An 84,574-nucleotide genomic window follows, 5' to 3' on the forward strand; every position below is an offset into this window, starting at 1 on the left:
GCTGGTGCGTACTCCATCAACGGTGAACACGACAGATGCGCTGCTGTTTTGGCTTGCAGGGTAGAGCAACCATCCAGAGGTGTTGATTTGGCCTGGAGTTGCAGAAAGTGTTTCCCATGCCCCTCTTACAGGCGGTTCTGCTGGAACTGTAACGGATGTGCAGCCCCAATCAACTTCTCCTGAAGAGAGAAGTTGTGGGAATCCGCAGATGCGGTGTGTACCCGTTGTTGCCGGAAAACTCGCTGTGAAGCCGTGGCTTGCACCTGCGCCTGGGACAGAAATTTCACTAGCTTGACTAGGGAATGATGCAGTAATCGCGCTTTGACGAACGCCATCGATAGAAAAGACTAAGTTTGCCGTTGAAGTCGGACTTGATCTGACAAGGAGCCACCCCGAGACATTAATTGAACCCGGGCTACCAGTTAGAGTTTCCCATGCCCCAGCAATAAGTGCCCTGGGGTTTTGTGTGGAACCAAACCAATCAACAAAGAGTTGATAAAAATTTCTATTTCCATATGCAGAACATGCATCACCTAGACCATAGCCTGCTGCCAAAGCAGCGTCGTTTGGTGTGTATGGGGTGTAGTAGTAGAGAGCAGCAGTTGCTCTATTTTCGATATAAACAGCCTTAGTGCCACACTCAGGCATGTTTGCTTGGTACAAAATGTTTGAAGTTTGGCCAACCGGATACCAAGTAAATGGCGAAGTACCGTATCTCTGGAATTGTCTTGCTGCAGACCAAACTTGGTAGAAAAATCCAGCATAATCTTGAACACATGGTTGGCCATTGTCGTAACATGCAAAGCCGGTAGCTTGACTGATTTGACGGACTGTTGGCCAAGAATCCGAAATGAGCGATTGCTCTTTTTCGAGGAGTACTAAGAGAACCTTTTGGTTGATATTACAAGCAGCACCAACTTTGGCAATGATGCTTGCTGCAGATTCAGAGGGGCTACCTGAATACGCGGCACATATGCCTGGCTGTGTCGCCATGCTAGGGGTAGTTTGGCGATAATCCTTGAGACACACGTCTGAAATGGTGGTAGACCCGTAAGGGGCTCCAGCCGCATGGGAAGCTTGCCCATTATTGATAGTGCATGTGGGTACTTTGCTGTTGAGGAAAGCTTGAACATCGGACGCTGACATGGCACTGCCGTCATAAAAAATGGCGTCGCTAATGATGTTTCCTGCATTAAATTGACTCAGATCAGCGGCTTCAGCGCGGGGAGTGTTGAAGAAGGTGAGGTCAGAGAAAAGCATGATGAATGTCGCAAGTAAAGCGATTACGGCCCTCATGGGCGCGACAATTTCGTGTTTCACCATGTGTTCAAGTTTAAAGAAGAAGTTGAAAGTTACCTGATAGTCACACGCATCGATGCCAACTTAATTATTTGCCAATCTTGAATTGGTAGAGTCTTGTTGTGGACGTGACCGGCTTAACAATCCCCCATTCTTATGTGGTGACCCCGAAAGTCCACTCTGATGATCGTGGTGATTTCTGGGAGTGGTACAAATTCGACCAACTTTCTGAACATGTCGGCCATCCGCTTTCATTACGCCAAGCAAACGCTTCTGTGTCCAAACGTGGTGTATTCAGAGGAATTCATTTCGCGGAATTGCATCCCGGACAAGCAAAATACGTTACCTGCCCTTTTGGGGAAGTTTTAGATATCGTCGTGGACATTCGGGTGGGTTCTCCCACTTTTGGACAAGTTGAAACCGTGTTACTCAACGACAAAAACAGGAAAGCGGTTTATTTGGCTGAAGGTTTGGGACACGGTTTTATTGCCTTTAAAGACAACTCGGTGGTTAATTACTTAGTAAGTGGTGTTTACAATCCAGAACGTGAGCACGGAGTCAATCCGTTTGACCCAGTTTTGGGATTAACCGATATCGAAGGTATTGAGATTTCTCTCTCTCCTAAAGATGCAGAGGCACCGTCGCTTCATGAAGCAATGAAGATAGGTTTACTGCCTACTTGGGAAGAGTCGCTTGCTCGATACGAGCAGTTGTCAATTGAGAGGGGTTCCTTGTGAAGGGAATAATCCTTGCTGGTGGCAGTGGAACCAGACTTTGGCCTATTACTAAAGGCATTTCTAAACAACTGATGCCAATTTATGACAAGCCAATGATTTACTACCCTCTTTCTACTTTGATGATGGCAGGGATAAGAGAAGTCCTCATTATTACAACTCCGGATTATCAGGATCAATTCAAGGCACTGTTAGGAGATGGTACTTCCTTGGGGATGACCCTTGAGTATGCGATTCAGGAATCACCGGATGGTTTAGCCCAAGCATTTTTGATCGGAGAAGAATTCATAGGTAATGATTCGGTAGCACTCGTGCTGGGAGACAATATTTTCCATGGCGCTGGTTTGGGGAGTGCCTTGAAGAACAATACTTCCCTGGAAGGTGCGAATATCTTTGCCTACCATGTAGCAGACCCTGCAGCATATGGTGTCGTTGAGTTCGATGAGAATTTCCAGGCAATTTCTATTGAAGAAAAACCAGCAGTTCCTAAAAGTAATTATGCAGTTCCAGGGCTCTATTTCTATGACAATGACATTGTGGGAATTGCCAAGGGAATTTCTCCAAGTGCACGTGGCGAACTCGAAATCAGTTCGGTAAATGAACAATATTTAAATCGAGGAAAGCTCAAAGTCACGGTACTCGACCGAGGAACTGCTTGGTTAGATACAGGTACTTTTGAATCAATGATGCAGGCTTCAGAATACGTGCGTGTTATTGAAGACCGACAAGGATTCAAAATCGGTTGTATTGAAGAAATAGCCTGGCGCAATGGATGGATTACCGACTCTCAGCTACACGAACTTTCAGCACCGCTCTTGAAGAGTGGGTACGGTATATATCTCGCAACACTTATCAAGCATGGTTAGTCATAATGTTCTCGTCATAACCGGTGATTCCATTGCGCCGTCGATGGCGGGACCTGGTATTCGAGCAGTCCAACTGGGCACTGTCCTCGGCAAGAACAACACTGTTCGTGTTGTAACTACAGGTGACTTCTCGCCAATTGAATCGGATGTGTTCGTCGAACAAACCTCAAGACGTCAGTTACGTGAACACGCTAACTGGGCTGACGTCATTTTGTTTCAGGGCTTCATCTTGGCTCAATATCCCTGGCTTAAATATTCCAATGCACTACTTATTGCGGATTTGTATGACCCACTTCATCTAGAGCAATTAGAAGATACACATGCTGAAGATATCGCTACTCGTACAGACGCAATCCGAGCAACTGTTGCATCAGTGACCGAGCAACTGAGATATGCCGATTTCATTATTTGTGCAAGTGAAAAGCAAAGAGACTTTTGGCTGGGCTATCTCAGTGCGTTAGGAAGAATTAACCCTGCAAATTATGTGCAGGATTCCAGCTTGCGCGAACTAATCGCAGTCGTACCGTTCGGAATTTCAGAAGAAAACCCAGTTCAAACTCAACATGGTATTCGTGGAGTAATTCCTGGTATCTCGGATACCGATTTTCTTCTGCTTTGGGGTGGAGGGATCTATAACTGGTTTGACCCACTTACGTTGATCCGGGCAGTCCACCAGGTTTCCATAACTCATCCGGAAGTAAAGCTATTCTTTATGGGGTTAGCGCACCCCAATCCGTTATTTACAGAGTATTCAATGTCGGATAAGGCGCTTTTGCTGGCTGAAGAACTTGAAATTCGTAATAAGAATGTATTTTTCAATGAATCTTGGGTTCCTTTTGAAGAAAGAGCGGATTACCTGCTCGACGCCAACGTAGGAGTTAGCACCCATTTCGTTCACCTCGAAACCGCCTTCAGTTTCAGAACAAGGCTTCTTGACTATTTGTGGGCTGGATTGCCCATCATCGCAACGGAGGGCGATACCTTTGCCCCGATTATTGAACATCACAAATTGGGCATTGTTGTTGATGAAAGTGATGTTCAATCATGTATTGAAGCAATCATCACCTTGATCGAAAATAAGCATTTGCGTGAGCAATTTTCACAAAACGTTTTGCGAGTTCGTGAAGGGTACAGATGGTCCAAAGCAGCTCAACCTTTGTTGGAATTTATTGAAAAAGGCAAACATTCCGCTGATTATCTAAGGCCTATTGAGAACTTGCCTTTGCACGTCAAAAGAGATTATTGGCTTGTTGGGAAGTTGCGCGGAGCAAAACTTGCCATGCGTGAAGGTGGTTACAAGCTTGTCTTCCGTAAACTTACCGGCAAGGCTTAACAGCCCACTTCTATTGGGATTGGTGTCACAAGTGTTTACTGCGAAAACCCGTTGGGCAGTTCTTGCACTAGTTGGCCTTTTTGTTGCCCTAGGCGCGTGGTCATTGAGCTCTGCAGTGGGCGCTAGTCCAGACGACGACTTCCATCTTGCAAGTATTTGGTGTGGTGCCGGGGATAAACCAGGTCTTTGTGAAGCAACTGGTGAGGATGGTCACCGTCGTTTGCTTCCGGGGTTGGTCGAGGCGGGTTGTTATGTCTTTGAACCTGCTCAAAGTGCGGAATGTCAGCTGCGGAATCAAATCTTTTCGCAAACAGAGCTAATCGATTCAACTCGTGGATCTTTTACAGCGAATTATCCTCCGGTGTATTACGCAATTACGAGCGTTTTTGCTACTTCAGATATTCCCAATTCTGTTATTGCCATCAGAATTTTTAATTCCCTCTTCTTCATGGGAAGTTTGATTGCTCTAATACTCATTGCACCACGACAGCTTCGAATTTCTTACTTTTGGATGTGGGCACTCACCATTGTGCCGCTGGGGATATTTTTGATTGCATCAACAAATCCCTCTTCGTGGGCAATTACTGGAGTTCCTACAGCTTGGATGGCACTTTATCTTTTTCTGACACAATCCGGAAAGAGATCCTTAGCAGCAGGTGTGCTTTTCCTTGTTCAAGTTTTTCTTGTTTCAGGTGCTCGTGGGGATGCGGCCATCTACACAATCATTGGCTCTGTACTTATTGGCTTCTTGACATGGCAGAGGACCAAGAGTTTTGCTCAAAAATTGATTTTGCCATTCACAGCGTCATTGATTTCCCTTTACTTTTACGCATCATCACTTCAGTCAACAGTTGCAAGCTCGGGGATGACCAGTACTGATGGCGAAGCTCCACGAACAGCATTAGGAGTTCTCGCTATCAACCTTGTTCAACTTCCAGAGCTGTGGGTTGGGGCATTTGGTTTCTGGCCTCTTGGGTGGTTAGACACACAAATGCCAGCGTTAGTGTGGGTAACAATTTCGGGCATTTTTGCGGCTGTTATGTTCCTTCTTCTAAGAGGAGCCACAAAACGGCGAGCAATAACTTTGTTAGGGCTTGCGGCTATTCTCTACGCGCTACCTCTTTATGTTTTGCAAAAGGGGCTCAATCACGTTGGTGAGCAGGTACAACCTCGCTATCTTCTTCCACTCATCGTTGGTTTTGCGGCCATCGCATGTTTGAAGTTTGCGGAAACTAAACCGGTACTTTCTAGTCTCCAAAGTTGGGTTATTTTGGCCGGAATAGCCATAGCTAATGCTCTCGCTCTTTATGTCAATACAAAGAGATATGTGAGTGGACTCAACAATGGCACTGGTGTGAGCCTCGATGCGAACGTCGAGTGGTGGTGGAATATTCCTCTTAGTCCGATGACGGTTTGGATTTTAGGGGCTTTGGGCTTTGCCGTGGCAATCAGCGCAGGCTTCAAATGGATTCTGCTTCAACAAGACAAGCCAGAAACCTTAGTGACACAGAACTTTCTAGTCTGAATTATTCGACTGCGATATAGAAGTTTGTTTTTCTAAATCCTTAACCTTGAGCTCTAAGACAATCAGACGCTCTACAAGTGATCTGTTATGTGACTCAAGCTGAGTGAGTTCTGAACTGTGTTGAAGAGCCACCAAAAACAAAATAAACAGGCTCAAGAAAAAGACCAGATTGACGGGAACTTCAAATCCCAGCAGTTCTGAAGCAAAACGTAAAGTGCTGGGAAATACGCTGATGATGATGGCGAAGAGTCCAGCAACTATCCACCAGCCAGCATGACGTTCCCGTAACCGCCGGCGCCTGAGCATTTCTATAACGATGGCGAAGGTTGCTACGGAAGCAACGATACCCAATGTGTATTGGACAGGATTCATAATTGGGACTGACCTATCTCTTTCACGGGTGGGCGCAGGAAGGCAAACAACATAGCAACCCCTACCCTGGCGAGGAATATAGTTGCTTTGATTGGACTGTGAGATGGGGTTCCACCAGCGCGTGCTCGCATTGAAACGGGAACCTGTTTGATGACAAAGCCAGCTCGTGCTGCAATTACGAGGGATTCAACAGTGTCTCCCAGGTATTCGGCTGGATAATGCTGTGCAAAAAGCTTGACAGCTCTGGGGCCTGAGGCTCTAAAACCTGAGGTTGTATCAGTGAGCTGAGCATGTGCAGATCTACTTAGTAGTTTTGCAAGCACAATCATTGCCCACTTGCGAGGACCTTTCGCTTCATAATCTCCAGAACCTGCAAATCGAGCGCCGAGAACCAGATCAGCATCAGATAATTCAGCAACTAAACGAGCAACATCTCGTGGATTGTGCTGGCCGTCGGCATCTACCTGAACCACATTCTCAAAACCGTTTGCCAGTGCGTAATTAAACCCAACGCGCATAGCACCCCCTACGCCGAGGTTATAGGGGAGTGTTGCGACTATCGCCCCAGCTTGGCTGGAAATTTGTGTGGTTCTATCCCGTGACCCGTCGTCTACGACGAGACAAGTAATACCAGGGTTAGTTGAATAAACCTCTGTGAGCACCTGATCAATGACTGCTTCTTCGTTATATGCCGGCATCACAATCAACGTCTTGCTGAGATCCACGGTCATGGTACGAATTCTATTAGGTGAAGAGTTTTATTTTGCTCGGAGTTCAGAATTGTGTGCTTGGAACCATTGGTAGGTTCTTCTAATTCCCTCTTCAAGTTCAATTTCAGGGGCCCAACCGAGAGCCTTAATCCGCGAGATATCCAGTAATTTTCGGGGAGTTCCATCTGGTTTGGAAAGATCTTGCTCTATTTTTCCGGTGTACCCAACAGTGGCGGCAACAATCTCTCCGAGCTCACGAATCGAAATGTCATCACCTACTCCCACGTTGATGGTTTCTGGTGAGTCATAGTTTTCGAGAAGAAAAACGCATGCTCGGGCTAAGTCCTCAACATAAAGGAATTCGCGCCTTGGAGTGCCGGTTCCCCACATCACTACTTCAGAATCACCCGCAAGTTTGGCTTCGTGGAAACGTCTAATGAGTGCAGGGAGAACGTGAGAATTATCCGGGTGGAAGTTATCGCCAGGTCCATACAAGTTGGTAGGCATTGCGCTAATCCAATGTCTTCCATATTGTCTGCGTGACGCCTGAACCTGCATGATTCCGGCAATTTTGGCGATTGCGTAAGCATCATTGGTCGGTTCAAGTGCGCCGGTAAGTAAAGAATCTTCTTTAATGGGCTGTTCAGCGAACTTGGGATAGATACAAGAAGATCCGAGGAACAATAGTCGATCAACATCTACTGAATTGGCAGCATCCATGATGTTGACCTGAATTTGAAGATTGTCGCTAAGGAATTCTGCGGGGTAGGAGTTATTAGCGAGAATCCCTCCAACTCGAGCTGCAGCATCAATAACGACGTCAGGTTTAACGTCTTGAAAAAATCCAAAAACCGCTTCCCGGTTTCGCAGGTCTAACTCCTGAGAAGTTGCACCAATGAGGTTGGTAAATCCTCTGTTTGATAGTTCACGCCATATCGCGCCACCAACCATTCCACGGTGGCCAGCGATATATACGGTGCTCTTATGGTCAAGCGGGTACAGGGCAGAACTTTGCGACATGGATAAATCTCACTTGTATTTTCGGCAATAACTGACTTCTAGCTAGATAGAGTCTAAGACGATGACTTGTGAGGAGTTGTGTTTTCTTGGCCAATGAAACGAAGCGAATTTTGGTTGTATTGCCGACACTGGGCGACCGGTTAGAAACTCTCCAAGAAACGTTGGAGACAATCGAGACACAACGACAGACCGCTTCACTCAGGCTGATTGTTGTGGCTCCGTCCACGGCAACTCAAGCAAGAGAATTAGCTCAGCAATTCGGTGCAGAGGTAGTAGATGATCCCAAAACGGGGATATCTGAAGCCATAAATTGCGGAATCCGGGCAAGGAATGATGAAGAGTTCTATGCATGGATGGGCGATGACGATCTTTTCCGACCAGAAGGTTTAGAAAGACTTCAGGGATTATTGGACAAGAATCCCCAAGCCGTAGTTGCCTATGGTGGTTGTGATTACATCGACCCCACAGGCAAGGTGTTGGCACAAAGCGCTGCAGGCAAGTTTGCCCAAATTCTTTTACCCTGGGGACCTGATCTCATTCCGCACCCTGGCTCCATGATCAGGCTCGATGCGCTTGAACAGATTGGCATGTTTGATCCTGCCTTAAAGTACGCGATGGATCTTGACGCATTCCTCAAACTCAAGAAATTGGGCAAGTTTGTCTATACCCGAGAAATAGTTTCTGCGTTTAGGTGGCATCCAGATTCTCTAACTGTGGCAAATCGTCGAAACTCCAGCTTGGAATCAGAAGCAGTTAAAGCAAAGCATCTACCCCGGGTTTTGCGGCCCGTCAGATTTATCTGGCAGTACCCAATCAGATGGGCTTCTGCCTTTGCTGCAAACATCGTCAGTTCCCGTGCATAGGCACTAGTTGCGATAGCCTAGACAGGTTGATTGTGGGCTAGGACTAATTGCATTTATCTAGTTCTCCACACTGTTACTGAGGAACTATTCAGATGGCTGAAACCACCGCAAAACGAGCGCTCATCACTGGTATTACTGGTCAAGATGGAAGCTATCTTGCTGAACTTCTCCTCTCAAAGGGCTATGAAGTTCACGGTGTTATTCGCCGAGCATCTACCTTCAATACTTCTCGTATTGACCACCTCTACAACGACCCACACATCGCTGGCACCAAACTGTTTCTGCACTATGGGGATCTCAGTGATGGCACGCGCTTGGTCACGCTCCTTGATTCTGTGAAGCCACACGAGGTTTATAACCTTGCTGCCCAGTCACACGTCCGGGTTAGTTTTGACGAGCCAGAGTTCACAGGTAACACAACTGGACTCGGTTCCATTCGTCTACTCGAAGCTATTCGCATGATTGGCTTGGACTGTCGTTATTACCAAGCATCAAGCTCAGAAATGTTTGGGGCGACTCCACCTCCACAGAATGAGGAAACTGTTTTCTACCCTCGTTCGCCATATGGTGCAGCAAAGCTTTATTCCTACTGGGTCACTCGTAACTACCGTGAGGGTTATGGAATGTTCGCTGTTAACGGCATTCTGTTTAACCACGAATCCCCACGACGTGGAGAGACCTTCGTAACTCGTAAAATTACACGTGCAGTGGCACGTATCAAGGCAGGCGAACAGGATGCTCTCTACATGGGCAACCTTGACGCAGTTCGTGACTGGGGATATGCCCCCGAATACGTAGAAGCAATGTGGCGCATGCTCCAAGTAGATGAACCAGATGACTACGTAGTTGCAACTGGAACTGACTACACAGTCAAAGACTTCCTGCAGTTCTCGTTCGAACATGTCGGATTGGACTGGGAAAAGTACGTCAAGTTTGACGAACGTTATCTGCGTCCGACAGAAGTCGATGCCCTGGTTGGAGACTCAACTCGTGCACAAACCAAGCTTGGCTGGGTTCCTAAGGTAATGACACCAGAGTTGGCGCGAATCATGGTTGACGCCGATATTCAAGCATTAGCTGCCGCAGGAAAACCGTGGATCGACACTGTTGTTACCTCGGACTAAGGGAAACACTCGATGTTAGCCGCTATTCGTAGGTCGCTTGGTTTCCTTTCGCGACGTGAACGAATTGTTTACTTCACTCTTGTCGCAATTAGGGCACTTTCGGGATTACTTGACGTAGTTGGTATAGCTCTAACAGGTCTACTTGCTGGTTTAGCTGCAAGTAATTTAGATCCCTCCAAACCGTTGGTCATTCTTGGTTTCACATTGCCACCAGTGAGCGAACAAACACTGCTGGTTTTAGTCATAGTTGTTCTTGTTGTGTTTGCTGGTAAAGCGGTCATCGCAGTATCACTGGGGAAAGCAATTGCCAATTTCTTGGCTCGAATTGATAGCGAAAAATCTGCAGAAATTGCACGCTATCTCTTCACCGGTGATCTCTCACGACTCCAAAGTCTCAATAAGGGTGAAATTTCGTGGGCCGTTATGGGTTCGACCTCGAACGCATTTGCAGGGTTGCTTTCCAACTTGTCAACCTTTATCGCAGAAGGCCTGCTCTTGCTCTTGGTCGCAAGTACTTTTATCTTGGTTGATCCAGTAGCTGCAGTTTTTGTGTTTATCTACTTCGGCCTGATTATCCTGTCTATTCAAGTAATCATTAGCAGATTGTTGAAAAAGGCAGGCATAGACGCTGCTGAAGGGAACATGGAAAGTCTGCTCGTAATTGACGATGTCCTTGGGGCATATCGCGAGATCACAATTTTCAACAAACAGGACTACTTCATCGAGAAATTTAGGCTTGCTAGATCACGCCTTTCCTATAGTGGAGGCACGCTTAATTTTCTTGCCGGGATGCCCCGATATGTAGTTGAGACAGCATTGATGTTGGGCGTTGTAATCTTCGTTGGGTATCAATTTGTCACAGGACAATTAGCTTCAGGCTTGGTTACAGTCGGTGTATTCATGACAGGTGGTGTCAGGATCATGGCATCTCTCTTACCTCTTCAAAATGCGGCAGCCATTGCAAAGAACCAGGTCGAGCAATCTGAAATGGCACAACGACTGCTTTTAGATGCAAGAGAAGCGTCTTTGAAATTGTCAGAACCACAAAGCAGTGAAGAGGAATCCATCCGAATTGAGGTTGTGAAAACTCAGAATAGTGCCGAGACCAATAAAGCACTGCAAGTTACGCTCAGCAACGTTTATTTCACTTATCCCGGAGCATCGTCCCCTGCTCTAAAGAACGTCTCTTTGCATATTGATGGTGGTCAACACGTTGCATTTATTGGACCATCTGGTGCTGGTAAAACAACGATTGTTGACATGATTTTGGGACTCATCGAACCTACAAGTGGCACGGTAGTTGTCGGAAATGATGAACATCTAAGTGGCTCACTTATCGAGCAAGGTTTGGTTTCCTATGTTCCCCAAAACCCCGGAATCGTCTCTGGTTCAATCGCCGAAAACGTTGCACTTGGGACCCCAGTATCTGAAATAGATGAGAAGAGAGTAGTCAGCGCCTTAGAGGCAGCAAACATGTCAGATTTTGTACTTTCCTTACCAGAAGGAATTTATTCCTCTGTTGGTAGTCAATCTGATGCTCTCAGTGGTGGGCAGATTCAACGTCTAGGACTTGCTAGAGCACTTTACGGTCAGCCAAAGCTGATTGTTTTAGATGAAGCGACTAGCGCTTTAGATGCCAGCTCAGAGGCGTTTATTTCTTCTAGCTTGAAAAATTTGGGTAAGGACGTCACAGTCATCGTCATTGCACACCGTCTTTCAACTGTTCAGCATTCAGACACTGTCTATGTTGTTGAAGATGGAACCATCTCTGCGTCAGGAACATTTATGCACCTCAGGAAGACAGTTCCCATGGTTGCTGAATACGTAAAATTGATGTCTTTCGAGCAGAATCCAGATTAGTTATTCGGTTTCAATGCGTTCTGTGTAGCAATTGAAATCACATTGACTAAGTTTTTTCTGAGACGACTCAGTGCACCGTGTAAACCATTACCACGCTTCTTGATCACTGTTGTGGGCAGGTAAGGGAAAACCTCGTTATCAGTGGAATGAAGCTTGTTGACATACGGTTGGTAAACGCACTTCCTCAATATCTCGTTCATTTGAGATTTGTATATTATTTGGCTTGAAACAAACCAACTTCCTACAGCACGCAGGCCATGGAAATGGAAAAAAACAAGTGGCTCACCATCAACTCTAAGAGTCGAATCAGAATGGTTTTGGTCTGAGCTTCCCACAGGAGTCAGCTTCAACTTGTGTCTTCTTGTATTCCAGGGGGCAAGGTTGAATCCAGGAGAATTGAGGATTTCCACTCCTTTAAAGTCAGGGAACCAATCAAGGTATCCCTGATCGGCATACTTGCCGTCCTCAGGTATGTCGGAACACCACTCAAGTGTTTTTGATGCATACCAATCCAGAACATTTCGTCCCGCAGCATCATCTTTGAAGCCGACCCAGCCAACGTTAAATCGTCCATATTTTGCTAATTTAGGCACAACTGTATCTGGGTATCTGTGTTCAATGATGCCAACAGATCCGTTTCCCATGGCAGAAATAACCAGTTGTGGGTCATCAAAGAAAAAGAGATCCGCATCAAGATAGATTGCAATTGATCCAGGCGTTGAGTGTTGATTCATGACATAACGAATCAACAGTGGAGTACATGTGAAGTAATACTCCATGCGTGAACGTTGAGTTTTGAGGGGGAGCAGTTCTGGCTCTACCAGTTCAAGTTCTTCAATGCGCAAGACGAAAACATTTTCAGGAGCATGTTGATCGAGAAACAAGCCTGCTGCGTCATCAAGAGCTAGAACATAAACCGGAGAATCATCTCCGTGCTCTCGTAATGAAGAAATTAGAGCAAGTCCTCGGCTGAGATAGCCACTATCAAAATAGGTGCAATAAACGCGAGGAGTTGTTGTTGACATCTAACTTAAAGTCGCTCGATGTTTGCACCGGTGAATTTGCCGGTGGTGTCGAGTACGACCGTAGAAGAAGAGGTGATCTCAGAAGCTGCCTCGACGAACTCCCTGTGAGGCTGAACCAGAATGACTACATCAGATTCTTTCAGGGCTTGAGAGATACTTGCCGCCCGTGGCACATCGACGCCGTTGACGCCCCAGGTTGGCACGTGTGGGTCGAAATAAGCGAGTTCTGCGCCCATATCAAGAAGACGCTGTCCAAGTGGTACAGCAGGCGATTCACGCTTATCCGAGATGTTTGCCTTATAAGTAACGCCAAGAAGTAAGACTTTAGATCCCTTGACTGCCTTGCTTTGGGTATTCAGGAGATCTTGCACACGGCGAGCAACATAAGGGGGCATGCTGTGATTGATCTCTTCGGCGAGCTCGACAAAGCGGAAAGGCCGCTCTAGCTCTGCCCGAACTTTGTAAGCCAAGTAATTGGGATCAATAGGAATGCAATGTCCTCCGACGCCAGCACTGGGGGAGAAGGACTGGAAACCGAAAGGCTTGGTTTTGGCGAGTTCTACGACATTCCAGATATCAATATCCATGGCGTGAGCAAACTGAGCCATTTCATTGACCAGAGCAATGTTGATGTGGCGGTAGGTGTTTTCGAGAAGTTTCGCTGTTTCTGCCTCGCGGGTGCCCTTTGCGCGCACAACTGTTTCAATGAATTGCTCGTAGAAAGCAACAGCTTTGTCGCCACAAACTTCTGTAACTCCGCCGACAATCTTTGGAGTGTTCTTGATTCCATAAGTTGGATTACCAGGATCAATGCGCTCAGGGGAGAAGGCGAGGTAAATTTCCTTGCCGACCTTGCGGCCAGTTTCTTCAAGCAAGGGCTTCAGAATTTCTTCGGTGGTACCTGGGTAAGTTGTCGACTCAAGTACAACAGTGAGGCCATCGTGGGCGAACTGTGCAATGTCTCGAGAAGCCCCCATAACAGCTTTGAGATCCGGCTGTCCGCTGGAATCAAGCGGGGTGGGAACGCAGATGACAACCACATCTGTCTCAGCGATGCACTCAGGGTTGGTTGTCGCTGTGAAGCCATTTCCCAGAAGCTCAGCAATGTCTGCCGAGCTGAGGTCATCGATGTGGCTAACGCCTGAGTTGAGCCCGTTCACGATAGATTCATTGCGGTCTAACCCCACAACAGAAATCCCTGACTCAGCAGCGGCAACAGCTAATGGCAGACCTACATAGCCCAACCCGACGATGACAGCTTTCAATCCCTTATCCTTAGGTAAGTCACGGATAACTGAACGAATTCCTCGCTCAAACACCGCGACCTTAATTCTATCCAGCTGGAGTTCTTCTCGTGCGTGATACACCGGTCGTCGTGATTGCCTACAACAGGCCCGACAAGGTCAGAAGACTCATCTCTCGGCTTGAGCAGTTACAACCCACGAACATCATTTTTGCTGTCGATGGACCTAAGCCTGGTAAGCCTGCTGACGTTGCGAAGGTTGCGGAAGTTCAATCTTTAGTCAATAACTTCACCTGGACAGACAAAGTTGAGACCAGATTCCGTCCAACGAACTTAGGTCTCCGTGCGGCAGTCACTGATGTAGTAAGCCATGCTGTTTCAGTTCATGGGCAGGCAATCATCATTGAAGAAGACACTCTTCCTGGCAAGAATTGGTTCCCATACGCCGAAGAAATGTTGACTCGATATCGGAGTGAATCTTCCATCGAGCATATTTCTGGCTACAACCTAGTACCAGAAAAATTCCAGACCCTGCATGGGCGAGGTAGCCGTCTGAGCAGATATCCCGAATCCATTGCCTGGGCAACCTGGGACCGCGCTTGGGAAAAGTTTGATGGTTCCCTTGATTGGGCGTTGAATGCCTCCACTTCTGAACTAGCCAAAATAGTTGGCTCTACTGCAGGTGCAATTCGCTGGAAACAGAATTTTGCTGATGCCGAGGCGAACAGAATTTCTACTTGGGCGTATAGATGGATTGCAAGCATGTGGTCAAGAGACTCATTCGTTCTCTCGCCCAACCAAAATCTCGTTACCTATGCGGGATATGACGAGGGCACTAATTCACTTATGAAAGCACCTTGGTCTGAATTAGATCTATTCGAAGGTCCCATAGGTAATGTTCTGGAGACTAATCCAGTTCTTGACGAAAGTGCAGATAAATGGGTGGGGGAAAAGGTTTTTGCCGAGACGCCATTTGGAGTTGCACGGGGCCTAGCAATCACTGCTGCTTTAGAACTGAGGAAACAGAATCGCGCCAGAAAAGCAAAAAGGAAGTAGTTCTTCACTCAGAGGCTTCCTAGTTGTTTACTTATTGCTGCCCTTATTTTTGCTGCTAGTGAATTCTCTGCTGAAATATCTTTCCAAATCCCGTTGCAAAGATTATTCAAATACTTCTCGAGCAATTCAGTCTCATTCGTAAAAGAGTTCTGTCTTGTTGGCCAAGCGCTAGATTCTGCGACACTTCCACGGCCGTTAGAAATGACATCAAAAAAGACGTTTTTGCTCAGCTGTGATGAAGATCTTCCTCGTAAGGCTAAGCGTTCCCTAATTAGGGGCCCGAAAGTGATAACGAGAAATACCATTTTTCTCCATAACCACAGTTTGAAACCAGGTTTCTTGGGGCGTATGGCGATTGGTTTTGCACTGACAGATTCTGAAAAATCAACAGCAATACGGCTGAATAAGTAGGCATACCAGCGGAAAGATGCCCTCACGTTTTCGATTGACCAACCCTCTCGCAATGCATCATCAAGTTTGAGAGTGTATTCCTGAGCTGATGAACCAATTCTGTTGATTTCACTGGGGTATGTAAAAAAATCTTTATTTGCGGGTGAAACTACAGGGAGACCAAATGCTGCTAGTTCTGCTCCTACAGATGATCTGTAACCGAGCACCACATCAAGAATTTGCATGAGGTCATAAAGACTGACGTTGTCAGAAGGTAAATTCACAACAATGTTGGATGGCGCCTCTTCGAGAAGCTCCATAACCCGAGCAACAACCGGTGCGGTCACATTTTCACGCTTGTTTGGATACATTCGGGGGTGAAGTCTGAGAATAAATTTCACCTCAGGTCGCTGTTTCGCATATTCAAAAACAAACCTGATCCAAGCAAACTGATCTTCGAAAAGATTCGGTAACTGTGAAGTGTCGGGAAGCAGGTCCGCTAATTGTGCGGCGTTGAGTTCATCTTCGCTCGACATGGGGATCAGCGCTACTTTGGCATCTTGAGGAATACCAAATCTATCCCGGAGCAGTCTTGGGTCACTTGCCTCAAAGGCGCTCGAGTAAGCAAATGCGCTGCTACCTTCCAACAGGCCATCGAAGTGTGAAGCAACGAGATTTACTTCTTCCTCTCCAATGGGTGCCTGCTGGTATGTCTTCCAACTTTCTGAATGGAACAGTTGAAATTGGGTTTGACTTTCCTTGAACATCGTCATCGTTTCTCCACGATGAGTGATGTGACCGCCACCTTGGAGGCTGTATGTAGGTATTCCACGCGCTTCTGCGACTGCTAGGAAAGCATGGTTTACTCCGTAGAGCCGGTTGTAAGTAAGCACATAGTCAGGATTTTCTGCATCAAGTATTTTCTCGGCGGAAAGTAGTGTGAGCGTGCTGTTACGAAGTTGGTTGAGGTAAACATCAAACAACTCAGGAGGAACATTAGTCCCCATTATTTTGTAATTAAGTAAGAATTCGTAAGCCGCATACCTGCCAATAGGGACGTTATTGAGCATGAGTTCCGGCCAGTTTTCGAGACTGGCCGAATCAATCAAAGCTTGAGTGATTGTGTAGTCACGTTCGTCAAGAAAATCCTCGATTATCAGGTTTCTGAACCCAAAATCTTTATCTAGAAGATTTCTGCGTTTGATGCATGCTCCGCAGACTTGTTTTTTCTTTTTTTCAGCATCGGCAGCAGTTAGCCCTGCCGCAGACATTGCAACGCAATAGCTGTTGTAAAGGCCGGCGCACCTAACAGTAACGATCTCTATGCCGTTTTCTTTAAGCCCCTCGGCGACTAGTCCTTCGGGAAAAGAGTGTTCCCAGATATTGGCGAACGGGGAAAAGAAAAGAGCTTTCACGAGTCGCAAAGCTATCACAAGAGTGTGCGTCAGCTCAGTTGTTACACCGTGCGTTACAGTCTCTAGAAGTGGTGTGAGTGCAGATTTGAGGAACAGTGGTAATTAGAAGTGCTGGAATTGAGGACTCTCGTTATTTATTCGAATGGCGGAATGACCCAACCACAAGAAACGCTTCACTAAATACTGACGAAATTCATTGGGAAGAGCACCAAAAGTGGTACCTCTCGGTTCTCAAGAACCCACAAGTTGTTATTTATATTGCAGAAGACATACCTGCAGAGTCCTCACCGCTTGGAATGTGCAGATTCAACATCTCCGAAGAGAGAGAGTCTGCTGAAGTAAGTATCAACCTCAACCCAGAACATCGCGGTAAGGGCCTTGCTCAATCGATACTTCATGATGCAATCGAGGTGTTTACCACTGAACACCCTCGGGTAATTGATTTAACAGCAACAATTCGGGAGGAAAACCTCCCCAGCATGAAGATTTTTGTTTCTGAGAACTTTGTTCCTCAACACTCACAAGATGGTGTTGTTCAGTTAAAGCTGAATCTGAAAGATTAGAACAAATCCCAGCTCACTGGAGTACCTGCGGGTGAGTCTGCAGAAAATGTTCGACCCATCACCCGATCAATATCCTTGGGCGGCAGCCCGCCACCAGGCCTCACTGACCTTACATTTGAGTGAGTGGCGACATCGCCTGCTTTGACATCTTGAGAGACATAGAGTGAAGGTCGCAAGCGAAGAGATTCATTCTCAGCTGACGTCGCCCAAGCATCAGCAGACCCTAGAGCGCGAACTGCCATGTCACATGCCTCAACAAGTTGAGCAAGCTCTGCAGGTTCTAGCGAGAAAGCACTGTCAACACCGCCATCGGCGCGGCGGAGTGTGACGTGTTTTTCGATGACTGAAGCTCCCAGGGCGGCAGCTGTCACAGAAACACCTAGGCCCATGGTGTGGTCAGAAAGTCCAACCTTGGTTCCAAACATCTGAGCCATTGCAGGCATTCGGAGAAGATTCGCGTCGTCAGGCTGAGCAGGATACGAGCTTGTGCATGCCAGAAGAGTGAGGTCTGTGCATCCGCCCGAACGAGCTGCAGCGACTGCTTCTGCTACTTCAGCAATCGAACCAGTTCCCACGGAAAGAATCATGGGTTTACCCGTCTGGGCAACTTGCTTAATGAGAGGCAAGTCAACGATTTCCAAAGAAGCAATTTTGTAGACGGGAACATCAAATGTTTCCAGGAAGTCCACAGCTGTCTCATCAAATGGAGTGCTGAATGCGATCATCCCTAGATCGTTTGCGAGGGAAAAGATAGGTTCGTGCCATTCCCAAGGGGTGTGAGCTTCTTCGTAGAGGTCATAGAGCTTGCGTGAACCCCAGAGCTCGTGGCCGTCACTAATTCGGAATGCAGGAGTATCCACGTTCAGAGTGATGGTGTCCGCGGTGTAGGTCTGAATCTTGACCGCGTGCGCACCTGTATCGGCGATAGCCCGAACGATGTCGAGAGCTCGGGGAAGAGAACCGTTGTGGTTGCCGGAAATTTCAGCAACAATCATCGGTCCCTTTTCTGGGCCGAGGGGGAGCTTACTCACGGTGATTCTCCTAGAGATTGGGGGAAAGAACTACGCCAGTGCCTTGCGAAGAACATCAATAACAACAGACTGCTGGTCGTCACTGAGATCCGCATACATAGGGAGTGATATTTCTTGAGAGTAATACTCTTCGGCGACAGGGCACATTCCGCGCTTGTAGCCAAGATCCTCAAAAGCGGGGTGCCAATAGGCAGGAATGTAGTTCACCTGAACTAGGACACCCTGGTCGCGCATGAATTCAAATACTTCTCTGCGGCGGCCATCTTGGACGCGGATGGGGTAGAGGTGCCACATGGGGTCTACATAGTCACGCTTGGTAGGAAGAATAAGGCCCTGAACGTCTGCTAATTCAGCGTGGTAACGTTCGAATACTGCAGTTCGTCGCGCCTTAAACTCCATGATTCGCTTGATCTGACTCAAGCCAATTGCACTGAGAACATCTGGAAGGCGGTAGTTCAAACCAATTTCGTGAACTTCCTGGTGCCAGGGGCCTTCGTCGGGGTAACGCTGTTCGTCCTTGTTGCGAACTAAACCGTGAGAACGGAAGCGACGAGCACGTTCAACCAATGCTGCATCTTTGGCTACAACAGCTCCGCCTTCTGCGGTTGTCATGTTCTTAGTGGGGAAGAACGAAAACGCAGTGATATCGGCTAGTGAACCCACAGGCTTTCCCTTGTAGAGAGAAGCAATGGAGTGAGCGGCATCTTCCAAGAAATATGCCTCTGCACTTGCTGCAAGAGCTGAAAGCTCATCTGCATCAACGGGGTGGCCCGCGTAGTCCACGCCAGAAATAACCTTGGTTCGTTCGGTGATGAGACTTTCGACAGAAGTCGGGTCAATGTTTCCGGTGTCTTCTGCGACGTCGGCAAATAAAACCTTTGCGCCTTGTGCCATAGCTGTAGAGGCAGTGGCAACGAAAGTGAGAGGAGAAGTAATGACTTCGTCTCCGGGCTTCACACCAAGCGCAGCGTAGGCACAGTGGAGAGCTGAGGTACCTGAAGAAACGACTGTTGCGTCTGGAGTGTGGGCAAGGTCTGCAATGGCAGCTTCAAATTCGCTGACCACTGGCCCCATCGTGAGCCAGTCGGTCTTCATGACAGCAACGACAGCATCGATATCTTCTTGAGATATCGACTGACGGCCGTAGGGGATGCTCATTTAGGCGAATTTTTCGATGAGGTCGCGGAGCTCCTCAACGTTGAGCCACTGGTCGTTGGAATCAGAGCGGTATGCAAAGCCATCGGGAACTTCGTCACCCTCGGGAGCTACGAAGCCCCACTCAGCAATAGTGGGAAGAATGACGTAACGGTCACCGAGGAGCAAGGTGCGTCGACTGTCGTCTTCGGAGATCATCTCTTCGTGAAGTTTCTCACCAGGACGGATACCTACTGAATGAGTTTTTGAGCCAGGAGCTACTGCCTCTACGAGGTCAAGGATACGCATGCTGGGAATGCGGGGAACATACAGTTCTCCACCCACCATCAGGTCGAAGGAATCGATAACGAATTGGACAGCCTGTGGGAGGGTAATCCAGAAACGAGTCATACGCTCGTCAGTAATGGGAAGTGATTCGCCCTTAGCTGCAAGTTCCTTGAAGAAGGGAATAACTGACCCGCGACTACCCATGACGTTTCCGTAGCGGACTACAGAGAAACGTGTTTCGTAACCGGCTGCATAGTGGTTTGCAGACTGGAAGAGCTTGTCAGCGGCAAGTTTGGTCGCGCCATAGAGATTTAGCGGGCTTGAAGCCTTATCGGTGGATAGGGCAACAATTTTCTTTACGCCGGTGTCAATTGACGCTTCGATGACGTTCTGAGAGCCAATGATGTTGGTCTGCACATATTCGAAAGGGTTATATTCAGCGGTGTCAACCTGCTTCAGAGCAGCAGCGTGCACTACGTAATCGATGTTGTGCATTGCACGCATCAAGCGGTGCTGGTCACGAATGTCACCGACAAAGAAGCGGAGGCGTGGGTCGTTGTTGAACTTGAGTCTCACTTCATACTGTTTGAGCTCGTCGCGAGAGAAGATGACAATCTTCTTAGGGTTAAGGTTTTCAAGAGCGTACTCGATGAAAGCTTTACCGAATGATCCGGTACCGCCCGTGATGAGGATTGACGAGCCTTCTAGAATGGACAAAGCCAAACCTCCAAAAATTGCACAAAAAACTTACCTCCGTGAGCCTACCAAATACTCGCCACCGCTGACCGTAACCAATGGGAATACCTATGAAAGTCCTACTGAGAGCAGACGCGTCGCCCGTGCAAGGAACTGGCCACGTTATGCGGTGCCTCACACTTTCAGAAGAACTTCTCCGTCGAGGTCACGAGGTTGTCCTGTTGACGAACTTTTCAGAGGTTGAATGGCTTGAGCAAGTCATTGGTAAGTCAAACACTGAAGTCCTTCGTGTTCGTCAACATGAACTTCCCATTGATGTCTGTATTTCACTTGCTCCTGATGTTGTAGTCACAGATTCCTACGAGATTGAAGCTGAAACGATTTCGCTGTTAGCCAGGAAGATTCCTGTGCTATCGATTGTGGATGGTGACACTAGGGGAATTGTTGCTACTGGATATTTAGACCACAACCTTGGTGCGGAATTAGAGCCATGGCCGGATGAAACATCAGGAAGGCTATTAGCAGGAAGTAAGTTCGCACTTATCAGAGATGCCGTGTTAGTCAGAAAGAGAAAACAACCCTGGGTTTTTCAGGGAGCAGTTCCTCACATAGTTGCGGTGATGGGAGGCTCTGACCCCACTGGGACAATCATTGACGTTTCACAAGCTCTCAAATCATTTCAAGGAAGGTGTACGGCAACAGTTGTAGCCAGCCAACAATGGTTCGAACAAGTTCAAGCTTTATTAGGAAAGCTGGATGGTTTTGAAATTATTAGTCCGACTACCGAACTTCCTAAAGTTTTAGCCTCTGCCGATATAGCGATTTCAGCAGCAGGGACTAGCGCATGGGAGCTTTGTAGCTTAGGAATTCCGTCTCTACTCATAGCTGTAGTTGAAAATCAATCACAATCACTTCAGCGGATGATTGAAAACAAACTTGTCCTAGGCATTGATCTGACTCGGGGTGGCAATCAGAATTTCACAACCCAAGTCGAGACAATGGTTCTCAGCCTCATCGAAGACAATGAGCTGAGAGAACGTCTTTCCCGCGAAAGCACCATATATTTCGACGGTTTGGGAAAAGTTCGAGTGATTAATTATTTAGAGAAGATAATCAATAATGAGACTTGAAAAAAGCATTGAAACGTCTCGTTTTATGTTGCAGACACTCGACCTTTCATTTGTGAGTGAGAACTATCTTTCTTGGCTGAATTCAGATGAGGTCAATCAATATCTTGAAACTCGTTTTTCTACACAAACGAAAGCCAGCCTGACCGCTTTCGTTGAACAAATGCTGAAGTCACAGAATTCTGCCCTTTTTGCAATTGTTTCCAAAGAATCAGGCGAACATATAGGGAATATTAAACTCGGGCCAATCAATGCCTCCCACAACTCTGCACCACTCGGTTTAGTTATTGGAGAAAGAAACTGGTGGGGTAAAGGAGTTGCTAAAGAAGTTATTTCTGCTTTAACAGAGTGGGGTTTTGAAACTCTCGGTCTTTCCAAAATTAACGCTGGCAGTTATGCCTCAAACCAAGGTTCAATTCGGGCTTTCTTGTCCTGTGGATATAAAGAAGAGGGACGGCAACTTTCACAGGTTGAACTGCCATCAGGCCAAAGAGATGACGTAATTTTGCTTGGGAAAGTACGCCCAGACCTCATTGGAAGTAATTGAAAATGAGCCAGCTCATTCTTGGTACAGTTCAATTCGGCTTGGACTATGGGATCACCAATAGTTCTGGTGAAATACCTGACCAAGTGGTTCAACAAATGCTTGTATTTGCTCAGGAACACGATATTCGCGTCTTCGACACTGCTGCGGATTATGGAAATTCACAATACCGATTAGGTCAACTCGCCCCAATTGGGAACAGTAATAGGTATGTCACCAAATTTTCATTACCTGCTGACGGCTCATTACCTACTCAGGAAAATGTTTATTCTGACTCAATGAAACTCCTACGAGTTCAAAAACTACACGGAGTCCTATTCCATAAGTTGGAAGACTTAACGGATCCTCGTCTTGAAAAAACTTTAGAAATTCTCAGGGCAGGTCGAGATGCTGAAATTCTCTCGAGAATCGGTGTGAGCATCTATAACAGGGCGGACTTAGAGTTAGCGCTTGATGTATTTCCCGATCTAGATCTACTCCAACTTCCTGCAAATGTGCTTGATATGGATCTCCTTGAGTCGGATGAAGTTCACATGCTGAAATCACGAGGTGTTGAAATTCATGTTCGGAGTGTATTCCTCCAGGGTTTGCTCCTGACATCTCCGTCACAACTTTCAGAATTCTTCGAACCTCTCAAGCCAGCGCTCATCGAGCTTCAAAATGTTGCAGCAGAAACCGGCAAAAGCTTGCTTGAACTTGTGTTGGCAAAAATCCGTCATCACAGATATGTCGATGCAGTTCTCGTCGGCGCAACGACTCTTGGTGAGTTGACCGAAATTACATCCGCCTGGGAATCCGCAAGTGAATATGAAGACTTTGAATTGCCAGCTGTACCCCGGGAAATCCTAGATCCACGCGTATGGCCAAATGTAAGGATGAATCCATGATTTTGGGCATCTTGCAGGGCAGATTAAGTTCGACTCGCCTTCCTGGAAAGGTACTCAAAGACCTTCATGGAGAGCCCATGATTCTTCGGCAGATTGAACGCCTGAAGCACAGTCAACTAATCGATCGACTCGTCGTTGCTACCTCAGTTGACGTTTCGGACGACAAGTTAGTGGCAGTTCTCGAAGACGCTGGTATCGAGGTGCGTAGAGGGCCCTTAGACGATGTCGTTGAAAGGTTCGGCATTGTGGTTGATGAATTTAAACCAGAAACTATTGTTCGACTAACAGCAGATTGTCCTCTTGCTGATGTTCTGGTAATTGATGAAGTTATTTCTGCTCACATTGAAAAGCAATCTGATTACACCTCGAATGTGTTGGAACCAACTTTCCCAGATGGCCTCGATGTAGAGTGCATTTCCGCCTCTGCTTTTGCCGACCTAAGGAAATCAAACCTTTCCATTCCTGAACGTGAACATGTAACTTTGGGTCTTTACAGCCACCCAGAAAAATACTCTCTTTCCTCGATCACGCAGGCCCCAAACCTCAGTAGCCTTCGATGGACAGTGGACGTTCAAGATGATCTAGATTTTGTCAGACTTGTTTATGGTCATCTCTATGATGAGAACAAGTACTTTGGTCAAAACGAAATACTAGATTTGCTCCAACTCCACCCAGAAATTTCACGAACGGACGTTGAAGTAGCTCGTAATTCTGGGTCAAACAAGTAATTAATCAAGGAGACCAGCAGATGTTGGCAGAACAGCACCGTTACGCACAATCACTCAAGCAGTTGGAGAAGGCGGAGCGGGTTATTCCGCTAGGTGCACAAACGGTCAGTAAATCAAGACTCACTCTTCCTCCAGGTATCGCCCCGTTATATGCAACCCGTGCAGAAGGTTGCAAGATTTGGGATGTTGACGGTAACGAATACATCGATCTCGTTGCCGGTCTAGCTGCGGTTAACATCGGTTACGGTGACAAAGAAATTGGCGATGCTGTTATTACCCAGGTTCCAAATGGCGTAACTATCTCCTTGGCCCACCCCATCGAGGAAGAAGTAGCTCAACTCATTGTCGATTTAGTGCCTTCTGCCGAAATGGTTCGTTTTGGAAAAAATGGCTCTGATGCCACAAGTGCAGCTATCCGAGTTGCACGTGGCTACACAGGTCGTGACCATGTCATTGTGTGTGGATATCACGGCTGGCATGACTGGTATATCGGTACTGCGCCAACTCGTAATTTGGGTGTTCCTCTGGATGTTGCTGCCCTTGCGCACTCTGTTCCTTTTAACGATCTTGACGCCATGGAAGCTGAACTCAAGAAGAACCCCACCGCGGCAATCATCATGGAAGTCATGACTCTCGAATGGCCTCAAGAAGGCTATCTAGAAGGAGTCCGTGAACTCGCAACTCGTTATGGAGCACTTCTTGTATTCGATGAAATGGTCACCGGATTCCGCTTCGCGAACGGTGGGGCGCAGGAATACTTCGGAGTAACACCAGACCTTTCAACTTTTGGAAAAGGAATGGCAAACGGTTATCCCCTTTCTGCAATCGTTGGCCGCCGTGAATACATGTTGGTTTTGGAAAAGGCTTTCTTCACTGGGACTTTCGGTGGTGAGCTACTCTCGCTGACTGCTGCAAAAACGGTTCTCGAGAGAATCAAGAACACAGATGTGATCTCTCGGATTTCTGCAAAGGGAGAGAAACTTACTTCGTTGGTCAATGAAGTAATTGATGCTGCTGGTGCAGGGGAACTTGTCTCTCTGCAGGGTCACCCGGCGTGGATGTTCCTTGTCTGGAACCCTGAAATCGGCGAACAGTTAGCGGATCTCAAAATCTTATTCATGCAGGAAATGAGTAAGCGTGGCGTATTGATGATTGCCACTCACAACGTTATGGATGCACATGACGATGAAGATCTGGAAAAAATAGCACGAGCTTATGCGGAGACACTCCCCATCATTCTTGAAGCACACAGATTGGGCGATGCTCACAGTCGACTTGATGCCGAAGTTGGCGACCTTGGCCCTCGAGTGAGGTAGTGAACTTCAAAGTTTAAGAAATCCGCGACTTGTTTGCAGCAGTTGCGCTTTCTAACTGCTTCTGAGCCGAGAGAGCTTTGCTTTGAGGAGCTTGCGGTTGACCTTCCAACTCCTGTGGCGCCAAGGGTCTACAGAAGCTAAAACAGAATCAGTCAATGTTGGAGCGCCGCCACTTCGAACAAATGACGAGGCGCGGACAGCAAATGGGGGAGCAGAAACATCCCATGTTGCCCAATCGTTGGCCAGGGTTTGCAACGGCAAGTCCCTTAGTACGGTGCAGGCAATGAAGCGTTTGGCTTTGTGGGAATCAACATTCCACAGTTGAAGATTGTCGTCATCTATGTGTTCTGGGCCAAGGACCTGACGGGTATCTGCAATCAGTCCGTAATACGAAGCAGCGCAGTTCCACACCGGAATTCCTTGAGCACTTGCTTCCAGACCGATAGTCGAGTCCCACACCACAATCCCAGCGCATTCCTTGAGTAAGGAATACGAACTCGTGGCGTCATCGTGCCAATAAACCTCAAGATGGGGGTGCTTGGCAGAAAGATCTTTAAGCCCTTTCAGTTCTCGAACGAAACATGCATGTTCCTTTGTGCTGAGATTTGGGTGGACACGCATGAAACAAGTGAAACCTTGCGATTCAAAGTAGGTGATGAGGGTGTCAAATGCTTCAAATTGACTTGTCCACGAGTGCAATTGCCAGTCGGGACCAAGGTGAAGAAATTCGTCTTGTGAAGACGTGAAAAACCCGATTCTTTTTTGTGATGGTTTCACTTCGTCGCTTGAAGAATCTTGTTCGCTCCATATTGCCGAGTATTCATTACTCGACGATTTAGATGGAAGTCTGGCTTGTAGCCAGGCATCCGCAATACTTTCGACTTCGGCGTGAGGCAGCCCCTCGAGAACGTGTTCGACATCACCTTGAGTGGCGATTCTGTCATGAGGGGAGTAGGGGCGGAAGAACGCATGATCTTTCGTCGCCCCTTTTTCGAAATGGAAAACGGGAACTCCAGCTCTTATGAGAGCTGTTTTTGCCATTCTTTGCACAGGAAATCGGCCATTAGGAATATAGGCAACTTCGAATTTGATAGATTGCAAAAGTTCAGAGGTACGAAGATATGAGCTCGTGCCTTCTGTTAATAGTCGCTTTCTTGTCTTGACAATCCGAGGCTTTGAAAAGTTCAAAATATCCGTGCGAAAATACGTCAGCATTGCAGACTGAGTTGACTCGTGTAGTACTTCTTCTACTTCAGCGGGCAGCGCCTGAGGTTGCGCATCTATCTCTTTCGCAGAAATAACTTTCACGCCACGTTCAGTCATCCTGGGGGCAAAAATTTGTGCGCAACTTTTGTAGCCAAAGAGGTTGAGGAATCGTGGCGAGTAAGTTTCGGTAGGGCTCGTCATTATCGTTGCCAGATCGAACACAATAGGTGTCCGTCCAGCCCGCACAGATTCTCGTGCAATTTGCTCAACGATTCTCAAATACTCGGGGTCGTATCCGGTGGAGATAATGAGCGCGTTTGTCATGAATGTTTCCGTTAAATAAGGCACGATAGTCTTTATCATTATGGTCGAAAAATCCTTGAACAACGGACTATATCTAGGCTTCGGAGGTTCCTCACGTGGCTGAAATAGTTGTCCCCTTCAATGATTTAGGTCGTGGCACTCGCGATCTCCGAACTCAGATTGATTCAGCTATAGCCCGCGTGGTTTCAAGTGGTTGGTTTGTTCTTGGCCCTGAGCATGACGCTTTGGAAACAGAGCTTTCGGAATACATGGGTGTGAAACACACAATCAACGTGGGTAATGGCACGGACGCTCTTGAACTTGCACTGGCTGCAGTTGGCGTTACAGCGGGTAGTCAGGTAGTCACGGTAGCTAACGCTGGTGCCTATACGAGCACTGCGGCACTTCTGTTAGGTGCAGAACCTGTTTATTGTGACGTAGATTCCACAACCTTGTTGATGTCAGTTGAGACTTTGGAAACAACCCTTGCCTCGCTCGCGGAGAAGCCACAGGCCATTGTGGTCACTCACCTTTATGGAGCACTCGCACCCATCCTTGAGTTGGTGGCTGTCGCACACAAGCACAACATTGCAATTATTGAAGACTGCGCCCAGTCACTCGGTGCGACTCTTGGAGGCCGACGCGGTGGAAGCTTTGCAGATATTTCGACTACAAGTTTTTACCCCACCAAAAACCTAGGTGCACTCGGCGATGGTGGAGCAGTATTCACCAATAATGACGAACTCGCCGACAAGGTCAGACGTATGCGCCAATACGGTTGGGCGTCTAAATACAGCATTGAATATGCCCATGGCAAGAACTCTCGTTTGGATGAAATTCAGGCTGCAATTTTGCGAGAAAAACTCCCATTGCTTGACGCGCAAAACGAGCGCCGCAGGAACATACACGCACAATATGAATCTGCAGCCCACGAGGGAATCACGCTCGTTAATTCGGCTACTGAATCATTCATTGGCCACTTGGCGGTCGTGGTCTGCGATAACCGAGATGCTGCACGAGCCTTGGTTGAGGCGTCTGGCGTAAAAACGGATGTGCATTACCCTATTCCTGATCACCGTCAGAAATTTCCTGATTTCGTTCCTCGAGAGGCTTCCCTGCCTGTAACTGAGTGGGCTTCTGCTTCCATTTTTTCTGTTCCGTTGTTTCCTGAATTGGAAGCACGTGAAGTAGATGTAATTACGGAAGCACTTTCGAATTGTTAGAGACTCCAGGTGGGTTGCCTCAGTTAGTCGAACTGAGTGGTTTTGACGATCATCGAGGCAGTCTTGTTGTGGGAGAGCTCCATCAGCAACTTCCTTTTGTTGTTGAACGATTCTTTTTTGTTTCCAAGGTTCCCGAAGGGGAACCTCGAGGAATTCATGCGCACAAAGAATGCCACCAGTTTTTAGTGTGTGTTGCAGGGTCCGTCAAAGCAATGGTCGATGATGGGGACACGCGAACGGTGGTGACTCTTGATCGCCCAACTCTCGGACTTCACATGCCTCCATTGACGTGGGGTGCTCAATATGACTACTCACCCGATGCTGTTTTGCTTGTGCTTGCTTCTCACACTTACGACGCTGATGATTACATTCACTCTTACGACGAATTCCTGTCGATAGTTTCAGTTCGACACACTCAAGGCTGAATTCTTACCATCATGAAGATTTCCGTCGCAATGTGCACCTATAACGGTGCAAAATACGTTGAAGAACAGCTCTCCAGTATTTTGAAACAAAGCTTGCTTCCGTCAGAGATTGTTATTTCTGATGATGGATCTACAGACGAAACTTTAGACATTATTGAGAGCTTCTGGTCAAAGAAAAACCAAACTTTTCCTCTTGCAGCTGATGTTTCACTTACTGTTATCAAAAATCCTTTATCTCTTGGAGTAACCAAGAACTTTGAACAGGCACTACTTGCTTGCCAACATCCAATTCTTGCTCTGAGTGATCAAGATGACATTTGGCAACCTGACAAACTTGAGAAGCTTGTGCCGCTTTTCGAGAAGGATCCAAAACTTCTTTTCGTTTTTACTGATTCACGGCTTGTCGATGCGGCGGGTAAACCGCTAGGAGTCACCTCCTTCCAAGCATTGGTTGTATCTGAGACAGAACGAACTGCCGTTACTTCTGGAAATTCACAAGCAGTCTTTTTGAGGAGGAACCTGGCCACAGGTGCAACTGTCCTCCTTCGCAGGAATTTGCTCGATTACGCGACACCTTTCCCTTCAGAGTGGGTCCATGATGAATGGCTTGCTTTAGTTGCATCTTTTGCAGGACAAGTTCACATGAGCGATGAATGCTTAATTGATTATCGCCAGCATGGAAATAATCAAATAGGCATGAAAAAACCAGGCCTTCGGCACTATGTAGGGCGTCTCGTCTTCCCTCGGACAGAAAGAAATACTCGTTTATTTGCACGGGCAAAGGCAATGAACTCTCATCCATACTTTCTCAATGATCAAGGGGATGCTCACAATGCAGCTGCCGGGAAACTTGCCCATGAACGTGCTCGTCAAGAGCTACCCGCTAAACGATTAAAGAGAATTAGGTACGTGTTAGAAGAGAAAAGAACCGGCCGCTATGACACCTTCGGGCTTGGCCTACAAGACGTTGTGCGTGATTTGATTCAGCCTGTTTAGAAGTGCCCTCGAGAGGATTCGAACCTCCGACCTTTGGTACCGGAAACCAATGCTCTATCCCCTGAGCTACGAGGGCGGGACTGAACAAGGCTATCAGTCAGGCCATGGGCACCCCGGCCGATAGAATTGAGGACTGTGACCCCTCAAGACTTAGCTCGTGAACTATTTGAGCGCATCCTTCTCGTTGCTCAACGTGGTAATCACGACTTTTCCTCTCTTTCTGTTGATGACGTTGTTCTTGAGCGACCAAAAAACCGCGACCACGGTGACTGGGCTTCCAGCATCTCCCTCAAACTAGCTAAGCCCTGGGGTTTGAACCCACGTGATCTTGCAACCGAATTGGCTGCTGAGCTTGAATCTGTTGAAGGGATAGCTTCTGTTGAAGTTGCAGGACCTGGATTTATCAACATCCGCCTCGATGCTGCATCAGCAGGTGCTCTTGCGAAAACCATCGTTGAAGGTGGAATTGAATACGGTCGCGGTGATGTTTACCGTGGCGTGAAGCTCAATCTTGAGTTTGTCTCAGCGAACCCTACTGGCCCTATTCATATGGGCGGTACTCGTTGGGCTGCTGTTGGTGACTCGCTCGCACGTATTCTCCAGGCAGCTGGTGGTGAAGTAACCCGTGAGTATTACTTCAATGATCACGGTGCGCAGATTGACCGTTTCTCACGAAGCCTTATCGCTGCGCATCTTGGTGAACCTGCTCCCGAAGATGGGTATGGCGGGGCATACATTCATGACATTGCTGCACGTGTAGCAGCTGCATATGCCAATGATTTGACCGTCCTTCCTCGAGAAGAGATGCAGGAAGTCTTCCGTTCCATCGGTGTAGAACTGATGTTCGGTGAGATCAAAGCCAGCCTTCATGAGTTTGGCGTGGACTTTGATGTGTACTTCCACGAAGACTCACTCCACGAATCCCGCGCAGTTGAGCGCGCAGTAGAGCGACTGCGCCAACAGGGCCACATCTTTGAACAAGATGGAGCAACTTGGCTCCGCACAACAGATCTTGGTGACGACAAAGACCGTGTGATCATCAAGAGTGACGGTCAAGCTGCCTATATTGCAGGGGACCTTGCGTATTACCTAGACAAGCGTGAACGTGGCTTTGATCGCAACATCATCATGCTTGGTGCTGACCACCACGGTTATGTTGCCCGCATGATGGCCATGTGTGCTGCGTTCGGTGATGAGCCAGGTGTGAACCTGGAAATCATGATTGGCCAGATGGTCAACTTGGTTCGTGACGGTCAGCCCATGCGCATGAGTAAGCGTGCAGGCACCATCGTGACACTTGAAGACTTGGTTGAAGCAGTTGGCGTGGATGCTGGTCGTTATGCACTGGTGCGCAGCTCGAGCGACTCACAGCTCGATATTGATCTAGACCTTCTGGGCAAAAAGACCAACGACAACCCTGTTTTCTACGTTCAATACGCACATGCACGCACCTGTGCGGTAGGTCGTAATGCTGAGGCTTCTGGTGTCCGTCGTGAAGATGGATTTGCCCCAGAGCTCCTCGACCACGAGGCAGAATCTCAACTGCTTGGTGTCTTGCAAGAGTTCCCTCGTATTGTTGCTCAGGCTGCTGAACTACGCGAGCCTCACCGAGTCGCGCGTTACATCGAAGAGGTTGCTGGTTACTACCACCGTTGGTACGACAAGTGCCGTGTCATTCCACAGGCTGATGAAGAAGTTACAGATCTTCACCGCACAAGGCTGTGGCTCAATGATGCGACTGGTCAGGTTATTCGAAACGGTCTTGGTTTGCTGGGTGTTTCTGCTCCGGAGCGCATGTAGCCAGTTCGCGCGGGTGTTTTCACTCGCCTAGAATTGAAGTTCACCGCGCTTCGCGCTTGGTGAAAGGCTTCAGGGACCAAGCCGGGTCCGCTCGCCCACACTTTGACTCTGATTTTCATCTCATGAGGTATTCCTGTGGTTGCTAACCCGCTTGCTCCACACTGGCTCGACGCCAGTGTGGATGACAACGCGCTGATCAGTGGCATATGGTCCTCCAATACTGGTCGTAATTCCTCAGGCGAACTCGAAATCGCAGGACTCTCAGCTTCTACACTTGCCGCTGAATTTGGGACACCTCTATTCGTTGTAGACGAATCACATGCGCGTCAGCGTGCTTTGCTGGTTCGATCAGCTTTTGATTCAGCACTTGGCGCTGTCGGCGCCAAGGCAAAGGTCTACTACGCAGGAAAAGCATTCTTGTGCACTGAAGTGGTGCGCTGGGTTTCTGAAGCTGGTCTCAATGTGGATGTTGCAAGCGGGGGAGAGCTCGCGGTTGCGCTCGCAGCAGGACTGAATCCAGCTCGAATCGGTCTGCACGGCAACAACAAGTCGCAAGCTGAAATCGAGCGAGCTGTCGACCTCGGTGTCGGCACCATCGTCATTGATTCTTTCGTTGAAATCGGACGCGTTGCTGATGCAGCTCGCCGTGCCGGAAAGACCCAAAGCGTCCGTCTTCGTGTGAACAGTGGTGTTCACGCTCATACTCACAGTTTCCTTGCTACCGCGCATGAAGATCAGAAGTTCGGCGTCACTATTGCTGACGCCCCTGCCCTTGTTGCTGAGATTCGCTCACATGAGTCTCTGGAGTTTGTCGGTCTGCACTGCCACATTGGTTCTCAAATCTTTGGAACCGACGGTTTTGCAGAGTCTGCAGCACGTTTGCTTGCGCTTCATGCTGAACTCCTCAAGGGTGGACCTGTTCCAGAACTCAATCTCGGTGGTGGCTTTGGTATTGCCTATACGCCAGCGGATGAACCAACTCCTATCGAAGAGATTGCTCAGGAGATTGCTTCTGTGGTTTCAGCTGAATGTTCTCGTCTAGGTATCGATATTCCAGTTATCTGTGTTGAGCCAGGTCGTGCAGTAATTGGAACCTCCACTTTCACGCTGTATGAAGTGGGAACTACTAAAGATGTCACCGTCGACGTTATTGACGAGAACGGCGTCCCCACCGGCCAAACTGCTGTTCGCAAGTATGTGAGCGTTGACGGTGGCATGAGTGATAACGCTCGGCCAGCGCTTTATGGAGCTGATTACTCGGTTCGTATTGCGAACCGAGTATCCGATGCAGAACCTGCATTGGTGCGCATCGCTGGAAAGCACTGCGAATCCGGAGACATTCTTGTCTATGCGGATTACCTCCCCGGAGATGTCCACCCAGGTGATTTGTTAGCTATCCCAGCTACGGGCGCTTATTGCTGGTCACTTGCCAGTAATTACAACTACTTAACACGACCTCCGGTCGTGGCTGTCAAAGACGGTGTCGCACGCGTGATTGTGCGCGGCGAAACAGAAGAAGACCTCTTAGCGCGCGACATGGGCGTTATCCGAAAGGCACAGTAATGATTGAGTACCGAAACGTCCGCGTAGCTTTGCTTGGCGGTGGAACAGTAGGAGCCCAGGTTGCTCGACTGCTTCTCGAGCACAAAGAAGAGTTTGCTTCACGCGTGGGAGCAAGTCTGGAACTCACTGGGATTGCCGTGCGCAACCTGGATGCAGCTCGTTCTGCAGATCTCCCTAAAGAACTGTTCACCACAGATGCAGAATCTTTGATTTTGGGTGCCGACATCGTTATTGAGGTTATGGGGGGCCTCGAACCTGCACGAAGCTACATCTTGCAGGCAATCAACTCAGGCGCAGACGTTGTCACAGCTAACAAGGCTCTACTTGCGACGCACGGAACTGAGCTCTTCGAAGCAGCAGAGCGCGTAGGCGCTCAGCTGTACTTCGAAGCAGCAGTTGCGGGCGCTATCCCCATCATTCGCCCACTGCGTGAAAGCCTTGCCGGGGACCGCGTGAAGCGCATCATGGGCATTGTGAACGGAACCACCAACTACATCTTGGACAAGATGGACACCGAAGGCGCGTCATTCGATGACGCGCTCGCGGTGGCTACAGAGCTGGGATATGCCGAAGCAGATCCCACCGCAGATGTTGATGCTTTTGACGCAGCTCAGAAGGCCTCCATCTTGGCCAGCCTCGCTTTCCACACAACTATTCCTCTGGAAAGTGTTCACCGTGAAGGAATTCGCGAGATTACAGGTAAGACGGTTGAACTTGCCAAGAAGGCTGGATACGTGGTCAAGCTTCTTGCCGTATGCGAGCGCTTGACTGATGCCGCAACTGGTGAAGAAGGTGTCTCTGCTCGCGTCTACCCTGCGTTGATTTCGCGTGAGCACCCTCTTGCTGCTGTGCACAAGGCAAATAACGCTGTCTTCGTCGAGGCAGAAGCAGCCGGCGCGCTGATGTTCTATGGCGCAGGTGCTGGCGGCCCCGAGACTGCTTCTGCAGTTCTGGGAGACCTCGTCTCTGCGGCACGCCGTCACGTCATCGGCGGCCCTGGGCTGGGTGCGTCTACGCACGCTAACCTGCCTGTGCTTCCAATCAGCGCGATCACTACCCGCTACCACGTAACGTTGTCCGTCTTTGACCGCCCAGGTGTGCTTGCTTCGGTAGCCGAAGAGTTTGCCAAGCACGGAGTTTCGGTTGAATTGGTTGAACAGGGTACATTCGGCAGCGAGGCGGTGACTGGAGAAGCGGCTGTGACGGCTACGCTAGTTATTGGCACGCACGCAGCACTTGAGTCTGATCTGGCGGCCACCGTTTCCGCTCTCGCACAGCTGGATGGCGTGAGTTCAGTGGTTTCGGTTCTACGAGTTGAAGGAGCCTAAATTGGCACACCAGTGGCGTGGAGTTCTGCCCGAATACGCAGACCGCCTGAACATTTCAGATGCAACCCCCATCATCACCTTGGGTGAAGGTGGCACGCCACTGATTGAAGCTAAGGCTCTCTCGGCTCGCACCGGTGCTCGTGTCTTCGTGAAGTACGAAGGTATGAACCCTACAGGGTCATTCAAGGACCGCGGTATGACCATGGCCATCTCCAAGGCTGTTGAGCACGGCGCTAAGGCTGTTATCTGTGCTTCCACTGGAAACACCAGTGCTTCTGCTGCAGCGTATGCAACCCACGCAGGCATCTCTGCAGCTGTGCTCATCCCAGAAGGCAAGATCTCCATGGGTAAGCTCAGCCAGGCTGTTGCCCACAATGCTGAAATCATTCAGATCGAGGGTAACTTCGATGACTGCCTAGATATTGCTCGTGACCTCGCAGAGAACTACCCCGTTCACCTGGTTAACTCGGTCAACCCTGACCGTATTGAAGGCCAGAAGACTGCTGCTTTTGAAGTTGTTGAAGTTCTTCAGGATGCTCCTGACTTCCACTTTGTTCCCGTAGGTAACGCTGGTAACTACACCGCTTACTTCCGTGGCTACAGCGAAGAGCTCGAACGTGGAGCTTCCACCAAGCTTCCTCGCATGTTCGGTTTCCAGGCAGCAGGTTCTGCACCTATTGTTCTGGGGCACCCTGTCAAGAACCCTGAAACCATTGCAAGTGCTATCCGCATCGGTAACCCAGCTTCGTGGGAGTTCGCTCTCGGTGCACGAGACACCAGCAATGGTTACTTCGGTGCCATTGACGACGCAGGAATCCTTGCTGCTCAACGCATCCTCTCCGCAGAGGTAGGCATCTTCGTCGAGCCAGCCTCCGCAATCTCTGTTGCAGGTCTTTTGGAGCGTGCCGAAAACGGTCACATTCCCGCAGGTTCAACCGTTGTCTTGACCGTGACCGGTCACGGTCTCAAGGACCCACTGTGGGCCTTGAAGAAGGCAGACGGTACTGAAGTAACCCCAACTGTTGTTCCTGTCAGCACCGAAGAGGTCGCTGGCGTACTTGGTTTGGTCAAGGGCGCTTCACACTAATGTCTTCAGGGTCCATGCAGGTGCCGGTAGGCAGAGCGGTTACCGTTCGCGTACCGGCTACTTCTGCAAACTTGGGCCCCGGGTTTGACACTCTTGGTCTGGCTTTAGGCTTCTATGACCAACTTGAGGTTTCTACCCGCTCTGAACCTGGCGCAACTGTTGAAGTCATTGGCGAAGGCTCGGTGGACAGTGCAGCTCCTGTTTCGACTGATGAATCAAACCTTGTAGTTCAGTCCATTGCTCACGCTTTCGCGCATGCGGGCGTGGCAATGCCAGGGCTGAACCTCCGAGCTCACAACCAGATCCCTCATAGCCGCGGCATGGGGTCCTCGAGTGCTGCAATTGTGTCAGGTTTGATCGCAGCTCAAGGCCTCCTTGAGGGAATCTATGACTTCGACGCTGACACCTTGTTGCGTCTTGCCACTGATCTTGAAGGCCACCCCGACAATGTCGCACCCGCGCTGTTCGGTGGCCTGACCATTGCGTGGACCACTGAAGATGGCCCACGCTGCAAGCGACTGCTTGTTCACCGTGGTGTTTCACCATTGGTGTTGGTTCCTTCGTTCACCATGTCCACTAAGCAGGCTCGCGCTCTCCAACCAGAGAGTGTTCCGCACGAAGATGCCATCTTCAACGTGTCGCGCTCTTCTTTGTTGGTTGCTGCACTTACTCAGAGCCCTGAACTGCTTTTTGAATCAACCGAAGACAAGCTTCACCAGGACTATCGTGCTGAGGCAATGCCTCAGACCAGCACACTGATCAAGCTTCTTCGCGAGCACGACTTTGCAGCGGTTGTCTCAGGTGCAGGCCCCTCGATTTTGGTTCTTTGTTCTGATCCTGCCCAGCGAGTGGAGGCAGCAAAGCTCGTTGCCAAGCACGAAGAAACACCTTGGCGAGCACTCATGCTTGCTGTGGACTTCGCAGGCGCTTCCTACGCACCTGCTGAATAACAACTTCTACGTTGTTGCTTTTCTGGCTTGGAGCCAGAAGCGCAAGGCAAGACCTATGCGGATTACTCCGCGAACTGGCGCCCACAGGATGCCCTTGTATTTCACTTGAATGAAGTGCATGGCACTTTCATGGTGAATGCGCAGCATGGTCTTCTTAATTGCCTTGGTTGATTCGCCACCGATGTGGGTAATGGAAACCTCTGGAACATAGAGGTTGGTGTAACCCAACTTGCCTAGGCGGTAACCCAGGTCTACATCTTCGAAATACATGAAGTAGCCATCATCGAAGCCACCCACTTCAGTGAAGAGATCTCTCCGAATAGCAAGACATGCACCTGAGACCCAACCGGTTGAAACGGTTTTGTCCTGAAGGTGTGCTTCGGAGAGGTAGTTCTTGGTCCACGGGTTAGAAAGCCAAATATTGGCAAAGAGTGCGTGTCCAACACCATTGCGAATGGACGGGATTGACCTAGCTGAAGGGTAAACAGACCGGTCTTCGTTGAAAATACGGGGGCCTGCTACGCCTACTGTGCTGTCTTGAACCGCGTTCTTGAGTGCGACAACAGTTTCGAGGTTTAGCTCACTATCTGGATTACACACCAGCAGAGTAGTGAACTCTGCAGGAAGTACAGGTACTGCTTTGTTGACGGCAGATCCGTAGCCCACATTCTTATCGAGCTTGAGCAAGTTGACACCGAGTTTCTTGGTGAGCTTCTCAGTAACCCCAATATCTGCAGAGTTGTTGTCCACCACGGTGATCTGGTTAGGAGAGGCAACCGACTTCACAGCGCTAGCGAGGAAGTCTGCCAACTGCGCGCTGGAGTTGTAGCTCACGGTAATGATGGCTACATCGCTAGGGGCAGTTGTGGTGGCAGTCATGAGAAATTTCCTTCCCCAGACTACAAGGGCACGCCAGAACTAGCTGGAGCTCAGCCTGGGCATGAGCAAACTGCTATTATGTAAGTGCACCGGTTGAAGTCGCGAAATCTCGCGAAAGCCTCCCGGAGCATTCACCAGTTCGATTCCGAACTTCTGTAACACCCCATTTCGCACCAGCTCCACACAGCCCACATTTTCAATGCAGTGGCTAGGAAAAGCTCGAGTGCTCAAAACTAATAAAGGAGAACTCATGTCTGAGAACTCAATCAACGAAACCCCTGCTGAAGAATCAGCACCCCGCAAGCGCACTTCTCGTCGCGCAACCGTCACCGCTCCTGTGGCATCTGCTGATGCAGTTTCTGGTGCTGTGTCGGTCAGCGCTTCTAACCACGTGAACTCTGGCGACGCCGGTGTTCCTGCGCTGGCACCTGCATTGCAGGCCAGCGCTGAGGAAGCACCTCGTCGCGGCCGTGGCCGCCCAGCGAAGAAGAGCGCAGATGCCTCTGTTGACGCGCCAGCAACCGAATCTGCTGCACCAGCAGAAGAAGGCGAAGCAGGTCCACGTCGCGGACGCGGCCGTGGCCGGAACAACGATGTTGCAGAGTCTGCAGGAGATGCAGAGCAGAACAACCCCACCGAGGGTGGATCTGAGGGCGACAACGCCGAAGGCGATCGCCCCAGCCGTAACCGCAACCGTAACCGCAACCGTCGTGACCGCAACGACCGTGGTGAAGGTGACAACGGTAACCGTAACAACGGTCCTGAGTCCGAAGGCGAAGAGCGCTTCGACCGTAATGACCGCAACAATCGCAACAACCGTCAGCGTGACCGCCGTCGCGGTGGCCGCATGGGCGATGAGGTTGAACCAGAAATTCTCGAAGACGACGTACTGATTCCTATCGCAGGTATTTTGGACGTTCTCGACAACTACGCATTCGTCCGCACTTCCGGATATCTTCCCGGAAACAACGACGTCTATGTCTCACTCGGCCAGGTAAAGAAGTACAACCTGCGCAAGGGTGACGCTGTGATTGGTTCAATCAAGCAGCCTCGCGAAGGTGAAGGCTTTGGTCGCCAGAAGTACAACGCACTGGTCAAGATTGACTCCATCAATGGCCAGACCATTGAAGAAGCAGCTACCCGTGTTGACTTCCAATCTTTGACCCCACTGTATCCTCAGGAGCGTCTGCGTCTGGAGACTGAGTCTTCCAAGATCACTGGTCGCATCATTGACTTGGTTTCTCCCATTGGTAAGGGCCAGCGTGGTCTGATTGTTGCGCCACCAAAGGCGGGCAAGACCATCGTGATGCAGCAGATTGCGAACGCAATCGCTCAGAACAACCCTGAGGTTCACCTCATGGTTGTTCTCGTCGACGAGCGTCCCGAAGAAGTCACTGACATGGAGCGCACCGTCAAGGGCGAAGTTATTGCTTCCACCTTTGACCGTCCCGCAGAAGACCACACCATGGTGGCAGAGCTCGCTATCGAGCGCGCGAAGCGCCTCGTCGAGCTCGGTCAGGATGTTGTTGTTCTCCTTGACTCGATCACTCGCTTGGGCCGTGCCTACAACCTGGCAGCACCTGCTTCTGGTCGTATCCTTTCTGGTGGTGTGGACGCAGCTGCGCTCTACCCACCCAAGAAGTTCTTCGGTGCTGCACGCAACATTGAGAACGGTGGCTCGCTGACCATCATTGCTTCCGCACTGGTTGAGACCGGTTCGAAGATGGACGAAGTCATCTTCGAAGAGTTCAAGGGCACCGGCAACATGGAGCTTCGCCTTTCTCGTGTACTGGCTGACAAGCGCATCTTCCCTGCGGTAGATGTGAACGCTTCTGGTACTCGCCGTGAAGAGATGCTGATGGGTGCTGACGAAGTCAAGGTCACTTGGAAGCTTCGCCGCGCACTGGCAGGTCTCGATACTCAACAGGCGCTGGAAAGTGTTGTGGGCAAGCTCAAGGAGACTGCAACCAACGTTGAGTTCCTGATGCTGATGCAGAAGTCCAACGTCTCCAAGGAGGACTAAGCCGTGCTTTCTTCTGTACAAGGCCTTCTCGCCGAGTACGAAGAGCTGCAGGTTCAGCTCTCCGACCCGGCCGTGCACGCTGACGCTGCACGTTCGAAGAAGCTCAACCGTCGTTATGCCGAGCTCAGTCAGATCAAGGCAGCTTATGAGCAGCTGACCTCACTTGAGGAAGATCTAGCCGCTGCTAAAGAACTAGCAAAAGAAGACGAAGCTTTCGCTGCTGAAATTCCTGGACTTGAGGAAGCTATTCCTGGAGCTCAAGAGAAGCTGCGCCGTCTGCTGATCCCACGTGACCCTGATGATGGCCGTGACGTCATCATGGAAATCAAGGGTGGTGAAGGTGGTGCTGAAAGCCAGCTCTTCGTTGCTGACCTTCTGCGCATGTATCTGCACTACGCCGAGTCCAAGGGGTGGAAGACCGAAGTGCTCGACAAGACCGAATCCGACCTTGGTGGTTACAAGGACGTTCAAGTTGCCATCAAGGGCAACTCGAACGACCCAGCACAGGGTGTCTGGGCACACCTGAAGTATGAAGGTGGCGTGCACCGCGTTCAGCGTGTGCCCGCAACCGAGTCTCAAGGTCGTATCCACACCTCTGCTGCAGGTGTGTTGGTCTTCCCCGAAGTTGATGAGCCTGAAGAAGTGCAGATCAACCAGAACGACCTCAAGATTGATGTCTATCGATCAAGTGGCCCTGGTGGTCAGTCCGTGAACACCACTGACTCCGCCGTTCGTATTACCCACCTTCCCACGGGAATCGTGGTGTCGATGCAGAACGAAAAGAGCCAGCTGCAGAACCGTGAAGCCGGTATGCGTGTGCTTCGTGCACGTATCCTTGCTCGTCAGCAGGAAGAAGCTGCAGCGGAAGCAAGCGCGGCTCGTAAAGAACAGATCCGCACTGTGGACCGTTCAGAGCGTATTCGTACCTACAACTTCCCAGAAAACCGTATTGCTGACCACCGCACTGGTTACAAGTCTTACGACCTTGACCGTGTGATGGATGGGGCTATTGAGCCTGTGATTCAGTCATGCATCTCGGCGGACGAAGAATCGCGCTTGGCTGCTTTGGGCGACCAAAACTAGTTCAGAACTAGACTCAAATCATGTCTGCAAGCGATGCAATGACACCGATTCTTTTCTCGGTGCCATTTCGCGCGCCTGCAGCACCAGGAAACCTCGCAGCGGTCATCGCGTCAGATCATGTCCATGGTGATGGTCCTTTCACGAAGTCTGCATCGGCAAAATTAGTTGAGCTCACGGGTTCACCTTCGGTTCTGCTGACTACTTCAGGTACTGCTGCTCTAGAGATGGCTGTTCGTCTTCTGGGTATTGGCGAAGGCGATGAGGTTATTGTTCCGAGCTTTACTTTCTCTTCAGGTGCAGCTTCTATCGTTGCTGCCGGGGGAGTGCCTGTCTTTGTTGACATCGAGGGTGACAGCGGAAACGTAGACCCGGCACAGGTTGAAGCTGCGATTACGCCCAAAACCAAGGCTATCTCTGTCATGCACTACGGCGGTGTTCCAGCGGACATGGACGCCATCATGGCGATCTCACGAAAGCACAACATTCCTGTCATCGAAGACAATGCTCACGGTCTGGCAGTGAAGTCAAGGTTCGGTGCTCTCGGAACCATTGGTTCTGTAGCTATCCAGAGTTTCCATGACACCAAGAATGTTCACTGCGGTGAAGGTGGTGCAGTTCTAATCAACGATGCTACGTTGACAGAACCTGCAGAAATCATGCGAGAAAAGGGAACTAACCGTTCCAAGTTCCTTCGCGGCCAGGTGGACAAATACACCTGGGTGGATTGGGGTTCCAGTTATCTTCCCTCAGAGTTGAATGCAGCTGTGCTCGACGCCCAGCTGGATGCCTTTGAGGGCATCCAGGAGCGTCGATTCCAGATTTGGAACACCTACGCGGCTGAACTTTCACAGTGGGCCATGGACCTTGGTGGCTCTGTGATGAACCCCGCAGAGGGTGAGCACGCAGCTCACGTCTTCTTCGTCCTGATGCCTAACCAAGAAGTGCGTGATGCACTGCTGGAACACTTACGCGCGCATGGCGTTATTGGCACTTTCCACTATGTGCCCTTGCACTCCAGCCCAGCAGGTCAGAAGTATGGCCGAACTGTGGGGTCCATGGAGAAGACAGATTCTTTCGCTGGTCGTCTAGCCCGTTTGCCCTTGTGGCCAGGCATGACAGTTGAACAAGTGGCATATGTCATCGAGACCGTGAAGGCATTCCGCCCCTAATGTCAGTGCTCAAACGTGCTTCTGACATGCTCAAGTATGAGGGCGTGAAGTCCACTGCATGGCGTGGGGCGAAGTGGTTGACCTCGAGGTCAAATCCCTTCGAAGAAGTACCTCTAGCAACAGTGTTCAAACAAGATGTTCTGGCCGTGGACTGGACACAAGATCGCGACTTCAAAGCTGAAAAGCCTGTCAAACCCGGCGGCAAGCCTCAAATTGCCTGGGTTATTTCTCCTCCGGGACGCTCCAGCGGCGGACACCAGAATGCCTACTTGTTCATGGAATTCTTAGAGCAAGCAGGCTACGAAATCACGATCTTTTTGTATTCAGCAGGTGCCTATCCCAAGGTGAGTGTTGAAGGTGTCAAGCACATGCTTTCCACCAACTCGGGCTATCCCAAGCTCAACGCTGAGTACCGGATGTATGACCCAGAAACGGGTCTGACGGGTGACTTTGACGTCATTGTGGCAACCGACTGGGCAACTGCCTATGCTGCGTGGCGATATAAACGCAACATCCCCAGGATTTATTGGGTTCTCGACTTTGAACCCTACTTCTTCCCAGCAGGTCCTGACTATGTTGTGGCAGAAAACTCTTATCGCTTGGGATACCACGGAATCACGATCGGTTCGTGGCTTGCCGCGAAGCTGAAGCGTGATTACGGCATGCCGACGGACTTTTATGAATATGCCGTAGATGCTGCTCGCTACACCCGCACCAACGATGCCAAGCGCAATGAAATCTTGTTTTATGCCCGCCCCACGACTCCACGTCGTGGCACAGAGTTTGGACTTCTAGTTCTGGAAGAAGTTCACCGCCGCCGCCCTGACATCGTTATCAACATTGCTGGCTGGGATATGTCTAAGGCGGGAATTGAATTCCCGTTTGTAAACCACGGAACATTGCAGGTTTCACAGCTTCCAGAGCTTTATAACCGCTGTGGTGCTGCACTCGTGCTGTCGCTGACGTGTATGTCGTTGCTTCCGTTGGAAGTCATGGCCTGTGGCGTTGTTCCTGTAGTCAACGATGGTGAAAACACCCGTATGACTCTGCGAGATGACCCACGTATTGAGTTTGTGCCCATGTCTCCTGCACTCATGGCTGACCGCATCATTGCTGCTCTTGATCGCCCCGATCAGGTTGAATACTCACGCTCGCTGGCGAAGTCCGCAGAGGGTGGGTCCTGGAATGACGCTGGCTCTCAGGTTGTGGCCATGTTCGACAAAATCATCAAGCGCAAGAAGAAGTAATGCCCCTCGTTACTCCAGAGGATAAGAAGACGGTTGATTCAACCGTCTTCATTCCTACCTTCAACGGTGAGAAATATCTTGATCGACTACTTCACGCCGTTGAGTCTCAGGACTTTGCAGGCAACTTTGAAATCCTCATCATCGACTCGGGTTCCAGTGATGCCACCCTCGACATCATTGGCACACACCCAGCAGTTCGACTCGTTGAGATACCTGGTTCAGAGTTTGGTCACGGCAAGACGCGTAACTTGGCTGCCAAGCTGGCCCGTGGAACGAACATTGCCTATTTGAGCCATGATGCGATCCCTGCAAAAAACACATGGCTTACCAACATCACAGCCCCGCTAGATCCTCAGGGATTGGACTGTGTTGGAGTGGTGGGCAAACACATTGCCAGGTCGAACTGCTCACCATTGCTCAAGTATGAAATTGACGGAGTATTCAGGTCCTGCGGCCCTGACGGTGAGACCACCGTGATTGATGGTGCGTTGTCAAAGACCCATGAGCTCACTCCAGGTGAGTTGTTCTACTCCGATGTGAACTCTGCTACCCGCCGAGACTTCTTACTGAACGTGATTTCCTATCGTGATGTGAATTACTCAGAAGACATGGCATTTGCTCGGGATCTGTTGGAAGCTGGTTACCGCAAGGCGTATGCAGCAACAGCAATTGTTGAACACTCAAACGATGTGACTTTTAGCGAATACGGCAAACGCATCTTTGATGAAAACCTTGGCATGCGTCGCGTGGGAGAAGGACGCCAGTCATTGTCCTGGATTCAAGCCAAACTTCGCGCCGTGAGAGATGTGTTGGTGTGTTGGGGCAAGATTCTTCGAGATAGCGATTACAGCTTTTGGGCCAAAGTGCACTGGATGTGTGTGAACCCTGCCTATGCCTGGACAAAGTGGGTGAATATTCACCGCGCACTCAACGTTTCGCTGGATGACCACAAGAAGATTGCGAAGTATTCGCTCGAAGCTTCGCGTGCCTAGAAGGTTTATCTCTTAGATAAACATCGCGGGGTCAACCCACGCGCGACCACTGTCTTCAACAGCCTCACCAGGAACAGCAACCTTGCCATTGCGTGGCTTAGCAATACCTGGGATGCCCACAACTTGCGAGTCTGCTGGCACATCCTTCACCACAACAGCATTGGCGCCAATGGCGCTGTTGTGGCCAACAGTGAGTGGGCCCAGAATCTTGGCGCCAGCACCAATAGTGACGTTGTTTTCTATGGTGGGGTGGCGCTTACCCTGCGCAAGTGAACGCCCACCAAGTGTGACGCCGTGATAAATCATCACGTCGTCACCGATCTCTGCAGTTTCACCAATGACCACGCCCATGCCGTGGTCAATGAAGAAGCGACGCCCAATGGTGGCACCTGGGTGAATTTCTACACCGGTCCAAAAGCGTGTGCATTGTGATCCCACGCGGGCTATGAACTTGAATCCGTGATTCCAGAGCCAGTGGTGCAAGCGATGTGCCCAGACAGCATGAAGACCTGAGGCAACAACCCACGTCTCAAACGACGAGCGTGCTGCTGGGTCGTGTGAGCGCGCGTTGGCGATGTCTTCACGGATATTGAGCATAAGAACTACAAGGCTACCGAATGCTGGAGTATTCCCCGAACACGACAGAAGCCGCACAGCTGATGCTGAGCGGCTTCTGTTCACCTTGGTGAGGGATTAGTCCTTGAAAGGTTCCCACAGTGCGGTGGAGACGTAGCGCTCGCCATAGTCGCAGACGATGGCGACGATGGTCTTGCCTGCGTTCTCTGGGCGCTTGGCAACCTGAGATGCTGCATAGAAGATAGCTCCGGTGGAGATACCAGCCAAGATGCCCTCTTCTGCTGCGAGGCGGCGTGCGTACTCAATCGACTGGTCGAAGTTTACGTCGAAGACCTCGTCGTAGACGGTGGTGTCGAGGATGGGTGGTACGAAGTTCGCACCGATTCCCTGGATCTTGTGAGGGCCAGGTGCTCCACCGTTGAGGATGGGGGACTCTTCAGGCTCAACAGCAATGATCTGGATGTTGGGGTTGAGTTCCTTCAGGCGTGATCCGGTACCAGTGATGGTTCCACCGGTACCAACACCTGCAATGAAGATGTCTACCTTGCCGTCAGTGTCTGCCCAGATTTCTTCAGCAGTGGTGGCGCGGTGAATTGCAGGGTTGGCTGCGTTCTCGAACTGGCGAGCCAGGATTGCACCGGGGGTGTTAGCCACGATCTCTTCAGCGCGAGAAACAGCACCGCGCATACCCTCAGAACCGGGAGTGAGGACAACTTCTGCGCCGTATGCGCGCACCAGCACGCGGCGCTCGATGCTCATGGTCTCTGGCATGGTCAAGATGACCTTGTAGCCGCGAGCAGCACCCACGAGTGCAAGAGCGATACCGGTGTTTCCGGAGGTTCCCTCCACGATGGTTCCACCTGGCTTGAGTTCACCAGACTTCTCGGCAGCGTCAATGATTGCCTTACCCAGGCGGTCCTTAACGGAGTTGCCGGGGTTGTAGAACTCGAGCTTGGCGTAAACCGTGGCTCCAGCGCCTTCGGTTAGACGGTTGATGCGTACCAGCGGAGTGTTGCCGGTGACGTCAGTGATGTTGTCATACAGACGAGCCACGATGAACCTGTTTCTCTATAGATGGGGTGGTACTAAAGCGTTCTTTGATTATGTGGCACGCACACACAACACACCTAGTTCTGTTACGTTCAAAGACATTATGAATTCTTCTGCGCATGCCGACGACATTGCCCTGGCTGACCTTCGTCAGTGGGCAATGTCGTCTTTGAGTTCTGCAGGGATTCTCGAATCGGATGTGGATGCCGAGCTGCTCATTGGTCACGTGCTGGGTTTGAGTAGGGGAGAAGTCGCTTCCAAGCTCGTAACCGGCTTTGTCGTACCGGGTGAATCTGCTGTGGCAATTCGCCAGCTGGTAGACCGCCGTGCTGGGCGTGAGCCTTTGCAACACATCTTGGGGGTCGCCTGGTTTAGGTCATTGACGCTTCAGGTTGGCCCAGGCGTCTTTGTTCCGCGCCCAGAAACGGAACAACTTGCCGGAATGGCGATTGATGCACTGCGTTCTCTGGCGGATCCTTCACCCATTGGTGTGGATTTGGGAACAGGCTCAGGTGCGATTGCTCTAGCCATGGCAACTGAGGTTCCCCACGCCCAGATTTATGCCGTGGAGAAAAGCCCAGAAGCTTTGCCCTGGACGAGTAAGAACTTCAGCGCACTCGGTGGCCATAACGCTCACCTGGTTCCTGGTGACTTGGCTGGAGAAGAGTTGTTGTCCACGTTCCCTGAGCTGGAAGGCTCGGTAGCAGTAATTGCTTCTAATCCTCCCTACATTCCAGTTGGCGCTATTCCTCGCGATCTTGAGGTGCAATTGTTTGACCCTGCCCTTGCTTTATATGGAGGCCAGGACGGACTCGACGTTGTTCGCCAGGTGTCACAGGTTGCTCTTGTTCTTGGACGCCCTGGTACTCAGCTCATGCTTGAACACGGTGAATTACAGGGCGCAGATATTCGAGAAATTCTCAGCGCGGATGGCTGGAGGGCAACCGCCACACATCGCGACCTCACCGGTCGCGACCGCTACACCACTGCAACCCGCCCGTAGACTAAATGCGTTATGTCTCGCATCTATGACTGCTCGGATAATTCCGAACTCCTAACCGGTATGCGGCTTGCTCGGCAAGCCGTCGCCAAGGGGCAGTTAGTTGTAATTCCCACAGACACCGTCTATGGCGTGGGGGCAAATGCATTCAGTCCAGAAGCAGTGCAACTTCTTCTGGAAGCTAAGGGTCGTGGTCGCCAGTCACCACCACCGGTGTTGATGCCTTCGTCAGCAACTATGGATGGTCTGGCGCAAAACATTCCTGACCAGGTTCGTGCTTTGGCGGATGCTTTCTGGCCCGGTGGTCTCACCATCGTGTTGGAAGCACAGCCTTCCCTTGCCTGGGATCTGGGTGACACCAATGGCACGGTTGCCGTGCGTGTTCCAGCACACCCTGTTGCTCTCGAACTTCTCGCTGAGACGGGGCCTTTGGCCGTGTCCTCGGCAAACCTGACTGGCCAACCTGCAGCAACTACTGCTGCTGGTGCTCATGACCAACTTGGTGCTCGCGTGGAGGTTTACCTCGACGGGGGAGAAGCAACCGAAGGAATGGCGTCGACCATCATTGATGCCACTGCTCTTTCACGTGGTGCTGGTGGTATTCGCATTCTTCGTGACGGTGTCGTTAGTGCTGCGCAATTGCGCGAGGTTATTGGAGATGCTCTCGAGCCCTCGACAGATGCGGTGGGCTAGCTCATGTTGATGCTGGCCTTGATGGCTTTTGCCTCGGCAGTGGTGACCTTTGGGTTTTCCTATGTCATTCGCCGATTGAGCCTCAAATACAAGCTTTATCCCAAGATCCGCGAACGTGACGTTCACACCCGCCCCACCCCTCGTTTGGGTGGCGTGGCAATGTTTTTGGGAATCGTTATTTCGTTTGCTGTTGCCAGTCAAATCCCATTCTTTAAAGTTATTTTTGCTGACCCTGGGCCAGTCTGGGCAATCATGGGCGGCGCATTTCTGATTGTTGTTATTGGTGTACTCGATGACATATGGGATCTGGACTGGACAATCAAGCTGGCAGCTCAGTTGGGTGTGGCAGCACTTGTTGCCTGGCAGGGTGTTCAGATTTTGTCGCTGCCTATTGGTGGCATCACAGTGGGTTCTCCCACCATGTCATTCCTCATTACAATCTTTGCGATTGTATTAGTGATGAATGCCGTGAACTTTATTGACGGACTTGATGGTCTGGTAGCAGGTGTCTCGCTGATTTCTAATGGCGTCTTCCTGATTTATAGCTACTTGCTAGCCCGTGAAACCAGCCCCTCCAATTACTTCAACCTCGCGTCACTGATTGCTGCTGTATTGGTTGGTGCGTGTGCTGGGTTCTTGCCATTTAACTGGCATCGTGCGCGCCTGTTCATGGGAGATGCCGGCTCCATGCTGGTGGGTCTCCTCATGGCGGTGGCCGGTATTGCAGTGACTGGGCAGATTGACCCTGGACAAGTAAACCCAGATGGCTTGGGTAAGTCTCAGTTGCTTCCTGCGTTCTTGCCCATCATGCTTCCCTTTGCCATCTTGCTGTTGCCATTGGCTGACTTCTCACTTGCTGTGCTGCGCCGCGTAAGTGCTGGAAAGTCTCCCTTTACGGCAGACCGCAAGCACTTACACCACCGCTTGCTGGATATGGGCCACTCCCACCTCCAGGCAGTGCTCATTCTTTACAGCTGGACAGCGGTGGTCTCTATCGGCTTCCTGCTGTTCTTTATTGTGAAGCCCTATGCCATTGCCGTGGTGTTCTTGATCGTAGGAACCATTGTCAGTGCCGTGTTGACCATCCTGCCTTTGACCAGGCGCCAGCGGGTGGAGAAGACGATTCAGTCGCTCAAGAACGATGCCGTCTTGGCCGAATATGACCCACTCGATGCAGCCAGTAACAAGTTTGCAGACGATGTTCCCGTTCCTGCCGAGGAAGTTATTGCTGGTGCTACCGGCCAGATTGATCTGGGTGGAATTGTGAAACGTGGTTCTGCCAAGAATGCTGCACCTAAGTTTTCTGCACCTAATTTTGCTGATGAGAAAGAAACCGACAAGTAGTGATGACTAATCCCGAAACTGCACGCGTATTGCCACCTGGAGTGCCTAGCTCTGTTCCTGTGCTCAAGCGAACCCTGGCCTATGGTTTCGCTTTCGCCGCAGCGATAGCTGTGGTGGGCGGGGTCATTGGCCTGCTCGTTGCTGGGCCGATAGCGGCGTGGAGCGCAGTTATCGGTGCCGTGATGGCAGGTGTGTTCTTAGGAATCACGGCGCTGAGTATCTTGATCGCTGTGCGTTACGACATCGTGGCGTTTTTCGGAATTGTGCTGGGTGCGTGGTTGCTGAAGTTCGTCGCCTTCATCGTGGTGGCGCTGGCACTGCGCGACCAGCCCTGGATCAACCCGACTGCGCTGTTCTTATCTCTCATTGCCGGCGTGATTTCATCCCTGGTGGTGGATGTGGTGGTTGTGATGAAGACGCGTATGCCCTACGTGTCTGACCCCAAGAACTAGGTAATTAATTCCATATTTCTTAGTCAGAAATAACAATGCCCAGACTTTGTCTGGGCATTTGTTTTGTTACTTTCTGGCAGGTCATGCGGGGGAGTATTTCCGCTGAGCGGTAAGTAGTTTTTAGATTGGGTCAGCGGCGGTTTTTCCCTGTAAAGTCTTGAGTAATCCCTCGCACCAATTGCGGATCATTCAGTCACGTTTCGACAACGAAGCCAAACGAGAGTGAACTGCTGGGGGATCCGCATGTTCGTCGTCGCGAGAGCAGAAGCTCCACGCCCCGAAACAGGAGATAGCGCTGCTAGTAAACGCTGTAACCACGCTCGTCACCTCGACAGAGGGCGACTCGAGCTTTCACGGGCCCTCGATCGCCGAATTCTTCCCACCCGCGATCTTCTTCGCAGGAACCCCTTTTGAGATCAACCGAATCATCCTGATTCGTTTCATTCTCGCAGCTGTGCTGATCCTGCTGTTCTGGTTGGGTACTCGCAACATGAAGCTTGTTCCTTCCAAGGGACAGTCTCTGGCAGAAATGGCGTTGGACGTTGTTCGAGTCAACATTGCTGAAGACCTGCTGGGCAAGAAGGACGGAAAGCGCTTCCTTCCGCTGTTGACCGCCATCTTCTTCACCGTGCTGGCCATGAACATTCCCGGTATCTTCCCTGGATTCAACGTTGCCGGTTCGTCACTGGTTGGTTTGCCACTGACTCTGGCCGTTGTTGCCTATGTCACCTTCATCTACGCAGGTTTGAAGAAGCACCCCGGTGCATTCCTGAAGAACTCGTTCTTCCCACCCGGAGTGCCCTGGCCTATCTACTTCATCGTGACTCCGATTGAGTTCTTCTCGATCTTCATCCTGCGCCCCATCACGCTGGCCCTTCGTCTTCTGATGAACATGGTTGCTGGCCACCTGCTCTTGGTTCTGTGCTTCTCCGCCACCTCGTTCTTCCTGTTTGAGACCGACGGTGCGTGGAAGGCATTCAGCCTTGGAACGTTTGCTTTCGGTTTCATCTTCTCGGGATTCGAAATCCTGGTTGCTGTGCTTCAGGCATACGTCTTCACCCTGCTTACAACGGTCTACATCCAGCTCGCGCTGGCTGAGGAACACTAACGGGTCTGGCATCCGCCAGTCTCGACCACACGGAAGGAAACAATCGTGGACGCAACATCGGTTCTCGCCGAAATCAACGGCAACATTGCCACCGTCGGCTACGGTCTCGCAGCCATCGGCCCCGCTATCGGCGTAGGTATCGTCGTCGGCAAGACCATCGAGTCGGTTGCACGCCAGCCTGAGCTCGCAGGTCGTCTTCAGGTTCTGATGTACCTGGGTATCGCATTTACCGAGGCACTTGCCTTCATCGGTATCGCTACCTACTTCATCTTCACCAACTAGTCACTTACCCGCGTTCGACACGGAGGCATCATGCTTCAGGCACTTATCGCTTCAGAGGAAATTCAGAACCCTCTGTTGCCAGCACCAGCTGACCTTTTGTGGTCCGCTGTTGTCTTCGCGATTATCCTCATCTTCTTCTGGAAGAAGGTTCTGCCCAACGTCTCAGCCATGCTCGAGGCACGTGGTGCTGCAATCGAAGGAAACATCGAGAAGGCAGATGCTGCTCAGCGCGAAGCTGAAGAAGCCCTTGCGAAGTACACCGCTCAGCTCGCTGAAGCGCGTGCAGAGGCAGGCAAGATCCGCGACGCTGCACGTGCAGACGGCGCCAAGATCGTGACTGAGGCTAAGGAAAGCGCATCAACCGAGGCAGCTCGCATTACTGCGACCGCTAAGGCTCAGATCGAAGCAGAGCGCCAGAGCGCACTCGTTTCGCTCAAGAGCGAGGTTGGCACGCTGGCCATCGACCTGGCTTCTGGTGTTATCGGTGAGGCTCTCACCGACGACAAGAAGTCCAAGGCACTGGTTGACCGATTCCTTGCTGACCTCGAAAAGTCGGAGAAGGCAGCTAAGTAATGGGTAGCGCAAGCAGACACGCAATCACCAGCTCCAAGGCAGCCCTTGCTGGCTTGGGAGCTAAGGCAAACCTGGCATTGGGCGAGCAGCTCTTTGCTGCTGGTCGTGCCTTCGCTGAGTCTGCCCAACTGCGCGCCGTGCTGGCTGACCCTGCAGTTTCTGACGCTGACAAGACCGCTCTGCTGAGCAAGGTCTTCGGCAAGGGATTGGATGCCACTGCATCCAAGCTGCTGGGACAGATCGTCTCCAACCGCTGGTCGAGCCAGGATGACCTGCTCGCCGGTGTCGAAGAAATCGCTATCCGTGCTGCTGTGTCGGGTGCCAAGAAGACTGAAGCTGTAGACGCTGAGCTGTTCGCGTTCTCTCGTGCCGTGTCGAGCGACGCAGAACTCGAGCTCAGCATCGGCTCCAAGCTTGGTAACCCCGAAGCAAAAGCAGCACTTGTGAAGAAGCTCCTCAAGGGCAAGGCCTCGGCAGCAACGATTGCCATCGTCTCTGCTCTTGTGCAGCAGCCTCGTGGTCGCCGCATTGGCGCACTGCTCTCCTATGCAGCAGATGTTGTTGCAGACCAGGCAGGCGCCTCCATTGCAACCGTGACCAGTGCGCAGCCTATTGCTGCAGCGCAGCTGTCCAGCCTGGGCAAGTCCCTGGCAAAGGTCTACGGACGCGAGCTCAACATCAACCTCGTCATTGACCCCTCGATTATCGGTGGCCTGCGTGTGCAGGTTGGCGATGACGTGATCGATGGCTCCGTTTCGTCCCGTATTCAAGAACTACGACTCCAGCTCGCTGGATAAGCGAAGTAAGACTTCACCAAACCCTCTCAGTCAACCGGCTGAACCAGACAAGGAAAACACAATGGCAGAACTCACGATCAGCCCCAACGAGATCCGCGACGCTCTCAAGGACTTCGTTTCTTCCTACAAGCCCACCAAGGCTTCGAAGACCGAAGTTGGCCACGTCATCGACGCAGCCGACGGTATCGCACACGTTGAGGGCCTGCCCGGTGTGATGGCTAACGAGCTCATCCGCTTCGCAGATGGCACTCTTGGTCTCGCCCTGAACCTCGACGAGAACGAGATCGGTGTTGTTGTCCTCGGTGAGTTCACCGGCATCGTTGAAGGTATGGAAGTAACTCGCACTGGCGAGGTTCTCTCCGTACCTGTCGGCGAAGGCTACCTCGGCCGCGTGGTTGACCCACTGGGTAACCCCATCGATGGTCTGGGAGACATCAAGAAGATTGAGGGTCGTCGTGCTCTCGAGCTCCAGGCTCCTGGCGTTATGCAGCGTAAGTCGGTGCACGAGCCCATGCAGACCGGTATCAAGGCTATTGACGCCATGATCCCAGTAGGTCGTGGACAGCGTCAGCTCATCATTGGTGACCGTCAGACCGGTAAGACCGCTATTGCGATCGACACCATCATCAACCAGAAGGCTAACTGGGAGTCCGGTGACGTCAACAAGCAGGTTCGCTGCATCTACGTTGCCATTGGTCAGAAGGGTTCGACCATTGCTGCTGTGAAGGGCGCACTGGAAGACGCTGGCGCAATGGAGTACACCACCATCGTGGCTGCTCCTGCATCAGACCCCGCAGGTTTCAAGTACCTTGCTCCTTACACCGGTTCTGCCATTGGTCAGCACTGGATGTACGGCGGCAAGCACGTTCTCATCATTTTCGATGACCTCTCCAAGCAGGCTGAGGCTTACCGTGCCGTATCGCTGCTTCTGCGTCGCCCACCAGGACGTGAAGCATACCCCGGTGACGTGTTCTACTTACACTCCCGTCTGCTCGAGCGTTGTGCAAAGCTCTCTGATGAGCTCGGCGCAGGTTCGATGACCGGTCTTCCCATCATCGAGACCAAGGCAAACGACGTCTCGGCATACATCCCCACCAACGTGATCTCGATCACCGACGGTCAGATCTTCCTTCAGTCCGACCTGTTCAACGCGAACCAGCGTCCAGCTGTTGACGTAGGTATCTCCGTTTCCCGTGTGGGTGGTGACGCTCAGGTCAAGTCGATCAAGAAGGTCTCCGGTACCTTAAAGCTCGAATTGGCTCAGTACCGCTCACTCGAGGCATTCGCGATGTTCGCATCCGACCTCGACGCAGCAAGCCGTCGTCAGCTGGCACGTGGTGCTCGTCTGACCGAGCTTCTCAAGCAGCCTCAGTACACCCCATACCCCGTTGAAGACCAGGTTGTCTCCATCTGGGCTGGTACCACTGGCAAGCTCGATGAGGTTCCCGTTGAGGACATCCTGCGCTTTGAGCGTGAGTTCCTCGACTACCTGGGACGTAAGACCAAGGTACTCACCACCCTGCGCGAGACCAACGTGCTCGATGACAAGACTGTGGAAGACCTCGAGAAGGCTGTTGTTGCCTTCAAGAAGGAATTCCAGGCAGGCGACGGTTCTTCACTGGCTTCGGTTGGTAAAGAAGAGTTCACCGCTATCGACGAAGCAGACGTCAAGCAGGAAAAGATCGTCAAGAAGAAGCGCTAAGCGCCTTCTTCACTGACATCAACCACCTTTTAGAGAAACCACAGGAGAGACATGGGAGCGCAACTTCGGGTCTATAGGCAGAAAATTCGTTCTGCCCAGACGACCAAGAAGATCACGCGTGCAATGGAGCTGATCTCTGCCTCGCGCATTCAAAAAGCACAGGCACGTGTGATGCAGTCCACGCCCTACTCGCGTGCGATTACTCGCGCCGTGTCGGCTGTTGCCACGTATTCCAACGTGTCACACATCCTCACCACCGAGCCTGAGAAGATCCAGCGCGCAGCAATTGTGATTCTGGCTTCTGACCGCGGTCTTGCTGGTGCTTTCAGCTCACAGGTTCTTCGTGAATCTGAGCAGCTGGCTGAGCTTCTGCGCGAGCAGGGCAAGGAAGTTGTCTACTTCCTGGTTGGCCGTAAGGCAAACGCCTACTTCTCCTTCCGTCAGCGTCCAGCTGAGCGTGTATGGACCGGTGGCACTGACCAGCCCGTATTCGAAACCGCTCAGGAAATCGCTGGCGCTGTTCTCGAAAGTTTCCTGCGCGACTACGCAGACGGTGGTGTCGACGAGATTCACGTTGTCTACAACCGTTTCGTTTCCATGGTTTCTCAGGTTCCTCACGTTGTTCGCATGCTTCCTTTGGAAGTTGTCGAAGGCGTGGACGAGCCCGGTGAAGACGAGGTTCTTCCTCTCTACGAGTTCGAACCCGAAGCTGACAAGGTACTGGACGCTCTGCTTCCTGTGTACATCGAGAGCCGCATCTACAACGCCATGTTGCAGTCTGCTGCCTCTGAGCACGCAAGCCGTCAGCGCGCGATGAAGTCTGCAAGCGACAACGCAGACAAGCTCATCCGCGACTACACCCGTCTGGCGAACAACGCTCGTCAGTCCGAGATCACCCAGCAAATTTCCGAAATCGTTGGTGGCGCCGACGCCCTGTCGTCCGCCAAGTAACACAGACTTTCCAAACCCGGTAAGAGAGAAGAAGAGCAATGGCAGCAGCACCCGCTACTAAGGCTAAGACCCCCGCAAAGGCAGCACCTGCTAAGAAAGCAGCGGCTCCTAAGAAGGCAGCAACCGCAACCGGTCGCATCGCCCGCGTGAACGGTCCCGTCGTCGACATCGAGTTCCCACACGACTCGATCCCCGGCATCTACAACGCCCTGGAGACCACGGTCGTCATCGGCGCTGAGAGCACCAAGCTCGTACTCGAGGTTGCCCAGCACCTCGGTGACGACCTCGTGCGCGCCATTGCCCTCAAGCCCACCGACGGTCTCGTGCGCGGCCAGGAAGTCACCGACACCGGTGCTCCAATCTCCGTGCCCGTGGGTGACGTCACCAAGGGTAAGGTTTTCAACGTCACCGGTGACATCCTCAACGGAAACCCTGGCGACAAGGTTGAAATCAAGGAGCGCTGGCCCATCCACCGCACCCCACCTGCATTCGACCAGCTCGAGTCCAAGACTCAGCTCTTCGAAACCGGTATCAAGGTCATCGACCTGCTGACCCCCTACGTTCAGGGTGGAAAGATCGGTCTGTTCGGTGGTGCTGGTGTGGGTAAGACCGTTCTGATTCAGGAAATGATTCAGCGTGTAGCTCAGGACCACGGTGGTGTATCGGTATTCGCCGGTGTGGGTGAGCGTACCCGTGAAGGTAACGACCTGATCCACGAAATGGAAGAAGCAGGCGTCTTCGACAAGACCGCTCTCGTCTTCGGCCAGATGGATGAGCCACCAGGAACCCGTCTTCGTGTAGCACTGTCTGCTCTGACCATGGCGGAATACTTCCGTGACGTTCAGAAGCAGGACGTTCTGCTCTTCATCGACAACATCTTCCGTTTCACCCAGGCAGGTTCTGAGGTTTCGACCCTTCTCGGCCGTATGCCTTCAGCTGTGGGTTACCAGCCCAACCTGGCTGACGAAATGGGTATCCTCCAGGAGCGCATTACCTCAACCCGTGGTCACTCGATTACCTCGCTGCAGGCTATCTACGTTCCTGCGGATGACTACACCGACCCCGCTCCTGCGACCACCTTCGCACACCTCGATGCAACCACCGAGCTTTCTCGTGAAATCGCATCGAAGGGTCTCTACCCAGCTGTGGACCCACTGACGTCGACTTCTCGAATCATGGACCCTCGCTACTTAGGTGAAGACCACTACCGCGTTGCGACCACCGTGAAGGCAATCCTCCAGAAGAACAAGGAACTCCAGGAAATCATCGCGATTTTGGGTGTTGACGAGCTCTCTGAAGAAGACAAGATCACTGTTGCCCGCGCACGTCGCATCCAGCAGTTCCTGTCTCAGAACACCTACATGGCGAAGAAGTTCACCGGTGTTGAAGGTTCGACCGTTCCTCTCAAGGACACCATCGAGTCCTTCGATGCCATTGCACGTGGTGACTTTGACCACGTTGCAGAGCAGGCCTTCTTCAACGTTGGTGCTATCTCCGATGTTGAAGAGCAGTGGGCAAAGATCCAGAAGGAAAACGGCTAATCATGGCTTCTTCTCTCCTTCAGGTCAGCGTCGTAGCTGCCGACCAGGAAGTCTGGTCTGGCGCAGCCACTATGGTTGTTGCCAAGACCAGCGAGGGCGAGATCGGTATCCTTCCAGGACACGAACCCATGCTGGCAATCCTTGCCGGCGGTGAAGTTCGTGTCACCACTGAGGACGGCTCGAAGATCACCGCTAACGCAGCAGGTGGTTTCCTCTCGGTCGAGAACAACAACGTTTCTGTTGTTGCATCTGCCGCAGAATTGGTTGCATAACACCAACCTCACACACGCTAATGCCCGCGGTTGAAGAGTTCCTCTTCCTGCGGGTGTTTGCACTTAAAGGACACGTATTAATGGAGACGTAGTGTTAATTCTGCTACCACCTTCGGAAACGAAGCGTGACGGGGGAGAGGGTGCTCCACTGGAGCAGCTCCTAGCTGAATCTGCTCTGTCTTTTCCAGAACTCAACGCCATTCGTAAGCGCGTGGTTGCTGCAACCGTGTCTTTGGCGCGCAGACCTAAAGAATGTGCTGAAGCACTCAAACTCAGCCCTAAGCAAATGGGCGAGGTTGACCGCAACAAGGCGGTCAAGACCTCGCCAACAATGCCGGCCATTGATCGCTATACCGGTGTTCTTTATGACGGCCTGGCTGCCTCTAATCTTCCCCAGGAAGCCCGTGAGTTCCTTGCTCAGAACGTTCTGATCCAATCGGCACTACTGGGCCCAGTGGGGGCTCTAGAGCCCATCCCGGCATATCGACTCTCCTTTGACTCCAAACTGCCTGCATTGGCCGCAGGGAGCCTCAAGAAGGCATGGGCTGAGGTGGGAGGGAAGTCTCTGGCGAAGAAGCTCAAGGAAGAACCACAACTCGTTCTAGATCTGCGCTCAGAAGGCTACTCAGCTCTTGCCCCACTAGCTCCTGCGGAGAACACGGTTTATCTGCGTGTGGTGACAAAGGGAGAAAACGGACAACTTCGTGCCCTGAATCACTTCAACAAGAAGGGCAAGGGCGAGTTTGTGCGCGCCTTAGCCAAAGATGCAGCGAACACCAGCGGCATCTCCACGGTCGAAGAACTCATTGCGTGGGGTAGTGCGAAGAACATGATTCTGGAACGAGGCGCTGAGGCAACTTCTGATTGGCCAGCAGAGCTCAACTTGGTTGTTTCTGGAGTCATTCAGAAAATGTGTTAACTATTGCTCCGTATATAAAAGCGAGTTGTGGATAACTCCGGAAGGTAGGTAGTCGGAACGGGCATGATTTCTTCATGTCCGATTCCATCTCCCGAATTGTTGGTGCTGTCCGAGCCAAAGCACATGACAGCACTGCTGCATCGACAACGCTGAATCCTGACCTCGAGAAGTTACTTCGCGAGGAGATTCTTCGGGATGGATCCCACAACTCAGGTGCACCGCTGAGCGATGAGGAACTTCGTTCGCTCGCAATGGCGGAGCTCAACGGTTTCGGTGCTCTCCAACCACTTTTGGAAGATACTTCCATTGAAGAAATTTGGATCAACAGCCCCACTGAAGTTTTTGTTGCCCGCAATGGTGTGGCAGAGCTGACCGAGCTTTCATTTACGGATACCCAGGTAAGGGACCTTGTTGAGCGCATGCTCCAAGCTTCTGGACGCCGGGTTGATATGTCCTCACCTTTTGTGGACGCATCGTTGCCGGATGGTTCTCGTCTCCACGTGACAATCCCTGACATCACATCGAAGCACTGGGCAGTGAACATCCGTAAATTCTCCAAGAATGTTCGTGATCTAGCGCACCTGGTGGAAAGCGGCTCGCTTACCCGTCAGGCAGCTGAATTCCTGCGCATGAGTGTTCTAGCTAGACAAAACATCCTGGTTTGTGGGGCAACACAGGCAGGTAAGACCACCATGCTCAATGCGTTGCTTCGTTCTTCCCGTGAAAACGACCGCATCATCACGGTGGAAGAGACTTTTGAGCTCAACTTCGATGCTCGTGACTGTGTTGCGATGCAATGTCGCCAGGCAAGCCTGGAAGGCACTGGTGAGATCACACTCCGCCGTCTCATCAAAGAGGCACTGCGCATGCGCCCAGACCGGTTAGTGGTGGGTGAGGTGCGCGAGGCAGAGAGCCTGGATCTGCTGATTGCTTTGAATAGCGGCCTACCCGGGGCGTGCTCTCTCCATGCCAACAGCGCGCAAGATGCGTTGACCAAGCTCTGCACTCTGCCGTTGCTTGCCGGTCGAAACATTGACTCTAGCTTTGTGGTTCCCACGGTGGCGAGCTGCATCGATGTTGTTGTGCACTGCGAGCTCGATCGTTTTGGTCGTCGCCGAGTGAGTGAAATCATTGCTCCCACCGGTCGTGTGGTGAAGGGGGAGATTGAAACCACAGTCATTTTCCATCTTGCTGATGATGTCCTGGTTGCTACCGGCATGGCTCCCGAGCGTCTCGACAAGTTTGAACTCACGAACCTCAACCCTCGCATCGTCTTGGATGCAGCATGAGACTTTCCTCGATCGAAATACTGGGTATCTTTCTGGGCGCCAGCGCCGGTTTAGGTATCTTTCTCATTGTTTCCAGCAAGCTTTGGCCTAGGAAAGAACGTGTTACACGAGCTTCTTCAGCCTCCACGTTTTCTCGTGGACTAGGTGAAACCGCTCTGCAGTTAGGTATGAAACCTGCTGTGTTGTGGGCGCTGTGTTCTGTTCTCGCCATCATTGGTGGAACACTCGCCTGGGCAATTACAGGCGTTGCCGTGTTGAGCGTGGTGCTTGCTGGAACCGCAGCTGCTCTGCCGGTGATGTTTGCCGCAGGTCGACGTGCTGCTGCTCGCAAGGCATTGCGCAATCAGTGGCCAGATGTGGTGGATGCACTTATTTCTGCCATCCGCTCGGGTGCGAATATCCCTGATGCTGTTGTGTCTCTTGCGGGATTCTCTTCGAAAGCAGTGAGCACGCCAGCTGCTTTGTTTGCTCAGGATTACAGGGTTTCTGGCAACTTTGAACTGGCGGCACAAGACCTCAAAGCAAGATGGGCCAATCCCAATGGTGATCGCATTGTGGAAACTCTTCGTTTGGGGCGAGAACTCGGTGGAACAGAGATCACCACTGTGCTTGGCTCTTTAGGTTCTCACTTGCGTGCTGAATCGGCACTGAGACAGGAGGTCGAAGCCCGTCAAGGATGGATTCGCTTGGCTGCGCGAATCGGGGTGATGGCTCCGTGGATTGTGTTGGTGTTGCTTTCTACCAGGCCCGAAGCGGCACAGGCATATAACTCTGGCGCCGGTGTTGTGCTCATCCTGATTGGCCTTGGAGTAAGTCTGCTGGCATACCGAATCATGTCTGCCGTGGGGTATCTCCCTGATGAAAAGCGGTGGTTAGCATGAGTTCACTTGCTGGATGGGGGATTGGTCTCGGAGCTCTTTTCGGCTTGGGAGTGTGGATCATCCTCACCACGCTGCCGAGTTTCCGAAGCGCATCTTTGCCCAAACGCGTTGCGCACATGGTCGCGGATATTTCACCTCAGGCCTATGCGGATGTGACTGAGAAAAGTTCTGCTCCATTGCCCCAATTTGATTTTGGTATTCGTGGGCTCAAGAACAGCTTGCTCGCCATCACAGAACGTTTTGCAGGTCCGGCAGATGCTGTGGAGCTTGATCTCGCCCGTGCAGGTTCAGAATTCTCAGTGACTGAGTTTAGAGCCCGCCAAATTACCTGGGGCTTATGGGGAGCAGCTGCAGGGCTTCTTGTTGATGGTGCTGTATCTGTGTTGACTCAACCTGCCGCACTTGCATATGTCTTGGTGCCCGTCATGGGTGCGCTCGTTGGATATCTCAGCGTGAGGTATTTCTTGGGCTATGCCGCTAAGTCTCGGGTGAAGCGGATTGAAGCTCAATTACCAGCGGTGTGGGAATTCTTGTCCTTGAGCCTCTCTGCAGGTGAAGGCTTACCAGATGCTCTGCGAAGGATGGCCACGATAGGTCACGGAGACATCACCGATGAGTTCCGAGTGGTTGTGCTGGATGTCCAGATGGGTATCCCCATGGCAACTGCATTGCAGACCCTGGAGAGGAAGCTCAAGATATCCGCGCTTTCACGCGGAATTGAACAGATTTTGGGCGGACTCAATCGGGGAACTCCCGTGTCGGCTGTTCTTCAAGCACATGCACTTGATGCCCGTGAGGATTCCAAGCGCAGATTGCTCGAAAGTGCAGGACAGAAGGAAGTAGCGATGTTGGTCCCACTGGTTTTTCTCATATTGCCTGTGACCATCGTCTTTGCCGTCTTCCCCGGATTACTCGTCATTCAATCGGGCTTCTAGCCCCCAACTCAAGGAGAAATAGAAATGAAAAACATAATTACGCGAATCAACACCGCGATTACGACCAAGCTCAATGATGAGCGTGGAGATGTTCCAGGCTGGGTCCTCATTACTCTCATGACCGCAGGTCTTGTTGTTGCCATTTGGGCCATCGCAGCGCCGGCACTGGGAACAGTCTTTGATCAAGCAATCTCTCGTGTTGTGAGCTTCTAGAACACACGATGAAGACAGGGTTAGGGCGCGTGCTCGAGAGAATTCGCGCAGAAGAAAGCGGCTCGGCAGTGGTCGAGTTTGTCTTTGTGGGTATCCTGCTCACATTCCTTACCCTGGGTGTTCTTCAACTAGGCCTGGCTCTTCATGTTCGCAACACTATTCAGGACGCTGCATCTGAGGGCGCCAGGTGGGGTGCTCTGATTGACTCCACCCCAGCTGAGGGAGCGCAGCGAACTAAAGAACTCATCACCACTGCTGTTGGAGAGCAGTACGCCAGGAATATCAGTGTTTCAAGCCAACAGTGGCTAGGTACTCCCGCCACGGTGATAACAGTGAAGGCGCCACTTCCCGTGATCGGACTGTGGGGACCTGCAACCTCGCTGGAGGTGAGTGGACATGCGGCTACTGAAGTTCTTGGCTAAAGATGATGGATCTGCCTCACTCGAGTTCATCACGGCTGGAATGCTGTTACTGATCCCTCTGGTCTATCTGGTGGTAGCAGTCGGTGTTGTGCAAGGTGCCACATTGGCCACCGAGGGCGCAGCCCGACAGGCTGCCCGAGTTTATGTCGAGTCACCTGATCTCGAAACCGCCGTCACACGTGCGCAGCAAGCTATTGATTTTGCTCTCGCTGATTATGGGATCGATTCGAAGAAGGCCAATATCTCAATCAGTTGTTCCGAAGCATGCTTGACCCCTAAATCATTGGTGAGCATAGGAGTCTCGGTTAATGTTCCGATGCCGCTGGTGCCTGCAGTATTGAATCTCGATCAGGCTGCTGTGATTCCGGTTTCTTCGCAAGCAAGTCAGGTTGTCTCTCGCTTCCACGGGGTGCGCTGATGTGGAGTGAACGTCTTTATGACGAAGAAGGGTCAAGTCTCATCCTCATCATCTTCGCCGGTCTGATTGGGCTAGCTGTAATCCTGGGCACAGTTGCTGCCACAAGCCTCTATATCGAACGAAAGCGTCTGTTTACGGTTGCAGATGGTGCAGCGCTCGCCGCAGCAGAAGCCTTCAATTTAGATGATGTTCAAGTGGTGAACGGTCATGCACGAATCACACTCACTGACTCTGCTGTCAGGGCTGAAACTGACCACTACCTCCAGATGATCCCCACCTCGGAAAGTGACGGGGTGAATGTGTTGTCTGCAGTGACGAAAGATGGTCGCAGTGCAACGGTCAGTCTGTCAAAAACCTGGCATCCACCGGTGGTGTCGATATTTATGCCAGACGGGCTAAACCTCGAAGTCAGCTCTACGGCGAGAACTGTTCTTGGGTAGTTGAAATTAGAAGGTGGTTCGGAGTTCTCCGACTACCTTTCCGCCGCCATAAACCTCGGTGTGGAGACGGGGGATAAGGGCATCTAGCTGTGCTTGCTCAAGTGCTCCAGCACGAACCAATGCCTGTAATGCCACGATTGGTGCAGTGCGGAGGTTTCCGTCCAATATCTTCGTCGCGACTGTCACACCCTGCGGTGTGGTCACAATGAAAACCCCTTCGTAACCAGACTTTGCGGCGAAGCCGAGCTCTTCCATGATGGTGGTGTCCGGTTCACCATGATCGCCAACGACCCACGGATGGGCAAGCATCGAGGAGAACAGGTTTGTTGCTGAATTACTGATACTCAGAGGTGCTGAATCATCTGCAGAATGCATCTTGGCAACACCAGATGCGAGTGCAACTAACGGCATTGCGTGCACTGGCGCACCACATCCATCCACAGCAGTGGAGGTAATTGTTTCACCGGTGAGGTATTCGATCGCTTCAAGGATTCGAAGCTGGAGAGGGTGGTCTGTGTCGAGGTAGTTCGCGGTCGGCCAGCCTTCGTGTTTGCAGGCAAGGAGCATTGCTGCGTGCTTGCCTGAACAGCAGTGATAGATCGGAAGGGCAGTGCCATCGGATTTGTACACCTGCTTGAGCATGTCCTTATTGACTGGCCACTCAGTTGCACACTTGAGATCTGCCTCGGTGAATCCACCAGAAGCGAGGAGTTCTCGAACCAACTCGACATGAGCTTGTGAACCAGTGTGGCTTGATGTTGCGAGGGCAGTGAATTCAGGAGAAAGCTCGATACCAGTGGAGAAGATACCCATCGCCTGGAACAGTTTCATCGCAGAGCGAGGGAACACGAGCGCATTGGGGTCGCCCTTGCTGAACAGCACATTCCCGGTGGAATCAACCACAACCACGCTGCCAACGTGACGCGACTCAATGAAGTCGTTGCGCACAAGAACGGCAAGTTCTTCAGAAGTTTCTACTGTTCCGGTTCCAGCCATGGTGATTTCCTTGAGATAAAGAAATGAGGGGTCACTGCACTTCGCAGCGACCCCTCATAATCTACTTGTTTAGAGCGAAGCCAGTGCCTCATCGAGGACAGTGAGTGCATCTTCGAGAAGTGCATCGCTGGTCTTGACCGAAGGCAGGAAGCGCAGGACGTTTCCGTAGGTTCCAGCCGAGAGCAGGAGCAGACCGTGCTGCGCACCGAATGCCACAATCTTGCTGACTGCTTCTGCATAGGGGTCCTTGGTTCCGGGGTGCACGAGCTCGATGGCGAGCATGGCACCCTTTCCACGAACCTCGCCGATGACGGGGTACTTCTCCTGCAGCTTCTTGAGGCCACCACCGAGGGTCTTCTCAACACGCTTTGCTTCACCGAGCAGGTTGTCCTTCTCGATTTCGCTGAAGATGGCGATAGCAGCTGCACACGAAACAGGGTTTCCACCGAAGGTGCCACCAAGGCCACCGGGGTGAGACGCATCCATGATTTCAGCGCGACCGGTAACAGCAGCAATGGGCATGCCGCCACCGACACCCTTAGCAATGGTGACCAGGTCAGGAACGAAGCCAAAACCTTCTGAAGCGAAGTAAGCACCCGTACGAGCCATACCTGCCTGAACTTCGTCAGCTACGAAGACGACGTTGTTCTTGGTGCACCATTCCTGGATTGCGGGTAGGTAACCATCTGCTGGCACGATGAATCCACCTTCACCCTGGATGGGCTCAGCGAAGACAACAGCAAGATCTTCTGCACCAACTACCTTCTCGAGGTAGGTGATAGTGCGCTTTGCTGCCTCAGCACCGGAAAGACCATCGCGGTAGGGGTAGGAGCTTGGTGCGCGGAAGATGGAGGGAGCGGTGGGACCAAAGCCAGTCGCGTAGGGAGCGTTCTTGAAGTTCATGCTCATGGTCAGGTTGGTGCGACCGTGATAGGCGTGGTCCAGAACTGCTACACCGTTCTTGCGTGTGTACTTACGTGCAATCTTGACGGCGTTTTCTACTGCCTCGGCACCCGAGTTGCACAACATGGTGCGCTTGGCGTGGTCGCCAGGGGTGTGCTTAGCCAGCAGCTCAGCAACCTTCACATAACCCTCATAGGGGGTCACGGTGAAGCACACGTGAGTGAAGTGGCTTGCAGCTTCTGCAACGGCAGCAACAACTGCGTCATTGGCGTGGCCAATGGTGGTCACGCCAATACCGGTTGCGAAGTCAATGAACTGGTTGCCATCAACGTCCTGAACAATCGATCCGTAAGCGTTTTCAATGTAAACAGGCAATGCGGCAGAGACGCCGGGAGGGATTACCTCTGCACGTCGTTTGTGCATTTCCTGAGACTTGGGGCCAGGAATCGCGGTGACAACCTTACGTTCCTGTGTAACTGCAACAGATGCGGGGGCAGAGGTGTTTGACATACTGCAATCCTAACTTCCTCAACTGTGAGGAGCGTGGGTGTCGCGGTGGAAAAAATCGTGATTTTTCACCGATTTTGAGAACTTCCTCCATGTTAGTTCGTGCCCGAACGATATAGCTAGAGATAACTCTCGAGATAAGAGTGGAAAGATGGCTGTTATGCGTCGCGTACTTATCCTCGGTTCGTCTGGTTCCATCGGAACGCAGGCACTTGATGTCATTCGTAAAAACCGGGATCGCTTTGAGGTGGTTGGCCTTTCTGTCGGCTCTAACCGAGAAGTACTTCACCAACAAGCAACAGAGTTTGGTGTGAGCAACATCGCTCTGGGTCATATCGAAGCAGAAGAACTTGTTCGATCGGTAGATGCCGACGTTGTGCTCAACGGAATTACTGGGTCGGTCGGGCTCGGGCCCACCCTCGCAGCTCTAGAAACGGGCAAGACCTTGGCTTTGGCCAATAAAGAAAGCCTCATCGTCGGTGGCACTCTCGTTACTTCACTAGCAAAACCTGGCCAGATAGTCCCGGTTGACTCCGAGCACTCGGCAATTGCTCAAGCTCTGGTATCAGGAACGCACGCAGAAGTTCGACGCCTGGTTCTCACCGCATCGGGTGGTCCTTTCCGTGGCCGTTCACGTGAATCACTCGTCGATGTCACTCCCGCCCAAGCTCTGGCACACCCCACCTGGGACATGGGCCTCGTGGTCACCACGAACTCATCCACTCTGGTGAACAAGGGCCTGGAAGTAATCGAAGCTCACCTGTTATTTGACATTCCTTTCGACCGCATTGATGTCACTGTTCACCCGCAGTCGATTGTGCATTCGATGGTCGAGTTCGTGGATGGGTCGACAATTGCGCAGGCATCTCCGCCGGATATGCGCCTGCCCATTTCTTTAGGACTTGACTGGCCCCACCGCGTTGCCGGAGTGGGGGAGCCTCTGGATTGGACCAAGGCACAGAGTTGGACCTTTGAGCCACTCGATCAAGAAGCATTCCCTGCAGTGTGGTTGGCCAAGCAGGTCGGTACTGCTGGTTCTACTTTCCCTGCAGTGTTCAATGCAGCCAATGAGCAAGCAGTTATAGCTTTCCATGCCGGAAAGATTGGCTATCTCGACATCCTCACCACCATTCAGCGTGTGGTGGACGAACACACTCCAGAATCCGGAGACCTCACCCGTGAGGCTGTGCTTGAAGCTGAACGCTGGGCACGTCAGCGTGCTGACGAAGTTATTGGTTCATAAGTCTTCTCGGCGGATTGTCAGTCGGTCAGGTTAATCTTTTTCTAATGGATACTTTCTGGCTTTATGTTCTCGGCGTCGTCATTTTCGCTCTCGGGTTGACGATCTCTATTGGCCTGCATGAAATTGGACACTTAGTCCCAGCGAAAATCTTTGGCGTTCGTGTCGGGCAATACATGATCGGGTTTGGGCCCACCCTGTTCTCCCGCAAAGTGGGTGAAACCGAATACGGAATCAAAGCCATTCCGTTAGGTGGCTACATCTCCATGGCAGGTATGTATCCTCCCGGCACAGAGCAAGAAGAATCCAAGAATCGCCTGCGTCGCTTCTTCGGCAAGCTTGTCCAAGATGCGCGCCAAGCCAGTGACGAGACCATGGTCAACCTGGATAAGTCTCGTGCGTTCTATAACCTTCCAGTGTGGAAGCGCATCATCATTATGGTCGGCGGACCATTCATGAACCTCGTGCTTGCCTTTTTGCTGTTTGCAATTTTGATTGTGGGCATCGGTAATCCCCAACCCACGACGGCAATTGCTGCCGTCACCCAGTGCGTAACTGCTGATGGTGTGCCCGCAGATTGCAGCGACAGCACCGTAAGTGCCCCTGGAGTAGTCGGTGGACTGATAGCTGGAGATGTCATCGTGTCTATCGATGGCCAGAAGGTTTCGAATTGGAGCGATGGCACCGACACCATCCGAGCATCTGCTGGGAAGCCACTTGAGATCGTGGTCAATCGAGATGGCGTTGAAAAAACGTTGAGTATCACACCTGTTTTGGCACAGCGCTCACTCGTTGACGACCAGGGTGCACCTGTTCTCGATGCTGCAGGTAACCCTGTCATTGAGGAAGTGGGCTTCATTGGCATGGCTCCGACTTATGCCATGACCCCTCAACCGATTACTGATGTCTTCCCTCTCATGGGGCAGAACATCTCGGGGGTCACTAACATGATCCTTCACCTGCCTCAGCGCATGGTGGACGTATCCAATGCTGCTTTTGGCCCTGGTAAGCGGGATGTCAACGGACCCATAGGAATTGTTGGTGTGGGTCGTGTTGCCGGTGAAGTAGCCAGCACTGACCAGGTTGATCCCCTTTCGAAGGGGGCAACCCTGATTGGAATTCTGGCATCGCTGAACATTGCGCTGTTTGTGTTCAACATGGTTCCTTTGCTGCCCCTCGACGGTGGTCACATTGCCGGTGCCCTGTATGAGGCTGTGCGCCGTCAAATTGCGATACTTCGCAAGCGGCCAGACCCAGGTCCTTTTGACACAGCCAAGCTGATGCCACTCACCCTCGTTGTTATCGTGTTGCTGGGTTCGATGAGTGCTCTGTTGCTTTACGCAGACATCTTCAAACCAGTCAGCATTTTTGGCTAAACAAGTTCACCTCAGACGCGTAAGCTAATGCCGTGCCAGCCGTAAATTTGGGAATGCCTAAAACGCCAGAAGTCCTTGCTCCGCGCCGTAAGTCGCGCCAGATCAAGGTGGGTAAGGTGCTTGTTGGTGGTGATGCACCCGTCAGCGTGCAGTCCATGTGCACCACACCCACCACCAACATCAATGCAACCTTGCAGCAAATTGCGGAGCTCACTGCCTCGGGCTGTGACATTGTTCGCGTTGCTGTTCCTAGCCGTGATGATGCTGAAGCGCTGCCCATCATTGCCAAGAAGAGCCAGATTCCGGTTATTGCCGATATTCACTTCCAGCCCAACTACGTCTATGCGGCCATTGATGCAGGTTGTGCAGCAGTTCGAGTAAACCCCGGCAATATCCGCAAGTTTGATGACCAAGTTGGTGAAATTGCGCGCCGTGCCAAGGAAGCTGGCGTGAGCATCCGTATCGGTGTGAACGCAGGATCACTGGATCCACGCTTGCTGGAAAAATACGGCAAGGCAACTCCCGAGGCACTGGTTGAAAGTGCTGTGTGGGAAGCAAGCTTGTTTGAAGAACACGATTTCCACGACTTTAAGATTTCGGTCAAGCACAATGACCCCATCGTGATGGTCAAGGCCTACCGTCAGCTCGCTGAGCGTGGTGACTGGCCACTGCACTTGGGCGTGACCGAGGCAGGTCCAGCATTCCAGGGGACCATCAAGTCGGCTACCGCTTTTGGAATCTTGTTGGGTGAAGGCATCGGTGACACGATTCGTGTGTCGCTTTCTGCACCTCCTGCTGAAGAGGTCAAGGTTGGACTGCAGATTCTGCAGTCGCTGAACCTCCGTGAGCGCAAGCTTGAGATTGTGTCCTGCCCGAGCTGCGGTCGTGCTCAGGTAGATGTGTACAAGCTCGCCAACGATGTGACCGAAGGTTTGGAGGGCATGACCGTTCCACTTCGTGTTGCTGTGATGGGCTGTGTTGTGAACGGCCCAGGTGAAGCACGCGATGCTGACCTGGGTGTTGCTTCAGGTAACGGTAAGGGCCAGATTTTCGTCAAGGGTGAAGTCATCAAGACGGTTCCTGAGAGTGAAATTGTGGCAACCCTGATCGAGGAAGCTAACCGACTTGCTGCAGAAATGCCAGCCAGTGAGGTGGGCACCGTTCAGGTCATTACGCCTTAGTAGGCCAGAGTATGTCAGGCCCCTTTATTTTCTCTGCCATCTTTTTCTTGGTGCTCATCGGCATCGGAATTGTGATTTTCAGTCGCTTCAAATAAACCCCTAGGGGTATAGCCTCTTTCTGTGACCATCACAGATTATGTTGCTATCCAAAAGCGCTCATTGCGCGTATTGGCTACCGGACAAATCCTCGGCGGTTTGGGTATGGGGGCAGCCTTCTCGTTGGGTTCACTCCTCACTGCGGCTGTGGGTGGTTCACCAGCTTATGCAGGGCTTTCCGCAACCATGTCCACTCTGGGAACTGCACTCTTTGCCATTCCACTGGCCAGACTTGCTGGCCGTGTAGGTCGTCGATATGCCCTTGCCACCGGTGGTGCCATTGGTCTCGTCGGTGCGGTGATGGTTATCGTTGCCGCATCGGTAAATAACTTGCCGTTGTTGCTGGCAAGCATGTTGACTCTCGGCGCAGGTGGTGCCGTCAACCTACAAACTCGCTTTGCCGCGGCAGACCTAGCCAAACCTGAAACACGTGCCAGGGATCTCTCACTTGTGGTGTGGGCAACAACCATTGGCGTCGTGGCAGGACCAAACCTTGTTGGTCCTGGCGATGTTTTGGGGGAGCATTGGGGCTTGCCGCCACTAACAGGCGCCTTTGCCCTCGCAGCCATTGCGCAGTTACTTTCCGCCGTTTTGTATTTGAGCGCCCTACGCCCAGATCCACTGCTGATGTCACGCAGGCGCAGCGTAGAAGAAGGTTCAACCCAGCCCGCACCGAAACGCGGATTTGGTGCAGCTATTCGTATCTTGGCGGCCACTCCAGCCGCCGCAGTTGCCGTGTTTGCTCTCGCCATGAGCCATGCCACGATGGTGGCGGTGATGGCGATGACTCCTGTTCACCTGGCGCTTCACGGAGTCGTTATTCCGCTGATTGGGTTGACCATCAGTCTGCATACTGCAGGCATGTATGCGTTCTCACCCGTGTTTGGTTGGCTGGCCGACCGTATTGGCCGAACCACAGTGATCTTGATTGGCCAAGGAATCTTGCTTGCCTCTTTGCTGGTGAATTTCTCTGCACCTGATTCCGTTCCTGCAGTCACTGTTGCCCTCGTGCTGCTGGGGCTGGGCTGGTCAGCATCAACGGTTGCTTCCAGTGCGCTGCTGACCGAATCTGTCGCAGCTCAAGATCGCACCACGGTTCAAGGCTTCTCCGACACCGTGATGAGCCTGGCGGGTGCAGGGGGAGGCGCACTTGCAGGTCTCGTGCTAGCTGCGGTGGGCTACGGAATGCTCAATGTGTGGACCATTACCTTGGTTGTGTTGGTCGTAATTGCAGTGCTCCTGCTTGGCTGGCGCACCAAGACCGCCGCCACGGCTTAAGATTGAGGCGTGCCTACACGTCTTTCACACTTGTTCCTTCGTACGCTGCGAGAAGATCCTGCTGAAGCAGAAGTAACCAGCCACAAGCTGCTTCTTCGCGCCGGATACATCCGCCGCCAAGCACCAGGAGTCTTTGCCTGGTTGCCCCTGGGTCTTCGCGTGAAAGCAAAGATCGAGAAGATCATTCGTGAAGAGATGACGGCAGCAGGTGCACAGGAAGTTCACTTCCCTGCGCTGCTTCCCAAGGAGCCTTACGAGGTCACCAACCGCTGGACTGAATACGGCGACGGTATTTTCCGCCTCAAGGACCGTAAGGACGCGGACTACCTGCTTGCTCCAACCCACGAAGAGGTCTTCACACTCCTGGTGAAGGATCTCTACAACTCTTACAAAGACTTGCCCGTGTGCTTGTATCAAATCCAGGACAAGTATCGCGATGAGGCACGTCCTCGCGCAGGTCTCCTCCGTGGACGCGAGTTCACCATGAAGGATGCATACTCCTTCGATATCTCTGATGAAGGTCTTGCTGAAAGCTACCAAGCACAGCGTGATGCCTATGAGCGAATCTTCACTCGTCTCGGCCTGAACTACGTCATTGTGAAGGCAGATGCGGGCGCAATGGGCGGTTCACGCTCAGAAGAGTTCTTGCACCCCACTGAGGTGGGAGAAGACTCCTTCGTGCGCTCTGCCGGTGGGTATACCGCCAACATTGAGGCATTTACCACTGTTGTTCCTGCGTCGATCCCCATTGAGGGTCAGCCTGCAGCACGTGTGTTTGATTCGCCCAACACTCCCACCATCGACACTCTTGTTGCTCACTTGAACGCCACCGAGCCTCGTGAAGATGGCCGTGAGTGGACTGCGGCAGACACCCTCAAGAACGTCGTACTGGCACTGACTCACCTTGATGGCACTCGTGAGCTGATTTCTATTGGTTTGCCTGGTGACCGCGAGGTTGAACTCGCACGTGTTGAAGTTGCTTTCGCTCCTGCCGGTGTTGAAGCGGCAACCGAGGAAGACTTCGCCAAGAACCGCGCACTGGTCAAGGGTTACATCGGCCCCTGGTCAGACAAGGGTGCTGTTCTGGGCTCGGAAGGAACATCCAAGATTCGTTACTTCGTTGACCCACGAGTTGTTGACGGTAGTGCGTGGGTCACCGGTGCAAACGTTGACCAGAAGCACGTGCTCAATGTCGTCGCAGGTCGTGACTTCGTTGCAGACGGTGTTGTGGAATGCTCCGATGTTCGTGCAGGCGACCCAGCCCCAGATGGTTCGGGTCCCGTTGAAATTGCGCGTGGTATGGAAATCGGTCACGTTTTCCAGCTCGGTCGCAAGTACGCAGAAGCTCTGGGGCTGAAGGTTCTCGATGAGAACGGCAAGCTCGTCACCGTCACTATGGGTTCCTATGGCATTGGTGTCACACGTATCCTTGCTGTCATTGCTGAAACAAACAATGACGATAAGGGACTGATCTGGCCAGCAAATGTTTCTCCCTTCGATATTCACGTCATTGCCACCGGCAAGGACGATGAGGTGTTTGAAGCTGCAGAGAAGATTGTTTCTGAGCTAGAAGATGCCCGTTACGAAGTTCTCTACGATGATCGCCCCAAGGTCTCACCTGGTGTGAAGTTTGGTGATGCTGAACTCATCGGTGTTCCCACAATTGTGATCGTGGGTAAGGGCCTCGCTGAGGGCGTAGTTGAGCTGTGGGATCGCCGCACCAACGAGCGCACGAGCGTGCCCGTGGGCGAGATTCTTTCTCACCTGAAGTAGTTAATTCATTCAATCCTGCGTTGCTTCAGAAGGAACGCAGGTTTCAACCTGCCCGAGACTCGGGTAGCCTTAGAGTTCTGCGCCGGGAGGCGCATGATTACAGGTGCGAATAGAGGAGGCCCACAGTGGACATCGATCTCAGAGTTCTCAAGCTCATGGAAACCGAAAAAGGTATTCCCTTCGATGAATTGGTAGAAATTATCGAGCAGGCCATCCTCACCGCCTACCAAAAGCACATGATTCAGTCAGAGCCCACTCGTGGCACTGGTGTGAAGAACCCCAAGAGCCCTACCGGCCTCGGCGGCGGTGCAGGGTCTGTTGACACTGACACTCCTCGTGCACCTCGCGTTGCTCCAGAGCTCCCTGAAGCACGTGTGGAGCTGGACCGCAAGACCGGCATTGTCACCATCTTTGTTCCTGAGAAGGACGAAGAAGGTGTCGTTATTGGTGAAGCCGTTGCTACTCCTGAAGACTTCGGCCGTATTGCTGCATTCGCAGCAAAGCAGGTTATCAACCAGCGTCTGCGCGACATCGCAGACGAAGCAGTCATCGGAGAGTTCAAGGGTCGCGAAGGCGACATCGTTTCTGGTGTGATTCAGCAGGGTCAAAACCCCAAGATGGTCTTCATCGACCTCGGCACCGTTGAAGCAGTCATGCCTCCTGAAGAGCAGGTTCCTGGTGAGGACTACTCTCACGGCAAGCGCATTCGTGTCTATGTCACTGCAGTAACCCGCGGAACTAAGGGCCCTCAGGTTACTGTTTCCAGAACCCACCCGCAGCTGGTGCGCAAACTGTTCACCATGGAAGTTCCTGAAATTCAGAGCGGCCTAGTTGAAATCGTGGCACTGGCTCGCGAAGCCGGTCACCGCACCAAGATTGCCGTGAAGGCAACTGACCCCGCGATCAACGCTAAGGGTGCCTGCATCGGTGAACTCGGACGTCGTGTTCGTGCGGTTACTGAAGAGCTCAACGAAGAAAAAATCGACATCGTTGACTACTCAGCAGATCTTCCCACCTTCGTCACCAATGCACTCTCACCTGCCAAGGTTTCTGAAGCATTCGTGCTTGATGCAGCCACTAAGGCAGTTCGTGCACTGGTTCCCGACTACCAGCTTTCGCTGGCAATCGGTAAGGAAGGCCAGAACGCGCGTCTGGCTGCCAAGCTGACCGGTGCCAAGATCGACATCCAGCCCGACTCCGTAATGGACGAAGACTAGGCAGCACCGCACGGCGGGGACCCCCGCCACAGCGTTGCTGGGGTATCATGGAACCTGTAAGAACGTGCATCGGTTGCCGTCAGCGCTCAGATAAGTCCGCTTTGTTGCGAGTTATCGAGGTTGATGGCCGTGTTGAACCAGATATTTCCGGTTCTGCTCCAGGTCGAGGCGCGTGGCTACACCCCACACCAGAGTGTTGCAACGAAGCAGTGAAGCGCCGGGCATTTGGCCGGGCACTTCGCGCAGAAATTACTAACACTGACACCATCACACAAAGGCTGAACGGCTAATGGACAACTAATGAGCGGCTCGAAATGAGTTCCGTCCGTAAGTAATGGTCTGGTCCTGTTTTATCAGGGCTCAGGCCCTAAGACAGGAGAATTGTGGCTGCCAAACCACGCGTACACGAAGTTGCTGCCGAATACGGCATCGACAGCAAGCTTGCTCTAGCCAAGCTGAAAGATCTCGGTGAGTTCGTTAAGGGACCATCGTCAACCATTGAGCCTCCCGTAGCGCGCAAGCTGCGTAATGCTCTTGAAGCAGAAGGCATGAAGCCTGTTCCTGCTGGAGAGGCAGCACCTGCTGCGAAGGCTCCTGCTAAGGCTGCTCCCAAGGCTGAGGCACCTGCAGAAGCACCAGCTCCTGCTGCACCAACCCCAGGACCTGCAGCACCCAAGGCAGAAGAGAAGCCAGCACCAGCTGCTGATGCCCCTGCTGCGCCTGCAGCCTCAGAGGGTGACGCTCCAGCATCTAAGCCTGCCGGTGGCGCTCGTCCCGGTAACAACCCCTTCGCTTCTGCTCAGGGCATGGGTACTCGTCCCGCGGGTGCTCCACGTCCAGGTAACAACCCCTTCGCTTCTGCTCAGGGCATGGGTACTCGCCCCGCTGGTTCCCCCAGCCCAGGCAGCATTCCTCGTCCTATGGCCCCACGCCCCGGTGGCATGCCCCGACCCGGCGGTGCCGGTGGTGCAGGTCGTCCCGGTGGCGCTGGCCGTCCCGGTGGCGCAGGTGCAGGTTTCCAGCGTCCAGGTGGTGCCGGTGGCGGTTTCCGCGCTGGTGGTGCCGGTGGTGCAGGTGCACCCGGTGGTGCTGGAGCTCCAGCACGTCCCGGATTTGGCCCTAATCGTCCACCAGCAGGTGGCGGTGGCGGTCGTGGCCGTGGTCCCGGCGGTGGAACCGCTGGTGCGTTCGGTCGTGGCGGCGGAAAGTCCAAGGCACGTAAGTCGAAGCGGACGAAGAGAGCAGAGTTCGAACTCCGCGAGGCACCATCGCTTGGTGGCGTAAGTGTTCCTCGTGGTGACGGAAGCACTGTAATTCGTCTGCGCCGTGGTGCATCACTTGCTGACTTCGCTGACAAGATCAATGCAACCCCAGCCAACTTGGTAACCGTTCTGTTCCACCTTGGTGAAATGGCAACCGCTACCGAGTCGATTGACGAAGCAACCTTCGAAATCCTTGGTGAAGAACTGGGCTTCAAGATCCAGATTGTTTCACCTGAGGAAGAAGACAAGGAACTGCTCGACGCCTTCAACATCGACCTCGAGCAGGAGCTTGAGGACGAGACCGATGAAGACCTCGAAATTCGTCCACCAGTTGTCACTGTGATGGGTCACGTTGACCACGGTAAGACTCGACTGCTCGATGCCATCCGCAAGACCAACGTCATCGCGGGTGAAGCTGGTGGTATCACCCAGCACATCGGTGCCTACCAGGTTCACGCGAACCACGATGGTGTTGACCGTCTGATTACCTTCATCGACACCCCCGGTCACGAGGCGTTCACCGCCATGCGTGCCCGTGGCGCTCAGGTCACTGACATCGCAATCCTGGTTGTTGCTGCAGATGACGGCATCATGCCTCAGACCATTGAGGCCTTGAACCACGCACAGGCAGCAAATGTGCCTATCGTGGTTGCTGTCAACAAGGTGGACAAGCCAGATGCGAATCCTGCGAAGGTTCGCCAGCAGCTCACTGAGTACAACTTGGTTGCCGAAGAATACGGTGGAGACGTCATGTTCGTAGACGTATCTGCACTCTCTGGCATGGGTGTGACCGAACTTCTGGATGCTGTTCTGCTCACCGCAGACGCAGGTCTGGATCTGCGCGCTAACCCCAACAAGGATGCACGCGGTATTGCGATTGAAGCTCGACTGGACAAGGGACGCGGTGCTGTTGCTACCGTTCTCATCGAGTCTGGAACTCTGCGCGTTGGTGACGCCATTGTTGCGGGCACTGCCTACGGTCGTGTTCGTGCGATGGTCGATGAAAACGGTGTGGCTGTTGAAGCAGCTACTCCTTCTCGTCCCGTTCAGGTTCAGGGTCTGTCTTCCGTGCCTCGAGCCGGTGACACCTTCCTGGTGACCGAGGATGACCGTACTGCTCGTCAGATCGCAGAGAAGCGTGAAGCTGCAGAGCGTAACGCTCAACTGGCTAAGGCTCGCAAGCGCATCTCGCTCGAAGACTTCACCAAGGCTCTCGAGGATGGCAAGGTTGAATCCCTCAACCTCATCATCAAGGGTGACGTTTCTGGTGCTGTTGAAGCACTCGAAGAGTCTCTGCTCAAGATCGAGGTTGATGACAGCGTTCAGCTGCGCATCATCCACCGTGGTGTTGGTGCCGTCACCGAGAGCGATGTTAACCTCGCAACCGTGGACAACGCCGTCATCATCGGCTTCAACGTTCGACCCGACACCAAGGCACGTGAGCGTGCCATGCGTGAGGGTGTTGACATCCGCTTCTACTCGGTCATCTACTCGGCACTCGAGGACATTGAGAACTCCCTCAAGGGCATGCTCAAGCCTGAGTTCGAAGAGGTTCAGTCTGGTGTTGCAGAGATTCGCGAAATCTTCCGCTCCAGCAAGTTCGGCAACATTGCCGGATGTATTGTCCGCAGCGGAACGATTACTCGTAACTCCAAGGCACGCGTTATCCGTGAAGGTATCGTTATCGCCGATGGCCTGGCCATCGAGTCGCTGCGTCGTTTCAAGGATGACGCCACCGAAGTTCGTACCGACTTCGAATGTGGTATCGGTTTGGGTAAGTACAACGACATCCAGATCGGCGATGAGATCGAGACCATCGAACTCAAGGAAAAGCCCCGCGTCTAGTGCGCATGAGGGGCCTAGGCTGACAAGATTCAGCTAGGCCCCTCTTCACTTTCAGGTAAGGGAACATCATGGTTGATCACGCGAGAGCTCGTAAGCTCGGTGAACTCATTAAGGTCATCGTTGCCCAGGCATTGGAACGTGGCGTCATCAAGGACACTCGTTTAGGGTTCGTCACGATTACGGACGTACGCATGACCGGTGACCTCCAGCATGCTTCAATCTTCTACACCGTCTACGGAACAGATGAAGAGCGTGAAGAGACTGCTGCAGCCTTGAAGGCAAACACGGGTCGTATTCGTGGCGAGGTTGGCCGCGGGCTGACCGTGCGCCTGACTCCCACCATCGAATTCATCCTTGATGCGTTGCCCGATACTGCCAAGTCCATCGACGACTTGCTTGCCAAGGCACACGCTCAAGACGAAGAGGTCGAAGCGCTCGCGAAGAAGGCGAAATACGCAGGGGATGAAGATCCTTATGTGAAGCCTCGCGAACACCACGACGAAGATTAACAAGTAAAGGCCCAGAATCATCTGGGCCTTTACTTATTCAATCCTGCTATTTCTTGCCTTTGAGCTTTTCAACCTCAGCGTCAATATCGCTGTCAGTAATGACGGTGGGTGCCTTGCCATAAGCCTCGATGCCTGAGAACAGTGCACCGATACCCATTCCGAAGATCACCCAAATAGGCCAGAAGTATTCGGTGGGGGAGGTAATCAGCCAGATTGCTGAACACAGTACTGAAACACCCAGCCAGGTCCACAGGTAGCGCTTGAACTCGGCCTGCTTCTTCAGGCGCTTCTTGGCAACGTCACGTAATTCTTGATCACTCATGGGTTCACTCTACGCCGGGAGTTGGTAACTGTCATCAGAAACAAGCTCTATGAGGCCATCTTTGAGGAGGCCAGAAATTGCGCGTCCCAGTTGCGCAGCATCGTGCCAATGTGCTGAGAGCTCATCTGTAGTAACTACCCGGTGGCTTTCTCGCAGAACTTTCATCACGGCACCACGTGCCTGACGGTCACTTCCTTCGTATTTTTTCTGAATAGTTTTCTTAGGCCCCACGTGTTCGGGGTAGCCCGCGTTCTTCCAGGCGCAGGTTCTGGCGATGGGGCATGCCTGGCACAGTGGATTGCGTGCCGTGCAGATGAGTGCACCGAGTTCCATCATCCCTGCGTTGAATACGGGGGAAAGTTCAGGCGACGGAAGAAGTGCAGTCATCGCTTCCAAGTCACGCGTTGTTGAGGGCGGACCCTGATCGGCATTGCCTTGGTTGTGGCGTGCAATGACCCGGCGAATGTTCGTATCCACCACGGGCTCGTGGGCGCCATAGGCAAAGACAGCGATGGCGCGGGCGGTGTAGGGACCAATCCCTGGAAGGGTGAGTAATTCCTCAACATTGTGGGGCACCTCGCCGTTGTATTTCTCCACGATGGTCACGGCGCAGGCGTGCAGCCAGAGTGCCCTGCGGGGATAGCCCAGGTTTGCCCACGCTCGCACAGCATCACCAGAGGGTGATGCCGCGAGCGCTGCTGGGGTGGGCCAGCGGGTCAGGAATTCTTCTAACTTGGGGATGACACGTGCAACAGGTGTTTGTTGCAGCATGAATTCAGAGACAAGTGAACCCCACGGGGTGAAGTCTGGTTGTCGCCAGGGGAGATCCCTCCCCTCGACTTCAAACCAGTCAATAATCTCTTGTTGCACGCGCTCCAGCGTAAAGGGTTATGAAGTTGAACTCATCTTTTTGAGTGACATCAATGCCGCCAGCCACAGTGGAACTATGGCAAACAGGGCAACACAGACCATCGCCACGGCGATATCTACATCTGCTTGGCTAAAGGCAGAGCCTTGAATGAGGGGCGTCAGTGCAATAGTGAAGGGGAACGTGCCATAAAGCAAGACTCCTTGTAACCAGAAACCTCGAGGTTTCACCTCGGAAATCTTTGCCAAAGCTTTCTTTGAGTTCAACAGGGCTTGAACCACCAGTAAGAAGGCAAGGGTTTCGAAGAACCAACCAAAGAAGTTGTGCAGCGGAATTCCGAAGTAGGGGCCGCCATCGCGCCAAATCCATTGCCCCAGCACGGTTGCGTGCCAGGGGTCGCTGGCAAGATCCAGCAGTGTCATGCCAAATGCTGCCATTGCTGAGACGGCTGCAAGCCACCATCCGCGTGCAGCGGTTGTGAGTACACCACCTATAGACCGTGCAATCATGAGCGATGCATAAGCCATAGCAAAGTATTGCAGCTGAATCAGCGGGGGTACGCCCAAAAGGAGGGGGCCAAGGGGGCCGTCCGGGTAGTAATAGTTCCCAAAGACCAAACCGGTTGCGACCCCGAGTGCTTCACCAGTGAAACTGATCACTACGACAGCGAGGAAAGATAACCATGCCGTTCTAGCTCCTGCCCAGCGGATGAAATGCCACATCGAGAAGGTGACCGGGACAAGTCCTATCAGCAGTGTGATGCTGCCAGGTGTGCCTGCAGGAACAAACGCTGCACCAAACGAGATTGCCAGCAGAATCCATAGACCAACTGAAGTCTTGAGGGTAGTTGAGTTAAACAAGAGTTCTCCCTGAGGGGTGAAGTGAAGTTGTCTCACTCTATGACGGAAATTACGCTCCGCCTACACCCAACAATGAACCCACGAGATAAGTTGCTGTGACAGCGATAGCACCGAAAAGCAGTTGACGAAGCGCGCTCTTCCACCACGACTTACGAGTGAAACGTGCGGCAATTCCGCCAGCCACGAGCAAGCCCACACCGCCCACGCCAAGACCCAGAGCCAGTGATTCAAATCCCAGCGCATAGGGGATGAGTGGGATGAAAGCGCCTGTTGCAAACATGGCGAAGGAAGACATTGCTGCAATCCAGGGTGAGGGTTTGGAATCGGGGTCAACCCCCAGCTCCTGTGCAATGTGGATGCGGGCTGCTTGTTCCTTGTTTTGGTGAACCTCAGCAGCAGCAAAACGAGCAGTTTTTTCTGCCATGCCCATCTCGATGAAATTGAGAACGAGTTCGTTTTCTTCACCTTCAGGGTTACGAGCGTGCGCCTGACGCTCAATTTCGAGCTCAGAATCTACCTGCTCATTCGAAGTCTTCACGGAGGCGTATTCACCAAGCGCCATCGAGAATGCACCAGCAACAAGCCCTGCAGCACCAGTGAGAACCACCGTTTGTGCATTGGCTCCTGCGGCACCGATGCCGGCGATCAGAGCAATGTTGGAGACCAGACCATCCATTGCGCCGAAGACAGAGGCGCGAAGCCAGCCACCAGCTAGATCTGGGTGGGAGTGGTCGTATTCGTGGGGATCAGCACCCTTGAGAGTGGTTGAAATCATGGTTAGAAGTCGTAGGGCTCAGCTTCGAGTTCTTCTTCTTTGCTTTCGGCAACAACGTCAGCAACAGCGAGGGCAACGGAGATTGCCCAGCCAAGCCACACCAGAATCAATCGCCAGTCACGTGGACCGCGTGCAGTGGCACGCAGTGCACTGAAGCCGCCAAAGATGGCGCCCAAGACGCTGGCATTGAATAAGAACTTGCGCATGTCTCAAGGTTACCGGTTCGTCGGCACGCCCGCGCCTTTCAGGATTTTCATCAGATGCCCGCATAGGCTCGTTGAGTCATGATTCGCTTCAGCACGGTCACCAAAAAGTACGCAGGTTCTTCGCGTCCCGCCCTCAACGGCGTTGACTTTGAAATCCTGCGCGGAGAGTTCGTCTTCCTCGTGGGAGCTTCTGGTTCCGGTAAGTCATCCTGCCTGCGTTTGATGATTAAGGAAGATAAGCCCAACGCTGGTTCTATCCACGTACTGGGCCAGGACTTGGGTTCCATCTCGAACCGCAAGATTCCCTACTTCCGTCGCAACCTAGGTGTTGTATTCCAAGACTTCCGTCTGCTTCCCAACAAGACCGTCTTCGACAACGTTGCTTTTACCCTGCAGGTCATTGGTAAGTCTCGAGGGTTTATTCAAGAAGCAGTTCCAGACGTGCTTAAGATGGTGGGTCTTGCTGGAAAGGCTCAGCGTTACCCTCACGAACTCTCCGGTGGTGAGCAGCAGCGTGTAGCTATTGCTCGCGCCATTGTGAACAAGCCTGCACTCCTGCTGGCTGATGAGCCCACCGGTAACCTCGACCCTGCCACCAGCGCGGGCATTATGGCTTTGCTGGAGCGCATCAACGCTGGTGGAACTACCATTGTGATGGCTACCCACGCCGCTGACTTCGTGGACCGCATGCAAAAGCGCGTTATCGAGCTTGTTGCCGGCCAGATTGTTCGTGACGAACGTGAATCTGGCTACGGAAACACTGCGGCACTGCCCATTGTGGGTGCAGACGCCACCATCAACTCAACCGGTGACCACACTGCTGCTGCCGCCGCAGCGATGGCAGCCACTACTCGACCTCAAGGCATCGTTACCGCGTCGGAACAGCCTCAAATCATTGAGACCACCGACATCGTTGTTCCCACCCCTGTGTTCGAACAGGTTGATGAAATCACCTTGGACGCAGTTCCAGAAATCCCCAGTGCCTATGACACTGGGGAAATTGATGACTTAGGTGATTTGAGCGAACTCTTTGGCATGAATGATTCACGCCCGGTTCAACGCCTCGATCCACCTGCATTCCAAGATGCCCCACCGGCATCGGACGAGGCAGAACCACTCACCAAGCCTCAGGTTGACATGAGTTCGTTGCCGCTGACTGAGCGCCTGCGTATTCAGGCGCAACAGCGTGCAAAGCAAGCTGGAAATGATGACCAGAATGTGGGGCCTGTTCGATGAGGTTCTCACTCATTTGGTCTGAGGTTGCTAACGGACTTCGACGTAACTTCTCCATGGTGGTTTCGGTCATCTTGGTTACCTTCATTTCATTGACCTTCGTGGGCACAGCCATTTTGCTGCAAATGCAGATTGGCCAGATGAAGAACTATTGGTATGACAAAGCACAGGTTGCTGTGTATCTCTGTACTGATGTTTCTGCGGGGGAGAACTGCCTCGACGGAGCTGCCTCCGCCAGCGAAATTGATGCGGTCAAGGAAGCACTTTCGGGCGCTACCCTTGCTCCATTCATTGACAAGTTCTACTTCGAAGACCATGACCAGGCTTTCGCGAACTTCCAAGATCAGTTCAAGGGAAACCCAGTCGCTGAATATGTCACTGCGGACCAGCTCAATGAGACTTTCTGGGTCAACCTCAAGGACCCATCGCAGTCTGCGGTACTCGTAGAGGCACTTTCAGCACAAAAGGGTGTTGAATCGGTCACTGACCAGCGCAGCTACCTGGACCAGATCTTCTCTATCCTGAACTCCGCCAGTTACACCGCCATTGGTGTTGCCGGTTTGATGCTGATTGCAGCTGTGCTTCTGATTGCAACCACCATTCGTCTCTCTGCCTTCTCACGTCGACGCGAGCTGGGCATCATGCGCTTGGTTGGTGCATCTAACCGCTTCATCCAAACCCCCTTCATTCTTGAAGGTGTCTTTGCTGCGCTCGTGGGTTCGGTCATGGCTGGCGCTGCAATTGTGGGTATCGTGCACTTCTTTGTTCAGGGATACCTTGCTGTAAACATTCCACTCACCTCGTTTGTGGGCATCTCAGACGCACTGATTGTGGTTCCAATTCTGATCGTGGTTGGTTCGCTGCTGGCAGCGATTTCCGCCAACTTCGCCATCACTCGTTACCTCAAGATTTAGCCACTCTTCCAGGCGCGTAAACTAGGGGTTTGCGCAAAGAACCTGAAGGAGGTGTGCAATGCCCAAGGAACAAGGCCAAAAGGTTGTTGCCACCAACCGTAAGGCTCGTCACGATTACAACATCCTGGACACCTACGAGTGTGGTGTGGTGTTGTGGGGAACGGAAGTGAAGTCTCTGCGCCAGGGACGTGCGTCATTGACTGATGGCTATGCGTTTATAGAAAACGGCGAGGCCTGGCTTGATGCCGTCCACATCCCCGAATACACCCAGGGAACCTGGAACAACCACGCTCCCAGACGTAAGCGCAAGCTCCTGCTGCACAAGCAAGAGATCCTGAAGCTCTCCAACAAGGTCAAGGAGGGTGGCTACACCCTCATTCCTCTCTCCCTCTACTTCAGTGACGGCCGAGCAAAGGTCGAACTTGCACTGGCTAAGGGTAAGAAGGAATACGACAAGCGTCAGACCTTGCGTGAACGCCAGGATAAGCGTGAAGCAGATCGCGCTATCTCGGCACGCAAACACATGGGTGAATAGCGAGATCGCGGGGAATACTTTTTCTCAGTTTCGCGTTATACACTTCAACTGCGCTGAAATACGCGCCAGAGCAAGCCCAGGCTTGCACACACAACTCAACAGCGCATGATGTGACAACGCACTCTCATGGGGATGATCGGATTCGACATTGCCTGCAAGCGGGAGAGAAGCGGGTCGAGGATGCAGGGATATCTCGTTAACGACCTCTGCAAAAAATAGGTGCAAAATCTAACCGCGCCGACTTCGCCCTCGCTGCCTAAGCGAGCCTGAAGTCCGTCAGACCGGAAATGTCCCCGTTCCGTGCTCTGGCGTCATGAAGGGGACTTGCTGCAGTGTTATGCCTGAGGGCATTGCGGGACTTTAACTCAGACTGGGCTTGTCGACTTAGATGCTGGTAACAAAGGTCGGAGCCAAGTAGAACGCCTCTAATCAGCTACACCCGTAGAAGACTCACAATTACAGCAGTGGACGGGGGTTCAATTCCCCCCATCTCCACCATTTGTGATTGCACATCATGCGCTGTGTGAGTTCTTTCTTCGCGGATTCATCTGCTTGACTACTGTTCATGGCCGAATACCGCATTGTTCAGTGCACACTCGATGAGCACGGCGATGCCATCCTCGAGATCTTCAACGATGCCATCACTAACTCAACGGCATTGTTTGAGTATGAGCTGCGAACCCCGGAGAAGATGGCGGCTTGGTTTGAGCTCAAGCATGCCGGCAACTTTCCAGTCATTGGGCTGGTTGATCAGAACAACACCCTGGCTGGCTTTGCCAGCATGGGAAGTTTCAGGCCTTTTCCTGCCAATAAATACACGGTTGAGCACTCGGTGTATGTGCACCAGGATTTCCGCGGGCAAGGCCTAGGCCGACGCCTACTGGAACTCATCATTGAGGCCGCCAAAGAGCGTGAACTTCACGCCATGATTGGCGGAATCACCGCCGATAATCTCGCCAGTATCGAACTTCACAAGAAACTTGGGTTTGTAAATGTGGGAACGCTGCCAGAAGTGGGTTTCAAGTTTGGTCGCTGGCAAGACTTGGCGTTTTATCAGCTCACGTTCGAGACACCTGCACACCCAGTTGACGGTTAGCCGTTATAGCGGCCTTCGCGGTGGTTCAGAGCCAAAATGAAGTTGAATACGAAGGCACCCACTGCTGAATAAAGCACAATCACCGGCGATGCCACAAAGAAGGCCCCTGCCACAATTGCAAGGTCAATGACCAACTGCACATACCCTGCGCGCCAGTGATACTGCTCCTGGGCGATCAACGCAACCACGTTGAAGCCACCCAGTGAAGAGCGGTGCCGGAAGAGCCCCAGAACACCAATACTGGCAACAACGTTTCCAGCAACCGCGCCAAAGAGAGGATCAATCTCGAGCGGACCCATGTTGTAAGAAACAAGCTGTGTAAACAACGACACCAAGACGATGGCAATCAAGCTGCGTAGTGTGAAGTTCCAGCCCTTTTTCCAGACTGCCAGCGGCAGAAACGGCAGGCTCGCAATAATCCAGACCACGCTGAAAGACAGTGGTGTGGCATAGCTGATCAGCAGTGCGAGACCCGCAATTCCACCGGTAACTACGTGGCCGCTGTCCATCAAGAAAATGCCGACAGAGGCAAGCAAGGCAGAGGCAGAAATGCCGACAATATCGTCAAGTAATGAGTGGCTCTGGGCAGTTGTGCTGCGGGAGTCCTCAACAGGTGTGTTGTGCACACTTATTTATAACCAGAGTTCACACACCTTGCTGGGCGTCTTGAGGGGTTTGTGTACGGGGGAGTAGACATTTCTGAGCTCAGATATGAATTGGCTCAGAACGCCCTGCGAATCCGGGGAAGTGGGGCATCGCGGTGGTAGCGTTTCCCATTAGTTGAGCGTATAAAAACGTGTGCGCTCGTTGTTGAAAGGGACCCACCTTATGGGCTACAACCGCCTCAAGGCATTTGAAGAAACTGGTTATGTCGTTCTTGACAGCTATGACCAGTCTGCTGACCCCAAGGAATGGCTCGACATCGAGTATGTCGACTGGAAGTCTTCCGGTGTTACCCGTTTCGCTCCGCTGGCTTCTGCCTTCGGCGAGATGGAGTGCAACGGTTTCTGGAACCACACCCCTCCTCGCACTGACAAGGATGGCGTTTGGGTTCAAAAGAACATCGACCTCGCTCCTATTTTGAAGAAGCGTGCCGAAGAGCCCGGCGCCAACATTGGTCGTTGCCGCGTGATTGAGCTTCAGCCAAACAAGTACTCTGACGCTCTCTACAACATGCACCAGGACGACAACAACCGTCTGAACCCAGACGGTACTGGCTGGATTGTTCGTGGATTCTTCAACCTCTCTGACAACCCAGACTCGATGATGATCCTGCGCGAAGACCGCCTGGACCCTTCGACTGAGATTCGTATTCCTCTTCCTGCAGGTGCACAGCTCATCGTGGACACTCAGCGCTTCTGGCACGCCGTGTGGCACCAGGGCGACGAGCCTCGTTACTGCTTGATCACCTCATGGGAGTCAGGCCCCGAGCTCGATGCATACATCGAGAAGTACCACGGTAACCCTCGTGCCGTGAACTACCCGCTGTCTGATGAATTCATCGCAGCAGGTCAGGCAGAGTTTGAGCGCCGCTTGGAAGAGCGTCGCCTCGCACTTCTCGCCCAGGGCATCGTTGAAGAAGGCGTCAAAGACCCTGAAGCTGAAAAGATGTAATTCACCTCAGGTGAATGACAAGAGCCCCAGTTTTCTGGGGCTCTTTTTCTTTAAGTTCTTTTCCTAGTTTGGTAGAGCAGCTTCAATCGCGGAAACGATTGCAGGGTCATCTGGCTTAGTGGTGGGACGGAAGCGTTTGATTTCACCGCTGGGCAGAACCAAGAACTTCTCGAAATTCCACATCACAGGACCAGCTTTGCCGGAGGCATCCTTTGCCTTGACCAGCTCAACATAAAGCGGGTGACGGCTGCGCCCATTGACTTTTGCCTTCTCCATCATGGGGAAGGTTACACCCCAGGTGGTGGAGCAATACTGGGCAATGTCATCGCTGTTCTTGAGTTCTTGAAGGAACTGATTGGATGGGATGCCGAGCACAGTGAAACCACGAGATCCATACTTCTTCTGAAGTTCTTCCAGCTGCTGATACTGGGGAGATAAACCACAACGACTTGCCACGTTCACAACAAGAACTACTTTGTCGGAATAAGCGCCAAAGGTTGTGGGTTTTCCATCCAGAGTGGTCAATGCAATGTCATTCAGGCTCATGCTTTTGAGGCTAATGCGTCTTGCTGGGTGAAACAATGGAGAAACTATGACAAACAATGCGCCGTCAGAGAACTTACCCATCATTCACGATGGAATTATTGATCCTCCTCACGATGTAGAGGTGCTCTCGCCTGAGGAGTT

General features: G+C 52.0%; 83 protein-coding genes, 1 tRNA gene, 1 other RNA gene and 1 pseudogene. 62 read left to right on the forward strand and 24 right to left on the reverse strand.

Annotated elements, in window-relative coordinates; translation table 11 throughout:
- A pseudogene (locus M2120_RS07835) lies at positions 1-1,323 on the reverse strand (hypothetical protein); the annotation flags it as partial.
- 98 nt (positions 1,324-1,421) lie between these two features.
- Between M2120_RS07835 and M2120_RS07840 the strand changes: the two are divergent.
- From M2120_RS07840 to M2120_RS07855, 4 genes are read left to right on the forward strand one after another with little or no spacing between them, the layout of a single operon-like run.
- Positions 1,422-2,036, forward strand: a complete 615-nt coding sequence (locus M2120_RS07840) for a dTDP-4-dehydrorhamnose 3,5-epimerase family protein (RefSeq protein ID WP_280798179.1) — start codon at positions 1,422-1,424, stop codon at positions 2,034-2,036.
- The gene (gene rfbA, locus M2120_RS07845; protein ID WP_280798180.1) at positions 2,033-2,899 is read left to right on the forward strand and encodes a glucose-1-phosphate thymidylyltransferase RfbA; all 867 of its coding nucleotides are present in this window, start codon (positions 2,033-2,035) and stop codon (positions 2,897-2,899) included. The genes M2120_RS07840 and rfbA overlap by 4 nt, the downstream gene beginning before the upstream one ends.
- On the forward strand, positions 2,892-4,232 hold the full coding sequence (locus M2120_RS07850; protein WP_280798181.1) for a glycosyltransferase family 4 protein: 1,341 nt from the start codon (positions 2,892-2,894) through the stop codon (positions 4,230-4,232). Before rfbA ends, M2120_RS07850 begins: the two co-directional genes overlap by 8 nt.
- Positions 4,233-4,263: 31 nt before the next feature.
- On the forward strand, positions 4,264-5,757 hold the full coding sequence (locus M2120_RS07855; protein WP_280798254.1) for a DUF2142 domain-containing protein: 1,494 nt from the start codon (positions 4,264-4,266) through the stop codon (positions 5,755-5,757).
- Here the strand turns inward: M2120_RS07855 and M2120_RS07860 are convergent.
- Genes M2120_RS07860 through M2120_RS07870 form a run of 3 tightly spaced genes read right to left on the reverse strand, consistent with a single transcriptional unit; the run spans position 5,749 to position 7,859 of the window.
- A complete protein-coding gene (locus M2120_RS07860) occupies positions 5,749-6,129 on the reverse strand; it encodes a DUF2304 domain-containing protein (protein WP_280798182.1) in 381 nt (126 codons plus the stop codon). The two genes, M2120_RS07855 and M2120_RS07860, sit on opposite strands and share 9 nt — an antisense overlap.
- Complete coding sequence (locus M2120_RS07865; protein WP_280798183.1) at positions 6,126-6,860, reverse strand: glycosyltransferase family 2 protein; 735 nt, start codon at positions 6,858-6,860, stop codon at positions 6,126-6,128. The genes M2120_RS07860 and M2120_RS07865 overlap by 4 nt, the downstream gene beginning before the upstream one ends.
- Before the next feature lie 27 nt (positions 6,861-6,887).
- Entirely contained in the window at positions 6,888-7,859 is a 972-nt protein-coding gene (locus M2120_RS07870) for a GDP-L-fucose synthase family protein (protein ID WP_280798184.1), read from the reverse strand.
- A gap of 86 nt (positions 7,860-7,945) precedes the next feature.
- Here M2120_RS07870 and M2120_RS07875 point away from each other — a divergent pair, with 86 nt between their 5' ends.
- From M2120_RS07875 to M2120_RS07885, 3 genes are all read left to right on the forward strand, one after another.
- Positions 7,946-8,722, forward strand: a complete 777-nt coding sequence (locus tag M2120_RS07875; RefSeq protein WP_280798185.1) for a glycosyltransferase — start codon at positions 7,946-7,948, stop codon at positions 8,720-8,722.
- A 92-nt stretch (positions 8,723-8,814) separates the two neighbouring features.
- Complete coding sequence (gene gmd, locus M2120_RS07880) at positions 8,815-9,846, forward strand: GDP-mannose 4,6-dehydratase (protein ID WP_280798186.1); 1,032 nt, start codon at positions 8,815-8,817, stop codon at positions 9,844-9,846.
- A gap of 12 nt (positions 9,847-9,858) precedes the next feature.
- Positions 9,859-11,706 carry an ABC transporter ATP-binding protein gene (locus M2120_RS07885; protein ID WP_280798187.1) on the forward strand — a complete coding sequence of 616 codons (1,848 nt, stop codon included), beginning with the start codon at positions 9,859-9,861 and terminating at the stop codon, positions 11,704-11,706.
- Here M2120_RS07885 and M2120_RS07890 read toward each other — a convergent pair.
- Positions 11,703-12,731, reverse strand: a complete 1,029-nt coding sequence (locus M2120_RS07890; RefSeq protein WP_280798188.1) for a hypothetical protein — start codon at positions 12,729-12,731, stop codon at positions 11,703-11,705. The genes M2120_RS07885 and M2120_RS07890 overlap by 4 nt on opposite strands.
- A 5-nt stretch (positions 12,732-12,736) precedes the next feature.
- Complete coding sequence (locus tag M2120_RS07895) at positions 12,737-14,098, reverse strand: nucleotide sugar dehydrogenase (protein WP_348519947.1); 1,362 nt, start codon at positions 14,096-14,098, stop codon at positions 12,737-12,739.
- Between M2120_RS07895 and M2120_RS07900 the strand changes: the two genes are divergently transcribed.
- Complete coding sequence (locus M2120_RS07900; RefSeq protein ID WP_280798189.1) at positions 14,086-15,030, forward strand: glycosyltransferase; 945 nt, start codon at positions 14,086-14,088, stop codon at positions 15,028-15,030. The two genes, M2120_RS07895 and M2120_RS07900, sit on opposite strands and share 13 nt — an antisense overlap.
- 8 nt (positions 15,031-15,038) lie before the next feature.
- Here the strand turns inward: M2120_RS07900 and M2120_RS07905 are convergent, their stop codons facing one another.
- On the reverse strand, positions 15,039-16,835 hold the full coding sequence (locus M2120_RS07905) for a hypothetical protein (protein WP_280798190.1): 1,797 nt from the start codon (positions 16,833-16,835) through the stop codon (positions 15,039-15,041).
- 95 nt (positions 16,836-16,930) lie between these two features.
- On the opposite strand from M2120_RS07905, the gene M2120_RS07910 reads away from it, so the two are divergent.
- On the forward strand, positions 16,931-17,398 hold the full coding sequence (locus tag M2120_RS07910) for a GNAT family N-acetyltransferase (RefSeq protein WP_280798191.1): 468 nt from the start codon (positions 16,931-16,933) through the stop codon (positions 17,396-17,398).
- Here the strand turns inward: M2120_RS07910 and pseI are convergent.
- The 3 genes from pseI to pseB are packed head-to-tail and all read right to left on the reverse strand — an operon-like array spanning position 17,395 to position 20,568.
- Positions 17,395-18,429 carry a pseudaminic acid synthase gene (gene pseI / locus M2120_RS07915; RefSeq protein WP_280798192.1) on the reverse strand — a complete coding sequence of 345 codons (1,035 nt, stop codon included), beginning with the start codon at positions 18,427-18,429 and terminating at the stop codon, positions 17,395-17,397. The two genes, M2120_RS07910 and pseI, sit on opposite strands and share 4 nt — an antisense overlap.
- A 30-nt stretch (positions 18,430-18,459) precedes the next feature.
- Complete coding sequence (locus tag M2120_RS07920; protein ID WP_280798193.1) at positions 18,460-19,587, reverse strand: DegT/DnrJ/EryC1/StrS family aminotransferase; 1,128 nt, start codon at positions 19,585-19,587, stop codon at positions 18,460-18,462.
- Positions 19,588-20,568, reverse strand: coding sequence for a UDP-N-acetylglucosamine 4,6-dehydratase (inverting) (gene pseB / locus M2120_RS07925; protein ID WP_280798194.1), 981 nt, complete (start codon positions 20,566-20,568; stop codon positions 19,588-19,590).
- Positions 20,569-20,768: 200 nt separating this feature from the next.
- Between pseB and M2120_RS07930 the strand changes: the two genes are divergently transcribed.
- From M2120_RS07930 to M2120_RS07950, 5 genes are read left to right on the forward strand one after another with little or no spacing between them, the layout of a single operon-like run.
- The gene (locus M2120_RS07930; protein ID WP_280798195.1) at positions 20,769-21,677 is read left to right on the forward strand and encodes a glycosyltransferase; all 909 of its coding nucleotides are present in this window, start codon (positions 20,769-20,771) and stop codon (positions 21,675-21,677) included.
- Positions 21,667-22,221 carry a GNAT family N-acetyltransferase gene (locus M2120_RS07935; RefSeq protein ID WP_280798196.1) on the forward strand — a complete coding sequence of 185 codons (555 nt, stop codon included), beginning with the start codon at positions 21,667-21,669 and terminating at the stop codon, positions 22,219-22,221. Before M2120_RS07930 ends, M2120_RS07935 begins: the two co-directional genes overlap by 11 nt.
- A 2-nt stretch (positions 22,222-22,223) precedes the next feature.
- The gene (locus M2120_RS07940; RefSeq protein WP_280798197.1) at positions 22,224-23,105 is read left to right on the forward strand and encodes an aldo/keto reductase; all 882 of its coding nucleotides are present in this window, start codon (positions 22,224-22,226) and stop codon (positions 23,103-23,105) included.
- Positions 23,102-23,833 carry a glycosyltransferase family protein gene (locus tag M2120_RS07945; protein ID WP_280798198.1) on the forward strand — a complete coding sequence of 244 codons (732 nt, stop codon included), beginning with the start codon at positions 23,102-23,104 and terminating at the stop codon, positions 23,831-23,833. Before M2120_RS07940 ends, M2120_RS07945 begins: the two co-directional genes overlap by 4 nt.
- A 20-nt stretch (positions 23,834-23,853) precedes the next feature.
- Complete coding sequence (locus M2120_RS07950; protein ID WP_280798199.1) at positions 23,854-25,149, forward strand: aminotransferase class III-fold pyridoxal phosphate-dependent enzyme; 1,296 nt, start codon at positions 23,854-23,856, stop codon at positions 25,147-25,149.
- 51 nt (positions 25,150-25,200) lie between these two features.
- Here the strand turns inward: M2120_RS07950 and M2120_RS07955 are convergent, their stop codons facing one another.
- Positions 25,201-26,718, reverse strand: coding sequence for a hypothetical protein (locus tag M2120_RS07955; RefSeq protein WP_280798200.1), 1,518 nt, complete (start codon positions 26,716-26,718; stop codon positions 25,201-25,203).
- A gap of 56 nt (positions 26,719-26,774) precedes the next feature.
- Between M2120_RS07955 and M2120_RS07960 the strand changes: the two genes are divergently transcribed.
- From M2120_RS07960 to M2120_RS07970, 3 genes are read left to right on the forward strand one after another with little or no spacing between them, the layout of a single operon-like run.
- Entirely contained in the window at positions 26,775-27,881 is a 1,107-nt protein-coding gene (locus M2120_RS07960) for a DegT/DnrJ/EryC1/StrS family aminotransferase (protein WP_280798201.1), read from the forward strand.
- Between the two features lie 14 nt (positions 27,882-27,895).
- The gene (locus M2120_RS07965) at positions 27,896-28,306 is read left to right on the forward strand and encodes a sugar 3,4-ketoisomerase (protein ID WP_280798202.1); all 411 of its coding nucleotides are present in this window, start codon (positions 27,896-27,898) and stop codon (positions 28,304-28,306) included.
- 12 nt (positions 28,307-28,318) lie between these two features.
- Positions 28,319-29,302: a glycosyltransferase family 2 protein gene (locus M2120_RS07970; RefSeq protein WP_280798203.1), complete on the forward strand. Its 984-nt coding sequence runs from the start codon at positions 28,319-28,321 to the stop codon at positions 29,300-29,302.
- Between the two features lie 3 nt (positions 29,303-29,305).
- On the opposite strand, the gene M2120_RS07975 is transcribed toward M2120_RS07970, so the two are convergent.
- Positions 29,306-29,378 (reverse strand) — tRNA-Arg (locus M2120_RS07975).
- A gap of 59 nt (positions 29,379-29,437) precedes the next feature.
- On the opposite strand from M2120_RS07975, the gene argS reads away from it, so the two are divergent.
- The 5 genes from argS to thrB all read left to right on the forward strand — a co-directional run bounded on the left by argS (position 29,438) and on the right by thrB (position 36,030).
- Positions 29,438-31,102, forward strand: coding sequence for an arginine--tRNA ligase (gene argS / locus M2120_RS07980; RefSeq protein WP_432418553.1), 1,665 nt, complete (start codon positions 29,438-29,440; stop codon positions 31,100-31,102).
- A gap of 135 nt (positions 31,103-31,237) precedes the next feature.
- Complete coding sequence (gene lysA, locus M2120_RS07985) at positions 31,238-32,665, forward strand: diaminopimelate decarboxylase (protein WP_280798204.1); 1,428 nt, start codon at positions 31,238-31,240, stop codon at positions 32,663-32,665.
- Complete coding sequence (locus tag M2120_RS07990; RefSeq protein ID WP_280798205.1) at positions 32,665-33,993, forward strand: homoserine dehydrogenase; 1,329 nt, start codon at positions 32,665-32,667, stop codon at positions 33,991-33,993. The genes lysA and M2120_RS07990 overlap by 1 nt, the downstream gene beginning before the upstream one ends.
- 1 nt (position 33,994) lies before the next feature.
- Positions 33,995-35,080 (forward strand): threonine synthase, encoded by a 1,086-nt coding sequence (gene thrC, locus M2120_RS07995; protein WP_277495588.1) that lies wholly within the window; start codon positions 33,995-33,997, stop codon positions 35,078-35,080.
- The gene (gene thrB, locus M2120_RS08000) at positions 35,080-36,030 is read left to right on the forward strand and encodes a homoserine kinase (protein ID WP_280798206.1); all 951 of its coding nucleotides are present in this window, start codon (positions 35,080-35,082) and stop codon (positions 36,028-36,030) included. Before thrC ends, thrB begins: the two co-directional genes overlap by 1 nt.
- A gap of 6 nt (positions 36,031-36,036) precedes the next feature.
- On the opposite strand, the gene M2120_RS08005 is transcribed toward thrB, so the two are convergent.
- Positions 36,037-36,909 (reverse strand): glycosyltransferase family 2 protein, encoded by an 873-nt coding sequence (locus M2120_RS08005; protein ID WP_280798207.1) that lies wholly within the window; start codon positions 36,907-36,909, stop codon positions 36,037-36,039.
- A 250-nt stretch (positions 36,910-37,159) separates the two neighbouring features.
- On the opposite strand from M2120_RS08005, the gene rho reads away from it, so the two are divergent.
- Genes rho through M2120_RS08030 form a run of 5 tightly spaced genes read left to right on the forward strand, consistent with a single transcriptional unit; the run spans position 37,160 to position 43,423 of the window.
- A complete protein-coding gene (gene rho, locus M2120_RS08010) occupies positions 37,160-38,932 on the forward strand; it encodes a transcription termination factor Rho (RefSeq protein WP_280798208.1) in 1,773 nt (590 codons plus the stop codon).
- Positions 38,933-38,935: 3 nt separating this feature from the next.
- Positions 38,936-40,015, forward strand: coding sequence for a peptide chain release factor 1 (gene prfA / locus M2120_RS08015; protein WP_280798209.1), 1,080 nt, complete (start codon positions 38,936-38,938; stop codon positions 40,013-40,015).
- 20 nt (positions 40,016-40,035) lie between these two features.
- Positions 40,036-41,184, forward strand: a complete 1,149-nt coding sequence (rffA, locus tag M2120_RS08020) for a dTDP-4-amino-4,6-dideoxygalactose transaminase (RefSeq protein ID WP_280798210.1) — start codon at positions 40,036-40,038, stop codon at positions 41,182-41,184.
- A complete protein-coding gene (locus M2120_RS08025) occupies positions 41,184-42,431 on the forward strand; it encodes a glycosyltransferase family 4 protein (protein WP_280798211.1) in 1,248 nt (415 codons plus the stop codon). The genes rffA and M2120_RS08025 overlap by 1 nt, the downstream gene beginning before the upstream one ends.
- Positions 42,431-43,423 (forward strand): glycosyltransferase, encoded by a 993-nt coding sequence (locus M2120_RS08030; protein WP_280798212.1) that lies wholly within the window; start codon positions 42,431-42,433, stop codon positions 43,421-43,423. The genes M2120_RS08025 and M2120_RS08030 overlap by 1 nt, the downstream gene beginning before the upstream one ends.
- Positions 43,424-43,435: 12 nt before the next feature.
- Here M2120_RS08030 and epsC read toward each other — a convergent pair whose 3' ends face one another.
- Entirely contained in the window at positions 43,436-44,020 is a 585-nt protein-coding gene (gene epsC, locus M2120_RS08035; RefSeq protein WP_280798213.1) for a serine O-acetyltransferase EpsC, read from the reverse strand.
- Between the two features lie 96 nt (positions 44,021-44,116).
- Positions 44,117-45,052 (reverse strand): cysteine synthase A, encoded by a 936-nt coding sequence (gene cysK / locus M2120_RS08040; protein WP_280798214.1) that lies wholly within the window; start codon positions 45,050-45,052, stop codon positions 44,117-44,119.
- Between the two features lie 100 nt (positions 45,053-45,152).
- On the opposite strand from cysK, the gene prmC reads away from it, so the two are divergent.
- The 20 genes from prmC (at position 45,153) to M2120_RS08140 (ending at position 61,281) form a co-directional block, all read left to right on the forward strand.
- Positions 45,153-46,052 (forward strand): peptide chain release factor N(5)-glutamine methyltransferase, encoded by a 900-nt coding sequence (prmC, locus tag M2120_RS08045; RefSeq protein WP_280798257.1) that lies wholly within the window; start codon positions 45,153-45,155, stop codon positions 46,050-46,052.
- Between the two features lie 12 nt (positions 46,053-46,064).
- Positions 46,065-46,742, forward strand: coding sequence for an L-threonylcarbamoyladenylate synthase (locus M2120_RS08050; protein WP_280798215.1), 678 nt, complete (start codon positions 46,065-46,067; stop codon positions 46,740-46,742).
- 3 nt (positions 46,743-46,745) lie between these two features.
- Positions 46,746-48,086: an MraY family glycosyltransferase gene (locus tag M2120_RS08055; protein WP_280798216.1), complete on the forward strand. Its 1,341-nt coding sequence runs from the start codon at positions 46,746-46,748 to the stop codon at positions 48,084-48,086.
- Between the two features lie 2 nt (positions 48,087-48,088).
- Positions 48,089-48,538 (forward strand): hypothetical protein, encoded by a 450-nt coding sequence (locus tag M2120_RS08060; protein WP_280798217.1) that lies wholly within the window; start codon positions 48,089-48,091, stop codon positions 48,536-48,538.
- Positions 48,539-48,827: 289 nt separating this feature from the next.
- On the forward strand, positions 48,828-49,646 hold the full coding sequence (atpB, locus tag M2120_RS08065; RefSeq protein ID WP_280798258.1) for a F0F1 ATP synthase subunit A: 819 nt from the start codon (positions 48,828-48,830) through the stop codon (positions 49,644-49,646).
- Between the two features lie 45 nt (positions 49,647-49,691).
- Entirely contained in the window at positions 49,692-49,928 is a 237-nt protein-coding gene (gene atpE / locus M2120_RS08070; RefSeq protein ID WP_096380363.1) for an ATP synthase F0 subunit C, read from the forward strand.
- A gap of 30 nt (positions 49,929-49,958) precedes the next feature.
- Positions 49,959-50,501, forward strand: a complete 543-nt coding sequence (locus M2120_RS08075) for a F0F1 ATP synthase subunit B (protein ID WP_280798218.1) — start codon at positions 49,959-49,961, stop codon at positions 50,499-50,501.
- A complete protein-coding gene (locus tag M2120_RS08080; RefSeq protein WP_280798219.1) occupies positions 50,501-51,298 on the forward strand; it encodes a F0F1 ATP synthase subunit delta in 798 nt (265 codons plus the stop codon). Before M2120_RS08075 ends, M2120_RS08080 begins: the two co-directional genes overlap by 1 nt.
- 61 nt (positions 51,299-51,359) lie before the next feature.
- Positions 51,360-53,000, forward strand: a complete 1,641-nt coding sequence (gene atpA / locus M2120_RS08085; RefSeq protein WP_280798220.1) for a F0F1 ATP synthase subunit alpha — start codon at positions 51,360-51,362, stop codon at positions 52,998-53,000.
- Positions 53,001-53,051: 51 nt separating this feature from the next.
- Entirely contained in the window at positions 53,052-53,951 is a 900-nt protein-coding gene (locus M2120_RS08090) for a F0F1 ATP synthase subunit gamma (protein WP_280798221.1), read from the forward strand.
- 38 nt (positions 53,952-53,989) lie between these two features.
- A complete protein-coding gene (atpD, locus tag M2120_RS08095) occupies positions 53,990-55,492 on the forward strand; it encodes a F0F1 ATP synthase subunit beta (protein WP_280798222.1) in 1,503 nt (500 codons plus the stop codon).
- 2 nt (positions 55,493-55,494) lie between these two features.
- Positions 55,495-55,764, forward strand: coding sequence for a F0F1 ATP synthase subunit epsilon (locus M2120_RS08100; RefSeq protein WP_280798223.1), 270 nt, complete (start codon positions 55,495-55,497; stop codon positions 55,762-55,764).
- Between the two features lie 91 nt (positions 55,765-55,855).
- Positions 55,856-56,683 (forward strand): YaaA family protein, encoded by an 828-nt coding sequence (locus M2120_RS08105; protein WP_280798224.1) that lies wholly within the window; start codon positions 55,856-55,858, stop codon positions 56,681-56,683.
- 74 nt (positions 56,684-56,757) lie between these two features.
- The gene (locus M2120_RS08110) at positions 56,758-57,972 is read left to right on the forward strand and encodes a CpaF family protein (RefSeq protein WP_280798225.1); all 1,215 of its coding nucleotides are present in this window, start codon (positions 56,758-56,760) and stop codon (positions 57,970-57,972) included.
- Entirely contained in the window at positions 57,969-58,853 is an 885-nt protein-coding gene (locus M2120_RS08115; protein ID WP_280798226.1) for a type II secretion system F family protein, read from the forward strand. Before M2120_RS08110 ends, M2120_RS08115 begins: the two co-directional genes overlap by 4 nt.
- Positions 58,850-59,788 carry a type II secretion system F family protein gene (locus tag M2120_RS08120; RefSeq protein ID WP_280798227.1) on the forward strand — a complete coding sequence of 313 codons (939 nt, stop codon included), beginning with the start codon at positions 58,850-58,852 and terminating at the stop codon, positions 59,786-59,788. The genes M2120_RS08115 and M2120_RS08120 overlap by 4 nt, the downstream gene beginning before the upstream one ends.
- A 24-nt stretch (positions 59,789-59,812) precedes the next feature.
- Entirely contained in the window at positions 59,813-60,001 is a 189-nt protein-coding gene (locus tag M2120_RS08125; protein WP_280798228.1) for a hypothetical protein, read from the forward strand.
- A gap of 29 nt (positions 60,002-60,030) precedes the next feature.
- Positions 60,031-60,423 carry a TadE/TadG family type IV pilus assembly protein gene (locus tag M2120_RS08130; protein ID WP_280798229.1) on the forward strand — a complete coding sequence of 131 codons (393 nt, stop codon included), beginning with the start codon at positions 60,031-60,033 and terminating at the stop codon, positions 60,421-60,423.
- Positions 60,398-60,841, forward strand: a complete 444-nt coding sequence (locus M2120_RS08135) for a hypothetical protein (protein WP_280798230.1) — start codon at positions 60,398-60,400, stop codon at positions 60,839-60,841. Before M2120_RS08130 ends, M2120_RS08135 begins: the two co-directional genes overlap by 26 nt.
- On the forward strand, positions 60,841-61,281 hold the full coding sequence (locus tag M2120_RS08140) for a pilus assembly protein TadG-related protein (RefSeq protein WP_280798231.1): 441 nt from the start codon (positions 60,841-60,843) through the stop codon (positions 61,279-61,281). The genes M2120_RS08135 and M2120_RS08140 overlap by 1 nt, the downstream gene beginning before the upstream one ends.
- 6 nt (positions 61,282-61,287) lie before the next feature.
- On the opposite strand, the gene M2120_RS08145 is transcribed toward M2120_RS08140, so the two are convergent.
- A complete protein-coding gene (locus M2120_RS08145) occupies positions 61,288-62,277 on the reverse strand; it encodes an asparaginase (protein ID WP_280798232.1) in 990 nt (329 codons plus the stop codon).
- A gap of 69 nt (positions 62,278-62,346) precedes the next feature.
- Positions 62,347-63,690, reverse strand: a complete 1,344-nt coding sequence (gene gabT, locus M2120_RS08150) for a 4-aminobutyrate--2-oxoglutarate transaminase (protein ID WP_280798233.1) — start codon at positions 63,688-63,690, stop codon at positions 62,347-62,349.
- A gap of 157 nt (positions 63,691-63,847) precedes the next feature.
- On the opposite strand from gabT, the gene dxr reads away from it, so the two are divergent.
- From dxr to rbfA, 9 genes are all read left to right on the forward strand, one after another.
- Positions 63,848-64,930 carry a 1-deoxy-D-xylulose-5-phosphate reductoisomerase gene (gene dxr / locus M2120_RS08155; RefSeq protein ID WP_280798259.1) on the forward strand — a complete coding sequence of 361 codons (1,083 nt, stop codon included), beginning with the start codon at positions 63,848-63,850 and terminating at the stop codon, positions 64,928-64,930.
- Positions 64,931-64,974: 44 nt separating this feature from the next.
- The gene (locus tag M2120_RS08160; protein ID WP_280798234.1) at positions 64,975-66,303 is read left to right on the forward strand and encodes a M50 family metallopeptidase; all 1,329 of its coding nucleotides are present in this window, start codon (positions 64,975-64,977) and stop codon (positions 66,301-66,303) included.
- Between the two features lie 53 nt (positions 66,304-66,356).
- The gene (ispG, locus tag M2120_RS08165) at positions 66,357-67,484 is read left to right on the forward strand and encodes a flavodoxin-dependent (E)-4-hydroxy-3-methylbut-2-enyl-diphosphate synthase (protein WP_280798260.1); all 1,128 of its coding nucleotides are present in this window, start codon (positions 66,357-66,359) and stop codon (positions 67,482-67,484) included.
- Between the two features lie 120 nt (positions 67,485-67,604).
- Positions 67,605-68,858 carry an MFS transporter gene (locus tag M2120_RS08170; RefSeq protein ID WP_280798235.1) on the forward strand — a complete coding sequence of 418 codons (1,254 nt, stop codon included), beginning with the start codon at positions 67,605-67,607 and terminating at the stop codon, positions 68,856-68,858.
- A 9-nt stretch (positions 68,859-68,867) separates the two neighbouring features.
- Complete coding sequence (locus M2120_RS08175; RefSeq protein ID WP_280798236.1) at positions 68,868-70,631, forward strand: proline--tRNA ligase; 1,764 nt, start codon at positions 68,868-68,870, stop codon at positions 70,629-70,631.
- Positions 70,632-70,756: 125 nt separating this feature from the next.
- On the forward strand, positions 70,757-71,848 hold the full coding sequence (gene nusA / locus M2120_RS08180) for a transcription termination factor NusA (protein ID WP_280798237.1): 1,092 nt from the start codon (positions 70,757-70,759) through the stop codon (positions 71,846-71,848).
- A 47-nt stretch (positions 71,849-71,895) separates the two neighbouring features.
- Positions 71,896-72,138, forward strand: coding sequence for a YlxR family protein (locus M2120_RS08185; RefSeq protein WP_280798239.1), 243 nt, complete (start codon positions 71,896-71,898; stop codon positions 72,136-72,138).
- Between the two features lie 93 nt (positions 72,139-72,231).
- Entirely contained in the window at positions 72,232-74,955 is a 2,724-nt protein-coding gene (gene infB, locus M2120_RS08190; RefSeq protein ID WP_280798240.1) for a translation initiation factor IF-2, read from the forward strand.
- 68 nt (positions 74,956-75,023) lie between these two features.
- Positions 75,024-75,464 (forward strand): 30S ribosome-binding factor RbfA, encoded by a 441-nt coding sequence (rbfA, locus tag M2120_RS08195; RefSeq protein WP_280798241.1) that lies wholly within the window; start codon positions 75,024-75,026, stop codon positions 75,462-75,464.
- Positions 75,465-75,510: 46 nt separating this feature from the next.
- On the opposite strand, the gene M2120_RS08200 is transcribed toward rbfA, so the two are convergent.
- Genes M2120_RS08200 through M2120_RS08220 form a run of 5 tightly spaced genes read right to left on the reverse strand, consistent with a single transcriptional unit; the run spans position 75,511 to position 78,495 of the window.
- The gene (locus tag M2120_RS08200; protein WP_280798242.1) at positions 75,511-75,786 is read right to left on the reverse strand and encodes a 2TM domain-containing protein; all 276 of its coding nucleotides are present in this window, start codon (positions 75,784-75,786) and stop codon (positions 75,511-75,513) included.
- Between the two features lie 9 nt (positions 75,787-75,795).
- Entirely contained in the window at positions 75,796-76,656 is an 861-nt protein-coding gene (locus M2120_RS08205; RefSeq protein ID WP_280798243.1) for an A/G-specific adenine glycosylase, read from the reverse strand.
- 18 nt (positions 76,657-76,674) lie between these two features.
- Positions 76,675-77,514: a carotenoid biosynthesis protein gene (locus tag M2120_RS08210; protein ID WP_280798244.1), complete on the reverse strand. Its 840-nt coding sequence runs from the start codon at positions 77,512-77,514 to the stop codon at positions 76,675-76,677.
- Positions 77,515-77,563: 49 nt separating this feature from the next.
- Positions 77,564-78,289, reverse strand: coding sequence for a VIT1/CCC1 transporter family protein (locus M2120_RS08215; protein WP_280798245.1), 726 nt, complete (start codon positions 78,287-78,289; stop codon positions 77,564-77,566).
- Positions 78,290-78,291: 2 nt separating this feature from the next.
- Entirely contained in the window at positions 78,292-78,495 is a 204-nt protein-coding gene (locus tag M2120_RS08220) for a hypothetical protein (protein WP_280798246.1), read from the reverse strand.
- Positions 78,496-78,573: 78 nt separating this feature from the next.
- On the opposite strand from M2120_RS08220, the gene ftsE reads away from it, so the two are divergent.
- The 5 genes from ftsE to M2120_RS08245 all read left to right on the forward strand — a co-directional run bounded on the left by ftsE (position 78,574) and on the right by M2120_RS08245 (position 82,273).
- Positions 78,574-79,731: a cell division ATP-binding protein FtsE gene (gene ftsE / locus M2120_RS08225; RefSeq protein ID WP_280798247.1), complete on the forward strand. Its 1,158-nt coding sequence runs from the start codon at positions 78,574-78,576 to the stop codon at positions 79,729-79,731.
- Complete coding sequence (gene ftsX / locus M2120_RS08230; protein WP_280798248.1) at positions 79,728-80,642, forward strand: permease-like cell division protein FtsX; 915 nt, start codon at positions 79,728-79,730, stop codon at positions 80,640-80,642. The genes ftsE and ftsX overlap by 4 nt, the downstream gene beginning before the upstream one ends.
- 58 nt (positions 80,643-80,700) lie before the next feature.
- Positions 80,701-81,177, forward strand: a complete 477-nt coding sequence (gene smpB, locus M2120_RS08235) for an SsrA-binding protein SmpB (RefSeq protein ID WP_280798249.1) — start codon at positions 80,701-80,703, stop codon at positions 81,175-81,177.
- A 128-nt stretch (positions 81,178-81,305) separates the two neighbouring features.
- Positions 81,306-81,675: a transfer-messenger RNA gene (gene ssrA / locus M2120_RS08240) on the forward strand.
- 67 nt (positions 81,676-81,742) lie between these two features.
- On the forward strand, positions 81,743-82,273 hold the full coding sequence (locus M2120_RS08245; protein WP_280798250.1) for a GNAT family N-acetyltransferase: 531 nt from the start codon (positions 81,743-81,745) through the stop codon (positions 82,271-82,273).
- Here M2120_RS08245 and M2120_RS08250 read toward each other — a convergent pair.
- Positions 82,270-82,899 carry a YitT family protein gene (locus M2120_RS08250; RefSeq protein WP_280798251.1) on the reverse strand — a complete coding sequence of 210 codons (630 nt, stop codon included), beginning with the start codon at positions 82,897-82,899 and terminating at the stop codon, positions 82,270-82,272. The two genes, M2120_RS08245 and M2120_RS08250, sit on opposite strands and share 4 nt — an antisense overlap.
- A 202-nt stretch (positions 82,900-83,101) precedes the next feature.
- On the opposite strand from M2120_RS08250, the gene M2120_RS08255 reads away from it, so the two are divergent.
- Positions 83,102-83,887, forward strand: a complete 786-nt coding sequence (locus M2120_RS08255) for a hypothetical protein (protein ID WP_280798252.1) — start codon at positions 83,102-83,104, stop codon at positions 83,885-83,887.
- 63 nt (positions 83,888-83,950) lie between these two features.
- On the opposite strand, the gene M2120_RS08260 is transcribed toward M2120_RS08255, so the two are convergent.
- A complete protein-coding gene (locus tag M2120_RS08260; protein WP_280798253.1) occupies positions 83,951-84,433 on the reverse strand; it encodes a glutathione peroxidase in 483 nt (160 codons plus the stop codon).
- Positions 84,434-84,574: the final 141 nt, after the last annotated feature.

The sequence above is a fragment of the Aurantimicrobium minutum genome, from assembly GCF_029893825.1.
In the GTDB taxonomy this organism is placed as follows: domain Bacteria; phylum Actinomycetota; class Actinomycetes; order Actinomycetales; family Microbacteriaceae; genus Aurantimicrobium; species Aurantimicrobium minutum_C.

Excerpts from the sequence above, each read along its gene's own strand:
- M2120_RS07850 (WP_280798181.1), top strand. The coding sequence starts at position 2,892 with ATGGTTAGTCATAATGTTCTCGTCATAACCGGTGATTCCATTGCGCCG.
- M2120_RS07860 (WP_280798182.1), bottom strand. The coding sequence starts at position 6,129 with ATGAATCCTGTCCAATACACATTGGGTATCGTTGCTTCCGTAGCAACC.
- M2120_RS07865 (WP_280798183.1), bottom strand. The coding sequence starts at position 6,860 with ATGACCGTGGATCTCAGCAAGACGTTGATTGTGATGCCGGCATATAAC.
- M2120_RS07870 (WP_280798184.1), bottom strand. The coding sequence starts at position 7,859 with ATGTCGCAAAGTTCTGCCCTGTACCCGCTTGACCATAAGAGCACCGTA.
- gmd (WP_280798186.1), top strand. The coding sequence starts at position 8,815 with ATGGCTGAAACCACCGCAAAACGAGCGCTCATCACTGGTATTACTGGT.
- M2120_RS07885 (WP_280798187.1), top strand. The coding sequence starts at position 9,859 with ATGTTAGCCGCTATTCGTAGGTCGCTTGGTTTCCTTTCGCGACGTGAA.
- M2120_RS07890 (WP_280798188.1), bottom strand. The coding sequence starts at position 12,731 with ATGTCAACAACAACTCCTCGCGTTTATTGCACCTATTTTGATAGTGGC.
- M2120_RS07920 (WP_280798193.1), bottom strand. The coding sequence starts at position 19,587 with ATGAGCATCCCCTACGGCCGTCAGTCGATATCTCAAGAAGATATCGAT.
- M2120_RS07935 (WP_280798196.1), top strand. The coding sequence starts at position 21,667 with ATGAGACTTGAAAAAAGCATTGAAACGTCTCGTTTTATGTTGCAGACA.
- M2120_RS07940 (WP_280798197.1), top strand. The coding sequence starts at position 22,224 with ATGAGCCAGCTCATTCTTGGTACAGTTCAATTCGGCTTGGACTATGGG.
- M2120_RS07945 (WP_280798198.1), top strand. The coding sequence starts at position 23,102 with ATGATTTTGGGCATCTTGCAGGGCAGATTAAGTTCGACTCGCCTTCCT.
- M2120_RS07950 (WP_280798199.1), top strand. The coding sequence starts at position 23,854 with ATGTTGGCAGAACAGCACCGTTACGCACAATCACTCAAGCAGTTGGAG.
- M2120_RS07955 (WP_280798200.1), bottom strand. The coding sequence starts at position 26,718 with ATGATAAAGACTATCGTGCCTTATTTAACGGAAACATTCATGACAAAC.
- M2120_RS07970 (WP_280798203.1), top strand. The coding sequence starts at position 28,319 with ATGAAGATTTCCGTCGCAATGTGCACCTATAACGGTGCAAAATACGTT.
- M2120_RS07990 (WP_280798205.1), top strand. The coding sequence starts at position 32,665 with ATGATTGAGTACCGAAACGTCCGCGTAGCTTTGCTTGGCGGTGGAACA.
- thrB (WP_280798206.1), top strand. The coding sequence starts at position 35,080 with ATGTCTTCAGGGTCCATGCAGGTGCCGGTAGGCAGAGCGGTTACCGTT.
- M2120_RS08005 (WP_280798207.1), bottom strand. The coding sequence starts at position 36,909 with ATGACTGCCACCACAACTGCCCCTAGCGATGTAGCCATCATTACCGTG.
- rho (WP_280798208.1), top strand. The coding sequence starts at position 37,160 with ATGTCTGAGAACTCAATCAACGAAACCCCTGCTGAAGAATCAGCACCC.
- rffA (WP_280798210.1), top strand. The coding sequence starts at position 40,036 with ATGTCTGCAAGCGATGCAATGACACCGATTCTTTTCTCGGTGCCATTT.
- M2120_RS08025 (WP_280798211.1), top strand. The coding sequence starts at position 41,184 with ATGTCAGTGCTCAAACGTGCTTCTGACATGCTCAAGTATGAGGGCGTG.
- M2120_RS08030 (WP_280798212.1), top strand. The coding sequence starts at position 42,431 with ATGCCCCTCGTTACTCCAGAGGATAAGAAGACGGTTGATTCAACCGTC.
- epsC (WP_280798213.1), bottom strand. The coding sequence starts at position 44,020 with ATGCTCAATATCCGTGAAGACATCGCCAACGCGCGCTCACACGACCCA.
- prmC (WP_280798257.1), top strand. The coding sequence starts at position 45,153 with ATGAATTCTTCTGCGCATGCCGACGACATTGCCCTGGCTGACCTTCGT.
- M2120_RS08050 (WP_280798215.1), top strand. The coding sequence starts at position 46,065 with ATGTCTCGCATCTATGACTGCTCGGATAATTCCGAACTCCTAACCGGT.
- M2120_RS08055 (WP_280798216.1), top strand. The coding sequence starts at position 46,746 with ATGTTGATGCTGGCCTTGATGGCTTTTGCCTCGGCAGTGGTGACCTTT.
- M2120_RS08060 (WP_280798217.1), top strand. The coding sequence starts at position 48,089 with ATGACTAATCCCGAAACTGCACGCGTATTGCCACCTGGAGTGCCTAGC.
- M2120_RS08075 (WP_280798218.1), top strand. The coding sequence starts at position 49,959 with ATGCTTCAGGCACTTATCGCTTCAGAGGAAATTCAGAACCCTCTGTTG.
- M2120_RS08080 (WP_280798219.1), top strand. The coding sequence starts at position 50,501 with ATGGGTAGCGCAAGCAGACACGCAATCACCAGCTCCAAGGCAGCCCTT.
- atpA (WP_280798220.1), top strand. The coding sequence starts at position 51,360 with ATGGCAGAACTCACGATCAGCCCCAACGAGATCCGCGACGCTCTCAAG.
- M2120_RS08090 (WP_280798221.1), top strand. The coding sequence starts at position 53,052 with ATGGGAGCGCAACTTCGGGTCTATAGGCAGAAAATTCGTTCTGCCCAG.
- atpD (WP_280798222.1), top strand. The coding sequence starts at position 53,990 with ATGGCAGCAGCACCCGCTACTAAGGCTAAGACCCCCGCAAAGGCAGCA.
- M2120_RS08100 (WP_280798223.1), top strand. The coding sequence starts at position 55,495 with ATGGCTTCTTCTCTCCTTCAGGTCAGCGTCGTAGCTGCCGACCAGGAA.
- M2120_RS08110 (WP_280798225.1), top strand. The coding sequence starts at position 56,758 with ATGTCCGATTCCATCTCCCGAATTGTTGGTGCTGTCCGAGCCAAAGCA.
- M2120_RS08115 (WP_280798226.1), top strand. The coding sequence starts at position 57,969 with ATGAGACTTTCCTCGATCGAAATACTGGGTATCTTTCTGGGCGCCAGC.
- M2120_RS08120 (WP_280798227.1), top strand. The coding sequence starts at position 58,850 with ATGAGTTCACTTGCTGGATGGGGGATTGGTCTCGGAGCTCTTTTCGGC.
- M2120_RS08125 (WP_280798228.1), top strand. The coding sequence starts at position 59,813 with ATGAAAAACATAATTACGCGAATCAACACCGCGATTACGACCAAGCTC.
- M2120_RS08135 (WP_280798230.1), top strand. The coding sequence starts at position 60,398 with ATGCGGCTACTGAAGTTCTTGGCTAAAGATGATGGATCTGCCTCACTC.
- M2120_RS08140 (WP_280798231.1), top strand. The coding sequence starts at position 60,841 with ATGTGGAGTGAACGTCTTTATGACGAAGAAGGGTCAAGTCTCATCCTC.
- M2120_RS08145 (WP_280798232.1), bottom strand. The coding sequence starts at position 62,277 with ATGGCTGGAACCGGAACAGTAGAAACTTCTGAAGAACTTGCCGTTCTT.
- gabT (WP_280798233.1), bottom strand. The coding sequence starts at position 63,690 with ATGTCAAACACCTCTGCCCCCGCATCTGTTGCAGTTACACAGGAACGT.
- dxr (WP_280798259.1), top strand. The coding sequence starts at position 63,848 with ATGCGTCGCGTACTTATCCTCGGTTCGTCTGGTTCCATCGGAACGCAG.
- M2120_RS08160 (WP_280798234.1), top strand. The coding sequence starts at position 64,975 with ATGGATACTTTCTGGCTTTATGTTCTCGGCGTCGTCATTTTCGCTCTC.
- ispG (WP_280798260.1), top strand. The coding sequence starts at position 66,357 with ATGCCTAAAACGCCAGAAGTCCTTGCTCCGCGCCGTAAGTCGCGCCAG.
- M2120_RS08185 (WP_280798239.1), top strand. The coding sequence starts at position 71,896 with ATGGAACCTGTAAGAACGTGCATCGGTTGCCGTCAGCGCTCAGATAAG.
- rbfA (WP_280798241.1), top strand. The coding sequence starts at position 75,024 with ATGGTTGATCACGCGAGAGCTCGTAAGCTCGGTGAACTCATTAAGGTC.
- M2120_RS08200 (WP_280798242.1), bottom strand. The coding sequence starts at position 75,786 with ATGAGTGATCAAGAATTACGTGACGTTGCCAAGAAGCGCCTGAAGAAG.
- M2120_RS08215 (WP_280798245.1), bottom strand. The coding sequence starts at position 78,289 with ATGATTTCAACCACTCTCAAGGGTGCTGATCCCCACGAATACGACCAC.
- M2120_RS08220 (WP_280798246.1), bottom strand. The coding sequence starts at position 78,495 with ATGCGCAAGTTCTTATTCAATGCCAGCGTCTTGGGCGCCATCTTTGGC.
- ftsE (WP_280798247.1), top strand. The coding sequence starts at position 78,574 with ATGATTCGCTTCAGCACGGTCACCAAAAAGTACGCAGGTTCTTCGCGT.
- ftsX (WP_280798248.1), top strand. The coding sequence starts at position 79,728 with ATGAGGTTCTCACTCATTTGGTCTGAGGTTGCTAACGGACTTCGACGT.
- smpB (WP_280798249.1), top strand. The coding sequence starts at position 80,701 with ATGCCCAAGGAACAAGGCCAAAAGGTTGTTGCCACCAACCGTAAGGCT.
- M2120_RS08245 (WP_280798250.1), top strand. The coding sequence starts at position 81,743 with ATGGCCGAATACCGCATTGTTCAGTGCACACTCGATGAGCACGGCGAT.
- M2120_RS08255 (WP_280798252.1), top strand. The coding sequence starts at position 83,102 with ATGGGCTACAACCGCCTCAAGGCATTTGAAGAAACTGGTTATGTCGTT.
- M2120_RS08260 (WP_280798253.1), bottom strand. The coding sequence starts at position 84,433 with ATGAGCCTGAATGACATTGCATTGACCACTCTGGATGGAAAACCCACA.